Below are 115,343 nucleotides of genomic sequence, written 5' to 3'. Positions count from 1 at the left end.
TAACCAGAATAGCTTTTTGAAACTGATTCTCCGGAATCGCCTGAGTTGCATTTTTAACCAGATTGGTAATAATACGAATCAATTGGGTACGGTCCATTTTTGAGATGATTTCCTGTTCTTCGCTTTCGAAAACAATATACTCTTCATTAAAAATATCTAAAGCTAATTCAACCACTTCGACCACATTTAAGGTCTCATTTTGTTGTGCCGGCATCGAAGCAAAATTCGAAAATGCCGAAGCCACCGCCGTCATTGTATCGATTTGCTGAATTAAAGTTTCCGAATAATCATTTAATTTTTGCTTTACATCCGGAGCTGTTGGATCAAACTTGCGTTGAAAACTCTGCACCGTCAAACGCATTGGAGTAAGCGGGTTTTTAATTTCGTGTGCTACTTGCTTTGCCATTTCGCGCCATGCTTCTTCACGTTCGCTTTGAGCTAGTTTTATCGCACTGGTTTCAAGTTTGTCGACCATTCCGTTGTAAGCCTTGATCAGGAAGTTTACTTCCTTACTGTTGGCTTCTAATACAATTTTCTCATTTTTCTGATCCAGGTTGGTTTCTTCTAAACGATCTGAAATAGTTTTTAGTGATTTTGTGATGTAAGTTGAAAGGAAATACGCCAAGGCAAAAGCCACAACCAGCATAAACGAATACACCTGACTCAAACGAATCAGGAAGGTATTCAATTCGTTATCATAATAGCCGTCGTCTTCTAAATACGGAAGGTTTAAGATACCAAGTGGTTTGAATTTTTCGTCTTTGATTAAACTATAGGAGGATCGGTTTTTGACACCATCAATGGTTTTAATATCGACAAAACGTTTTTCGATCGAAGAACGCACTAATTTCAGGATGTATTCCGGAATTGGCGGTGCTACTTTATCAACTGCAAAAGATTCTTTAGAGGATTTCAGTAATTTCCCGTCCAGACTATAAATATTGATTTCGATTTTGTGAATCTGGGCCAATTCATGGATCTTATCTTTGAAAATAAGATCCAGATTTCCGGTTTTTAAAGGATAAGTTGTAGTCGATAAAACATAATTTATATGTTCTTTTACTGCATTTTCTTTTCGTTCGAGACGTTCCTGATGGTATTCCTTGGCTTCGTTTTTAAACTGAATGATTGAAATGGAGGCCAATAAGAAAGATGCTACAACAATCAATACAATCATCGAAAGGAAAATCCTGACACGAAGAGAAAGCATCGACATTTTGAAGTTGTTAAACATATAGTTTTGTTTTCTTTGTTTCAGGTTTCAAGTTTCAGGTTTCGTCGCGGTTGGCAACTTGAAACCTGAAACTTGAAACTAAAAAAACTATTTTTTCTCCCGAATTCTTTTGTAAAAACGGAAACCTAACATAATAATAATCGAGAATAAAAATATTCCGATTACGCCGAAAATCCAGTTGATGGCACTTTTTAAAACTACTAAAAAAACCACTGCAAAAAGTATAATCGTTGCGCCTTCATTCCATAAACGCATAAAATTGTTGGAATATTTTACCTCATCGTTTTGCAATTGCCTGAATATCTGATGGCATTTTAAATGATACAAATACAATAAGAAAACGAAACATAATTTTACATGCATCCACGGCATTTTAAGCCAGGCTTGTCCTAAATCTGTAAAAAATAACATCCAAAAGGCAAAAATACTCGCCAAAACTGCCGATGGCCACGTAATAATGTACCACAAACGGTAGGCCATTATTTTGTATTGCGCCTGTAAAATCTCTTTTTCAGGAGAAGGTTTTTCATTGGCTTCTATTTGATACACAAACAATCGCACAATATAAAACAAACCCGCAAACCAGGTTATTACAAATATAAGATGTAACGATTTTAAGTAGTTATAATATTCCATTTATAAAGTCTTTTATTTATAAAGTCTTTTTTCTTTACTCTTTGTTCTATTATCTATTGAGCCCACTCGTTAATCCAGTTACCCACCGTTTCGCACCACTCGTCATCGTCATTCAAACAAGGAATTGCCAAGAAATCTCCACCTCCATTTTTCTCGAAATCTTCTTTGGCACGCATGGCGATTTCTTCCAAAGTTTCTAAACAATCTGAAACAAAAGCCGGCGTTACAACCGCCAGATTTTTGATTCCTTTTCCTGGCATTTTGTCGATTTCAACATCTGTATAAGGCTCTAACCACTTGTCTCCCGCTAAACGCGACTGAAAAGTTAGACTGTATTTATCTTCAGGAAGTCCTAATAATTTCACGACTTGCCTTGTTGTCTCATAACACTGGTGACGGTAACAGAAATCGTGTGCCGGTGAAGGGGTATTACAACAAGAACCATCAATTTTACAATGCGATTTGGTTACATCGGTTTTGCGAATATGACGTTCCGGGATTCCGTGATAAGAAAATAACAAGTGATCATAATCAAACCCAACTAAATGTTTCTGAATCGAATCGGCTAAATTCCTGATGTAATCCGGTTTGTTGTAAAACGCAGGAACATCGGTAAAAGTCATTTGTGGAAATTTCTTTTTACGGATTTCTTCGGCTTTTACTAAAATAGTCAAAGTTGAAGCCATTGCGTATTGCGGATATAAAGGGAAAAGCAACACTTCGGTAACGCCTTTGTCGTGCAATTCCTGAAGTCCCTTTTCGATGGTCATGCTTCCGTAACGCATGGCTAATGTCACAGGAACATTTACCAAAGGCTGGACTTTTTTCTGCATTCTTTCTGAAAGAACTACTAATGGAGAACCTTCATCCCACCAAATTTTCGCGTAAGCGTGCGCTGATTCTTCAGGTCTTTTTCTTAAAATAATGCCACGAACCAACAAAGCTCTTAATAAATACGGAACATCGATCACGTATTTATCCATTAAAAATTCGTCTAAATATGGTTTTACATCTTTTGTTGTTGGACTTTCTGGAGATCCTAAGTTTACTAATAATACGCCTTTCATTATAATTTTCTTGCTTTAGGCTTTAAGCTTTAGGCTTTAAGCATTTGTTTAAATTTTCGTCAAAAGTAGCACTCGCCACTTTTTAGAAATATGATAATTATTATTTTTTATTTATACTTTGATTTGTAAAATTGATGCTTTCAAACATTTTTAGTTTTTAGCCTTTTTATATTTTTGGAATAGATTTTCCAAAAATATATATTCTTGCTCTGTTCCAAAGTTTTCTGTCTGAATTTCTCTTTTAGAACTAATCATATAAAACTGACGACAGGAAAGGCATATTTTCGCTATCCCTGAGATTTCTTTATTCTTTTTAAAAATCAAAACATCTCTATATTCAGGTGCGCAGGCATATGCATTTTCAAACATATTTAAAGATGATTTCTCTAAAAAAATATCATCTCTTAAATACTCAATGTCTTTTTGGGATAACTCAAATTTAGAAAACCCATTAGAATTAATTGTTTTGTAAAAAATAGCGTTATTTACTTTCTCTGGATAATTGTCAAAAAAGATTTTATCAAAAATACCATTGTCAATACTTTTACTATTGTTCTCTCCCATTTCTTCTTCTTTACTTTTATTCAATGAATAATATTCAACATTGTCAAAATCAAAAAACATTTTTTCTTCTTTTGATTTGCAAGAAAGAATCAGGAAAAGCAATAAAAATATTGAATATCTTTTAATCATCAGACATTCGTATTTATCGACATCAAATACTTCTTTGGAGTTGTCGCAAACTTTTTCTTGAACGCCGCTATAAAGTGACTTCCTGTGCTGTAACCAATTTTCAACCCTACTTCGTTTACATTATAAGATCCGCTATCCAACAGTTTTCTGGCGAAATCCATTTTGTAATCGAATAGAAAACCGTAAACCGTATCACCGTAGATTTGCTTGAAACCCATTTTAAGTTTCTTCAAATTTAAACCAATTTCATCAGCCAGTTCTTGTAATCCCGGCGGTTCGGCCATATTAGCGATGATGATTTCCTTTGCTTTTCGGATTTTCAGAACATTGTCCTCATCGATCAAAAACGGACATTGTTCTGCGTTTGGATCTTCGGTCCTATTAAAATACAAACTCAATAATTCGTATCCTTTTCCTTTATAATAAAGGTTTTTTATCGATGGATGTAAGTTATAATGAAACAGTTGACTCAAAACAATCGCCATCGACGGGCTAATATTTCCTTCGTTATAATACTTTTTGTCCTTATTGTCCGGACTCAAAAAAGTAATATAGTCTGCTTCTGCAGAAAACAACGCGTGAAATTTCTTTATCGAAACAATTACTGAAATGACCCAGGAATTTGGAGCTAACTCTAAATTCAGCGGTAATTCTTTCTGGGGATTGTATAAAAGCAATGATTTTTCTTCTTTTAAATCTAAAGCATAACTGCCCTGATTGAACAAAAATTTGGCATTCCCTTTTATCCCGAAATGAAACTGTATCAGGCCACTACCTACTTCGTGCTGTCCGAAAAAGGGCTCTGAACTGTCATTTTGAAAACGAATAAGCGTAAAGTCGTCTTCAATTTTAATAATTTCCTGAGAACTCATAGCGATGTTTTTTTAGAATAAAAATCATGATAATCATCCAGGCTTATTTAGAATCACTCTAAACAAAACATTTCTAACCAATTGATTTTGCTACAAAAATACTTCTTTTTGCATAAAAACAGCTCTTTAGAAACAAAAAAACATGCAGCGATACAAAAAGTACTTTGAGCGTTACTTTTATAAACACTATAATCATAATTTTGTTGACACTTTTATGAAAGTGAATTTATGGAAAACAATAACATACCGAAACATCTTTATTTTTATTCAGTTGGTCTGAGTTATAAAAAAGCCGATGCTGAGGTAAGAGGTAAGTTTAGTTTGGATGCAATTGCAAAAACGCGTTTGCTGGAACAGGCTAAAGAAGAAGGAATAGAAAGTTTGATTGTGACTTCTACCTGCAACAGAACCGAAATTTATGGTTTTGCAGAACACCCATTTCAATTAATAAAACTAATTTGTGATAACAGCAATGGCTCTGTCGATGCTTTTCAGAAAGTTGGTTTTGTCTACAAAAATCAGGAAGCTATTAGTCATATGTTTCGCGTAGGAACTGGTTTAGACAGTCAGATCTTAGGCGATTTTGAGATTATTTCACAAATTAAGACCAGTTTTGCGCATTCAAAATCTATGGGATTAGCCAATGCTTTCTTAGAAAGACTGGTGAATGCTGTGATTCAGGCCAGTAAAAAGATCAAAAACGAAACTGAAATCAGCTCTGGCGCAACATCAGTTTCTTTTGCATCGGTACAATACATTCTTAAAAATGTAGAAGATATTGGGAATAAAAACATTTTACTTTTCGGAACAGGAAAAATTGGAAGAAATACTTGCGAGAATCTTGTTAAACATACCAAAAACGAACATATTACTTTAATCAACCGAACTAAGGACAAAGCGGAGAAATTGGCCGGAAAACTAAATTTGATTGTTAAGGATTATTCGGAGTTACATCTGGAACTTCAAAAAGCCGATGTTGTGGTTGTCGCTACAGGTGCTCAAAACCCAACGGTGGACAAAGCCATTTTAAATCTTAAGAAACCTTTGTTGATTTTAGATTTATCGATTCCGAAAAATGTAAATGAAAACGTAGAGGAATTAGAAGGTGTAACTTTGATTCACATGGATTATTTGTCACAATTGACAGATGAAACTTTGGAAAACAGAAAACTACACATTCCTGCTGCTGAAGCAATTATCGAAGAAGTAAAAGAGGAATTTACAATCTGGACAAAGGGAAGAAAATTTGCTCCAACAATAAATGCTTTAAAAGAAAAACTGAATGCTATTAAAGCTTCAGAATTAGATTTTCAAAGTAAAAAAATTGCAGATTTTAATGAAGCTCAGGCTGAAATCATCAGCAACAGAATCATCCAGAAAATCACTACACATTTTGCCAATCATTTAAAAGACGACGATACAATGGTCGATGAAAGCATCGAATGGATCGAAAAAGTCTTTAAGATAAAAGCATCTTAAAAAGTTTTTACCGTTAAGATATTAAGTTAATTAAGCTCTGTGTGGTTAAAACATGAGAAAAATATTTTTACCATTAAGAAAGTTAAGTTTTGTGGTTAATAATAATGAAAGTGAATCATTAATACTTTAAGATAAATTATGCTTTGTCATTTTTACAAAGCGATGCTTAATTAACTTAATATCTTGATGGTAAAAAAAATAAAAACCTTGGTTTTAAATAAATAATGGCTGAAAAAACAATCAGAATTGGAACTCGCGATAGCGAATTGGCACTTTGGCAAGCACATACTGTCGAAAAAAAACTAAACGATTTAGGTTATAAAACTTCGATTGTTGCTGTAAAATCTACAGGTGATATCATTCTTGACAAACCTCTTTATGAACTTGGAATCACCGGAATCTTTACTAAAACTTTAGATATTGCCATGATTAATGGCAGTATTGATATTGCAGTTCATTCGATGAAAGATGTGCCAACCGCTTTACCAAAAGGTATTGTTCAGGCGGCAGTCTTAGAGAGAGCCAATGTTTTAGACATTTTGGTTCATAAAGGAAATCCAGATTTTGCAAATCCAAGTACCATTGCAACCGGAAGTTTACGTCGTCAGGCGCAATGGTTTAACAAATACCCAAACCATACAGTAGTTGATTTACGCGGAAACGTAAACACTCGTATGCAAAAGCTACAAGACAATAATTGGGACGGAGCTGTTTTTGCCGCTGCAGGTTTGGAGCGCATTAACCTTAAACCGGGAAATTATATCAATTTAGACTGGATGGTTCCGGCACCGGCACAAGGTGCAATGCTTGTTGTGGCAATGGAAAACGACAATTATACGCTGGATGCACTTTCGCAACTGAACCATATTGAAACTGAAATCTGTACTTATATCGAACGTCAGTTTTTGAGAACTTTAGAAGGCGGTTGTACCGCACCGATCGGGGCTTTGGTAACTTATAATGAAGATGAAGACACGTTACATTTTCAAGGTGTTTTACTTTCTGTTGATGGAAAACAAAAACTTGAAATTGAAAAAACGGTTGATATTTCCGAATGGAAAAAACTAGGTTTCTTCGCCGCTCAGGAAATTTTAAATAATGGCGGAAGCGAATTGATGGCATCTATTAAAGAATCTCTAAAAAAATAATGGCAAAATCAATTCAAATATTATCTACAAAAAAGCTGTCGGGCGAACAAAAACAAGCATTGGTAAAAGCCAATATTGAAGTAGTCGAATCTGACTTTATTCAAACCCAAAACAAACCTTTCGAATTAAAAGATATTAACGAAAATCTGATTTTTACAAGTCAGAATGCGGTTCATAGCGTTTTATCAGATCCCAAATCGGAAGAACTGAAAAGCAAAAATGTGTTTTGTGTGGGTTTAAAAACCAAAATTCTTTTATCTGAAAGCGGATTTAATGTTGTCGCTTATACCGGTTATGCTTCAGATTTAGCCGAAATCATTACTTTGATTTACCGCAGTGAAAGCTATACTTTTTTCAGCGGGAATCTTCGTAGAGAAACGTTGCCTAAAGCATTAAAAGATGCTGATGTAAAATTCAATGAAATTCAGGTTTATGATACGTCATTAACTCCTCAGAAAATAAAAACTACGGTTGACGGAATCTTATTTTTTAGTCCTTCCGGCGTTGAAAGTTATTTGAAAGACAATACGATTAAGAAAGAAAAGTGTTTTTGCATTGGAGAAACCACTGCTGAAGCTTTACATAAAATCACCAAAAATATCATCATTGCAGATCAACCAACGGTTGAAGACGTAATCGAAGATGTAATTGAAGAATATAAATAAAAACTTTGCAACTTTGTCACTTTGTGGCTTTGCACCTAAAATAAAACTCATGTTAAAAAACGACCTATTTTTAAAAGCATTAAAAGGAGAAACTGTTCAACGTCCACCAGTTTGGATGATGCGTCAAGCCGGAAGATATTTACCGGAATTTATCGCTTTGCGTGATAAATATGATTTTTTCACAAGATGTCAAACTCCTGAATTAGCTGCTGAAATCACTGTTCAACCAATTCGTAGAATTGCACCTGATGCAGCGATTTTATTCTCTGATATTCTGGTTGTGCCTCAGGCAATGGGAATCGAAGTTTTAATGAAAGAGAATTTTGGTCCGTTCTTGCCAAATCCAATTCGTTCATTGGCGGATGTTCACCGCGTTTACGTTCCGGACATTCAGGAAACTTTAGGCTATGTAATGGATGCCATTAAATTGACTAAAGAAATGCTGAACGACGAAGTGCCATTAATTGGTTTCGCTGGTTCACCATGGACCATTTTCTGTTATGCTGTTGAAGGAAAAGGTTCTAAAAGTTTTGATACCGCAAAAGGCTTTGCTTTCTCAAACCCTGCTGCTGCACATACATTATTACAAAAAATTACAGATACTACCATTTTATACTTAAAAGAAAAAGTAAAAGCGGGAGTTGATGCTGTTCAGATTTTTGATTCCTGGGGAGGAATGCTTTCTCCGGTTGATTATCAGGAATTCTCATGGAAATATATCAACCAAATCGTTGAAGCTTTGGCCGATCACGCTCCGGTTATTGTTTTCGGAAAAGGATGTTGGTTTGCTCTTGGCGAAATGGGTAAAAGTAGAGCTTCGGCATTGGGTGTAGACTGGACGTGTTCCCCTAGAAATGCGCGTTATTTGTCTGGCGGAAACATTACTTTACAAGGAAACTTTGATCCGTCAAGATTGCTTTCTCCAATTCCAACCATCAAAAAAATGGTTCATGAAATGATCGACGAGTTCGGAAAAGATAAATATGTTGTAAATTTAGGTCACGGAATTTTACCAAATATCCCTGTAGATCATGCAAAAGCGTTTATCGACGCAGTTAAGGAATACGGGAACTAACTTAGTGTTCAGTATCCAGTTGCAGTTTTCAGTCTCATTTAGGTCTGAAAACTGCGACTGGGACTGAAAACTTTAAAAAACCATGCCTTAGAGATGTTTGCAAACCTAAACTTTACCAAAAACTCTCCGTTTTCTTTTATAGAATATGGCTTTCAGGCGTATTATGCGACTGTGTTTTTGATGGTTTGGTTGCATCCGGAACAACATCCGGTAAGTCTTATAAATGATTTGGCTGTTTTAATGGCTTTCGAATTTATCATGGTTCATTCAGGAGTTTTTATGGCCGTTATGCCTAAAAAATTGTCCTTTTTTGTGTTTTTTCCCATGTACGGGTTGTTTGCATTAGCTTTTAATCATTCTGTGATTAATACAAATATTTTTTATATTTATTTGTTAACTGTTTTAAACCGAATGCGATTTGCTTTTTCGGATGTAGGCCCGGAAGTTCGGGCATTGCAAATAGGGAAATCTGTTTCAAAAGCAATGTTCTATTTCTTTTTAATTTTTGCTGTAGCATTTGGGAATGCCTTAATTCCGAAATTTGGATTAACAGAAGATTTTTTAGAAAAATCCAATTATTTTGATAGTGTTAAATCGAGTGGCTTATTTATAGACAAACCGTATGTCCCAATATGTATGGGTTTTATATACTATTCATTACCCGTTTTGTATTTTATCTATCGCATTATAAAAAAGATTGGCAACCGAAATAATGATCCTTTTCAAGAAGAAAAATTAATCTTTAGCAGAACAATATACAATCAGAAATTTAAATCGGATATAAAACAATAAATCATGCTCAACAAAGGCTTAAGAGATGAAGAAAGCATTCGAATAGAAAATACGCTACGAACTTTGCATGCGCTAACTTTTGTTCCTAAGTTTTGGAATGCCGAGGATACGAGACTTATAGATGAACAACTTAAAAATTTTGGTTTAAGCTTAGAAAGAACTATTGAAATCCCTGAAGAAGAGTTGATTCTTTTATTGCAAAGATGTCATCTCGACTGGAATCAACAGGAGGAATTTGCAGATATTTTAATAGGTTTATCTCATGAAAAACAGTTTGATTTTCTAGCAAAGGCACTTGCCATCTACCAGTACATTCAGCAGGAAAGCAAGGTTTTTTCTTTTGGAATAAATACTAAAATTGCTGCGGCTAAAAGCAAATAGAGATGAGTTTTACAGATTTAAAAATAGAAGCAATTAACGATATTCTTCCGGAAGAGTTTTACAACCTCATCCAAAAGAATGCAGCTTACATCTCAAAAACTTTTCCATTTACTCTTTCGAATTGTTTAGATTTAGAAAAAACAGAACAATTTATTGCTTTAAACAAAGACAAGGAAAATAATAAAGAAGGCTATTATTTTTATGCCAGAGATATAAAAACAAATGCTTTAATAGGTTATTTATGCATAAAAAGTATTGATAAGAATAAAGCAAAATGTGAATTGGGTTATTTTGTTGATGAAGATTATCAGGGAAAAGGAATTACCTCAAAAGTAGTTTCAGAAACTTTATCTTTTTGTTTTAATACTTTAAAAATGAATAAGGTTTTTATTTGTACTTCAAAAATCAATAACGCAAGTCAGCAAATTGCTTTGAAACACCATTTTAAACAAGAAGGAATATTACGCGAAGAATTCAAAAACGGTGAAGGAATATTAGAAGATATCGTTTACTTTGGATTGCTTAAATCAGAATATAATAAAAAATAAGTTTATTAAAAATTTGGCAAATCAGTGGGTTACAAATTGTAACTCACTGAAATCGTAAGAGAGAACAGGTAAAAAAGTAGTCAATAAATTAAATGCTATTGATTATTTGGAAAACAAAAAAGAATTGGAATAATGAAAGATAAATTTTACGCATACATACAAAAATTACAAGACCAGATTTGTGCCGGATTAGAAGCTGTTGACGGAACAACGAAATTTCGTGAAGATCTTTGGAAACGTCCTGAAGGCGGCGGCGGAAGAACACGCGTTATTGAAAACGGAACTGTTTTCGAAAAAGGCGGCGTAAACATTTCAGCCGTTCACGGAAAATTACCGGAGGCGATGCAAAAGATGTTTGGCGTAGGCGAAGCTGATTTTTTTGCCTGTGGTTTAAGTTTGGTTTTACATCCTAAAAATCCGATGGTTCCTACTGTTCACGCCAATTGGAGATATTTTGAAATGTACGATGAATCCGGGAAAGTAATCGAACAATGGTTTGGCGGCGGACAGGATTTAACGCCTTATTATTTGTTTGAAGAAGATGCAAAACATTTTCACCAAACGTGTAAAACGGCTTGTGACAAACATAATCCGGAGTTTTATGCAAAATATAAAAAACAATGCGACGCTTATTTCTGGAATGCACATAGAAACGAAGCCCGTGGAATTGGTGGTTTGTTCTTTGATTATTGCAAAGCAAACGAAGAAATGTCAATGGAAGACTGGTACAACTTTGTAACTGAAGTTGGCGATAGTTTCTTAGAAGCTTATGTTCCGATTGTCGAAAGAAGAAAAAATCTGGAATATACCCCAGAAAACAGAAACTGGCAGGAAATCCGTCGTGGTCGTTATGTTGAGTTTAATCTGGTTCATGACAAAGGCACCTTATTCGGTTTAAAAACCAATGGAAGAATTGAGAGTATTTTAATGAGTTTACCTCCGCACGTGCAATGGGTTTATGATCATCATGCAGAAGTGGGAAGTATTGAAGAAAAATTGGTCAATGTGTTGGAAAATCCGGTTGACTGGATTTAATACAATTAAAACTTATAAGGGCAATCTATTTATAGCGGTTTTGTAAATTTATTTTATTGAAAAATCATGAAATAAAATATACCGCTCCTTTGGAGCCCGAATGTAATACTCAATACTTTTCTATAAATATTACGCTTCTCCGAAGCTATTAAAAATTATTGGTTCGAATTGGATGGCATATTTGTTAAAATATAAATCAGGACATTCATTTGAAACTTTTTAAAATGGAAAGTCCCAGCGGGACGATATATTTATAGAACAATATAGGTTTATTTTCGATGAACCCCAGCGGGGTGACATATAAATCAAACCTAAGTATGGCAAACACCTATTCTCAATTATATATCCATATTGTATTTGCCGTGAAAGGCAGGCAAAATTTGATCTCATCAGTTTGGAAAGATGAAATCTATAAATTTATCACTGGCATTATTACAAATAAAGGACAAAAACTTATTGCTATTAACGGAATGCCAGATCATGTCCATATTTTAATCGGATTTAAACCTGATCAATCTATATCGGATTTAGTTCGTGATATAAAAGCAAATTCATCAAAGTTTATAAATGACAAGAAATGGATTAATGGAAAATTTGAATGGCAAACAGGATTTGGAGCTTTTTCATACAGCCATTCTCAATTGACAAATGTCATAAATTACATTCATAACCAGGAAGAACATCATAAAACGAAAACGTTCAAAGAAGAATATGTTGAGTTTTTAAAATTATTCCATATCGAATTCAAAAATGAATATTTATTTGATGATGTTTAATTTTTAGGATCGGGTAATAATATTACGCTCCGATGGAGCTCAAATTTACACTCAACAAAATTTAGCTATAAATATATCGCTCCTATGGAGCTATATTTAAAACATATAGTTATTGAAATCGTTTGAGACAAATCCCAAAGGGATGGTATATTTATAAAACTTTATGAATCTAGATTATTTAACCCCATCAGGGCGACATATTTTAGATCATCAAAATTAAAATCCATAAATTAGCTATAGATATTACTCTCGTAAAAATTAACGAATGAATCTAAAACTGATTTATATAGCGTTTTTGGGAAGTTTTTTTGGGTGTTTTGCCCAAAAAGACACGCTGCAAAATCCTTATTTTAAATCGTATGATGATAAAATTACTGCTAGCGCTTACTATTTAGACACTTCGAATAATTTTGAAATTGGTTTTGATACTAATGGTCAAAAGAAATATGTTGATCTTAACCCCAACAGAAGAGAACAATTAGGTTTAAGTTTGACTTATCAGTTTATTGATATCAGTTTAGGTTTTGCGCCGAAATTCTTTAGCGAAAACAAAGACAACTCTGATTCTAAATTATTTAGCTTCAATACCCGTTTTTACTATAAAAAATGGATGCAGTCTTTCACTTTTATCAATCAAAAAGGTTTTTATATCAGCGATGATGATGTGAATGTATTTTTACCTAAAATGCGTACCACAAAAATTGGCGGATCTACTTCTTATATTTTTAATGATAATTTTTCTTATAAAACATTAGTAAATCAAAACGAGTGGCAAACCAAGAGTTCCGGAAGTTTTATTCCGAGTTTTTCGTTTTATTACACGAATCTTAATTTAAACAATACACCGGATTCTTCGAATGGAGATATTTATGTTTTTTCGTTAGCGCCCTCCTACTTTTATAATTTTGTTATTAGTGATCGCGTTTTAATAGGTGCCGGAATTGCTTTTGGAGCCGGAATTAATGATATTGATGGTGATGTTTCTGCCTTATATGAATTAGACTTTAATTTAAAGCTTGCTTATAATAGAGATCGCTTTTTTGCTTTTACAAGTTTAAACACGCTTAATTTTCTTCAAAATAATCATGCCGAAGCACGACTAAACGACAATGTATCGACTTTAAAACTCAGTATTGGGTACCGATTTGATCCTCCTAAAAAAGTAAAAGAAGTCTATGAAAAGGTGAATGAAAAAACGGGGCTTTAAAAATTTGAAATTATCAATTACTAAAAAAGAGCCTGAATGCTCACAGTAACGCAGAATTTTATAGTTAATAAAAATTTATTATTATGGAAAATAGAGAAAGGTACATAGCACAATTACATCGTATGCATTCCGGAAAAGGATTTATCGCTGCATTAGATCAAAGTGGCGGGAGCACACCAAAAGCATTAGCGCAATACGGTGTTCAGGAAAGCAGCTATACGAATGAGGAAGAAATGTACACACTTGTACATGAAATGAGAACCCGAATTATCAAAAGTCCTGCATTTGATCGCGAGTATATTCTTGGCGCTATCTTATTTGAAAACACAATGGATCGTAAAATTGAAGGAGAATGGACTGCTGATTATTTGTGGGAGAAAAAAAACATAGTTCCATTTTTAAAAGTCGACAAAGGGCTTGCTGACCTTGCTAATGGCGTACAATTGATGAAGCCTATTGCTAATCTGGACGAATTACTAACACGAGCTGTCGCACGAAATATTTTTGGCACTAAAATGCGTTCTGTTATTAAAGAAGCCAATACAGCTGGAATTCGCGAAGTTGTAGAGCAGCAATTCGCAGTAGGTTTGCAGATTTTTGAAAAAGGACTTATCCCAATTATTGAGCCTGAAGTCGATATTTATAGCAGTGATAAGGAAAAGTCAGAAGAAATTCTAAGAGAAGAAATCAAGAAACAACTTAGTGTACTAGGTAAAGATATAAAAGTGATGCTAAAACTATCTATTCCAACAGTGAATGACTTTTACAAAGAGCTCATGTCGGCTCCGCATGTGGTGCGTGTTGTAGCATTGTCAGGAGGATATGCCCAGGATGAAGCCAATCATAAGCTTGCACAAAACCACGGATTGATTGCAAGTTTCTCAAGAGCATTGTCTGAAGGATTAAGTGCCGGTCAGTCTGATGATGACTTTAATACTAAACTAGGCAAGACGATTAAAGAGATTTATACAGCTTCTATTACATAAGTGAAAACACTTTATAAAAAAATCCCCAAGATGGTCTCTGGGGATTTTTGCTTTATACCCTTTACAGATTATTTACTTAATTCTTCAGCTAAATCTAAGGTTTGTAAAATGATGTTTTTATCTGATTTTCCAGCGTTTAATTTAAACCCGAAAATCAATTTATTATCCTTCAGCTTTTTAGGCGATTCGATGGTAACATCATTAAATTGCTGAGTTATTTTTTTTATTTTATTCGATTGGTTTTCCCTGGCTTCACCAGTACTCGCATAAACATTCGCTAATCCGGCAAGATTCAGTTTTCCGAAGATATAATTTTTCTTTAAGGCATTTTTTGCGTCTTTAGAAAAAGATCCTTTTCCGGTATTAAAATATTCAAGTGTATTGGCTATAACCACGACATCCTTGTCTTTTTTAATAAAAAGAGTACCATATTCTTCTGTTCCGGCTATTTGATAATAATCGCCTTTTTGAATTAACATCTTTTTGCGAACACCTAACTGGATCAGTTTATCACCAAATGTAGGATGTGTTGACGTAAAAATGACTGAAAATAAAGGAATACTCTTTTTTGTTTTTTGCTCAGTTACAGTTTCTTCATAATTTTCGTCATAACCGTATGATTTTGTCATAACCTCAACTTCTTTCATGTTGTAGAAAAACATACTTAAATCACCATCAAAAAGCGTTGCTGTGGCTTCTTCATCGATTATTGTCGAAATCAAATCAGTCACAAGAGTTATATCCTCTTTAAGGAGCTTCTGATTTTGAAATAATTCAGCTGTTAGCGATGGAAAATTTTCAATAATCGCTTTACTATTGAGATGATAAGACATATATCCTAACGGTTTTTCATTCGGAAAATAATTAAAGATGTACTTATTTATTTTTCTATTCGTCATTTTTTCGACGATTGCTGCCATTGGTTGGGAATATTCTATTACTTCTTCGATACGTGCATTGTCGTTATCAAAATAAAAATCAAAATTGATTCCTTTTACCAGTTTCCCAAACTTATTTTGAATGGGTAAAAACTTATTATAACTGGTCAACTGAGATAAAGTACCATAGGAAGAATTTAAAGTAGACATCGCGGAACTGTAATTTAACCATGACGAAATATCTGCTGTTGCATTTATTTTATCTGAACTTGGGGCAATAAAATCATTTTCGAATAAGGATTTAATAAAAAGGCTTTGTTGTTCTGCCTGCAAATGATCAAAATCTGCTTTGGCTTTCTCATATTCAGCGTTAGACATTCTGGCATATTCTTCTACTTCTTGTGCGTCATCATTTTCTATTGTTTCTTTAACGGGTTCTACTGTACCTGATACAGGCTCTTCATAAGATTCTTCAACTGAGACAGAATCTACTGCAGCACTATCCCACTTGTATCTGTCTGAGACATACTTTTTGGTAAATTCAACAATTACCAGATAATTATCGTTCCAGGCAAATGATATTTTTTGATTTTTTTTAGTATAAACAGCATATTTTCCAAAATCCTTAATTGCCGGAACTTCAACTGAATCTGTATGTTGCTGAATAAAAAACTGTTTAACAGCTTCTTTGCTCTTTATTGGAATTGTAATCTGATAATAAGGAATACTATCTGTGAAGTTTCCGTGAATGGTTGACTTTTGATCCAATTGAAAAAGGGCGGTGTATTGGGCCAGGTCAAGATTGGATTTGCCGTCTTTGTATTTGCTGATAAGCGGATGATTCAATATATCTGCAATATTTACTTTTTTAGAAAGCTGGTTTCCGTTAAACTGTACAAAATAATCATATTGCTTTTGATTCGTCTGACCAAAAGTCAAATACATGGCGAATAATAAAAGGAAAGTATAAAACTTCTTCATAAATCAGGGTATTAATTGGATTGTATTGTTCATTAATGCCGATTTTTTTAGCACACTGTACATGCTTTGTTTTAAAAATACGGTCTTTTTGTTTTGTGAAATTATACTGTTGGGATTTTGCACGGATTGTACATCTTTATCGAAAGTATAAATGGCAATAATATTAGCTGCCTCCAGATCTTGTTTTTTCTTAGGATCTTTTATCAGCTTTTCCGGAATTGGATACGAAGCAATTCTTTCGAAATTTTTAGCAGTACTGGCAAAATGAATCTGATCACTTTGATTGTTTATTGCATTTACAACGGCATTCAGTGCTTTTACATTGGCATAATTGAGTTTGATGATGAAAACGTAATTTTCAAAATCAGTCTTTGTTGTCACATTTGTAATGCCGTCAATTTTTAAAGCTTTTGCTTTGAAGTCTTCCAGTTTTTTGTTGATTTCCTGTTCGTTAGGGATTTTTACGCCATCGACTTCTTCCAGCCAAATTGCCGATTTTGTCTTAAACCAGGATTTCGAAAAGTCAACCATCAGGGTATATTCGCCACTTTGATCGTCGTGGTGTTTGATTCTTTCTGTTATTTCAAAACAACTTGTTAAAAGTAAACAACAGCATAAAGCGAGAATTTTCTTCATTGGGTAAATTTAATTGGCTTTTTTAGACTAAAGGATAGTCAACTCCTTTCATCATTAAAAAAATAAGATTTTTCCTGAATTCACAAAGCTACTTCTAATTTTATTATTATCAAATTTTTAGATAATATTAACGGATTCTACTATTGTCTAATCGCCTTATTCTGTTGATTTTTCTTTAACTTTGCAACGGAATTTTGATTCCGATATTCTTCTTAAAATTCATAAAAAAACAGATATGTTCCCATTACAAAGAAACCGCCGTTTAAGAACCAATGAATCTATTCGTTCTTTAGTTCGTGAAACAAGTTTGAGTCCGCAAGATTTTATGCTTCCAATGTTTGTAGCTGAAGGAAAAGATGTAAAAGTGGCTATCCCTTCAATGCCCGGAATCTACCGTCATTCCTTAGACAAAACCATCAAAGAAGTTAAGGAAGCCTGGGATTTAGGAATCAAAGCGGTGAATATTTATGTAAAAGTTAGTGACAGTCTAAAAGATAACAAAGGTGTTGAAGCCTGGAACAAGGATGGTTTAATGCAACAAACGATTCGTGCCATCAAGGATGCTGTTCCGGAAATGATTGTAATGCCGGATGTAGCTTTAGATCCATATTCTATTTATGGTCATGACGGAATTATTGAAAACGGTCAGTTAATAAATGATGCTACAGTTGATGCTTTGACCAGAATGAGTTTGAGCCATGCTGAAGCCGGAGCTGATTTTGTGGCGCCAAGTGATATGATGGACGGACGTGTTCTGGCGATCAGAAAGGCATTAGAAGAAAACGGACATCACAATGTGGGAATCATGAGTTACAGCGCTAAATATGCTTCGGCATTTTACGGCCCTTTTCGTGATGCTTTGGATTCTGCTCCGGTAGATTCTCAAAATATTCCAAAAGATAAAAAAACCTACCAAATGGATTATGCGAACCGAATTGAAGGAATTCGTGAAGCATTATTAGACGTCGAAGAAGGTGCAGATATTGTTATGGTAAAACCAGGAATTGCCTATTTAGACATTGTTCGCGAGGTAAAAAACGCCGTTCATGTACCTGTTGCAGTTTACCAGGTATCTGGTGAGTACGCTATGGTAAAGGCCGCAGCCGAAAGAGGCTGGCTAGATCATGACAAAATTATGATAGAGCAACTTTACTGCATTAAGCGTGCAGGCGCCAGTATTATCTCAACTTACTTTGCTAAAGAAGCTGCTTTACTATTAAATAAATAATTATGAAAAAAGTATTATTCTTATCCACCGTTTTAGCTTTGGCTTCATGTAAAAAAGAAGCAGTAGAAAATCCTGTTGAAAATGCAACGGAGAATTATTCTGAAGGACATTCGGCGGAAGCCAAAACTCCGGAGGCTTTAGGAAAACAAATTTTTGAAGGACAAGGAAACTGTATTTCCTGTCATCAGGCAGATCAAAAAGTGGTTGGGCCGAGTATTCAGGAAATTGCTAAAATATACAAGGACAAAAAAGGCGATATTGTAACTTTCCTAAAAGGAAATGCAGACCCAATTGTTGATCCCGATCAGTTTTCGGTAATGAAAACCAACTTTCCGGTAACCCAAGCCATGTCGGACGAGGAGTTAAAAGCAATCGAAAGCTATATTTACAGTCATTTAAAGTAATTTATAATTGCTGCTGACATACTGTTGTCATAGCACCATTTTACATTTACAACTCAACAAAAATGAAGTAAAAAATGATAATTCAAAAATTCGATGTAATTGGTATTTCGGTAAGAACTACAAACGAAAATGGTCAATCCGGAGAAGACATTCCTGCGCTTTGGAAAAAATTTATAACCGAAGAAATTCAGCAGAAAATTCCAGGAAAAATTTCGGAAGACATTTTTTCTATTTATACTGATTACGAAAAAGATCATACAAAACCTTACACCACTATTTTGGGATGTAAAGTAGAAAGTCTGGATTTTATACCTGAAAATATGGTAGGAAAAACAATTGAATCAGCAGATTATGAAGAGCTTATTGCCAAAGGAAATTTAGCAGAAGGCATTGTTTATAATAAATGGCTGGAAATTTGGAACTCCGATTTAGATCGAAGTTTTACAGCAGATTTCGAAGTTTATGGAGCCAAGACTCAAAACCCGGAAAATGCAGAAGTTGCTATTTACATTGCAATTCAATAAGATATAGAAACAAAAACGGCGCTAAAATTAGCGCCGTTTTTTATGGTTTGATCTTACCAGATTTTAACTCTCTTATCAGGTTCAACATACATTGCATCTCCTTTTTTGATTCCGAAAGCTTGGTAAAAAGCATCTACGTTCTGAATTGGCACAACTGCTCTGTACATTCCAGGTGAATGCGGATCAGTTTTAACCTGACTCTTAATTGCCTCATCTCTTGATTTTGTTCTCCAGACAGTAGCCCATGAAATAAAGAAACGTTGTTCCGGTGTAAATCCATCAATTAATCCCGGATTTCCATTGGCTTTTAAATACAATTGTAACCCGTCGTAAGCAGCGTTTATTCCACCTAAATCTCCAATGTTCTCTCCTAAAGTAAATTTACCATCTACATGAATTCCAGGCAAAGGCTCCAAAGCACTGTATTGTGCTGCAAGAGCAGCCCCAAGAGCTGTAAATTGTTTTAGATCCTCAGCTGTCCACCAATCCACAAGATTTCCGTCTGCGTTGTACCGTGCTCCTGAATCATCAAATCCATGCGAAATCTCGTGACCGATTACAGCTCCTATTCCACCATAATTTACAGCTTCATCCGCCTGGTAATTATAGAACGGTGGTTGTAAAATTGCTGCCGGGAAAACGATCTCGTTATAAGATGGATTAAAATAAGCATTTACCGTTTGTGGAGACATTCCCCATTCTGTTTTATCAACTGGTTTACCTAGTTTAGCCAGGTTTTCTGCGTAAGCCCATTTTGATATGTTTTTAGAATTATCAAAATAAGTTCCGCCTTCATTTACATTTTTAAGCTCTAATTTAGAGTAATCTTTCCACTTATCAGGATATCCGATTTTAACGGTCAGTTTCTTTAGTTTTTCAATTGCTTTTGCTTTCGTTTCTGCAGACATCCAAGGCAATGCATTGATTCTGTTTTCATAAGCTAACATTACATTAGCAATCATTTTCTTTGCTTTATCTTTTGCTTCAGCAGGAAATAATTTCTCTACATATAATTTTCCCAAAGCTTCTCCGGTTACACCGTTAATTACCTGCAAAGCTACTTCTTCACGGGGACGTTGTTTCAAAGCTCCTGTTAATGTTTTTCCGTAGAAATCGAAATTTGCATTTTCAATATCAGTAGTCAAAGTTGAAGCCGTCTTGTTTAATAAAGACCATTTTAGGTACTCTTTCCAGGCTTCTACTTTCTTTTCAGAAAATGTTTTTTCTAAAGCAATCATATAACGTGGCTGCGCTACATTTACAGTATCTAATTTTGCCATTCCAATTCCGGCAAAATATTTCTCCCATTGAATCGAAGGTGTATTCTTTTTTAGGTCCGCAACTGCTGTGGGGTTGTATTGTTTTCTACGATCTCTGCGCTCAACACGATCCAATCTTGGTGCAGACAGTTCTACTTCTAAAGCTAAGATTTGTTTGGCACTTTCTTTTGCTTTAGCAGGAGACTCTCCAAGGTATTGCATCATTCGGGCAACGTGTAATTCATATTTTTCACGTTTTTCTTTAGAATCTTTATCATCAGAGTTATAATAATCCTTGTCCGACAATCCTAAACCACCAGGGCTTAAGTTAACGGAGTTTTTATTACTGTTTTTTGCATCAGCTCCAACATAAACACCAAAGAAACCAATACCTCCCTGAGATTGCATCTCCATAAAGAAATTTTGTAAATCAGTTACATTTTTAATGGCATCGATTTTCTTTAGATAAGGCTGAAGTTGGGTAATACCTCTTTTATTACGTCCAACAGTATCCATAATCGTATTAAACAGAGCAATTGCTTTCCCCTGATCTGTATTCGATTTGTACTTAGGATCTTTTGATGCTTCTTTTAAGATGGCAAGGGCATCATTATCTGTCTTCTGACGTAATTCATTGAAACTTCCCCATGAATTTCTGTCACTTGGGATTTCAGTTTTGTCTAACCATGCTCCGTTTACATAACGGAAAAAATCCTGACCCGGACTTACTTTCAGATCCATATTGGCAAGATTAATACCTGGTTCTTTTGGTTTTGCATTTTGAGCGTTTACTGCAGTAACGGTAATCATTGCAGAAACAACACAAAACATAGGTTTTCTTAGTTGTTTAATCATTTTAATTTATAGTTTTTAGTATATCCACAAACATATTGCAATTATTTCAAACTGCGTGTTAAATTTTTCAAATAATTGATTCAAGAATGATGATCTCTATTCTGATCAAAAAATGCCTGTAAGAGTAAGAGAGTATAGTTTTTGATTCAGTAAATAATGTAAGCTAAAAACGGCGCTGATTAAGCGCCGTTTTATGGTTGTATTTATTACCAGATTTTAACTCGTTTTTCCGGGCTAACATACATTTTATCTCCTTTTTTAATACCAAAGGCATCATAAAAAGCATCAACATTCTGAAGCGGAACATAGGCTCTGTACATTCCCGGAGAGTGCGGATCTGTTTTTACCTGATTTTTAATCGCTTCATCTCTGGTTTTGGTTCTCCAAACAGTTGCCCATGAAATAAAGAAACGTTGTTCAGGAGTAAAGCCATCAATTAATCCAGGGGTTCCATGTGCTTTTAAATACAATTGCAATCCATCATAAGCTGCATTAATACCACCCAGGTCACCAATATTTTCTCCTAAAGTAAAATTACCGTCTACATGAATTCCCGGCAAAGGCTCCAAAGCACTGTATTGATCTGCTAAAGCCTTACCAAGAGCAGTAAATTGTTTTAAATCTTCCGGGGTCCACCAGTCTACTAAATTTCCTTCAGCATTATAACGTGCTCCTGAATCATCAAAACCATGAGAAATTTCATGACCAATAACAGCGCCGATTCCGCCGTAATTTACAGCTTCATCTGCTTGATAATTGTAAAAAGGAGGTTGCAAAATTGCCGCCGGAAATACAATTTCGTTATACGATGGATTGTAATATGCATTTACAGTTTGTGGCGACATTCCCCATTCTGTTTTATCAACCGGTTTGTTTCGTTTTTCGATTCCTTTTTTGAACTCCCATTTGGCCAGATTGCGTGCATTCTCGAAATAACTTCCTCCATCAGCTACACTTTTAATCTCAAGCGCAGAATAATCTTTCCACTTATCAGGATAACCGACTTTTATGGTAATTTTGTTTAATTTTTCAATTGCTTTAACTTTTGTAGCTGCAGACATCCAGGTCAAATTATTAATACGATTCTGGTAGGCCAGAATAATATTACGAATCATATCAACTGCTTTGGTTTTTGCTTCAGCAGGAAATACTTTTTCTACATATAATTTTCCAAGTGCTTCACCAATAGTCGTGTTGACAACCAGTAAAGCTTTTTCTTCACGTGGCAATTGTTTGATAGCTCCTCTTAATGTCTTACTGTAAAAATCAAAACTGGCCGTTTCAATATCGGTTGATAATTTTGTAGAAACTGTATTTAGTAAATCCCATTTCAAATATTCTTTCCACTGCCCTACTTTGTTTTCAGTAAAAACAGTTTGCAAAGCTTTCATATACTTAGGCTCCATTACCACTACCGTATCTAACTTCGGTAAGCCAATACCTGTAAAATAAGCATCCCACTTAATTGCCGGCGTTATTTTTTGAAGTTCAGCAACTGTCATTGGGTTATATTGCAAACGACTGTCTCTACTTTGAACGCGATCTAATCTTGGTTTTGACAATTCTGTTTCTAAAGCCAGAATCGCAGCGGCACTTTGCTTTGCTTTCTCCGGAGATTCACCAATAAACTGCATCATTTTCGCTACATGAAGCTGGTATTTTGCACGCTTTTCTTTAGAATCTTTATCCTCTGCTGTATAATAATCTTTATCCGGTAATCCCAATCGGCTTACGCCAAGACTTACAGAATTTTTAGAACTGTTTTTTTCGTCAGCTCCAATATATATTCCAAAAAAACCGGCACTACCTTCTTGCTCCACTTCAATCAAATATTTTTGAAGATCAGCTATGTTTTTAATCGCGTCAATTTTTTTGAAGTACGGCTCTAAAGGTTTTATTCCTGCTTTATTTCTTCCTACTGTATCTAGTATGGTCGAAAATAAGTTAACCGCTTTCCCCTGATCGGTATCCGATTTATATTTTGGATTTTTAGAGGCGTCTTTCAGAATAGACATGGCGTCTTTATCTGTTTTCTTGATCAATTCATTAAAACTTCCCCATGTCGTACGATCACTTGGAATTTCAGTTTGATTAAGCCAGGTTCCGTTTACATATTGAAAAAAATCCTGACTTGGGCTAATTTTAGTATTCATGTAGGAAACATTAATACCGGGTTCTTTTGAGGTTGCATTTTGAGCTTCGACAGCTGTAAATGAAATCGTCATAAAAAAGGCGCAGAACAAAGGTCTGCTAAGTTGTTTTTTCATTTATTTTTAAGTTTTCGGTCTTTATACAAACGTATTCTTAATATCTGGAACGCTATGTTAAAATTATTGAAATAATCGCAAAAAAGTACATTATCCAAACATTTTAATAGATACCATCGAATATTTTCATGTATATATAACCGGTTTTCACATGATTATTAGAATAGTTTTTCGAATATTTGTTACAAAGAATTGAAATAAAAAGTGAGAGCAAAAATACAGCATGCGGTTTCAGAAAAAATAAATACTATTGGCTTACCAATATTAGCCTTATGTTGGGTGAGCTTTTTCTGGGGCACCACCTGGCTGGCCTCAAAAGAAGGTGTAAAACACATGCCTGGTTTGCAATTGGCGAATATTCGTCAGTTCTTGGCCGGAATTCTTTATGTGGGTTATTTTCTTCTAAAGAAAGAACCCTGGCCAAAAGGCAAACAATGGCGTACGATTTTGGTTTTAGCATTTTTAAATTTTGCTTGTAGTAACGGCTTAAGTACCTGGGGAGTTAAATATATGAGTAGTGGATTGGGTGCCATCATCAGTGCTATCTTCCCAATTTGGATCATTATCATCAACTTTTTTAATGGTCAGAGAGTGGCAAGAATGGCTTTACTTGGAATTCTGATCAGCTTTGGGGGTATTTGCATTATCTTTATTGATTATATCGCTGATTTTTTAAAACCTGAATTTCAATTCGGAATTATTCTGATGACTGCTTCTACTGTTACATGGGCTTTTGGAATTTTACAAACGAAGAAAAAAGCCGCCAGTTTTAATCCGTATTTCAGTTTAGGATTGCAAATGTTGCTATCTAGTATTTTTCTGTTTGGAATTACAGAAGCTACAGGAATTAATATTCCTCTTAGCGAAATACCAACAGCTTCCTGGTGGTCCATTGGGTATTTAGTCGTTGTTGGATCTGTACTAACATTCATTGCCTTTATTTACACGTTGCAACATCTTCCAACAGAAATTAGCAGCATTTATGTTTACATTAATCCAATTGTGGCAATGGTTTTAGGATCGTTATTATTTGGAGAAACTCTTACGCAGGCTATCGCAATTGGTGCCGTCGTAACTCTTATGGGATTGTATCTGGTGAACAAATCTATTAGAAAAATTAAAAAGTAAATTAACCGTTTATCTTCACCACGAATTTTCGCAAATATTCTTTTGTCTTAAAATTTAGATCGATTTGATTCGTGATAATTGCTGAAATTCGTGGCAAAAACCTTTTTCTCAATTTGTTGTCCTGTTAAAAGCAATCGTTAATTAGCTTTTTAAAAAGTGCTTTTTGTATTTTTGCGCCAAATTGTTTTTATGAAATCTCTTCTGTACAAATACCGTAAATTTTTTATTGTTCTCATTGTATTTTCAGCTGTAACCATATCCTTATTTTATTCGGCTTTAAAGCCTCAAAAAACATTGCCAATTTACAATCCTGCTGATGTAAACCCTGAATTGGTTGACAGTACGATACAATACAAAAGTAAATACCATACGATTGCTGATTTTAAGTTTGTAAACCAAAACGGTGATACAATTACTCAAAAAAATTACGAAGGAAAAATTTATGTCGCTGACTTTTTCTTTACGACGTGTGGCTCTATTTGCCCAAAGATGACAACGAATCTTGAAGAAGTTCAAAAAGCTGTTTTAAACAATCCAAAGGTAATGTTACTTTCGCACACTGTTTTTCCGGAAGTCGACAGTATTCCGGTTTTAAAAGCTTATGCGATAAAGCATCATGTTGTTGATAGCAAATGGAATTTGGTTACCGGCGATAAAAAAGAAATCTACACCATGGCCAGAAAATCTTATTTGGCAGTAAAATTAGGTCGCCCTGATCAATTGTATGATATGGTGCATACTGAGAATTTTGTTTTGGTAGATCAAAAACGACGTGTTCGTGGTTTTTATGACGGAACGAACAAAGAAGAAATCAAACGCCTTTTAGAAGACATTAATTTCTTGTGTCAGGAGTAAAACCCCTTATTTTTAGAAACATTTAGCATTTACAAAAGTGTTAAATGCCTTGAAATAAAGAATAATTGCCTACTTTTGCAATCTAAATTCAATCTAAATAAGCTTTGCAAAATACTATCCACACTCTAAAAAAAGGCGAGAAAGCCATTATCAAAGATTTTGATATCGATCTTATTCCTCTAAAATTATTAGAAATGGGCTGCTTGCCGGGCAACTTAGTCGAATTGCTTCAAATTGCTCCTTTTGGAGACCCATTATATTTAGACATTAATGGTTCACATGTAGCCATTCGTGTTGAAACTGCTCGTGAAATTGAAGTTGAACTAATCAAAAACAATTTGTAATGAGCATTCAAAATATCAATGTTGCCCTTATTGGGAATCCAAATACAGGAAAAACCTCTGTTTTCAATCAGCTTACAGGTCTAAACCAACAAGTGGGAAACTATCCCGGAATTACAGTTGAGAAAAAAATCGGGTTTTGTAAACTGCCTCATAATATCAAAGCCAATATTCTGGATTTACCCGGTACGTATAGTCTGAACGCCAGTTCTATGGATGAAAGTGTGGTAATTGAACTTTTACTCAACAAAAATGATAAATTATATCCGGATGTTGCAGTAGTGGTAACAGATGTTGAAAACCTGAAACGAAATTTACTGATTTACACTCAGATAAAAGACCTTGAAATACCGACAATTTTAGTAATCAATATGTCGGATCGTATGGAAAGCAAAGGAATCACTTTAGATATTCCGTATTTAGAGGAAAAACTAAAAACCAAAATCGCTTTAGTAAGTTCTCGCAAAGGTCATGGGATCGAGGAACTAAAAGAATTAATTGTTTCTTATAAAACGATTCCACATCAACCTTGCCTGAATGCATCCGTTATTGATGAAAAATACTTTGAAAGTTTACAAAAAGCATTTCCTAACCAACTATTGTATAAATTATGGTTAGTCATTACTCAGGATGTGAACTTTTTAAATTTAGAACGAAATGAAATCAGAAGTACTTTTACCAAATCGCATTCTGAGTTAAAACGTTTACAGCAAAAAGAAACAATAAAACGTTACCAATTCATCAATGATATTTTGAAAGAAGGTCTCAAAGTAGATGCCTCGATGGCAAAAGACTTTAGAGCAAAACTGGATCGTGTTTTAACGCACAAGTTCTGGGGTTATGTTATTTTCTTAGCCATATTGTTTTTGATTTTCCAGTCTATTTTCAGCTGGTCAACTATACCGATGGATTTCATCGACAGCACTTTTGCTTCTTTAAGCAGTTGGGTTGCAGCAGAATTACCAAGCGGTATTCTAACTGATTTACTTTCACAGGGAATTGTACCCGGAATTGGTGGTGTTATTATTTTCATTCCTCAAATTGCCTTTCTGTTTTTGTTCATTTCAATTTTAGAAGAAAGCGGTTATATGAGTCGTGTTGTGTTTTTGATGGATAAAATCATGCGTAAATTTGGTCTTTCCGGAAAAAGTGTCGTTCCTTTAATTTCAGGAACAGCCTGTGCCATTCCGGCAATTATGGCGACACGAAACATCGAAAACTGGAAAGAACGTTTGATTACCATTCTGGTCACTCCATTTACCACTTGTTCTGCCAGATTACCGGTTTATACCATTATTATTTCGTTGGTAATACCTGAAGAACGTCTTTTTGGCTTTCTAAATGTACAAGGATTAGCTTTAATGTTATTGTATTTACTAGGTTTTGGAACTGCAATTCTTTCTGCTTATATCTTGAATAAAATATTAAAAATAAGTGCTAAAACGTATTTCGTTGTTGAAATGCCAAGTTATAAATTACCTCTTTTCAAAAACGTTGCTATTAATGTTGTGGAAAAAACAAAAGCATTCGTTGTTGGAGCAGGTAAAATCATCTTAGCGATATCTGTTATTTTATGGTTTTTGGCTTCCTACGGACCCGGAAAAGATTTTAACGATGCTGAAGACATCGTAAAAGAAAGATTTGCTGACAAACCAATAGACGAAGTAACATTCGAAAACGAAGTGGCTTCTCAGAAATTAGAGAACTCCTACATCGGGATTATGGGTAAAGCGATTGAACCTGCTATTTCGCCTTTAGGATATGATTGGAAAATTGGGATTGCCATTATCAGTTCGTTTGCAGCGCGTGAAGTTTTTGTAGGTACTCTTGCAACCATTTACAGCGTGGGCAGCAGCGATAACGAAGCGACTATAAAAAGTAAGATGCAGGAAGAAATAAACCCGGAAACGGGGCAGAAGATTTTCAATTTTGCTTCAGGAATTTCTTTACTGTTGTTCTATGCTTTTGCCATGCAATGTGCCAGTACGCTTGCCATCACCAAAAAAGAAACCAACTCCTGGAAGTGGCCTGCAATGCAGCTTGTCTTAATGAGCGGCCTTGCCTATTTTGTAGCGCTTTTTGCGTATCAACTTTTAAAATAAACGATCATGATACAAGAAATTATTGCCTTTGTCATATTATTTATCGCCGTTGGCTTTTTGATTAGAAAGTTCCTTTGGAAATCTAAAAAGAAAAAAGACTGCGGTGACGGGAATTGCGGATGCTCATAGAAAAGGATTTAAGTTACAGAGGAACTACCGTTTTTCTTCTTCGAAAACTTTGTTTCATCCGGGTTTATTTCAGCAAAATAAATACAATGTTATGAAGTAAATTCATTGTTATAAAATTAATCTATGGAAATTTTGGACTTTTTATGACCTTATTATAGTGTAAAAAAGACATATTCTGGACCGTTTTCTATTTTGACCAACTTAAATTTGCTTAATTTTAATTGATCAAAAAATGACAGATTTCGACAAAGAAGAAATAGTAAGAGACAACAGAGTTGCAAGATTATTATGGTTTGCTTTAGGTTTTTTATGTGCGACCGCCGTAGTATCTGTTTTGTTATAAAACCTGCGCTGTGCAATAACAAAACTTTCTTAAATGAAATTGACTAATTCCTAAACCCGGATAATTATTTGTTTTTCAAAATATATTTATGATTAGTAAACTTTACAACTCCATCTTTGATTTTCAGTTTTTATGTTTGTTAAAACCGGAATTTAAAAACTAAAACGCATAAAAAAAGCGGCTTCAAAATTTGAAGCTGCTTTTTTTTAAAGTAATTAAACCTATAGTGAGTCTGTAAACTATTTGATCCCTTCCCACTCTGCATAAAACTGAGCAAGGAACACTTCCATGAAACGATGTCTTTCGGCAGCGATTTGTTTACCGGTTTCGGTATTCATTTTATCTTTTAAGAGTAACAGCTTTTCGTAAAAATGATTTATGGTTGGTGCATTATTCTTTTTATATTCCTCTTTTGTCATATTGGTTATCGGAGCAATTTCAGGATCATGAAGGGTTCTGTTTTTAAATCCTCCATAATTGAACGCTCTTGCCACTCCAATCGCCCCTATTGCATCTAAACGATCCGCATCCTGAACGATATCTAATTCTATAGAAGAGAACTTTTTTTCGAAATTTCCGCCTTTATAAGAGATGTTTTCGATGATATTGACAACATGCTGAATAGTATCTTCTGCAACATTTTCTGATTCTAAAAACAAACGCGCTGTTTTAGGTCCGATCGTTTCATCTCCGTTATGAAATTTACTATCAGCAATATCATGCAGCAAAGCACCCAATTGCACCACTACCAAATCACAATCGGTATCTTTTGCAATTAAAAGGGCATTTTTATACACACGTTCGATATGAAACCAGTCATGTCCTCCTTCGGCATCGTTCAATTTTTCTTTTACAAAAGCAATTGTTTTGTTTATTAATTCAGCATTATTCATAATTATATTTTTTGCTTTTCTGTGATAATTTATAGTATTGAAATAGCACGCAGATTTGGCAGATTAAACAGATTATTTTTAATTTATTCTTAAATGTTGATTGAAAAAAAATGTTGATTGCCAAAGTTTTAGAACTCTAACAATCAACATTTTAAATATCAATATCAATTGCAAAAATCAATTTTAAATATAAAAATCAGAAATCTGCAATCTAAATTTTTTACAATCTAGCCGGTTCTACCCATTTAAAGATATGTGACTCTTGCGGAATTACCAATCGCTCAGAGATTCTCGCCATACGACCTGGTAATTTCATTAAATAATCACGTGCTTTTTCAGCTTCATCTGTTAAACCTGACATTTTATCAATTTCCCACTTATCCATTAATTTCTGCATGATATCTACATAATCATTTGCGGTGTAAACCCCAATACGTTGTGCAGAATCAGAAAATTGTTCGAAAGCAGAACTGATCTTTTGACCTGATTCTCTTAAGAAATGTGCCGGCATAACGATTTTTTGTTTCATCATGTATTGAAACGCCAACATCATTTCGCTAGGATCAACTGCAAAAATACGGGTAACAAATTCGCTATAAGCATGGTGATGACGCATTTCGTCACCTGCAATCATTTTACACATTTTAGACAACTTGTTATCACCAAATTTCTTCGCCATCTGAGCGACTCTATTGTGCGAAACATAAGTTGCTAATTCCTGGAAACTAGTATATACAAAATTTTTGTATGGGTCAGATCCAGTACCAATATCAAAACCGTCGTTGATCAGGTGCTGTGTTGTCATTTCGATTTCACGCATGTTCACACGACCGGACAAATACAAGTATTTATTTAACAAATCACCGTGGCGGTTTTCCTCTCCTGTCCATTGTCTGATCCATTTAGACCAGCCATTTCCACCATTTTCTATCTGATTTATACCTTCTACATCCATTAACCATGATTCGTAAGTTGGTAAAGCCTCCTCAGTGATAGTATCACCTACAAGCGTTACCCAGAAATCATATGGCAATTCTTTAGCAATTTCACGTAACTCTTTTACCTCCTCAAAGAAATTATCTCCTTCAGAATTAGGTAAAAAGTCTGACGGCTGCCAAATTTTTTCCACCGGAATTAAATACTGTTCAACGAAGCTATCCACGTTTTTTTCCAAAAACTGCATTACTTCTAATCTAATGTTTTTTATAGACATTACTTATTTTAGATTTGGGATTTCTGTTTCAGTTTAATTGCTGAAATCAAAAATCTATTTATACTCGTTTACTCCTTCTACAACTGCCTTCTCTGTCATCGCCATTAAATCAGCAAAATTATAGTCTTTTACGGCCAAAGCCTTATGAACGGTAAAGGTAAGGCGATTTCCTAAACCTACAGGAAAAAAACCATATTTTACCATTTTCCATGAATTGTTGATGCTCACTGGTACGACATACGCAGAAGGTGCATATTTGCATAGAATTTTCACTCCATTTTGAGCAAATTCTTTAGGTTTTCCTGTCTTACTGCGTGTTCCTTCAGGAAAAATTACGGCAGCTCTTTTGTATTTTTCAATATATTCAGACAATCCTTTGATTGCCGGAATAGCTTGCTTAGGATCTTTACGGTCGATTAGCACCGATCCTCCGTGTTTCAAGTTATACGATACACTTGGGATTCCGCTACCTAACTCTTTCTTACTAACAAATTTACAATGAAAACGTCTAAAATACCAAATCATTGCTATGATATCGTACATGCTTTGGTGATTACAAACAAAAATAATTGGCACTCCTGTTGGAATGGTTTCTCTATTTTCGATTTTATAGGTTGTTCCCACAAGATTCGTACATCTTAAAAGGAAAAAATTCAAATAATCAACACTTTTTTTATGAGCCTGATAGCCAAAAACATTTAGGCAAATCCATTGTATTGGATGAAATACAAGCAAACACAAACTAAAAACTAGATAGTAGATTACTGATATTGGATAGGAAATTATTTTTTGCATGCTTAAAAAATTAATGCCCAAAAGTAATAAATAAATTTTTAGCTGTATAAAAATTATATAACTACCAATAAATATGTCAGTTACAAAAATAAAACTATTACAAATCGTACAAATTGACACGCTTTATAATGACTTTAGATATTCAATTTTACAAATATACGCATGACACAAGCCTTATTCTTTATAGAAAATCAGGTTTAAGTTATAAAAACCACATTAATATCAATAAATCCTTTACTTGTTTTATACATAAACATAGATTATCGTTTGCTTTTTGCAATACAATTGTACCTTTGTCCCATAAATTGCAATTTTTTCTGAATTAAATGAATTTCACATACCCAAAAAAGGAACGCTTAAAGAGCAAGACGACAATAGGATTACTGTTTTCTGAAGGAAAATCAGTTTCTAAATATCCGTTGCGTTTGGTCTACCGTCAAGCGGAAGAAGATTCAGACGAAAAAATTAAGATGGGCGTTTCAGTTTCTAAGAAATATTTTAAAAAAGCGGTTGATCGTAATTATTTCAAACGTGTTTTACGAGAAACGTATCGACTGAATAAACATTTACTTTTGGATACTATTCAGGAGCCCTATTCTGTGATGTTTTTTTATCAGACGAAAGACAAATTATCATACGAAGAAATCAATACGAAGACGATTCAGTTGTTCGAAAAATTTCTTCTGCAGGTAAACAAAGTCAATGATACTGAAGATAAAATTGATTTGTAATCCTTCAATGACAACTTTATTGATCAAATTAGACTAAGAATTATAAAAAAATTGTAGTTTTAGATTTAATTTGAAATAGATATGAAATATATTTTCTTTTTATTCTTTGTTCTTTTGAGTTTTTCAGGTTGTAGCAAATCTGAGCCGGTGGAGCAAAATATGGCAATTTCTGCCGTTACAGTACAATCACCACCACCGCCTAAGCCCGGTAAATACGAATCTGATGCTCAAGATAAAAGTACGGATTCGCCTGAAATTCCACAGAAAATAATTAAACAAGCATCACTTCGATTTGAAACCAATGACCTAAAAGAAACTTACAATCAGATTCAAATATCGATTAGACAAAATAACGGGAAAATTCAAAACGATTCTGAAGGAAAAGAATACAATAATATTTACCGATATATAACTGTTAGGATTCCTAGTCAGAATTTTGACAATTTTATAAGTTCTGTTTCGAAAGGTGTTTCTTATTTTGAAAATAAGGAAATATCCGCAGAAGATGTTACAGAACAATATATTGATTTAACTACAAGACTAAAAACGAAACGAAAACTTGAAGAACGTTATCTTCAAATTCTTCAAAAAGCAACCAAAATAAGTGAGATTCTTGAAATTGAAAAACAAATTTCGGCCATTCGTGAAGAAATTGAAGCGAAAGAAGGACAATTGAAATATCTGGAAAATCGTGTTTCGGAAAGTACTATTACAATTCAATTCTATAAAACCATTGCTCAAAAAGAAGGTATTAAGGCTTCGTACGGATCTAAAATCTGGACAGCGATTCAATCCGGATTTTTTAGTCTTTCAGAATTTTTAATATCCATTATTAGCCTTTGGCCATTTATTATATTATTTTGCGTATTCGCCTATTTTATTAGAAAAAGATTTAAAAGAAAAAAATTATAATCATGTATCCTTATTTCAAAAAGAAATTTATCATACCCACTGTTGCGGCAGGATTTTTATTTATTGGAACCAGTTTCAAAGACGACTTTTTTGAAATAGCCAAACAAATCGAAATCTTCACCACCTTATTCAAAGCCGTTAACACGAATTACGTAGACGAAACCAATCCCGGTGATTTGATGGATAAAGCCATTAAAAGCATGTTGGGAAGTTTAGATCCGTATACCGTATACTTTAATGAACAGGATGTTGTAAATTTCAAGATCAACAATACGGGAGAATATACCGGAATTGGCGCTTTGATATCCAGAAAAAAAGACCGTTTAATTGTTCGCGAACCTTATAAAAATTATCCTGCTGATAAAGCCGGACTGAAAGCGGGTGACGAAATCATTCAGATTGGTGATGTTTTGATTGCTGATTTTAAAGATGATGCTTCGCAATTATTAAAGGGAACAAAAAACACTAAAATTCAGATCAAATACCTTCGTCAGGGGAAAACTTATTCTACTGAATTGGTTTTGGATGAAGTGGATATCAAATCGGTTCCGTTCTATGGGAAAATCGATGATAAAACGGGTTATATTGTTTTGGCACATTTTAGCCGAAAAGCCTCTAATGAAGTAAAAGACGCACTTGAAAAACTAAAAGCCGATGGAGCGACACAAATCGTGCTTGATTTGAGAGGAAATCCCGGTGGTTTGCTAAATGAAGCCATCGATATCTGTAATTTGTTTGTTCCGAAGAATGAAGTAATTGTAACTACAAAATCAAGAATCGAGAAACACAACAATACCTACAAAACGACCAAAGAACCCGTAGATACTGAAATTCCGTTAGCTATTTTGGTCAATGGCCGAAGTGCATCTGCCTCTGAAATTGTTTCGGGAGCTTTGCAGGATTTAGATCGTGCAGTGATTTTAGGAAGCCGTAGTTTTGGAAAAGGTTTAGTACAACGTTCTGTTGATCTGACGTACGGAACGCAACTAAAAGTTACGATTTCTCGTTATTACACCCCCTCCGGTCGTTGTATTCAGGCATTAGATTATGCACATAAAGACAAAAACGGTGTGGCTCAAAAAACGGATGCTAAAAACTTTAATGCTTTTAAAACCAGAAAAGGAAGAACAGTTTATGATGGTGGAGGTGTCTTACCGGATATCGAATTAGACGATGCTAAAACGAGTCCCATTACGACTGCGTTATTAAAAAATGATGGAATCTTTGACTATGCAACAACATATTACTATAAGAATCCGAATTTAGGAGATAAAATCCCGACAATTTCAGATGCAGATTACACAAGCTTCAAGCAGTACTTAAAGGCCAATAAAATTAGTTTTGATACTGAAACTGAAATTGCTTTGAAAAATACTTTGGCTGCTGCCAAAAATGAAAAAATTGACGAGACAATCGCTCCGGAATACCAACAATTATTGGCTGCACTGGAAAAAAGCGAAACTACTTTATTAGATAAAAATCAAAAAGAGATTAGAAACCTGATTCAGGAAGAATTAATCAAAAGATATCAATATCAGGAAGGATTATATCAATATTACATTAAAAACAATTCAGAAATTAAAAAAGCGGTAAGCGTTTTAAATAATCAAACTGAGTACAAAACGATTTTAAAAATGTAAAAAATGAAAATTTGTAGCGCCTTATTTCTGTTTATTATTTACAATTTATCGGCACAGCAAAAACCCATTGAAACTATTTATTTTGAATTTGACAAATTCGATCTTACACCAAAACAAACCGAAGTTGTAACGCGCTTTATTAAAAACATCGACAGCTCAAAAGTAGAGTCTATACAAATCTATGGCTATTGCGATGATCGTGGAAATGACGAATACAATTTTCGTTTGTCAAATAATCGTGCCAATACGATTCAAAACTTATTGGTATCGGCAGGATTTAATCAAAGTAAGATTGTTATTCTCGAAGGAAAAGGACGTATTGTCGTTCGCGCAGATACTGTCGAAAACCTACACGAAACCCGTTCGAGAAATCGGCGGGTAGATTTGATTGTGGTTAAGAAAAACAGCTTTGGCAAGGGAATTCACAATTCGTTTGGAGATAAAATAAAAGTTGGTGATAAAATCCTCTTAGACAATATTCTTTTTAATATCGGAAGTGCCAAACTTACTTCTACCTCTAAAAAAGAACTGGATAAGATTGCTGTTATTTTAGAAAATCAAAGAAACATACAGTTCGAAATTAGGGGCCATGTATGCTGTACTCCTGAAATCTATAGCGACGGAATTGACAGGGATACCAAAGAAAGAAGGCTTTCCTGGAACCGTGCCAAAACCGTTTTTTATTATCTGAGTTCTAAAAAAATCTCTAAAAACCGAATGACGTATCAGGGCTGTGGCAATAAATATCCGCTGGGTAAAGGGGATAGATTAGATCGTCGTGTCGAATTTTTGATTACTAAAATTTAGATTTTTTATTGAATGGTTGGCATAGAAGGTTTGTTGGAAGTCTCATTATCCGATTCTGAAATTTATTTTCCAACTAGAAATTTATTTATCACAATATCATTTAGCATCCAAGGTTCGCCAAGCCGTCTTAAAATTCCCTGATTATCAATTAAAAAAGATTTTGGTATCGAATGATCTCCATAACCAATTTATCACATCTTTGAAAACCTCATCCCAGTGATATGAGTCTTCTTTTGGTTTGCCTTCAATATCAAACTCTTTCTTTTCATAATTATGTCCGTAATTAGTATATGCTTTAATGTTGACATTACTTTCAGGCAATAAAAAAGGTATCAAATCATTGTGGATCGATCCAATATCAGCTGTGCCGTATACAATTAATATTGGTTTTTTAAATTTTCTAAGACTTTCATAACTTAAATTCTCATTATAACTCAACCAGTTGTTGAATTCTATACTGTTCTTATATTTTATTCTGCTTACTGGTATATTTTTATAATCATTGACCAATTCATTAATTTCTATTTGATTACTGTCACCATTTTTTGTTTCTAATGATTTGACTCTTTCCCGTATTATACTTTCTGATATCCTGCATCTAACAATTTTGTTTAATAATAACCACTTCAACTTAATTTTTATGAAACAAAAAATAAAATATATTCTACAAACATACATTATAAGCAATTAAAGCATTATGCTTTTTTATACGAATTTACATGTATAATTTAATTAAAAATTATTATTGTCTTACAAAAAATAAAATACATTTGTTAAACTAGACGAGAGTACTTAAAAGTTAGTCATGTGCTATTAAAACAATTCATTTAGAAAAAACATAAACATGGACAAGACTAAACTTATACAAGCAAGACTATCGAAAGGATTTTCACAAGAAGAGTTGGCAGATTTAATTGGGATGTCTCAATCTAACTACAGTAGAAGAGAAAGCGGACGTACTAACATAACAGAAGTTGAATGGCAAAAGATTGCTAAAGAATTAAGTGTAGATAAGGAAACTATTTATGAACCCGACGAGGTAACGAAAGAAAAAAGGGATGAAATAAACATGATTTATTTTAACATCCCTGATTTTGTTATGGAGCATATGAGCTCCTGAAAAAAGAAAATAAAAAATTAAAGGAACAATTAAGAAAATTAAAAAATCTCTAACTATTCCCTAACCATCTCAATATGTGGAATATCATCTTCAAGATACATTTCGCTTGTTTGAACGAATCCGTGGCTTTCGTAGAATTTCTTTAAATACAACTGTGCACCTATGGTTATTTTATCTTTATTGAAGTTCGATTTTATTCCGGCAATGGCTTCACGTATTAAGTCATGTCCCCATTTTCTGTCGCGATAATGAGTAGCAACAACCACTCTTCCAATTGAAGCGTTATCAAAACTAATTCCGGCATCAAACATACGGGCATAAGCGACTGTTTTACCATCATATTCACCAATGAGGTGTAATCCTTTCTTGTCTTTGCCATCAAGGTCCAAATAAACGCAGTTTTGCTCGACTACAAACACTTCACTTCTCAGTTGGAGCAAATCATATAACTCATGAACCGTTAATGCCTCAAACGGCTTTATTTTCCATTTTAATTCCATTCTGTACTTATTTTATTCTAATTGTTTATTTTCTATTTTAAAATGCTACAAAACATTTATAAAACTATCTTTTATCAATTTTAACTGATTTTATAATCGCTTCTAAATCGAACATTAAATCTCTTTCCTGATTGGAAGGCGAATAACAAAATCCTTCAATAACCAGAATACGATTGTAGGTAGGGTCTACTATAGCATAATTAATAAAAGGGCCTGACATAAAATCATTTTTTAGTTCCCAGGTTCCTTTGGTTTCAAAAGCTTTCTTTCCGTCTAAAGTTATAGTTGAAAAATAGGGTGCGTAGGCTTCACCAGTAATCATTCGGGTATTGGGTTCACGACCCTTGATGTAACTTCCGACAGAATCACGCATTTTAATAATATTACCAACGACATCTGAACTTTTTTCGAAATTACGAATCGGAATTTGATAAATCAGCAGACTTGTATTACCACTTATGATATCTTTCTTGAGCCAAATGAAATTCTTTTTGTGCAACATGTATTCATAACCTGTTGGAATTTGCAAATCGATATGAAATTTGTTTTTTATAACAGCCGGATTCAATAGGGATTTGCTGTTGTCTTCCTGTACTTTACGGATCTCCGCATCTCGAATCATTTTAATAATCTGCGTCGAATTGAGTTCGATACTGCAAATAATATCATCGACAGATTTTCCGTAGATACGAAATGTATTGTGGGGTAAAGATTTACTATGGATAATTTCAAATTTATCTATAGGGGCTTTTTTAACAACAATGATGCTACGGCTATCGGTTACAAAACCTTCGAGCAAACGGGCAGGATATTGATTGATGGTAAATAAAGGTTCCTCCTGAGTGAGGCCTAAAACTGGCGAGGCAAATTTATTTCGGATACTATCGCCTACTTCACCATACCACAACTGATCGTCTATAATAATAGAAATCGAATTGGTTTTGCCAGATACTGGCTGAGGCTGTTTTTCGTTCCTGAAACAGGAACCCAACAGCAACGGAATTAGTAGCAATAAAAAATGGGTTTTATTCATTTTCTTAATTTATGAAATAAAACCCAAATTTATGTAAGATTTTTTAACTATCCGTTTATTTTAAGTTTCATTCCTGGTTTAATTTCTCCGTCTTTAATGTTATTCCATTTTTTAATATCTGAAATTGTAACTCCAGGATATTTTTTAGAAATACTATACAACGAATCTCCTTTTTTAACATAATAATCTTCTCCAAGATCTTTAGCAGAAGTCGCTTTTTTCCTGAATGAATCAATCGAAGAATTTGAAGCTATTGCTGTAGTTACCACATTTTCCTCAACAATTTCAGGAACTGCTTTAGAAACTACCAACGTTTTACCTAAACCAATATTATTTGAAGTCAGATTATTTAGTTCTTTTAGATCAGCAATAGTCGTACCGAATTTCTTAGCAATACTTCCTAAATTGTCTCCGGCCGCCACAATGTATTCTTGAGACTGTGTGGCATTTTTATCTTTATCGTCAGCAGCAGCAATAGCTTCTTCTGATCTTTTCTCTACTGCAAGAGTTGATTTTATTTCTTTAGGATTTTTAATAACTGCATCAACATCTGTTTTGATTTTTAGACTTCTTCCCAGTGCAACAGCATTTGTTTTAAGGTTATTCCATTTTTTCAAATCGATAACATTCACATTGTACCTGGCTGCGATAGCTCCTAAGTTATCTCCTTTTTGAACTTTATACCACTTAACATCCGTATCGATGGTTTTCTCCAGTTTCGCTTTTGCTTTAGGCGTCACTTTCAAAGCCAATTGCGTTGACATTGTTTTATTTTGTGACTGATAGGCTACGTAATCGTAAATTTTATCTTCGTTTGAAACAAAAGTGGCTATTTTATCTTTTGGCAAACGTAAGAAATGCGGTTCTCCCTGGTAAAAAGGCACAACATTCAATTTATAAGAAGGATTTAAAAGTTGAAGTTGAGATTGCGGCATGTCTAACAAATCTGCAATTTGTTTGAAGGTCATCTCCTTTTTAATATTAACGGTATCTGTTTCAAAGTTTTTAACAACTGCTCTCTGAGGATTGATTCCGTGTTCTTTATGGTATTCAAAAAGATACATTGTAGCAAGAAAAGCAGGAACATAACCTTGTGTTTCCTTTGGAAGATGGTTACGAATGTCCCAGTATTTTGTTTTTCCTCCGGAACGACGAATTGCTTTAGTAACATTTCCAGGTCCTGAATTATAGGAAGCCAGAACAAGCTCCCAATCGCCAAAAATATTGTACATTTTTGTCATGTATTCTGATGCAGCGGCTGTAGCTTTAAGAGGATCGCTACGTTCATCAATATACGAATCTATTTTTAGGGCATATTGTTTACCGGTTCCGTACATGAACTGCCAAAGTCCTGTGGCGCCCATTTTAGAAACTGCTTTAGGATTTAAAGCAGATTCTACAACGGCTAAATATTTAATTTCTAAAGGCACATTTTGTCTGGCAAAAGCATCCTCAAAAATTGGGAAATAATATTCTGATAAAGCCATTAATCGGGAAAACGATTTTTTACGATTCTTAAGAAATGACTTTATTATATTTTCTAAACCTTGATTGTATTCAATGTTAAAAGGTGACTTCTCATTCATTGCCTGCAGACGCTGCTTAAGCAAAGCTGTTGGCAATTCTTCGTCAATCGTAACATCTGTATTGATAGTCTGAATGTCTTTTGTCAGGTCATCGTAAATATCTAAACTTGTCAATTCATTCATCCAGAGACTGTCAACCCGAGTTGCCATTTCATCTCTTTTGAAGGAGTTTTTAACAGAATCTAAATACGATATCTTTACAATTGGTTTAATTTCAACATCTGTTTTTGCACTCTCCTGCGCAAACATCGATATAGAAAAAAACACCGAAACTACTATTGATATTTTTTTTACAATCATATAACATTTTTTTAAAATTCTATAATTCAAACCATTACAGAAACCTTACTTTTGCAAACTTAACCAGTTTATGCATGTAAACTATCTAAAAAAATGTTAATTGTGATAATTTAGTCTAAAATCGCAGCGATTCCAGGCAAAACTTTTCCTTCTAACATTTCAAGCATAGCCCCGCCACCAGTGGATACATAACTCATTTTATCTTCGAATCCGAATTGTTTCACCGCAGCAACAGAATCACCGCCACCTACTAATGAAAACGCTCCGTTTTCTGTAGCTTCAGCAATATAATCGCCTAATGCAATTGTTCCTTTAGCGAATGATTCCATTTCGAAAACTCCTAATGGACCGTTCCATAAAATAGTTTTTGACTCCAGAATTACTTTTTTGAAGTTCTCTAAAGATTTAGGACCTGCATCAAGACCTTGCCATCCATCAGGAATTTCTCTTACGTCTACTACTTTTGTATTGGCTGTATTCGAGAAATCATCTGCAGCAATTACATCAACAGGAATATGGATTTGTACTCCTTTCTCTTTAGCCAATCTTAAGATTTCAAGTGCTAATTCTTGTTTATCATCTTCGCAAATAGAATCTCCAATTTTACCACCTTGTGCTTTAATGAATGTAAAAGTCATTCCACCACCAATGATCATGTGATCTACTTTGTCAAGAATATTTTCGATAACTGTAATTTTAGACGATACTTTAGATCCTCCAAGAACAGCCGTTACCGGTTTTTCGCTATTTTTAAGTACTTTGTTTAAACTTTCTATTTCTTTAGCCAACAATGTCCCGAAACATTTTTCTGTTGGGAAAAATTGAGCAATAATAGTTGTTGAAGCGTGCGCTCTGTGAGCAGTTCCAAAAGCATCATTTACATAGATATCCCCAAGTGAAGCCAATTCTTTTGCAAAAGCAACATCTCCTGCTTCTTCTTCAGCATGAAAACGCAAATTTTCAAGCAATAAAACTTCTCCTGGTTTTAAATCTTTGGCAGCGGCCTGAGCTACTTCTCCAACGCAATTTTCAGCGAACTTAACCTCAACTCCTAAAATTTCAGAAGCTGTTTTCAAAATATGTTTTAAAGAATATTTTTCCTCTACGCCTTTTGGTCTTCCTAAATGCGACATCAAAATTACACTTCCACCTTGTGCCAAAATAGCATCAATAGTTGGTTTTGCAGCTTCGATACGTGTAGCATCTGTTACATTAAAATTTTCATCCAGTGGCACATTAAAATCTACACGGATAATTGCTTTTTTATTTTTAAAGTCGAAATCGTTTAAAGTTTTCATTTGATAGTTTTTTAGTTTTTTTGAAAGAAAAACAAATATAGAACTTTTAAAGTATCCGTAAATATAAAAGTAACCTCTCTCTACCAGCGAAAACGTTATAAGTTAAGAAAAAAAACAAATAAGCTATAAAATCGTTGAAAATGCTTCTTTAATCGTGAACCGGACTTTGCGTACAAGGACAGTTACTAATTGCCTGCAAGAAATCGAAACCGATAGTTATGGAATGTGTTCCTGAATTATAATTTCCCAACTGGTTAAACATTACCTGGTATGAATATCCAAAATAGAATTTAGATTTCATGAAACCGACCATTGGGCCAACTGATAAAGGTTTTGGGAATTGATCGTTTAAGAAACGGTATGAAACTCCTATCCAATAATAATCTTCGTAACGGTTGTAACGTCTGTATTTGAAGTTGAAATCGGTTGTAGAACGCTGATCACTCGCAAAATACTGGTAGTAGATAGACGGCTCATATTCGATGCGACTGTTTTCTCCATCTTTAAAAACATATCCGGAGTATACCTGATAGTTTGAAAGTAAATTAGGCTCTACCCCTCTGTATTTATCTGTATTTTTCTTCAGTACGTTATTGGCATTAAAACTTACATAAAATCCTTTATTACGATACAAGGCACTAACATCAAAATTGTTATTGGCATTATAACGATTGTCTGTTACAGAAGGGTCTATAACAGGATGCTCTATCGTAGTATTGAATTCGTCAGTATCTATACGAAAAGTATTAAAGTTATACGAAAGTCCGAAAGATAAGTACTGCTTAGAATAATAATCTAAAATGATGTGGTGCGCAAAGGAAACCTTAGCTCCTGTTTGACGCGTATAACCGTTTCTGTCATTATAGAGTGAAATACCGACTCCGGAACGATCTAAAACTCTAAAATCAGCATAAAGTGATTGGTTTTGGGGTGCATCTTTAATTCCCACCCATTGTGTAAGACCATTCGCCCTAATTCTAAGGTTATCCCCAATACCGGCAAAGGCAGGTGAAATAACAAAAGGATTGTCTGCTAAATACTGTGTAAATACTGGTAGGTTTAACTCTTGGCTGTAACTTGTTGTTACAGCCATGAGTACTAAAGATAAAATAAACTTTTTCATTGTAATTAATTTTTTAGACAACATCATTAGGGGCTCTTATTTTGTTATCTGTATAAAGTGAAATGTCCTACAAACTCTCTGTCATCTTTCGCATCGTTCAGTTTAAGAACATACCAGTAATCTCCTGAAGGCAATTCGGCACCATTGTATCTACCATCCCATTTTTGACCGTAGTGATACTTAGCAATTACACGACCGTATCTGTCGAAGATAGAGAACTCAAGGTTGTTGTAAATATTGGTACAACCAGGACCCCATGTTGTGTTGGTAGCACCAGCCGGAGTAAAGTAGTTATCTAAACAAACATCTATATAGATTGCAGGAACTGTTATTGTCGCAGTACATCCGTTTTTATCTCTAACCACTACCACATAATCTCCAGACTTGTAGATTTTATATTTGTTAGAAGAAGTAAACGGCTCTCCGTTGAAACTGTACTCATAAGCAGGAGCTCCACCAGCAGCAGTAACTGAGATCACGTTCATTTCTTGCTGTCCTCCAGTCAAAGCAATTGTTAAAGGATCGTATGCTTTGATATCGAAACTAGCTGTTGGTACTTTACAACCATTCGTATGTCTTGCCACAATAAAGTGTCTTCCCGGAGCAACATTTGTAAAGATGTTACCTGGTTGGAAAGGGCCTACATCACTATCAAGTGAATAATCAACTTGAGTAAGATCTGTATTGCTTTCATCTACTGTAACTGTTACCATGTTAGATTGTGAATTGTTTACACAATCATAGTTTACTTCTACAGTTGGGTTAAGGATTACTGGTAAAGGCATGTTGATTGTAACTTCAGTTGTACATTCGCTGTGATCGATAATGTAAACAATATGTTTACCTCCTGACAATCCGCTGTAATCTTGTGTATCACCACCATCAACTGGAAGATAAGGACCTTTATCATTATCAAGACTAGTTGTATAAGGACCTGTTCCACCAATAATTTGAATAGCAAATACACCATTTTTGTCTCCTACGCATACTTCCGGAATCATAGAATTTGGAATCTCTATAGCCGAAAGCGGAGCTGGTTCTTTTACTTCTACATCTGTAAGGAATACATAACATTCGTTTTCATCCTGAACTAATACATCGTAGAAACCTGGTTTCAGATTTTCAAATACATTTTTGTCAAAGAACTGTTTAAATTCTGGTTCGATTGCATATTTATATGTTCCTACTCCGCCAGTTGCGTTTACAGTAATTTTACCATTGTTGTAACCATTACAAGTTAAAGGTGTTGCAATAGCATCAGCTGTTAATGAAGTATCCGGTTCTGTTAACTGGAACAACGTTGAAACTGTATCACAATCTAAACTTGTAATTTTTACGATATAATTTCCGATTGGCAATTCTGTAAACATACCCGGAATAACCTGTGCCGGAGCTGGAGTAATATCAATTCCTGCAGCATTTTGCAAGGTATAGCTATAATTTCCTAAACCACCTTTTGCTGACACAGTGATAGAGCCGGTAGCACCACCTTTACATTTAATATCAATTTTGCTAGAGCGCTCAAATTCTAATGCCGGCACTGGTGAGAACTCACTAGTGTTAGACACATAGCTCTTACAATTATTAGCATCTTTTACAAAATATTTGTATTCCGTATTTGCTGTTGTTACAGGTAATGTAATATCTATATAAGAGTTAAATGGTCCTGTATAATACGTTCCATCTGCGCTATAATAGTATGGAGGGTTTCCTCCTGTAGCTGTTAACCTAACAACCGGAACTTGCTTACAACTTTCAGTTTTTTGAATTTCTAGATTCGCTTTTACAATTTCTGGCTGATTAATCGTCACTTTATTAGAGTCATTTGTACAAGACCAAGTGTCATTAACAGTAATATAATAAGTTCCTGCTTTTAGACCTGTAAACACATTTCCTCCTTGTGATTGCTCAACTGTAACAGTTCCGTTAGTTAATACTCCGTGTAATGTATAAGTATAGTTTCCTGAACCTCCGCTAATTGTATTAATTGTTACTACTCCATCTTCATTGTCGAAACAAGAAAGCATTGGTGTAGCGCTAATTCTAATACTAATTGGCGTTGGGTTTACTAATTTAGCATCAACAAAACTTTCACAACCGTAAGCATCTTTAGCATATACTCTGTAATCTCCGGCTGCTAATTTTTCAAAAATTGGCGACTCGCTATATTCTTTAACAATAGTTGTACCTGATCTTAATTCGTACAAGTACTCACCTGGCCATCCTCCAGTTGCTGAAGCAACGATTATACCATCATTATTATCTTGAACACAAGTAATTTCTGACTGCGTTTTAGTAACCGTTAATTCCGCCGTTGGCTGATTGATTGTAAATGTTGTCTGAACTGTACACTCTGGTTTGTTTACCAATTTAGCTACAACTTTGTACTGACCTGCCGTTAGGTTTTCAACCCAAATTGGACCTGCACTTGTTGTTCTATCAGTGATTGGAATAAGACCGCCAGTAATTGTATATTCGAACGGACCAGCATCGTTATTTGGAATTAACTGATTGTCTACAAAAGTTAATTGTACTCTTGTAGTTGTTCCAAAACAAACACTCTCATTTTCCGGTTTAGCCATAATATCAAATGTATTTGGATTATTGATAAAGTGAACAGCCTGAATCGTACAATTTGTAGCAGGATTCGTTACTGTCACGACATAATTACCAATTCCTAAATCTGTAAAGATTCCGTCTGTACTAGGAGTCGGACCATAAACTGTTCCGTTTGTTCCGCTTAAACTATAGTTTAATCCGGTAATAACAGCTCCTGTTACTGATTTTACTGTTACTGTGATATCTTCATTATCAACGCAAGTAATCGCATTATCAACTTTGATAACCACATTATCCATTGCAGTAAATGGTAAGATTTCATATGTTCCCACTGCAGAACCTATACATAGATTATCGTCATAAACATTTATTGTATAAGAACCACCTTTGTAGTCTTTCTCAATAAATACATTTCTTCGTCCTTTATAAACCTGTGTTACGCCATTAATAAACTCATAAGTATACTCTCCTGTACCACCAGTAACACCGTTAACCGTTATAGTTGCATAGTTACTTATATTATCAGTACTACAACCATAAGGAACTACAACTGGGTTTGGCACCTTAATTTCAGATGGTTCCTTAACTTCAACGGTCATATCAGCAGGACAACCTCTTCCTGAAATTACAGAAACTGTATATGTTCCTGCTTTTAATCCTGTAAATACCGGACTCTCTTGCGGAGTTCCGCTATCTAAACTATACATGTATTTAGGGTTATCGTTTACACCAGGACTTGTTGCAGCGATACTTGCTCTAATAGTTCCGTCATTTCCACCATTACAAGAAACCATAGTAGCAATTGCATCGAATCCTGTAACTGGTGTAGCTTTGTCTAAATCAAATACAACTAAATCTGTACAATTACTTGGTGTTCCTAAATCAGTAACAATAATAGTATGCGAACCAGCAAATACCTTATCGAATATTGCGGGTGTACCTGCTATTGTTCTAACCCCATCAAGTGTATAGCTAAAGTTACCTGATCCTCCTATTGCACTTGCAGTAACTTGTCCGTTACCATCTGCACAAGTTGGGTAAATATCTTTTTTCACCTCTAAAATTACAGGCTGCAAAATAGTAATCGCTGCCGGGAATGTAGTTTCGCAACCAAATTTATCTCTTACAACTATGTCATAAGCTTTAGGTGCTTTTACAGTGAACTTATTCTCAGATTGGAATCCGTCGCCAATACTATAAGTAAATGGCCCCATTCCTGTTCCAAGGTTAACTACAATCTCATAGTTTCCAAAAGCATCAGTACATTGTGATGTTACACTGGCAGTAAATCCTGCAGGCAATGGATCGGTTGTGATGTTTACAATTATTGGAGCAGAAATACATCCGTTTTGATCTTTTGCATAAACATACCATGATGGTATTTTAGGATCTAACTCTCTTGTAGCATCGGGTAAGAATGCTCCAGGTACTGCTGTTGGACTTACAGGAACAAATGAATAGGTATAGTCACCTGCTCCACCATGACCTGCAACTGTAACAAGCGCTCCGGTTGTACAATTAGCATTCACATTAAATTCTTCTGAAACTGTTACAGCAACAGGATCGTTTACAACAATTGTGAAAGTTGTTGGACAGCTTGTGATATCATCAAGGATATCAATTTTGTATGATCCCTTAGCTAAGTTAGATAAACTAACTACAGCATCAGAAGTTGTAACTGGTGCTGAAGGAGCATCAGTATCTTTTGTTATTGTATAAGTATAAGTTCCTTTGAAATCAGAAACTGTAAATACTGCTTTTCCGTCATCAGTACCAATACAAGATTTCGCAAATGCGTCACCTGTAGTTTGAATCCTAACAACATCTTTTATAGTCAATACATCACTGAATGAACACTTATTACTATCCGTTACCTCAAATCTATAATCACCAAATGGTAATCCGCTGAATACAGCCGGAACCGCACTTCCTGTTGTTGTGATTGGAGCATAAAGCGTTGTTGGTGCTCCATTGAATTCTGTAATTTTAAATTCTAATGCACCTACACCATTTGTAGCAGTCACTGTAACATCGCTATTTCTAGCAGCACAAGTAATAGCTGTTGGTGAGAATGATAAAGCACTTGGCTTGTTTAACGGAACAATCGGAACTGTTACCGGACTTGTTTCACATCCATTAGCATCTCTAACTGTATACGTAACAGATGCAATTGAACCATTATTACTTACTGAAATACGATCTAGTGAATCATATCCTTTACCATCAAAGTTATACTCATATGTTCCAGTTCCGGTACCACCTTTACCTTCCACTACTATTTCAGTCAATGTGCTACAAGATGTATTTGGTGTAATTGAATGATCTCCTTCTAATAGAGGTGGCTCTGTAATTGTAATTGTACTTGCTAATGAAGCACAACCTTTTCCATCTGTTACCACTACTGTGTAAGTATCCGCAGGTAAACCTGTATAAGCTCCGCTTGTATCACCAGTAGTATTAACGATACCTTTTACACTTGTAAGTATAAATTTATAAGGTCCAACTCCACCTGATGGTACAACAGTTAAATTACCGTTACTTTCAGTAAAACATCTTACATTAGTTTGTGAATCTGCAAGTGTTGGAATTATAGGTTGGTTCACTGTCACAGGAGTTGTTGTAACTGTACATGGTACATTACTATCTGAAATTTCAAAAGTATAAACCCCAAAATCAGTTACAGATTCTGTAAAATTACCCGTAGTTGGTTTTGGACCACCAACTGCGATTCCACCTAAGTACATTTGGTACGTGTAATCCTTTTTACCACCTTGAATTTCAACGACAATTCTTGCTGGTACATCACCTGTACAGAAAAGATCTTTCTCTACTGTTGCATTAGCAATTAATCTTTCTTCAATAATGTACTCTATTTCATCAGTACATCCGTGATCATCAGTTAAGACAATTTTGTATTTTCCTGCTTTTGTAAATGTTATGTTACTGCTTGTTGGTAAACCATCTACAGTAAATGTTTTGTTACCATTGTAAGTTGTAGATATTGCAGCATCACCAAAATTAATTGTAATATCTGCATCTACAAAACATTGCTGTGCCGGTTGATTAAGTTCTGGAGCTGCATCACGGATAACCGGAACATTAACTTTACCAGAAATACATCCATTGGCATCTTTTACGTACACATCCCAAGAAAGAACAGTTAGATTAGTATTAACTGTAATAGGATTGCTGCCAAAACTTGTTGGAGTACCCGCAAGTGCCGGAACAGCTGCATAAGTATAATTTCCTATTAGTCCAGTTCCACCAGCTACATTCGAAACAGTAATTGTAGATTCTTCCAAATTACAATTTACATTCGTTGCTGTTGCAGTAAATGTTATCGGATTAGGCTCAGTAATAGTCACTACAGCAGATTTCGAACAATTTGTTGTATTATCTGTAACTGTTATCGTATGAGTTCCTGCCTGTAAATTTTGCAATGTAATAACATCATTAACAGGAGTTGGCACTGTTACAGCTGGTACACTTGCCGGAACACTTGTTACTGCAATTGTATAATTTCCAGATGTGCTAAAGTCTGAGACCTGGAAAACAGCTATACCATTATTTGTAGTACCATTTGCAGCATTACAAGTAATATTTGTTGAAGACGTCAATGCGATATCGATTGGAACAACATCATCTATTTTCAAATCTCTTTCGATAGAACAACCATGGTCATCAGTAACTTTAAATGTATAGGTACCAGGCGCTAAACCTGTAAATACATTTGAAGCTCCATTATCTAAAGTGATTGGAGAAATAATCTCGTATTTCGCCATTAAAGTATTTCCACTTGCCGCCGTTGTATAACCTCCTGATACAGTTAATGTAACATCAGAGACATTAGTTGGACAAACCGGAGCTGTGGCACTAAATGTAATATCTAGAAGTTTTTTATATGGCGCAACATGAACAGTCCCTGTAAACTTACAACCGTTCTTATCAATCACATAATACGGAACATCTTGCCCGGCTGGGTCATTGTTATTAGCAACAGAAAGTGTATTACCATCATAATACGTTGACGAACCATCAAAATTATATTGGTAAGGAGATGTACCTGTAGTTGGCAAATCTATACTCACAACTACTGATTGAACTGTATTAGTAGATGGGTTACATGTAAATTCTGTAACTTTAGCTGTAGTTGCTAATTTTGTTGGTTTCGTAATGGTAAAGTTTGTCTTTTTAAGGAAACAGCCTTTTCCTGAAGTCACTAAAATATCATAAACTCCTGCTTTAAGATTTGTAAACTCAGGTGTTGACTGAGCTGTTCTGCTAACAGCAACACTACCAAAAGTTTCAGTTCCTGTAAGCGTATAACTATAATTTGGATTATCACTTCCTGGTTTCAATACAACCACGAGTTTACCACTATTATCATTATCAACAAGATCTCCAACATTAAAACTACTACACAATATATTAGTAGTTTCAACATCAAAATCAACAGGAGTTCCTGCTTTTAATGTAAATTCAGCTGTAGTAGTACATTGCGTTCCAGCGGCTCCACCATCAGTTATAGTAACTGTATGAAGACCTGCTTTAAGACCTGTTATGGTATTTCCAGAAATTACCTGACCAATATAACTTGGCAAGATAGTATAACTGTATGTACCCGAACCACCTGTTGGGTTTAATGTAACTGAACCATCGTTAACGATACAACTAGGTTGCGTAAGTGGATCTATTGTTAAATTAAGAGGCTTAGCAATGGTAATTGTTTTTGAATCAATACAATCGTTAGCGTCTTTTATATAAATAATATGTGGACCAGAACTAAGGTTGGTTACTGTATAAGGCCAAGTTGAAACAGGTGTATAAGCATTGTCACTGTCAACACTAATATAAACATCACCAGTTACAGGAGCGCCTGTCCCTTTTACACCAGAAACAACAACACCAAAAGTATTTTCGGTAACACATTTATTCACTACTGTTAAAGGGTCAAGAAGTGGACCAGGGTCAGTACTAATAATTTGACCTAAAGGAACTTCACAGCCATTCGCATCTCTAACAATAAAACTCCAGTCGTTTCCTTTTGCAGGATCCAGTTCTAGTACGTTTTCATCAACAAAACTTGGTACTGGATCTCCCGTAGGATATGCTACATATTTATAAGGACCTGTACCACCACCAGCAGTAATGGTTACCAAAGCACCTCTGTGACAATTTGCATTTAACACTTTGCTTATTTTCGCCTGAAGTGCAGATGCTGGTTGTTTGATTTGGAAAGTAAAAGAAGTTGAACACTTTGTTCCATCTACTTCTTTTACATACAATGTATAATTACCCGGTTTTAATGCCGTAATTGTTGCTTTATATGGAGGAGAAGTGGTAGCTGGATCAGTAATTATATGATCAGGAGTATAACCAGGAACTGGTTGATTTGTCAGGTTATCTCTTAACTCGTAATACAAATCTTTAACACCAGAGTCAAAATTTGTCACTTCAAAATCAATCTTACCATTTGCAGAACCAAAACAAGTAATATCTGTTGTTGTTGCTGTAATTGTAATAGGTGAAATGGTAGGGGTAGTATAATCTAAATATGATGGACAACCATTAGCATCTATAACTTCAAAAATATAGTGTGTATTTTGATCTAAACCATCAAAAGTATATGACATTGCAGGAATAGGTATAGGTCCTGATGATATACTAGTACCATAGATAGAATAAGTAAAATTAGGAGTACCTGTTAATGGTTTAACTTTTATTTCAATAGAAATACCATCAAGACAAGAAAGTCCTTTAACTTCAAGTCCTAATTCTAAATATGGTGGGGGCGTAATTCTTTGTGCATCACTTTCAAATTTACAACCTTTAGCATCTACTACATTAACATAATAATCACCAAAATTTAAATTTGGGACATTAATTGCCGTAGTTGGAGCATTAGAAGTTTCCGTAAATGGTGAACCCGGTACTTGATTCATTTTATTATCATAAACATAATAAGTGTATGGTGCTGTACCTCCAGACAATACACTAACATCTAAGCTTCCTGGTTGTGTAGAATTACAAGTAATTGCATTAATTCCAATTTTAACATCAATTTTAGGTGTTGGCGCAATAACAATTGTTCCGTTTTGTATACAACCTCTATCATCTTTTACGCTGTAAGTATAAGTTCCTGCACCTAAACCACCATAAACATTAACATTGCTAAAGCCTTTATTATTAAAATTATATGTAAATGGCGCTACTCCTGTAAGTGCGGTAATAGTTACTGAACCATCAGTATCACCGTTACATGTTGGGCTTATTGGATCATAAGAAGAAGTAACACCAACATTTGTTACTGTTATTGGGTTTGTCTCTTTAGTACAACCATTAGCATCCGAAATCTCAAATTGATAAACACCTGCTGTTAAAGTTTGGTATGTATATGGTAATGGTCCAGTAAAAGCAATTGGTAAACCGCTATAAGATCCCGCGCCAACTTTCACTCTATAACCATAAGGCGATTTTCCTCCATTAATTGTAAATGTAATTTTCGCTGGAGTAGGTAAAGCAGGAAGAACTGCAGGACATATATCATTAGTTAAAACCGCTAGGGGATTTAAAGCATCACTTACAACAACTGATGTTGTATTAGTACAATTATTAGCATCTGTAACTGAAATCGTATAAGTTCCTGCTGCCACTGTAAATATATCAGCAGGGCTTGGAGCAACTCCTGTATTTATTGTGTATGTATAAGGAGCAACTCCTCCAGCACCAACTGCTTTAATTGTGAATGAACTTCCAGAAGCACTACATTGATTCGTAACCGAAGCACTTACTGTTGGAACTGGATCAGTATCAATTGTTACTGGTAAAGTTGCAATACAACCTTTTGCATCTTTTACAAGGATAATCCAATCTTTATCAGTTCCCCCGTTAGAATTTATATTAAATATTGGACTTGGACCATACGATGGTGTTCCTGTAGGGTTGTCAGCATCTAAAATTGCATACTCATATTTCGTAGGAGTTGCATTTTGTGTACCACCGTTAGCTAACACTGTAACAGTAGAGGAAGGTTTTCCGCAATTAGCATTTACATTAGTTACCAAACCTAAAATTAAATCTGCTATTGGTTCTGTAATTGTGATTGATGTCGGAACGGTACATAATGAAGTTTCATCAATAAAGTCAACTTTATAAACATCAGCTGCAAGATTAGGCAGTGTAAAAGTGTTTGCTGTTTGTCCGGTCATAGTAGTTCCTCCATTTACAGTATAACTGTATGTAGAAACAAATCCATTTACTTCATAGCTGATATTACCTGTAGCTCCATTATGACAATACGCATCATTTACTTTTGTTGCAATTGCTGTCATTGGCACTACATCCTGGATTGTTTTATTGGCATAAGCATAACAACCGTTATCATCTGTAATTTTGAAAACATAGTTACCCGCTGGTAATCCTGTGAAATTTCCATCAGCTGCTCCTGAAGTATTGGTTGTTGTTGGACCTGAAAAAATTTCATATTTAAGAGGAGCAACACCTGTAAATGGTTTTATTTTAATGCTAACATCACTTGATGTTGCAGCTGGTGCACAATAAATAGGGCTTGCACTAACAGAAAGAACCTGTGGTGGATTTAATTTTAATATTGTTATTGTTTGCTCAAGTGTAGTACAACCATTACTATCCATAACTACGTACTTGATCGTTTGATCTGATCCGTTATCAGTAACAGGAAATGTATTTGTACCAGTAAAAGAACCTCCATTAAAACTATATTGATAATCAGGTCCAGTTCCTGTAGTTACAGGATCTATTGTTACTAATGCAGATTGTTTAGTATTCGTCGCATTACATAAAAACTTAGTCGCAGATGCAGATGCTACTAATTTAGTTGGCTCAATAATAGTCACTTGCGCAGTACCTTCGCAACCTAGGGCATCTTTGACAACAATATCATAAATTCCAGCAGCTAAAGCAGTAGCTGAAGCTGTTGTAGTTGTAGCTGAAACCGTTGTAGAAACTGTTACTCCTCCTTTAGTTACATTATATGTAAAAGGAGCTTTACCAGATGTTGCCGAAATAGAAATAGTTCCTGTAGAAGCTCCATTACATTTAACATCCGTTTTACCTGTGTTAAGTGTTAAAACAGTTGCTTTAAGCGTTACCGGAATATCTGCTGTATATGCATAACAAATTGGATTTGCACTATCATTAACTCTAAATTTGTAAGTTCCTGCTGCAGTTGCAGTATAAGGACTTGTAGTTGTTGCATAAGTATTTCCACCATCAGTTGAAACTGCAAAAGTATAAATACCTGTACCACCGCCAGAAGTTAACTTAATAGTTGTTTCTGATGTACAATCAGTATCAACCACTACTTCTGTTGTAATTGTTAATTTTGATGCCACTACATAATCGATAAAAGCTTCACAACCAAATTTATCTTTTACTGTTAATTTATAATTTCCTGGAGTTAAGCTAAACGTAGCTGAATCTCCAAAATCGTTACCATCTTTACTAAATGTTGCCGGTGTTGCAAAAGTTCCTGTTATTGTTACAGAAATAGGGCTTCCAGGATAACATTGCGCTGCAATAGGATTTACAATTGGAAGATCTTCTGTTAGTATAGTAACCGTTTTCTTAACCGCGCAATTATTTACATCTTTTACATAAACATCTATACTAGTGGTTAAAACAGCAGTATCAACTGTTAAAATTGTTCCATATGGCGTTGTTGGAGTAGTTGAACCACTTGGTGCATAGGCATAAGTATAATTACCACTTCCTCCTATTATGCTTGTTATAGCTAATGTTGCAATTTTATTATTACAACTAATTTTTGATGCATTAACAGTAAAATTAATTGCAGTTGCAGTACCCACAGTTACTTGTTTGCTGTCTGAAATACAACCTGTTGTTAGATCAGTAGCAACAAAAGTATAAGTTCCCGGAGCTAAATTAGTATAGGTTACTACATTTCCGTTAACGTTTGGAGTACCTGTATTTGGAGAAAAAGTATAGCTAAAGTTACCTGTACTGCTTACGTCAGACACTGTAAATGAAGCTTTACCATTTTTAGCATCAAAACATACTTCATCCACTTTTGAACCTTCAGCTGTAATTTTAACTGCTCCGTCGATAGTTTTCTTACCATTTACAGTACATCCTCTTGCGTCTATAACTTTAAAGAAATACTCACCGGCCACTAATCCAGTAAAAACACCTGTAGTGTTTGAAGGTGGTAAAGTTGGTCCTCCTGTTACTTCATAAGTAATAGGAGCAATTCCACCATTTGTTGTAAGCGTTAAACTTGTTGATGCGGTATTACAAGTAATTGCTGCCGGTACAGAAAAATTAATTAAAGTTGGCGGATTAAATGCCGGTACTTTAATTTCATTTTCAGCTGTACATCCGTTTGCATCTTTTACATAAAATTTAATTGTTTGCTCAGATGTTGTATTTGTAATGGTTTTGGTAGTTACATCATTGTAACTTGTACCACCATCAAAATTATATTTGTAACCTCCTGCTCCACCTTCACCAACAATAGTGATTACTGTGATAGTGCTGCAAGTTGTGTTAGCCGGAAAACTTCCTGTAACGGCAACTTTTGTTGGATTAGTTAAAGTAACTTCATAAACTGGCGATTCACAACCTTTGCTGTCTTTTACCTGATACGTATATGTTCTTGTATTAACTGCACCTACAAACGCATTTAAGTTTGAATAAGTTGCAGACGCGCCATAATTACCACCATTAAATCTAAATTCATAAGTTGGTCCTGATCCTCCTGCCGGTAAAACAGTAAATGAACCATTTGCCTCATTATTACATTTTGGATTTGTCTGGCTTGCTATTGAAGCTGTTGGAGTAAGTTTTGCATCTACTTTTGCAGCTGCAGTAACTACAAAACATCCTTTTGAATCTGTAACTTTAAATACATAGCTACCTGTTTGAGCTGTTTTATAGATATTACTATCCATATCAGCAAAGATAGTTCCACCATCTGTTGATACTTTATAAGTATATGGTGCAATTCCTTCAGAAGCATCAATTATGATTTCAGCTTCCGGAGTTAATGTACAGTCTATTAATTTAGTTATACGAGGACTTGCAATAATTTGTTTTCCAACTACAATGCCTGTAATTGCATCTGCAATACATCCGTTACCATCTGTTACTACAACTGAATATGTCCCAGGTGCAACTTCAAATTTATTATTGTCTTTTTGAGCCGTTGTTCCATTTAAGCTATAAAAGAACGGACTAACTCCTCCCTGAACTTTAACAACAATAGTGGCTTTATTGGCAGCATCATAACACAAGTCTGAAGATACATCTAAAGATATTGTTGGTTTAGTCGGATCTTTTACTATTACCGGATCTGAAGCTGAAGAAGCACAAGCACTTTTATCTTTAACTACTACATAATACGATCCTTCCGGTACATTATCAAAAGTAGCTAAATCACTCGTTCTGTAAATCGTACCATTTGCATGATAAAGTTCGTAAGTATATTTAGGCGAACCTCCTGTTGGTATAGCAGTGATCGAAGCTCCTACAAGACATGTAGAAGGCTTTGTAACACTTGCTGTTGTTGTAAGTATTATTGGTGCTGTTATTTCTTTTTCGAAAGAACTTTTACATAATCCTGCATCATCATTCTTAACGATAATTTTATAATTTCCTTTGGCTAATCCAGAAATTGTAAATGGCGATGTTGTTGCTGTATTCCAGGTTCCACCATTATCAAGAGAATATTTAAATCCGTTTGTTGCATCAAAATTTTCAACAGTAAGTGTGATCTTACCATCGTTTTTATCGCTACAAGTTGCATTGTCAATTACAGGTTCTGAAACTTTAAATGCTTTGTTAGTTTGAATAATAACATCAAATTTCTTCTCTGTTATACATGATTTAGGTAATTGACGAACCCAAATATCATCTACAAGTAAATCATTTCCGCTGAATTTATTATTATAAGAACGAATTACAAAACTAAGATTATTATATGCGCCAGGATTTAAAGACAATTCTTTATAGTTCCAAATTTCATTTCTTGGTACTTTCCAAGGATTTGCAGTATCAGTTGTTGCAACGATAGTTTCTCCTGGTCCGCCCAAGTCATTAACTAATTGTATAGTTAATTCCGGATCGTAATAATTGGATCCAGTAGTACTTTTCATTAAATTTTCTGCCCATAATGAAATAATTACAGGTTGATCTACAATAACATCTTTAATAGGTTTACTGTAAATAATACCTCCAATTCCAGCTGAACTTCCAATATTAACACATAAAAATCTTCCAAATTTATCAGCAGGTATAGTGTGATCTTTAGCAATTACCCAAGTACCTCCAAAAGTTGTTTTTATACTGCTTGCGACAGCATATTTACCATCATTTATCTGATAATCATTGATGTCACCGCATATCGATGGAAAAGTTACCGGATGTGGAGTCGTTTCATCTTCAAAACAATATTTCGAGCTGATTCCAGGAGTTGTAGTATAACCTCCTTTTCCAAAATCTTCTTGTAATAAGTTACTATATGTTGCTGCCGAAACAACTTTGTATTTTACTGATATTTCATGTTTCCCTATAGGAACATTATTAAATATATTGCTATTAATAGGTGTATTTGGTTTGTTATCAATATAATATTCGTATGTATAATTTGATCCTCCTGTATTGTTTACAACTATAGTCGCTTTTCCTGTTCCATCACAATTGTAAACAACCTGAGGATTTGGCTCAATAGAAGGATCTGCTGGTTTAGGATCTAAAACAATATCTGACATTGCAAAAATACATCCTTTACTGTCTTTAACATAAACAGTATATTTTCCCGGATCTACATAAGCTTCATTCTTATTTATCCATGTTTTTTGATTATCAAAACTATAGGTATAAAGAGGTGTTCCTCCTTGTACATTCGTAATTCTAATCTTTCCTTGATATTCAAATCCAGTCAGACCACAACCTGCCAGTTCAGAAACTCCGGCAGAAGCGCTTAATGCATTTTCCGGACCTGTAATTTGTACTATAACTGGGTCATCTAAACATTCAACACCCTCATAAACATATTTTACAACCAGAGAATAGCTTCCCGGTGCAAGATTGGTTATTGGTGAAATAGAATTAAATCCTCCATTGTTAAGACTGTATGAAACAGTATAACCAGAGTTTACAGGCGAAATATCAATTTTTATCTGACCTCCATTTGTCCCGTAGCAGTCAACGTTACTAGAAGTCACTGTAATAGTTGGTTTTGGAACCATAACCATTTTTATCGGAGGCACCATAACTTTACATCCTTTGTCATCTACAACCTCTATATTGAAGATGCCATCTGCTGGTAACGTAGCAAGTGTTACCGGAATTTTTGGGTCAGTTACATAATTAACATTGCCATTTATATAATACATATAATATGCTGGCGGTCCCGGTCTTGGAGTCCCTCCTTTTACAGTTACCAGAATTTCTCCTGCACCACATTCTGACAGTGTTTTAGTAACTTTAGCTTCAGCTGTTAAACGATAATCAAGAACTTCTACTTCTTTAATTACACTACATCCATTATTGGCAGTAGACATAATTACTTCGTAGATAAAACCAGGTTCAACACCTTTAAATGTAACAAAATTATCAGTTATAAGTCCTGTGTTTTGAATTTCAGCTGTAGTTCCTTTTTTTCTAAGAATAAATTTATAATTGCCCGGAACATTCGCAATACTAGCAGTTATTGTCCCTAAATCTCCCGTACAAATTGGGTTCGTTGCTTTAAGATCTGTTTTAAATTCAAGTTCCTCAACATTTACATCTACAAAGAAAGGACATGCAGAGATTTGACCATCTATTAATACAGTTTGTCTAATTTGAACTTTATAGCTTCCTTTTGGAACATTATTGAAAGTACTTGAAGTTTGATAATCTGTTCCATTCAGACTATAACTATAACCCGTGTTTTCAGGTGGATTTGTTACTTTAATCCATCCCTTTGTATTACAAATGATATCTTGCTTTTCAGCTTTAGAATCCAGTTTGTTTTGGTAAACATTAAAATAATGAGTGACCACACAAGTATTACCATAATTTACAACCACTCTAAAAACCCCTTGTCTGTCAGCGGTAAATTTAGTATTGTTTTCAACAATTGTTGTCCAGTTTGTTGCTCCTTCGTAAGGACAGCTTTCTGGGTTAGGCGTCTCTGCGGGAGGTACATCTTTTGTTTCCTGCCAAGTCACTTTTGTCGCTCCTGTAATATGTGTGTCAATTTCTCTTTTGTCATTAAGACCACATAAAAAGATTTTAGGAAACGGTTTTTTATCCCTAACACATGCGACAGCTTCTCCTGTAAGCGGATCAATATTGTCTCCTTTGATTGGATTTTTAATTGTTGCGGCAAGATAATCTGTTACAATAAATGTTTGTTGGATTGGCTCACAATTGGCTGCGCCACTATTGTCAACAGTATACCTTCCAGGTTTGTTAATTGTAACCGTTCTGTTGTTACCACCAAAGATAACTCCACTTGGATCTTTCCACACATAAGTGTTATAACCCACAGCAGCCGTTAAAGTTGCGGTACCACAAAGTGATACATCTCTACTAAACAAACATTTATCAATACCTACTAAAAAGTTCGTTGCTGTTGGTTCTCCCACATTACATTGTGAAATCGTAGAATAACTTCCCTCTCCAAATCCTTCGAGAGTGGTATTTTTTACACCAAAATATCTAGAATAGGCCGTATTTTCAATTCGGTTTGCACAAGCGTCAATTAGCTCATTACAATCGTCTACCACTTTTACTTTAAATTTAATTGTGTAAGGTGTTAGTGGACCATTTGCAACAACTAATGCATCGGGTATTGTAAAAACTAATCTTTTTGCTAAAGGGTCATAGGTTGCAGTAATTCTGGAGTCCATTGTAATACTGCTAAGGCCTCCAAAAATTACATTTTTAGGAAGGTCGTCTGTAATGGTAAAGTTCTTCGCATTATCATTTCCTTCGTTCCTAAAATTAATCTCATATTGTAAATCCTGGCTTAAGGTCACAGGCTTTCCATTAATATTGTTATTGTCTTTGTCTAGTACATTTTTTCTAAGTACTATTTTTGGAGCGATAATTTCTACTGATAACGCATTAAAAAACATATAATACGAATCTGACGAAGTACTTATTCTAAGCGTCGCATTTGTCTCATCATTTTGTATAATAGTATTATCCTTGTTATCCACGTTTACAACACCTGCATCGTAGCCTAGCGTGTTTATGCTGGCAGGTACACGCCCGGCAAGAATAACATCTCCATCTGTGATACTACTATTAAAAAAGTTAGGTACTGGAGGTTTAGCCGGAATTGCTGGAGATCCACTATTTGGCCTACCCGGTCTAGGCGGTACTGCTGGTATAGCAGGAGTACCTGGTTCAATTGGTCTCGTTAATGATGATATAGCACCCCAAGCAGAAGATTTTGCTCCTTTAATTTCAAGACCATCTCCTTTTAATCTATTATCCCCCTCCAACGCACTAAATGCTAATTTTACATTTACATCTCCAAAAGGATTTGTTCTAAAGCCCGAAATAGGAATATCTAATGGAGCATCAGTAGCCCTAATAATACTAAAACCATCAAAACTTGTAATATATTTGTTAGGAAGCAATGGGTCTTTGTAAATAATAAAAATACTCCATCCTGCAGAGTTACCACCTCTTCCGGCATCCAACTTTCCTTCAGAGCATATTACATCAGCTACTGTATAAACTCCTTGCTTAGCAGCCTTAACTTCGTCTGTAACTTCAACGAAACAGGCATATGGTTTGGATACATATGCGTTATCTACTCCTGCAGCACCCTCATCCCACATTAAAGTACCAGTAAACTCTTTGTACTTTGCTCCAACTCCCGGTGTTTTTAATTTGACCTTATTGATATCTTTTCTGTCACTACCCTGATAAGTTCCTCCCCAATACAAAGCTGCGTATATAATCTCGTAACAAGTTTCACTCTTTTTTGGAATTGTTAATGTTGCAGAACTGGAATTTTTAGTAGTGTTATCAGTATCGATATCAATGTATTTCATATTGAATTCATCGTTGACTGAACTGCCATCACCAATATCATTATACGGATCTTTAGGACCTTTGGTTGAAGTTTCTCTATTTAAGATATTGTTTCCAATAACTAAAATATCTCCATTCAAACTGGTAGTCTTTCTCGCAGTAAAACCCTTTCTTAATTGGGCGTGAGAGGATATACTAAGCAATAAGAATACCACTGCAATAAATACTTTAAAAATAGTAGGTTTTTTCATAGTCTTCATTTTGTTTTGCTGGTCCTGAATTTTTTAAGGGGCATTAAAAAATAAATTATAGCGTTCTAATACATTTATTTTATCTGTCCTTCTGAAAAGTCAGAAGGACTGAAATTTTTTAATTCTATATTTTCTATTAATTCTCAACTTTTACGATCGCCATTTTTCCGTTGTATGGTTTAGATCCTTTTGCTTCTAATGCCTTAGTCGCTTCAGATAAACCTTCGAACTTCTCGTAATAGATGTAATACTTACTTGTTGTAACATTGTAAAAGAAATTAACATCTGAACGTCCTGCAGCAACTGCTTTTGCCAAGAACTGATCGCGTTTTTCTACACTATTGTGAACGGCAATTATTAAATAATAACCACTATCAGAATTTTTAATATTCTTGATAATTTGCATATTCGACTGGTCTTCACCAAAATCAAAGTCACTTGCCGTTAATGGTGTACTACTTACTTTAGTCGTCTCCTTTATACGTTTAAGAGCAGCAACGTCCTGCGCATATCTTCCCTGATCATTCTCATATGCTGCACGCTTAATTCTACGTTTTTTCTCAATTTCAGTTTCTGCTTTAATACGTTCTAAATTCGAAAGTAAAGTCGCACTATCCTGTTCCATTTTTAATTGAGCTGCTTTCAACTGATTGATCTTATCCAGATACGCTTTGTTTAAAGCATCATTCTTGTTCGGGAATTTTTTAAGTCTTTCGTTATATAAATTAGTCAACTTCGTGATTTCATCTTTCTGAAGTCTATTGGCTTCCGCAAGCTGTAATTTTAAAGACTCTAACTGACTGTTTTCAGCTGCAACACTTTTGAAAGGTTTTGGCTCTTTATAAATTCCTTTTTCACTTAAGTCATTCTCTTCTCTCAAATCATTCAAATCTCTTTGTTTATTGGCTACTGTTGTATTAAACTGAGATAATAAATCCTTTTGATTTTTAACTGAACTCTCAATAGACAACGTTAAATCTTCTATTGCTTTAGCCGTATCATCTTTTGGAGATGAAGCTTCCTTTGCGAGGGCATCGGCTTTCGCTTTGGCGTCTGCTAATAATTTTGCTTCGCGTGCTTCCTCTGCCAATCTCAATTGTCTGGTTTCTTCTTCAGCTTGTAACTTTTCTGTGGCTTCGGCATCGGCTTTCGCTCTTTGATCAGCCAATAACTTCGCTTGAGCTGCTTGCATATCCGCTTTCGCTTTAGCATCTGCAGCTAATTTAGCTTGCAATGCATCTGCATCGGCTTTTGCTTTGGCATCGGCGGCTAGTTTAGCTTGTAGTGCCTTAGCATCCGCTTTGGCTTTAGCGTCAGCAGTTAATTTTGCTTGTTGTGCGTCTGCATCAGCTTTTGCTTTGGCATCGGCAGCTAATTTAGCTTGTAATGCGTCTGCATCGGCTTTTGCTTTGGCATCGGCAGCTAATTTTGCTTGTAGTGCCTGAGCATCCGCTTTGGCTTTAGCGTCAGCAGCTAATTTTGCTTGTAATGCGTCTGCATCAGCTTTTGCTTTTGCATCGGCGGCTAATTTTGCTTGTAGCGCCTGAGCATCGGCTTTGACTTTAGCGTCAGCAGCTAATTTAGCCAGACGTGCATCTTCTGCTTCTTGCAATTGTTTCGCTTCTGCATCGGCTTTTGCTTTAGCAGTTGCCTCTGCATCTGCTTTAACTCTGGCATCAGCAATTAGTTTTGCTTGTAATGCTTCCATATCCGCTTTCGCCTTAGCGTCAGCTGCTAGTTTCGCTTGTAGTGCTTCAGCATCTGCTTTTGCTTTGGCATCGGCAGCTAATTTTGCTTGTAGTGCTTCAGCATCCGCTTTTGCTTTGGCATCTGCAGCTAATTTTATTTTTAAAGCTTCGGCATCTGCTTTCGCTTTTGCATCAGCAGCTAATTTTGCTTGTAGTGCTTCAGCATCTGCTTTTGCTTTTGCATCTGCAGCTAATTTTGCTTGTAGTGCGTCTGCATCCGCTTTTGCTTTGGCATCTGCAGCTAATTTTATTTTTAAAGCTTCGGCATCTGCTTTCGCTTTTGCATCAGCAGCTAATTTTGCCTGAAGTGCTTCTGCATCAGCTTTCGCTTTGGCATCGGCAGCTAATTTTGCTTGTAGTGCGTCTGCATCGGCTTTTGCTTTGGCATCTGCAGCTAATTTTATTTTTAAAGCTTCGGCATCTGCTTTCACTTTTGCATCAGCAGCTAATTTTGCCTGAAGTGCTTCTGCATCAGCTTTCGCTTTGGCATCGGCAGCTAATTTTGCTTGTAGTGCGTCTGCATCGGCTTTCGCTTTCGCATCGGCAGCTAGTTTTGCTTGTAGTGCATCTGCATCCGCTTTTGCTTTGGCATCAGCAGCTAATTTTATTTTTAAGGCTTCTGCATCAGCTTTCGCTTTGGCATCGGCTTCTAATTTTGCTTTTGTAGCAGCTTCTGCATCAGCTTTTGCTTTGGCGTCTGCAGCTATTCTTGCTTCTCTTGCTTCGGCATCTGCTTTCGCTTTGGCATCTGTAGCAAGTTTTTCTTTTAATGCAGCCTCTTCTGCAGCTTTCGCTTTAGCATCAGCAGCTAATTTTGCTTTATTAGCAGCATCAATATTAGCTTTCGTTTTTTCAGCAGCAGCAGCGGCAGCTTTAGCTTCAGCAGCTAATCTTGCCTGATAAGCATCTGAATCTGCTTTTGCTTTAGCATCAGCGGCTAAAATAGATTGTAAATCTGCCGCTTCCGCTTTTGCTTTCGCATCAGCTTTACGTTTTGCTTCAGCAGCATCTGCTTTTGCTTTAGCATCGGCTGCTAATTTTATTTTTAAAGCTTCGGCATCAGCCTTCGCTTTATTATCTGCTTCCAATTTTGCTTTGGCAGCATTTTCGGCATCGGCTTTAGCTTTGGCGTCGGCAGCCAGCTTAACTTTCAATGCTTCTGCATCAGCTTTCGCTTTATCGGCTGCTAATTCAGCTTGTGTTTTTTGTGGTGCTGCAGTTGTTGCAGCTTTTGCTTTCGCAGCTGCGGCAGCATCGGCTTTCGCTTTATCTCCAGCCAATTTAGTTCTCAATGCTTCAGCATCAGCTTTGGCTTTATCAGCTGCTAATTGTGCCTGAGTCTTTTGAGTTGCTGTTGCAGCAGGTTTATTTGCAATTGCCTGCGCTCTCGCAGCAGCGGCAGCATCTACTCTTGCTTTATTATCTGCAGCTAATTTTATTCTGCGTGCTTCAGCATCAGCTCTTGCTTTGTCAGCAGTCAATTGTGCTTGTGTTTTTTGTTCTGTAGCAACTGCTCTGTTTGTTGTTGCAGTTTGTGCTCTCGTTGCATCAGCTTTTGCTTTTGCATCTGCAGCCAGTTTTATTTTTAATGCTTCAGCATCCGCTTTAGCTTTATTATCAGCTTCTAGTCTTGCTTTTGCAGCAGCTTCGGCATCAGCCTTCACTTTTTCGGCAGCAGCCAGTCTTACTTTAAGTGCTTCAGCATCGGCTTTTGCCTTAGCTTCTGCAGCCAGTTTTGCTGTTTCGGCACCACTTACTCTCGTTATTGGTGTTGTATTTTTCTTAGCTATTACAGCTTTTGGTTTCGAAGGGTCTATTAAGGAACCTTCTTCATCGTCGCCATAATAATAGTTTCTATTTTTGAATTTATAAGCGATAGCAAATTCATGAGAACCTCCCAGATTAGTAAAATTTCCCATACCTCTCTCGTAATTGTATTCAATAGCGATACTTGGCGAAATATTAATTCCTAAACCTGCCGAAATTCCGTATAAAGTATTATAACCTGCCTGTGCCCAAACACCTTGCGGAATAGCAATCATGGCAAGTCCGGAAATTACTGTTTTATCTTGTTTAATTTCTGTTTTTACAATTCCAGAAAATTTACTTCTGTCAAAAAAACCATAACTATCAAGATAACCCGTGTACATAGCATGCAATTCGATGGCTCTTTCCGGGTCTTCTTTTACGATTCCAGCTCCAAAATTGTAAAGAATCAAGTTGTTTACAGAAACTCCAAAATCAAGAAATGCAGTTCCGTAGTTGATACCAGGATTAACCGTTAATAAAGTGTTTGAAGGATAATCACCATTTAAAAGACCCGGATCATCAGATATGATTTTTCCTTTGTTTAAACCACTTTGATAGACACCAACGTTCATACCAAAAGTTAAGTTACTGTCTTGCTCTAAAACGATGTTGTGAGCAAAGTTTCCTATTCCGCCAAAAACAGTCATTAAACCATAATTTTGCTGGAATAAGCCAAAAGCAAAAGCTTCATTCTCTCTAAAACGACCTGAATAATTGGCCAGATAGGTATTTGGTGCATCTTCAAATTGCACCCATTGTCTTTTATTATAAAAACTCGCGTATGCATTTGTTTCTCGAACAAAACTAAATGTAGGGTTGATTAAATATCTGTTAAATTTTAAAGAATTTCTAATAGGTAATGAAAACGAAACAACTCCATTCTCAGGTTTGTCCTGGGAATAGAGTGTATTTGAAAAACCGTAAAATAAAGTGATGAATAGTAAAATTTTCTTCATATTATCTTATCACAGTTATTGATCCTTTTTTTTCACCTGCGTCGCCTTTAATGACATAGTAATAAACTGGATTTACATTTTTAAAATCTATTGAAGCCTGAGGCCAATCTCCCTGATAATTGCTAACATCAAGAACCATATCGCCATTCGAACTTATAATCATAACCTTGGTATTTGCATTTTTGTATTCGTCCGGAATATTCCAATACGGACTCGTGCCGCTCAGACTAATTATGTTTGGAATAACTGAAGACGGACCTGCCTTTCCTTTGGCTTTAAAAATAAATTCTTTAGAAGATACACATCCTGAAGCCTGGGAAATTCTCACTTTATAAGTACCAATAGCGGCTACCAGATAACTACTTGATGTGGCTCCGGAAATAAGATTGTTATTTAAATACCACTCGTAAGTTGGGCTTGTAGCATCTGTTATTACACTAACACTTAGCGTTTCTCCTTCTTCAAGTTGAAATTCATCAGCAACATCAATACTGGCATTAAAACTATTACTTTTAAGATCTATTGATCCGCTTGCAACGCAACCACCAAAATCAACTTCTACGGTATAAATACCAGATTCTGTTGCTTTAACAGTACGGGTATTACCACCAAATGGAGCTCCATCTTTTTTCCATGTATATTTATTACCACTTGTTGCTGTTAATACTGTTCCATCTGAACTTGGACAAAAAGGATTTCCTAAACTTGAACTAATTGTAACCGCTGAACCGGCACCTCCTGATGTAACGGTTACACGATTTGAATAAGATTCAGAAGTACAGGTTCCGTAATTTGTTTCTACATAATAAATTCCCGGAGTAGTTACAGTATAACTTGCTCCAGAAGCACTGGCGACAAGAGTTGGAAGTGCAGTCGCTCCATTATCTCTATACCAGTTATAGTTTAAAAATTTATATTTTAATGGTGAATCATTTACAGGATCAGCTGAATCAGGATCAATAGTTAATACATAACTACCTCCTGAGCAAAATGCAGCATTACCACTAAAATTATTTATGGTAAACTGCCTGTCATGCGCCCTGTAATAAATTGGAAAAGAAGTTTTTAAACCAAAAGAAACAAATTTGTTACTTGTAAAACCAGTTGTAGAAACCCTAAGGCTATAAGTATCAGATCCTGGAAGATCAGTGGGAACAGAAAAAAGTATTTCCTTTTGATTTGCCGCAGGATCTGACGCTGATATTGTATTAGCAGTAATTACAGAAACAAAATTGTTAGTTGAAAGTTCAACAACAAAAACTGTCCCAGCAGGAAATCCGCTATAAGTAAATTTTGCAGTATATTGGTTACCACCAGGTCCGGCACATATCCTGTCAAAATCTAAGACCTGTGGATTTATCGATTTAACCTGTCCATACGAACTTGGTCCGGTAAAAATAATTATACCGAATAATAGAAAAACGTTAAAAAAAGATAAAGTAATTTTTCGAATCATATAGTGCGTTTTCTTGCCAAATCTATATTCTCAAAAAACAAGATATCAATAAATGTTTCAGAAAAGTCATATCTGTAGTTCTCAATAATATCTTTTGCAAGAAGTGAATAAGAAGCTGCTAATGATGAATTGTCTTCACATTTTGAAGTAGTCTGATCATTCGGATCAGTTGCAATAGGAAGGCTATCCTTGGGGTTGGATAGCCCTACTATAAACTGATTAGAATTCTCTAATTTGCTGATAATACTAGTATCATCAGCTATGTGATTGTTTTGGTTATTTGACGCAGTCAAGTTGCAAATAGTCGCAATAGAAACTGTAGGATTTTCTATTGAACTTTGTGCATATAGACTTAACGTAATAGGTGAAACCAAAAATATTATATTTAAAAAATATTTTTTTCTAGATTGAGCCATTATGTCTTGATCTTTATTTGGTCCTGTTTAAGACGAATACATAAATTGTGTCTGGGGACTTTATTAATAAAATTTACGTTTTGAAATAAAAATCGAAATCTATTTATCTGTTTCCGCTTGAAGCTGTAATTTTTCCTAATTGTAGTCTGAAATCAGGTTTTTTAGCATTGAAAATATCAATAAAGGTTTCTCTGTTACTGCTTTGAGAGTAAACATTGAAGAAAACACTATTTCCATACCAGCTCTCTAAATCTTCGTTGTTAGAGTTGTATTCCGTAAAGATGTTTCCTTTACATAGGTTAAAATACATTTCTTCGAATTTGATTTTCTTAAGATTAGCATCATTGATTTCTGTTTTGCTGTCTAATAATACTGCAGGATTAAATCCTGAGATTACACTTCTTTTCATTTCGATAGAAGCATTTTCAGCAACATATACGGCTTCTTTTACCAAACCTGCCTGAATATCAGCGTTAATATTTTCACTGTCATTAAGCATTGTAATATTAGTAGCCACAACCAAAGTTTGTTTTTTAGTAAAATCTGTTTCACTTTTCTTTTCATAAGATTTTACTTCCATGCAACGAGATCCGTCTTTTGTACTAGAGAAGTAAGAAGATCTAACTGCAAGAGAGTTATAGAAACGACATTGAACTCCTTGTGAAAATTTAAAATCGTCGTTGATTGATTTATAAGAAACAAATTTTGTAGCGTTTACATCTCCTCCTAAGAAACCAAATGAATCACCACCAGCGTAGCTTACCATAATGTTTTCAAGAATTGTTTTGTTTCCAACACCAGCTAAGGTTAGCGCATTAAAAGTATCAGCGCCTTTTACTTTTTTACCGGCAAATTCAATTCTTACAAATCTTAGAATTCCAGAATTTCCAGCAGCATTATCGCCGCCATAAGTAGTAAGTGTAGGATCAAGATCTAAGTTATAGGAACCTACATTACCAAATTTATTGATTGGAGCATCACCAAGAATTACAACTCCACCCCAGTCACCAGCTTTTTTCTGGCTACGGTTTGAAGTAAATACAATTGGATCAGTTTCTAAACCGTCAGCAATAAGTTGTGCACCTTTTGTAACTACCAATGTTCCTTTTGTTTCGAAATCACCAATAATCAAAGTACCAGGTTCAATCGTTAAAACAGCATTGTTTGTGACATAAACATTTCCTTGCAAAACATAGATATTCCTCTTCAGCAATTTAGTATTAACAGAAATGTTTCCTGCTAAAATTTGGTTTGCTTCTCCATACTCTACTTTGTTAGGCTTAAATTCGGTCCAGTTGTTCAACCAATTGTTGTAGCCCATAATTCCTTTTTCTTGTTGAGCAGTCATACTTGTAACTGTCAAAAGAACACAGATCATCTGAGTAATTTTTTTCATGATAAGGGGGTATTACGGTTAATAATAAATTTGGGTATGCGTAAATGAAAAAACTCATCTCGACTTTTTCTGATTTTGTCAGAACACATCGAGAACGAGTTGTTTTTTATTCTCTTTCAAAATGACGTATGAAATCACTGCATCTACGTAAACATTAAAAAAAAGGTTTTAAAAATATAATTTTTTATTACATTTCGTTCAATTCGTTGAACTCATGTAAAGATTTCAATGTGCTTTCGTAAAATAAAATTGCCGCGATTAAGTTTCCTTTATCAGAATATGGCATCATTTTTCTTTGAAACTCTACTGTTGTATCTAAAAATGTTGTTGTACCAACAGCCTGAGCGTCTAATACTTTTTTGTGTTCGTTATCGTCCGGAATACCTAAGTCTGCCATCGTAACACCAGGTTTTGTAACCAAAGCAATGTAAGGGAGGGTTTTTACTAAAACTTTAATACGCTCAATGTATAATTCCAAAAGTTCTCCTTTTTGCATACCACTCAATTCTTTTTGATCATGGTATTTACGAATAAGAGCTGTTGTACTAATTATACTTCTTGGAGCATTTTTAGCCTGGGCAGAAATAGCCCCAGTTGTCAATAAAAAAAGTGCACTAAATAAAATAATTTTCCCTTTCATAGATTCTTATTATAATTGGTTGTTGATGAAAACAAAAATATGTAAATTAACTTAAATTGCAACTTTATTGATTTCTTTTTTCAAAAAAAAAGCTTAAAGAAAGCTTAAAAACCAGCGTTATGTCGGGAAAATGTGCGTTTTAACGGGCTTTTTGTTAAAAATGTTAAAATAAAAATGTAGGTTATTAACTATTAAACTAAACATTTTTTTTCAATTAATAACAAAAAAAAACTTACGTTTAGCTTTTTTCAAAAAAAACTATTAACAAAAAAACCATGATATCTACTCGACTTAATCTTGTTATTAACAAAAGTTGGTTAACAAACCACAAAAAATACGTAAAAAAAACTTTAATAAGGCATAAATAAAAAGCCTGCAATAAACTTTTTGTTGAAAATTTTTGACTACATCATTTTCTTCTATCTTTGCTTCATGCAATTTTCTCAAATTTTAGGTCAGGATTACATCAAAAGTCACTTGATAAAAAGTGCAGCTTCCGGACGAATTCCGCATGCACAATTATTTATTGGGCCAGAAGGAAGTGGCACATTATCAACTGCAATTGCTTATGCACAATATATTTTGTGTAACAATACAGGAAACGAAAATTCAAACGGAAATGATTCCTGTAATCTGAAGTTTCAAAACATTTCGCATCCTGATTTACATTTTATTTATCCAACTGTTACTACTGAAGATGTAAAAACCAAACCCAAAAGTCTAGACTTTATTCAGGATTGGCGCACTTTTGTTCAGGAAACGCCTTACGGAGGTTTATTTGACTGGTATAAAATTCTGGGAGTTCAAAATAAACAAGGAGAAATAAGGGTCGAAGATGCACAAGAAGTTTTAAAATCACTTTCGTTAAAATCCTATGAAGGCGGTTATAAAATTATGATTATCTGGATGGCCGATAAAATGAACATCGCAGCATCTAATAAATTACTGAAACTTTTAGAAGAACCCTCAGATAAAACCATTTTTATTCTGATTTCTGAAAATGAAGAAGACATTATACAGACGATTCGTTCTCGTTGCCAGGTAATTCACTTTAACGGATTACCTGAAAAAGTCATTGCCGAAGCTTTAATTTCTAAAGAAAATGTTGACGAGAAGTTTGCTTTTAAAATTGCCCATCAGGCACAAGGCAATTTCAGTAAGGCATTACATCTTTTAAAAGAAGATGATTCTGAATATCCTTTTGAGCAATGGTTTGTCAATTGGGTCCGTGCCGCTTTCAGAGCCAAAGGAAATGCAGCAGCTATTCAGGATTTAATTTCCTGGAGTGAAGAAATTGCTGCTTTAGGTCGCGAAAGCCAGAAAAAATTCATTCAGTTTTGTATCGAAATGTTTCGCCAGGCACTTTTACTTAATTATCAGGCACCCACCTTGGTTTACATTGAACCTAAAGTTGAAAAATTCAAATTAGAAAATTTTGCTCCTTTTGTAAACGGAAATAACATTCACGAAATTTTCAAAGAACTTTCAGATGCGATGTATCACATCGAAAGAAATGGAAATGCAAAAATAATTTTGACGGATTTATCTATAAAACTAACTCGTTTAATTCATAAAAAATAGTTTCAAATGAACAATATTGCCTCCATTCTATTATTAGTCTTTTTAGCCTTAACGTTCTTGCAGTCCGGATATGAAAAAATATTTTATTGGAAAGATAATGTCGAATGGCTTAAAGGACATTTTGCTCAGACCATACTTAAAAACCATGTACCTCTTGCCCTGCTCCATCTTCTAATTATAGAATTGATTTCCGGAATTTTATGTGTTGTTGGTGCCATACAATTGTTAACCAATAGTGGTCGTGAATTTGGCTTTTATGGCGCAATATTTTCATGTATTTCTCTGTTAATGATGCTTTTTGGGCAACGATTAGCGAAAGATTATGATGGTGCGAGAACCATTGTGATCTACTTTATTCCAGCTGTAATGGCTGTTTATTGGTTGAATTAAATCAACGCAATACTTTAAATTTTAAAAAAAAAGCCACAGATTTCACAGATTTTCACAGATTTTTTTAATCATTTTAATCTGTAAAATCTTGGCAAAAAAATAAATTAGTTCGCTTTAGCGGACAGCAAATTAAAAATTTACATTAAAAAATGAATCCTAAACACCCTTCAGAATCTCTAACTATTTTAACTGATTTAGTTTTACCGAGCGAAACAAATCCGTTGAATAACCTTTTTGGTGGCGAATTATTAGCCCGAATGGATCGCGCGGCAAGCATTGCAGCCCGAAGACATTCACGCCGAATTGTAGTTACGGCATCTGTAAATCACGTCGCCTTCAACAGGGCTATTTCGTTAGGAAGTGTCGTAACGGTTGAAGCAAAAGTATCACGATCTTTCAAAAGTTCAATGGAAGTTTTCATTGATGTTTGGGTAGAAGATCGCGAATCCGGAAACAGAACAAAGGCCAACGAAGCTATTTATACATTTGTTGCTGTCGATGACACAGGAAGACCAGTTGAAGTTCCGCCAATCGCCCCGGAAACGGATCTTGAAATACAACGTTTTGATGCTGCTTTGCGTCGCAAACAATTGAGTTTATTGCTTGCCGGTAAAATAAAACCTTCTGATGCCACAGAATTAAAGGCTTTATTTTTATAGTCGCAATTTGTGACAATTTGGAACAATTTGAGAGAATCAAACTTCAAAAAAAAGAACTAATTTTACAAAATTACAAGCCTGATACAAATCTAAATCAGTAAGTTATCATTTCTGGTTTGTTTTTGAGAATGAATTATAAAAATTTACATGAAAGAAAAAGAAAAAAAAGAGATGAGTTCAGAAAAAGATGCCAAATTAAAAGCGCTACAACTTACGCTTGATAAACTAGATAAAACGTACGGAAAAGGAACCGTAATGAAAATGGGGGATAAAGCCATTGTAGAAGTCGAAACGATTTCTTCAGGTTCTCTTGGTGTTGATTTAGCACTTGGAGTAAATGGTTACCCTAGAGGAAGGATTATCGAAATATACGGTCCGGAATCTTCCGGAAAAACGACACTAACATTACATGCAATTGCCGAAGCTCAAAAAGCTGGTGGAATTGCTGCTTTTATAGATGCTGAGCATGCTTTTGACAGAAATTATGCTGAAAAATTAGGAGTAGATATCGAAAACCTGATCATCTCTCAACCAGATAATGGAGAACAAGCTTTAGAAATTGCCGAAAACCTGATTCGTTCCGGAGCAATTGATATCGTTGTAATTGACTCTGTTGCAGCGTTGACTCCAAAAAGTGAAATCGAAGGTGAAATGGGAGATTCTAAAATGGGTCTACATGCACGTTTGATGTCTCAGGCTTTGAGAAAATTAACGGGAACTATAAGTAAAACAAACTGTACTGTTTTCTTCATCAACCAGTTGAGAGAAAAAATCGGTGTAATGTTTGGAAATCCTGAAACTACAACCGGTGGTAACGCATTAAAATTCTATGCTTCAGTACGTATCGATATCCGTCGTTCATCTCAAATTAAAGATGGTGAAAACGTTATTGGTAACAGAACTAAAGTTAAAATCGTGAAAAATAAAGTGGCTCCGCCTTTTAAAACTGCTGAATTCGACATTATGTACGGAGAAGGAGTTTCTAAAACCGGAGAAATTCTTGATTTAGCAGTAGAATTTGAAATCGTTAAAAAAGCTGGATCCTGGTTTAGCTACGGAGATACAAAATTAGGACAAGGTCGCGATGCTGTAAAATCTTTAATTAAAGATAATCCGGAATTAGCAGATGAATTAGAATTAAAAATTAAAGCGCATATCAAAGAATTAGCAAACGCTTAAAACTTTAAAAACCTGCAAATTGCAGGTTTTTTTATATACAAATCCGACATGTTTATAATTTGTCGGATTCTTTATTTCAAAAAAATAAAAAAAATGACGCAACCCTTTTAAAATAACTCTATCTAATAAAAAGACATAAGATTTGATTGGTATAGGTTATAAATACCCAATTCGAAGGTTTTTTTTAGAATAAATTTGGTTGTTTGTTCGATAAAATCCGTTAGCTTTTTCTGCTAACGGATTTTTATTTAAAAAAAAGCCGTTTCGCACGCAACCTTTTTAATTTTTTTCTCTCTATTATATTGTGACATTAACTTGAGTTTAAACCAAACTCTTTATTATCAAACCTTAATATTTTTAACCATGAAAGAGAAAATAGAAGTGTTGTACAGTAAAAACCGTAGAATGACCAAATTGAAATTTAGAAAAGTATTGCGTTTTATTTCAGAAAAAATAATTCATCGATAGTATTTTTTGAATATAAAATGGGGGATTTTAATTCAAAAGAAAACCCGACAATTTTAAACAATTGTCGGGTTTTATATTTTTTATACATTAGTCATTCTTCTTTTTAAAATCCAGTAATCCTTTGTATATCAATTGTCTGACTTCATCCCGAAGACTTTTTCTATTGTCACTTGTTAATCCGTTTGTTTCTACGAAAGGTAGAATTTTTACTCTCATTTTCCCTGGACTTCCACTCAAAAAAGTATAGGAAAATCGCTCTTTGTTATCGGCAAAAACAATGGGAACAATTGGAATTTGATGTTCGATTGCTAATCGAAAAGCACCATCTTTAAACTCATCCAATAAAACAGTTTCATCATCAGGAACGCCTCCCTCGGGAAAAATACAAATACTAAGCCCCTGATTTAATCGGTCTTGTGCTCTTTTAAAAACTTCATTTTTACTTTTTGAAGAATTTCTATCTACCAAAATACAAGTTCTTTTATAGAAAAATCCAAACAAAGGAATCTTCGAAAGCTCCTTTTTTCCAACAAAAACAAAAGGATTTCTAACCACAGCCAACATCAGCATAATATCAGTCATTGAAGTGTGATTCGCCACGATCATATAGCTTTTATTTCTGATCAGTTTCTGTTGACGCTCGACCTTATAATAAAAACCCATCCCGAAAAGGATAAATTTAGCCCAAATGCGGGCCATTTTAAAAAAATAGGGATAACCGCTCTCTGATATAATAGAAATCAGCAAAAACGGCAGCATAATCAATATCGGAATGGCCATTAAGATGTAAAACCAAATGCGCCATAAGACCCAAAAAACAATTTTAATTCCTTTCATGGTTTCAAATGTAAGAAAACAGAAATGAATTTAGATTTTTAGATGGTGAGATTTTTAGATTATTAGATTTTTCCTAATCATAGAAACGTAAAATAGTTTCGAACTATGGTAAAGTTTATGAATTTTGAGGTTAAAGAAAAAATAAACTTTGTGGAGTTTGCGAAAAACTTTGCGAACTTTGCGGTTAAAAAAAATAAACTTGCAATCTTTGCGGTTAAGAAAAAACTAGAATGGCAAAAATACTTACTGGTGTTCAGAGTACTGGAACGCCACACTTAGGCAATCTATTGGGAGCAATTATTCCTGCAATCGAATTATCAAATAATCCTGCAAACGAATCTTTTTTGTTTATTGCTGATTTACACTCGATTACACAAATAAAAGACGGAAAAAATTTAAGAGAAAATACTTATAGCACCGCAGCAGCCTGGCTTGCTTGTGGTTTAAATCCTGATAAAGTTACTTTTTACAGACAATCTGATGTAACTCAAACTACTGAACTGACTTGGTATTTAAGTTGTTTTTTTCCGTTTCAACGTTTAACTCTTGCGCATTCTTTCAAGGATAAAGCCGATCGTTTAGACGATGTAAACGCCGGTCTTTTTACTTATCCGATGTTAATGGCAGCCGATATTTTATTGTATGACGCTGAATTTGTGCCGGTTGGAAAAGACCAGTTACAGCATTTAGAGATTACACGCGATGTGGCTTCCCGTTTCAATCACCAAATGGGCGAAACTTTTGTAATTCCGGAAGCTAAAATTCAGGAAGACAGCAAGCTGATTCCCGGAACAAATGGCGGAAAAATGAGTAAATCAGCCAATAATATTATCAATATTTTCCTTGATGACAAAACATTGCGTAAGCAGGTTATGAGTATAGAAACCGATAGTACACCACTTGAAGCACCGAAAAATCCGGATACCTGTAATGCATTCGCCATTTATTCGTTGTTAGGAACTGAAGTTCAAATTGCTGAAATGAGAGCCAATTATTTAGGCGGAAATTACGGTTATGGCCATTCTAAACAAGCTTTGTTTGAATTGATTACCGAAAAATTTAAAACCGAAAGAGAAAAATACAATTACTATATCAACAACCTTGACGAAGTTGATGCTTTATTGAAAAAAGGTGCAGCAAAAGCTTCTGTAATTGCTGATGGTGTTCTGGCAAAAGTTCGCGAAGTGCTTGGATTTGGGAAATAAAATTATATAGCCACGAATTACACAAATTTCTGGAATTGATTGGAAAATTGATAATTCGTGGTATTTTTTTTTTAAATAGCCTCAAATAGTTTCCCCGGTAAAGGACGAATAACTCCTTTCAGTTCCATATTTAACAACAAACCGGAAATTTTATAAATTGGAAAATCACATTTTAAAGCAATAGTATCCAGCAATTCTTTACCGTTTTTTAAAAGAAAATCGTATACTTTTTGTTCGTCAGCTTCCAGCTCGACAAACAACTGTTTCTGAATTGGTTTTGCTTTACTTTCAATATTCCAATTCAGTATGTATACTAAATCTGCGGCACTTGTTAACACATTTGCTTTTTGCGTTTTTATGAGATCGTTACAACCCTGACTAAATTTATCAGTCACACGGCCAGGAACCGCAAAAACATCACGATTATAATCATTGGCCAGATTCGCTGTGATAAGCGAACCTCCCCTATCTGCTGACTCTATAACAATTGTAGCTTCGGTCATGCCGGCAACAATACGATTTCTGCGCACAAAATTCTCTTTATCCGGATTTGACGAACTCCAAAATTCAGTAATAAACCCTCCATTTTCCTCCATTTTTGCAACATACTTCTTGTGCGTTTTAGGATAAATTTGATTCAAACCATGAGCCAAAACTCCAATGGTCTGCAAGTTAAAATCCATTGCCAACTGATGTGCGACAATATCCACACCGTACGCAAAACCACTAACAATTACCGGATCAAGCGGTGCCAAATCTTCAATTAACTTCTTGCAGAATTCAATTCCATAAGACGTTATCTGACGGGTTCCCACAATACTGATTATTTTCTTGTTTTTTAAATTTATATTTCCTGCAGAAAAAATCAAAACCGGAGAATCAATACAATGTTTGAGGCGTTCCGGATAATTTTCATCCTGAAAAAAAGAGACTTTGGTACCATTCGATTTTATAAATTCAAGCTCACGGTTCGCCATTTCAAAAACGCTTGTATCTTTTAAATTCTTTAATAAAACGGCACCAACTCCATCTATAGCAGCAATTTGATTCATCTTCGTTTTAAAAACAGCCTCGGCATTTCCACAATGAGTCAATAATTTTTTGGCCATTATATCGCCAACTCCATCAACTTTTAATAAGGCTAGTAAATAAAATAAATCTTGATCTGACATGAATTAATGATTAAATGGCGGCGAAAAATAGTTTTATAAAACAAGTCTGAATTTACTTCAAAAATGACAAATATAATAATTGAAAGTGAATTCTTTCAATTATTATATTTAAAGATTTTTACCTAATTTTAAAAACAAGGCTATTCAAAATATGAATAGCCTTGTTCTCGATATCATTATTAACCTTCTCTTTTGGCAAATCTTATGTCTACTAAGGATATTCTGTTGGTATCCCTAAGTCGTGCAATATTTTTCTAGCAGAATTTAGCTCCTCCATAACTTTACTATCGACCTGAAAATATTCTGCATCAACCTCTGCAAAAGTTTCACTCCTACGGTGTCCACCAGTTTTCCAAGAAAGAGTTGAATGATTGATGCCCCATACAGGTCCATCTTTCCAATCTCCATTCTGTGTTCTGACAAGAGAATCTTCAATAAAATAAAAACCTGGTTGACACGTAATAGTTTTCCAACTAGACCCTCCTGGTTTGTTCCAATCTATACCTCTGTAATGACATTTTACTGATTTATATTCTGCAGTTCTTTGGGTAACAAATTCAGTAAAAACCCTTTTTATTACTATCTTTACTTTTGCCATGCGTTCTTCAAGAGTACCTTCTTGATTTCTAGGATCTAAGTAGAAATCCTTAGCAATAATTATTTCACTTGTAATTTTTCCTCTCCTAACATCTGTAAAGGGAGAAAGCAAACCATTGCAACTTACTGGATTGTCAGCTAACTTATTACTATTACCTTGAAAACTTGTGATAAATTCTTGAAAGGTTTTAGCTCTTAAAAGCATTTCTTTTTGCTCTTTTTCTGTAATATTTTTTTTTTCTTCTTCTTTCATCTTTATTGAGTTTAATTTACTTGCTTACTCTAATCAGTTTTCAGCGAACCTGTGCATATTAATTTATTTATAGTCGCTATTCAGCTTTTCCGACTTTTAATATTAAATTGACACTTTTCTAATCCAATTATCAAAAGTTTGATCTATTTACACTTTTCATTAATTCTACTTAATTTAAAAATCGTTAGAAATGCATACTTCATCAAATCTTTTTATTCCCAATTTTAGGATAACTAGTTGATTATTAAATCAAAATTCGAAATTTCAGCGCGCAAAAAAATCCCTACAAATGGGGATTTTTTGGGTAAAAACTATTTTGTTTAATTGTAGAATTACTTTTAGTTGAGTATGCCAAAGTTTAAAAATCATACTTTCGTTCTACAGCAAAACGTATTAAATCAGTCTTGCCGTAGAGATTAATTTTTTTGAGGATGTTTTTGCGGTGGGTATCTACAGTACTTTTGTTTATAAAAAGTACATCAGCAATTTCGTTAGATGTTTTTCCTTCGCCAATAAGTCTCAAGATCTCCTTCTCCCGAGTGCTTAAAAGAATGTTTTCCTTCGTTAATTTGTCTTTAGTAATAATTGCGTCGTCAAAAAAAGTTTCGTTGCTTACAACGGCTCTAATCGCTTCAATTAATTTCTTGAGCGGAGAGTTTTTCATAATATACCCTGATGCTCCGGCTTCTTTCATTTGCTGAATAGCTTCTGACTGATCAAACATACTAAAAGCTATAATCTTAATCTCAGGAAATTCCTTCTTTATGATTTTAGTGGCACAAATTCCGTCACATTTTGGCATTCGTATATCTGTAATAACAATCTGTGGTCTTTTTTTACGAACCAATTGTATCAAATCTTCCCCATCGTTGGCTTCCCCTACAACGGCAATATCTTCTTCCAATTCTAAAGAAAGTTTGATGCCGTCTATAAGCGACTGATGATCTTCGGCAATGATTATTGTTATCATAATGGCAAGTCTATAATGATGGTCGTTCCTTTAGTCAAAATTGAATCTATGGTAAATGTTCCGCCCATCTGTTCTACTTTTTTCTCCATATTTTTGAGTCCTATTCCTGATTTGCTTACAATAGTTTTGGGATTAAATCCTTTACCGTTATCTTCGATAATGATATTAATTTCCCCTGATGTTCCCTGAGTTAAATAAATATTCACTTCAGTTGCCTCAGAATGTTTTATAATGTTGGTGCACAGTTCCTGAATCATCCGGAATAAAGCAACTTCTATCGTATTCTCTAATCTCTCTGTGAGCTCAAACGGAATAACATTAATGGTTAAATGTTCTAAAACACTCATTTTCTCCGCCATTTTATTAACAGCCACCAACAATCCATCACTACCTATAATGCCTAAGTTTTTAAGATGTGCAATATTCCGAACCTTTTGATAAGCCTCTTCTAATAACGCATCGGTTTTATCGTAAAGTTTATTTTCTTGTTGGTTTACATCTTCATTATAGCGCTTCAAATTTTGAAAATTCAACTTTACAGTCGCTAGCATACTGCCCAAATTATCATGCAATTCGTTGGCGATATTTTGACGTTCTTTTTCCTGACTTTCAAGCATTAAATCAATACCATTAAGCTCTTGGTCTTTAAGTATTTTTTCTATTTTCTGTACTTCAATGAGTTTTTCCTGTTCAGCAATTTTTTTCTTTTTAATAATATTTTTGTATCCTAAAATACTGATCAATAAAACAATAATTAACGTACTTAATACAAGATACAAGACAACATTATTTATTTTAATATTTGTTTTTAATTGAAGATTCTCAAGCTCTTTTTCCTTTGTTTTATATTTGGTATCAAAATTATTAATCGCAGTATTTTGTTGTTCCGTATTTAAGGAATCATGATATTTATCTGAAATTTCTAAGTGATATAGCGCTTTCTCGAGTTTTTTAGCATCTTTATAATTTAAATAAAGAAACTTATTGATGTTTTCCTTATTGACTTTGTTGTATTCGATTAACTTTATTTTATCTGCCTGAAGCAATAAATCAATCGCTTTTTCATATTGATGAAGCTGCGAATAATTAGAAGCCTGATTCATCAAATTATAACAGATGTAGTTCGGGTTTGGCGTTTTTTCCTGATGCAAAAGCAAATTATCCTTCCGGAGGTAATACAAACTAGAATCTGGTTTATATAAGACATCACTAAAAAGTACCGCAAGATTATTATATATTTTACTTTCTAGCTTTATATCTTTTACTTTTTTGTTTAAAGTTATTGCCTTTCTAAAATAATACAGACTCTCTTTGGCTTCTTTACTGTTTATTTTTAAAGAGGCTAATTGAACATAGCCTTTAAGAATTTTAGAATCATTCTTAGTTGAAAAGGCATAATCCATATATTCTTTGAGATAGAATTGGTGCTTTTGTGTATTATCTTTGTAACTCACTAATAATGAAGCAATATTTAGGTTAATTTCCATTGCTTTTTCTACAACATTAGCTTTTAAATATTGTTTTTTAGCTATTAAATAATTTTCAATTGCTTTTACATCATTGTTTTCCTTACTGTAACTTTTTGCTTTGAGAAAATAATAATAACCCAAATCTTCTGGTAAAAAAACAGTTGTATTTAGCAAAGAAAGGTGCTTTAATGCCTCTTTTGATTTGCCTTCCTGAATAGAATTTTCGATAGATGTCAAAACTTTATTTTGACCCACACATATGCTCACCATAAAAAATAAAGTGAGCATAAAGCTAAAGGTTATATGTAGTGGATTATTACGCACCTTCACGAATTGTTCCTTTACCTGTTGTATCAGGGGTGACGATAGGACCAAAAACGCTGTCAAATATTTCTTGAGGAGTTTTTATACCTAAAGTCCCGTTTTCATGATGAAAAGCAACATTCACAGGTTTATTAAAATCAACTGATTCAAATTTTGGACCATGTAAATCAATAATAAACGATACATAATTGCCATTTGCTTCCAGAGTTCTTCCAAAAATGTCTTTAAAATGAATTACAAGTTTATTTTCTTTCTCATCCGAAATATTATAAATATCATATATCGAATAAATATTTTCTCTAAAAGGCTCAGGTAATACCACAGCTATAACTGCTTTTTTTCCTTCTAAAAGAGTACCTCGTACATCATAATTTTTCATAATTTTATTTTTAAGTTAATAATAATCAAATCTATGCATTTCTTAAAAGAAAAAAATACCTACAAATGGGTATATTGGAAAGTTGTTTTAAAAATTTAAAATCATCTTACGTCAAGTAGTACTTCGAAAAAGTAGATTGTTCAAATATTTTTTAAAAACATTAAAAAAACACAAATATTCTAAAGTAAATTCTTTCAAAAAATAAAATTTTAAACATATTTAATGACTTTAATAAAAAACTTATTTTCTATAACACATTGAAAACGAATTATCTGTAAAATTATCTCAATTGTTAATAAAAATTGTGAATAAAATTTTGATAACTATATTCGTTGCATAACTTTGTTACTATGAAAATCGAAAACTACATAGCACAGTTATTGTATCGTTATCAGTGTGTAACGGTTCCAGGGTTTGGAGCATTTTTAACCGAAATTCACTCAGCTCAACTGAATGAAAGCACAAATTCGTTTTTTCCTCCTAAAAAATCGATCTCTTTCAATAGCCATCTAAAAAATAACGACGGGCTATTGGCAAATCATATTGCTCATGCAGAAAAAACATCTTATGGTTTTGCAGTGAGTGCTATTGCTTTTGAAGTTGTAAGCTGGAAAAAAACTTTAGAAGAAAATGGTGTTATAAGTCTTAAAAACATTGGTGAAATTCGTTTGAACGCTGAAAAAAACATCATTTTTACACCAAACGATCAAACGAATTACCTAACCAGTTCATTTGGGTTAAGCCCGTTTGTTTCTCCAGTTGTGAAAAAAGAACTTTTCGAAAGAAAACTACAGGAAATTGAAGAAAGAACGCCAATTGCCTTATTCGAAGAAGAAGATGGAAAATCTTCAAATTCATTCTTAAAATACGCGGCAATCTTTGTTTTAGGACTTGGAATTACAGGTAGTATTGGATATCCTTTGTACCAAAATCAAATCGATACCAAAACACTTATTGTAGAAAGTGCTGTTCAGAAAAAAGTACAAAACAAAATACAAGAAGCTACATTTTTTATTCAAAGTCCATTGCCGGCTGTAACGCTTTCTGTTGATTCTGCTAAAGTAGAAGTCGCTGAAGAAAAAACAATGCCTTACCACATTATGGCGGGTGCTTACAGAAGTGAACAAAATGCACGTAAAGCTTACAATCAATTGATCAGAGATGGTTATAAAGCAAGAATGCTAGGCGAAAATAAACACGGTTTATTTCCTGTTTTATATGGCAGTTATGCGACAATGTCTGAAGCTCAAAAAGCTCAAAAAGAAATAAACAAAGGTGAAAATCCGGAAGCCTGGATTCTGATCGAAAATCTATAAAAAACAAAAAAATCCTATTCTTACCGAATAGGATTTTTTTGTTCATCGTGAAACAATTTTGGCCTCCTGATTAAGAATTTGTTTCCCGCCCTGAATAATGATTAATCTTGCCGGCGGCGAATTTTTTTCGCCTAAAACAATAATTGCACATTGATAGAGTAAGTTTCCTTTTTTGAATTCATATTGATGATTTCCTCCAATTCCTTCTACCACTAACTCACCTCCATTAATCACTAAATCAGGCTTCTCAGTCATTTCTTTTTTAACAGACCACGAAGCATAACGATAATTATTATTTCCTAAATTATCAATCCGGATTTTGAACTGAGATGTTTCTAAAACACAAATCGGAGTCTGAAAAAAAGCAATGCTTGGATCAAGTAATTTTTTTTGTGAAGCAATTAGTTTGTTTTTAAGTTCTGTTTCTAATTTTGATTGATAATTTACAGCGGTTAAATGCCCCTCAATATCCATCCAAATAATACCGTGTTTCAGCATTATTCCTCGTAATCCCATATCATACCAGTCTTTTATGGGATTCGACTTTATAATTTCACTCTTTAACCCTGGATCAAATATTTCAGAATATCTCTTTACAAATTCTGTTTTATTTTTGATATCCGGTATTGGATATTCTCTTGTTAATGGATACGAAATCATATCAGCAATAGCTTCTTTTCTATCGTTTTTTATGTTATCTATAAAACTTTTGATAAGCTTTTGATATTCCGGTTTTAAATCCTGAGCGGAAACAAAAGCACTGCAAAAAAACATTAATACCAAAAACAGGTTTATTTTTCTCATCTTAAAAGTTTTTAATTCATTATTAATCTGGTAATTACAATCAAATATAAATAATTTATACTTGTATTAATTAAGGTCCGACCCGTTAATAAACAAAAAATCCTATTCAGTAAGACGAATAGGATTTTTTGTTTATCGTGGAACAATTTTAGCTTCCTGATTAAGAATTTCTTTTCCGTTTTGACTAATAACTAATCTCGCCGGAGGTGTATTTTTTTCACCCAGAACTATGATATAACATGTATAGATATAATTTCCTTTTTTGAATTCGAAACTATGATTTCCGCCTGTTCCTTCCTGAATAAATTTTCCGTTATTTAGAACTAAATCAGGTTTTTCACTCATCGATTGTTTCAAAGACCACGAAGCATATCGATAACTATCATTTCCTAAATCGTCTATTCTAATTCTGAATTTTGATGTTTCTAAAATACAAACCGGTTTTTTAAAATTAGTAAGAGCGGAATTTAACTTTCCTTTTTTACCGGTAATTAATTTATCCTTAAGCTCTTTCTCATATTGCGATTGATAGTTAATCGATATCAATCTACCATCAGTATCTATCCAGATATCACCGCTTCCCAGCATGATTCCCCGCCAACCCATTTCAGACTAGTCTTTTGCAGGATTTGATTTAATGATTTTATTCTTTAGTGTCAAATCAAAAATCTGATCATAGCGTTTCACAAATTCTGCTTTATTTTTAATTGATGGAATTGGATTTTCTCGGTTTAAAGGATATTTTATCATGCCTGCAACTGCTTCTTTTTTATCGTTTTTTACATTGTCTGTAAAACTTTTAATGAATTTCTGATATTCCGGTTTTAAATCCTGACACGAAACGCCATGAACGGATAACATAACAAATAAAAGACAGATTAGCTTTTTCATGTTTTTCTATTTTACATAATGTTTTTATGAATAATTTCAAATTGAATAAACTAAGTTACGCAATCTAAAATTAATTGATACTCGCTTTGAACATTTTAAGTTCATCCCAAGTAAATTCATCGCCATGTTTTTCTTTCAAACCATTCAGGGATTCTTCCTGATAAAATTCAAAAGCTTCACGTAAGGCCAAAATTTTATCATATGGTAAAACATCTGAAATCTCCACTTTCTTAGCCTGAATTAGTTTAACCAAATGCATTTCAATAGTTTGCACTGTAAGCTTTCGAATTCTGGCAATGTCTTGAATAGAATTTTTCTCCAGCCATAAATCATGGGTTTCTTCAACCGTTGTTTTCTTTTCAGCCTTTGGAGTAGTTTTATCTAATTTTCTGGCCGTATACCGAACTGCTGGTTCCTCTGATTTAAAAATATCAGTGTTCGACATATTAAATTCCTCTCGGATCTTAGCAACCTTGTCTAATTTGTAGTTTTTAATCGCTGTAGACGTTAATTTTTCTTTACAGATGGTTTCGCCTGCCACAACAATTTCTATCAGCAATTTAGCCTTCATTAGACGTAAAACGGCTTTCGTTTGTAAATCATCTAAAAAAGCAAGTTCTTCATAAAATTCTTTTACTTTTTTGAATTTCTGAATTTCGGCCATTTTATTCAAAAGATCTGTAACCAACTTGTCCATTGGTTTGAAAAAATAATCGTAGGCCGCCACTACCCTTTCCTGTACAAAAAACAAATCGACAGTTTCTTTATTAAAAATTTTATTGAGCTGATGAACGAATTTTTGTGCAGGATCTGCCAGCGAATCTATTATTTCTAAACGTTTATGTGCCCAGGCAGAATGCTTTGATTTTTCAGAAGCCACTGCATTTTCGTTATAACTAAAACGATGATTACGCCATTCCTGAGCCAGATCAGCCCAATTAAAACTGTTAATCAAATAGTTATGAATAAAATTTTTAGTTTCAAAATGCAAAGAATGTTTTAAGACTTCTTCAGTTGCTTTGTTTAAAGCATAATCCATCACATCCTTATCGTTCGAAATACCATTCATTTGTATTGGAGAAAGCAAAATAAGCCCATCTAAGGACGTTAAACGTGATAATGCTACGTAGGCCTGTCCGGGTAAAAAAACTTGCGATACATCAAGCGCAGCTTTCTCAAAGGTTAAACCCTGACTTTTATGCACTGTTATCGCCCAGGCCAATTTAAGCGGATAATGCGCAAATGTGCCTAAAACTTCTTCCTCAACTTCTTTTGTGAGATCATTTACTTTGTATCGAATGTTTTTCCATTCGTATTTCTCTACTTCAATGGTTTTATTCTCTTCGGGAAAATGCACAAAAATTTCTTCCGCAGAAAGCGATTTTATAATCCCCATTTTTCCATTGAAATAACGTTTATCAAAAGACAAATCATTCTTAACAAACATAACCTGAGCACCTATCTTCAGTTTTAGATTTTCCTCAACCGGAAATATTTTTTCAGGAAAATCACCTACCACAAAGGGCTGGTAAGAGAACTCATTTCCGGCTAAATCACCTATTGCCTGTTCGTTAATAGAATCAGCCTTAGCATTATGTGTTGTAAGCGTGATATATCCGGGATTATTTTTTAAGTCGAAATCAGGCTTAACATACTCGTTTAAAACTTTAATATCCTGAGGTGTAATCTGATTGTTTCGAAGATTGTTCAAAACAGAGATGAAAGTATCATCAGACTGACGGTAAATCTTTGATAATTCGATATATAAGGGTGGAAATTGCTGAATTACATGCGAGTGAAAAAAGAATTTCCCCTTATAATAATTGCGCAAAGTTCTCCATTCTTCGTCCCTTATTACCGGCGGAAGCTGCAATAAATCGCCAATAAAAAGCACCTGAACTCCTCCAAAAGGTCGTGAAATTTTACGAACGGTCTGCATCATAAAATCGATAGCATCCAGTAAATCAGCACGAAGCATACTAACTTCATCGATAATCAAAAGCTCCATGTTTCTGATTACGTTACGCTTGACATTGTTCATTTTAAAATGCCGGCGTAAGGTTTCTTTATTCTCAAATTTCACCGTTTCAGTAAACTGAGAAGCGTCTTCATAAGACGGAATAAAAGCTGAAAAAGGCAGTTGAAACATCGAGTGAATCGTAACTCCTCCGGCATTTAACGCTGCGATTCCCGTTGGTGCTACTACTACTGTGCTTTTGTGCGTTGTAGCAATGATTTCGCGCAAAAGCGTCGTTTTTCCTGTCCCTGCTTTACCAGTCAGGAAGATTGATTTTTGCGTTTGATTGATGAATTGTAAGGTGTAAGCAGCTGCTTCTGTAACGTTTTGCATTGGGCGTATATTGAAAAACTAAAAGTATCGCATTTTTATAAAAGAAAAAAACCTAAATCTGTATAGATTTAGGTTTTTAAATTTAACTAGTTAGTTTGGTATTATTTTTTTGCAGCTTCTCCTTCTTTTACAGCTGGTTTTTCTTCTGTTTTTGGAGCCGATTTATACTTGTCGTTCAAAGCTTTAATGATATCTTTTGTAATATCATATTTCTCTTCAGCGTATAATATTGAGGCAGCATCACCAGTACCGTAGATATAAGAATAACCGTTTTTCTTACCGTAATCTTTGATGAATTTTTTAACTCCACTTACTAAAGAATCCATTTCAACACCACTTTCGTGTTGCAATTGTTGAGATAAAGCCTGTTGTGCATAGCCCAATTGTTGTTCTCTTTTTTGCAACTCAGCTCCTCTTTGTTGAGCCCAAGCCTGACCATTTGCTTGTGCCTGGCTTTGAAAACTAGCAGCGTCTTGTTTAAAACGTGTAATCTCAGCTTGTAGTTGTCTTCCCTTTTCTTCTGCTTGTCCTTTGTACTTTGCTTCAAGGTCTTTTGCTTCAGTGTACTCTTTCATTAAAACGGAAGTATCTACGTAAGCTGTTTTTACTTCCTTAACTTCTGCAGTTTTACTACATGAAACGGCGAAAATTGAAAGTGCGATAATTACTAATGCTTTTTTCATTTTTTGAATTTCTTATTTTTTAATGTATTGAAGACAAAAATATAAAAAAATAAATAGCATCAACATAAAGTTTAAAAAATGCTAGAATTTTATGATATTGTTTTTATTTATCGAAAGAAAATTGTCAATAATTCTACCCTATTAAAAGTGACTTTCATATCTTTTATTAGAAACACTTTCTTAAAAAAGACATAATTACTCCTCTCTTGAGCTGAAAAGTTGCCGGAAATAAGCTTATTTTACGTTTTATCCCTTTTTTTAAGCCTACGGGAATCTTGTCTTATTATTTTTCCTCTATTGATGTTTTTAAAATTTATTAATGCAAAAAAATCATTTACTATTCTAAAATTAAAAAAAAAAATTCGCTTATTAACTTTTTCTAAATTTCTGCCTCTATAAAAATGTAAAATACAAATTTTTGAAAAAATCAAAATTCTTGACAATTTCATCTTAATGATTTCAAAATTCAAAATCAGAAAAATTCAGCCTTAAAATTTCAAAAAACAGGCTTTTTTTATGGTATTGTTTTTATTTATAGAACCGCCTTAAAGCATAAAAAACCACTATCAAAAGTGGCTTTCATAGCTTTTATTACAAAGACAATCTCAAAAAAGACATAACAACACCTCACTTATGGTGAAAAAACACCAAAAACACGCTTAAATTGCGTTTTACTGATTTTTTAAGACATAAATGTGCGATGAATACTCTTTTGTACTGCTCGCTTTTAAATTTGACTTTAACCCAACAAAAAATGCACTGATGTAATTCATTTTTCCGGTTTTGTATTTTTCGGATAATAAACTAACATAAAAAGAATCAAATTTCATCGGAAGCACTTTTTCCAATTTCATATCCACTTTTTCGAAAAGCGACTTAATGGCTTTTTTTGAAAAATGCCAAAAGTGAATTGGCACATCATAAGCTGCCCAAAAAGTTTTATAATGTTGCGCGTCGTAAGATTTAAAATTTGGAACCGCAATAATTAAAGTTCCAGTTGGTTTTAACAAACGTTTTAATTCCTGAATTTGTAATTCTAAATTTGGTACATGTTCTAAAACGTGCCACATAGTAATCACATCAAACGAATTATTTTGAAGATCACCAATTTCACTCACAAAAGAAATTCCTTTTTGAATTGCAATATTTTTTGCTCGTTCGCTTGGTTCTACTCCAACAGTTTCCCAACCATCATTCTTCGCTGTCAATAAAAAATCTCCCGTTCCTGCTCCAATATCTAAAATTCTTCCTTTTCGAGATTGTTCTCCATTGATTAAATTCAGTTTATTTTTTAGCGCAATAATTTTCACAAAATGATATGCTTTTTCAAACAACGAACGTTTGTTGTCCGTATGAGAAATATAATCTTCGCTTTCGTAATATTTTCCAAGATTTTCTAAATTGGGTTGCGGAGATGTGATTAACATGTCTAAATTTTCATCATAATACAATTCGAAAATTTCTTTAGATACAGAGTGGTCTTTTACAGTAAGAAAATGTTTTTTGTTTAAAACGTCCATTTTTTAATTATAGGGGATTTTTGGTTTAATTTAAAGGTAAACCCTAAAAGTAGAAATTCTGCTTTTAGGGTTTGTTTTTTATATTATATTTTTTCAGCGTTCCAATTAATTTTTACAGCCGAAAGTTTTTCATTTTCAATTCTAATCTCTTTACAAATCGAAAACCCAATTTTCTCATAAAACTGAATCGGCGAGTTGTACAATGTTGCATTTTTTTTGACTTCGTTTTCATGATCGATAACCCAACCATTTAAACTAGTAGCATTCTTTTTTATTTCATTCATCAAAAGTGAGCCATTTCCTCTTCCATGTATTTCACTTTTCAAAATAATAGCAAACCAATCTTCGTTCTCTCTTAAAAAAGTAAAAGCCCAGCCATCTATTTTATCTGATTCATCCAACAATAAATAATGTTTGGTTTTCGAAAGTCCGTTTAAATACAATTCAAAATCTTCATTAGTTTCTAATTTCAATTTTGCCGGATATTCATTATTCCATAGTTGGCGCAAATTTTCTTTTTCTTTTAATGATAAAACTTCTTTTTGAACAATTCTCATACTTATGAATTTTATCTTTTTTTCATTCCAATAAACGAGCAACGTATGTTGCAACATCTACAAAGATTGTTCTTTTAGATTGCTTAGTTACTCACAGATATTCTTCGTTCCTCGGAATGACCAACTAAGTCGAAAATCTTTGTCTCTTTCAGATTCGTTTCACGTGGAACAAATCCCATTTTTAATTGATATTTTTAGATTTCTGAACAAAGAGAAACTATAAAGAATACCCAAATAGTTTCACGTGGAACAATTTATTTTTTATTTCAAGTTTTAATAATTTCATGTTTCACATTCCAACAACTTGAAACTTGAAACCTGAAACAAAATAAACTTTCCTATCTTCCCATATAAATCAACAAAACGGAAATATCACTTGGTGATACTCCGCTGATTCTTGAAGCTTGAGAAATTGTCACAGGACGAATCTTGCTCAATTTTTGTTTTGCTTCAATTGACATTGATTTGATTTTATTATAATCGAAATTCTCCGGAATTTTCACTTCTTCTAAACGGGTTAGTTTATCAGCGTTGTTTCTCTCCTTTTCGATATAACCAGAATATTTGACCTGAATTTCGGCTTGTTCCAAAATTTCCTGATCAACATCATTCGCTTCTATATATTCCTTTACTTTTTCAAATTTCAACATATCCTCTAAATCAATTTGAGGACGTGAGAAAACTTTAAACATTTTATCACCTTGCGTAATTGGAGCCGTTTCTTTTGATTCTAAAATTGGATTGGTCTCCGCAACCGAAACACTAGTCTCTCTAAAGAAAGCCACCATCTTTTCAGATTCGTTTAATTTCTTTTCCATTCGGCGTAAACGGGCTTCTGAAGCCAAACCAATTTCGTGTGACATTGGCGTCAATCTAAAATCAGCATTATCCTGACGCAACAATGTTCTATATTCTGCTCTTGATGTAAACATACGATATGGTTCTTCCGTTCCTTTCGTAATCAGGTCATCGATCAAAACTCCAATATATGCTTCATCACGTTTTAAAATTAATGGTGCTTTTTCATGCACTTTTAAATGTGCGTTTATTCCGGCCATCAAACCTTGAGACGCTGCTTCTTCATATCCCGTCGTTCCGTTTATTTGTCCGGCAAAATATAAACCTTCAACTAACTTTGTTTCCAAAGTATGTTTCAATTGTGTCGGCGGGAAATAATCATATTCGATTGCATAACCCGGACGAAAGAATTTCACATTTTCAAAACCTACAACAGAACGCAATGCTTTAAATTGAATATCCTCCGGAAGTGAAGTTGAAAAACCGTTTACGTAAACCTCGCAAGTATTCCAGCCTTCCGGCTCTACAAATAATTGATGACGCTCTTTATCAGCAAAACGATTTATCTTATCCTCTATCGAAGGGCAATATCTCGGGCCAAGACTTTTGATTCTTCCGTTGAACATTGGTGAACGATCAAAACCTTCTCTCAAAATATCATGAACATCCAATGACGTATACGTCATATGACAAGATCTCTGATGCGTCAACGGAGATGTCAAATCCGAATAAGAAAACTTATCCGGTTTCGCATCTCCTTTTTCTTCGTTCATTTTAGAATAATCCAAAGAACGTCCGTCAACTCTTGGTGGCGTTCCTGTTTTCATTCTTCCGGATTCAAATCCCACTTTCACCAAATCTTCAGTGATTCCGGTTGCGGCACTTTCACCAGCTCTTCCCCCACCAAATTGTTTTTCTCCAATATGAATCAAACCATTCAGAAAAGTTCCGTTTGTCAGAACAACCGACTTAGATCGAATCTCTACTCCCAACGAAGTTTTGATTCCTTTTATCTTTCCGTCCTCGATAATCAAACCTTTCACCATCTCCTGGTAGAAATCCAAATTTGGAGTTCCCTCCAACATCATTCGCCATTCTTCAGCAAAAACGCATTCGATCACTTTGAACTCTCGGTGACCACATTGCAGGTCCTTTTGATTTATTCAACATCTTAAATTGAATTGCAGTTCGGTCAGACACGATTCCTGAGTATCCTCCCAACGCATCAATTTCACGCACTATCTGCCCTTTTGCAATTCCTCCCATTGCTGGGTTGCAAGACATCTGTGCAATGTTCTGCAGACTCATGGTAACCAACAAAGTTTTTGATCCCAAATTTGCGGCCGCTGCCGCGGCTTCAGATCCAGCATGACCTGCACCAACTACAATAACATCGTATTCTTCTAAAAACATTTTGTTTTATTATTCTCTGCAAACCGTTTAAGGCGGTTCTCAGAATTAACTTTATTTTCATTTTTGTTCCACGTGGAACGGCGCTAACGCGCAACTTTTAAATTCCGAAATTCCAATCTAGAAATTCCAAATTCCAATTCTGGCGTAGAAATTTGTTCTGTAAAAAATTACGCTAACGCGCAATTCAAACACCAAACTCAAAACCTCTGTCTAAAAATTTCAAATCAAAATTTCATTCAAACAAATCTGTTCCACGTGGAACAGATTAAAATTAAAACAATTCTTCTGTTTCACTTGGAATCTCTTTAATTCTTTTCGCGTTCCACGTGAAACATTTTCTAAAACACATAAATCAAATTACTGTGTGTTCCACGTGAAACATTATAAATTCTTTTTTACAATCTACAGTCTTGAATATTCATGTTCCACGTGAAACATCGCAGATTATTTTCAAAATATTTGATCTCTTTCAAATAGTTCCACGTGAAACCATCATTTTTCTAATATAAATCTTCTATCAATGTTTCACGTGAAACATTGGAATTTGGAATTTAAAACTTTGGAATTTATTTATTTCTATTACTGTTCCACGTGAAACATTGCAATCTTTTCATCTTCTTTTGAACGCATTAAATCAGCATCTTTATCTGATTTGTCTTTATATCCACAGTAATGTAATATACCATGAGCAAGAACACGTTTTAATTCTTCTTCAAAAGAAACATTAAAATCTTTAGCATTATCCTCTACTCTTTCAACAGAAACAAAGATATCTCCGTTTAGTTCATTACCCACTGTGTAATCAAAACTGATAATATCTGTTAGTGTATCATGATTTAGATATTCTACATTTATCTTATGAAGATATTCATCATCACAAAAAATGTAATTTATCTCTCCTTCGTTTTTACTTTCAGACACGATTACAGCACTTAACCAATCTGCAAAGGTTTGTTCATTATCTAAAGTAAATTCGGTTTCGTAATTAAAATTGATCATTTTGTATTAAAATATTCTTGAACCTTTTGATTAAAATTCGAGCGCAAAGGTAGTGATTGTCTGTTTAATATCTCTACACTGTTTAAATAATCCAATAACGAACTTGGTAATGCATTTGTTTTATTCATAAATTCAGCTTTATTAGTTTCAGATTGTCGCTTTGTATCTTGCCCTTGTTGCTGAACAGCATTATTCAATTTTAGTAATTCTTGTTGAATATTCAGTATACGCTGTAAGTTTTCATTCTTAAAACCTTTATTCAAAAGTTGCTTTTCTGAAGCTTTCATTTGATCGATTACAGATTTACCCTGAGAATCTAAACCTTGTTTTGCTAACTCTTTTTGTAATGCTTCACGAAGTTTAACTTGCTCCTTATAAATTTCCATGATTGCTTCAGCATCTCCTTCTCCATCCTCACCTTCTTTTCCGTCATTTCCTTTGCCTCCATTTTTATCTCCTTTACCATCTTTTCCCTGACCACTTTTGCCTTGTCCCTCTTTTCCCTGTCCTTGCTTACCTTCTCCAGATTTCCCTTGTTGACCTTCGCCTGGTTTATCTCCCGGTTTGTCACCTGGTTTATCTCCCGGTTTCATTCCCTCTTTCATTTTGTCAGCCAACCCTTTTTGTTTTTGTATAATATCCGGCAATTGCATTCCTTGACCGTCACCTGGTTTTGGTTTTCCTGATCCCGGTTTAGACATTGACATCTGCATATTGTTTAATAAATCACTTAAAAAATCAGCTAATTTATTGGCAGATGAAACAGCATATTGCTGATGCGAAACTCCTTTCGGAACCTGAACGTCACTTAAACTTTCGATAGCTTTATCTACATTATACTGTACATTTCCAATTTCCTTCGTTACATCTTCAGCTACTTTTGGATTACGTAAAGACAAAGCAAACAAACTATCATCGACATGTTTAAACTGTTGTTTCAAATTCTGCTGCACTTTGATGTTCTTAGTATACGCTGAAGAACCCAACTTCATAGATTTAAATTGTTTCATCACATCCTCTTCCGATAAAGAGAATGCTAAAAGATTATCCAGAACCTGACGAAGCATTGCAACATCTTCTTCCAGTTGTTCTTGTTCTCCGCCTTCCATACCAGCATCCATTTGTTCTGCCATACTTTTCATTTTCTTGGCAGCACTTTTTTGTTTTGGCTTAGCCGAAGAGGAATTCTTTTTACTCAATTCTTCAGAAGCTTTCTTCAAATCATCCTTGACATCTTTCTCTTTTAAAGCATCAGACGGAATATCCAAAGGCGCTTTTAATGTCTTGTTTTCCTCTTTCAGATCTTTTAAATCTTCCTGAATTTTATCAAACGCTTTATTAATATCTTCTTGTTTATCCTGAGTATTCTCTTTGTCTTTATTCGAAAGTTGTTCTTGCTGATCTGCCAGCTTCTTTAATTTATCAGCAACTTGTTCTGCTTTTTTAGAAACATAAAAACGTTTCGTCAATTCAACTAATTGTTCCAGATTACGAGATTGGTTCTTGCTGATCTGTTTGAATTTTTCCATCTTATCAAACAAATCTTCAGTATTCAATTTATCGTTTAAGTTCTTCAATTCATCCATCAACTTCTGATTCTTTTCTAAATCTTTCTCTGCATTGTCTAAACGTTTTTGCAAATCATCAGCTGTTTTATCTTTCTTTTCAGATTGAAATTTATCCAGATTCTTATTCATCTTCTCAGCAAACTGTTTCATCAATTCGTCTTGTTGCTTCTGACGTTTGATAAAATCATTTACTTTCTGTTGGTCTTTGAACTCTAAATTATCCTTTTCTTTTCCTGCTTTCTGAATCTTATCCATTTCAGAAAATTGCTTGGTTTGATTCTTCAAAGACTTTTCTAAACTATTGATGTTTTCATTTTGCTGCTGTAATTCCATATCATGAACTTCATCTGTAGTCGAAACACGATCAGAAAAAACAGAAGACTTTGTACTCTTAAATCCATGCGGTGCATCATTATCAAAAACCTCAAAATAGTATTCATAAGATACTCCTTCCTGCACGGCAAGATTACTTGGGAAGTTAAAAACAAACTGATCAAACACTCCGGATTTAACAGGTATGGTTCCACGCTTGGCAGTATTTGGCTTGTTGCGTTCGTAGTAAACAACCTGAAGTTTAGACAAACCATAGTCATCTCCTAACCTTCCTAAAACATAATTCTTATCCAGCTTCAAACTGTCCGGTGCAGGACTTACCGTGATCGTTGGATGCTGATCTTTGATAACAGACAGCTGATAATCCAGCTTTTCGTAGTTTTTGACCTTATTATTCGAGGTAAGAATTTGATATTCTGTATTTTGACTGATTTTTTTAGCCAATTTAAACTCATTTTCGGCTTTATTGAACCTGAAAGTGGCATTATCATCTTTCCAAACAATTTCCTGAGTCGATTGTGTATTCATTTTCCAGGTTACCAAAGTTCCTTCCGGTACGATTGCATTTCCGGTTCCCTGAATCGTTTCAGATTTTTTCTTTAGATACGATGGAAAATTTAACACCATTTCGAAGTTGGCAATCGATGGAACTGTGATTACTTTCAACTCATATTCTTCAGATGAAACCGAATTTCCTTCAAAAGAAAAAGCAACATTTGAAACTGGTTTTTCAATCTTGAATTCAAACTTTCCTGGGTGAGATGATTCCATAAAATAACTTTCGTTACCAATATGAATCATGACATTTTCAGGAACTACATTTCCAACTGATTCCATTTTGATAACGAAATCTTTGTTTTGTTCTGTTTGTAAATTCGGATTCAGAACCACAAATTTGAAAGGTGCCGGTGGTAAAAATGTCGCATTAAAGTGCACTACTCTATTTAAACTTTGAGAAATTACATTGCTATTTCCTGAAATATAAAACACTGCAAAAAGTAAAATTGGAATGATTGCTAATGGCAAATACTTCTTGTTGGTTTTAAAATTGATGGCATTCCCAAAAGGAATTGGCTGCAATGAATTTGCTTTTTGCTCTATCGAAGCCAACATCAACTCTGAACTTTCTGTTGAATTCTCAGAAGCTGACAATTGCAAAAAGTTCGTCAGCTTATCACTTACTTCTGTAAAATGATTTCCAATGATAGTCGAAGCCTGATTATAATCGATTCCTTTTTGAAGTTTGAACAACTTAAAAATCGGGAACAAAATAAAACGAAACAATAGAAACACTTCTACCGCTATAAATATCCAGAATAATAATGTTCTTCCTAATGGTTTCAACCAAAGAAAATACTCAATAAAGAGCGTGAACAAGAAATACAATAATCCGAAACCAATAAAAAGAAGCGATCCTTTTATCAATTCATTGGTATAATATTTCTTTATAAATGCTTCTAGCTTTTGGTATATAGCAGATGTTGTTTTCAAAGTGAATCTGTTTTATTTATAACCCATAAAAGTAGTAATTATAAGTATAAGTTTGAAAGTCAAAAGTCGAAAGTCAAAAGTTACCATCTTAACGTAAAACCTTTCAGACTTTCGACTTTTGACTTTTGACGAATGTTGTATCTTTGCAACAAAATTTAAACAAATGTCAAAGCAAGTTCGTGTGCGTTTTGCACCAAGTCCAACAGGACCTTTACATATTGGCGGAGTTCGTACTGCCCTATTTAATTATTTATTTGCCAAAAAAAACAATGGTGTTTTTTATTTAAGAATTGAAGACACAGATCAGACTCGTTTTGTTCCTGGTGCCGAAGCTTATATTATGGAAGCACTAGAATGGTTAGGAATTTCTCCTGAAGAAACTGTTGGGAAAAATGAAAAATTTGGTCCGTACAGACAAAGTGATCGTAAGGATTTGTACCAAACTTATGCTGATCAATTGATCAATTCTGGTTGGGCATATTATGCTTTTGATACTCCGGAAGCTCTTGATGCTTTGAGAAAAGAACAAGAAGCGGAAGGAAAAACATTTATTTACAATCATACTATTCGTGAAAAGTTAGATACTTCTCTTGTAATTTCTGCTGAAGAAGTGGCTAAAAGAATTACAAATGGAGAACATTATGTCATTCGTTTTAAAACTCCGGTTGACGAAACTTTACACTTAAAAGATATTATTCGTGGTGATGTAAAATTCGAAACGAGTTTACTTGATGATAAAGTCTTGTTTAAAAGTGACGGAATGCCAACCTACCATTTAGCTAATATTGTTGATGATCATTTGATGGAAACATCACACGTAATTCGTGGTGAAGAATGGTTGCCATCGATGCCACTTCACGTTTTATTATATAGAGCTTTTGGTTGGGATGCTCCAGAATTTGCGCATTTACCTTTGATTTTAAAACCGGTTGGAAACGGAAAATTATCTAAAAGAGATGGTGACAAATTAGGATTTCCTGTGTTCCCATTGGAATGGAAAACCAAAGAAGGTATTTCTTCCGGTTACAGAGAAAAAGGATTTTTCCCGCAAGCGGTTGTAAACTTCCTTGCATTGTTAGGTTGGAATGATGGAACTGACAAAGAATTATTTTCATTAGAAGAACTAGTAGAAGCTTTTGACTTGAACAGAGTTCATAAATCAGGAGCTAAATTTGATCCGGAAAAAAACAAATGGTTCAATCACCAATATTTAATCAAAGAAAATGATGCTGATTTAGCGAAAAGCTTCTCTCCTATTTTGGTCGAAAAAGGTGTTGATCTTTCTAAATTTGATGTTACAAAAATCGTTTCTTTGATTAAAGAAAGAGCGCATTTCGTTTCTGAATTTTGGGATTTGACTGATTTCTTTTTCCAGGCGCCAACATCATATGATGAAAAAGCAAGCAAAAACTGGAAGGAAGAAACTCCAACTTTGATGCAGGAATTGATTTCGACTCTTGAATATATCGATGGTTTTGATTCAGCAAATATCGAAGCAATCGTAAAAGACTGGTTGACTAAAAACGAAATCGGGATGGGTAAAGTAATGCAGCCTTTCCGTCTAAGTTTAGTTGGAGCACTAAAAGGTCCTCACCTATTTGACATTATTGAAATCATCGGGAAAGAAGAAACTATTTCGAGAATTCAGAAAGCAATAGCAACATTATAATTTTTTACCATTAAGATATTAAGTTCATAAAGGTTAGCTTAATTTTTCTTAATCTCTTAATGGTAAAAAGAAAAATTTCTAAATTTTAAATTAAACGCTAAGAAACATTGATAATATGTTCTTAGCGTTTTTTTTATGCTTTAAAAAATTGAAATTGGAAGAATATTCGTAATTTACCAGATCATAAAAACTAAATTAATATCACCATGGGTACAGCATTTATTATCTTAATAGTCTTCGGATTATTTATTTTTATGTCTTCCTTTTTTACCGTTAAACAACAATCTTCGGTAATTATAGAAAGATTTGGGAAGTTTCACAGCGTGAGAAATTCAGGATTACAATTAAAAATTCCGTTGGTTGACAGATTGGCCGGACGTGTAAATCTAAAAATTCAACAGCTAGATGTTATCATTGAAACCAAAACGAAGGACAACGTTTTTATCAAAATGAAAGTTTCGGTTCAGTTTAAAGTGATTCAGGAAAAAGTATATGATGCTTTTTATAAACTTGAATATCCACACGATCAGATTACCGCTTATGTTTTTGATGTCGTTCGTGCCGAAGTTCCAAAACTAAAATTAGATGATGTTTTTGAAAGAAAAGATGATATCGCCATTGCAGTAAAAAGAGAATTGAACGAAGCAATGACTACTTACGGATATGATATTATCAATACTTTGGTTACCGATATTGATCCGGACATTCAGGTAAAAAATGCGATGAACAGAATTAATGCTGCCGACAGAGAAAAAACGGCTGCTGAATTTGAAGCTGAAAGTTCAAGAATCAGAATTGTTGCAAAAGCAAAAGCTGAAGCCGAAAGTAAACGTTTACAAGGACAAGGTATTGCAGATCAACGTCGTGAAATTGCAAGAGGTTTAGTAGAAAGTGTTGAAGTTTTGAACAATGTTGGGATTAATTCTCAGGAAGCTTCTGCCCTAATTGTCGTAACGCAACATTATGATACGCTACAAGCAATTGGTGCCGACGCCAATTCTAACTTAATCTTGTTACCAAATTCTCCACAAGCCGGAAGCGATATGCTGAACAATATGGTGGCATCCTTTACAGCATCAAACCAGGTTGGTGAAATGATGAAGAAAAACAACAAGAAAATAGAGAAGAAACCAAAACCTGTTGAACCTCAATCCGGTTATGAAGATGACATTCTACCGGAAACAAAATAATATTACAAAACAAAAAAGAGGCTCATTTGCCTCTTTTTTTATTGATAAACCAGTTGATAATATACGGTAAAATGGATTGTAAAATTTGTGGATATGATCTGGTAAAGTATTCTTTATAAGAAGAAAAAACGCCACCAACAATACTTTGCGGTGTAATAGATTCTTTGGTTCTATGAAAACTTAAAACTAGTTTTTGATAATTAATATCTTTTTCGAGTTTCAAAATCTCTAAATCTCTTTCGATTGCTGCGTATGATGAGTATTTTTTAGTTTCCATAATTAGTCATTAAAAAAGATTTCTGAAAATTTCTCCAATATCGGACCTTCTACAACTTTATCTTTTAAGAAGAAAAGTAAAATTGTAAATACTAAATAGATCCCTCCTACTGCTAAAAAACCAAGTGCGTTACTTTCAAATAAAGATCCAAAAGCATATGCTGCTGCAAAAGATCCAAAGATCATCACCATACTAAAACACAATAAAATCAAAGTAAACTTAAAAATTAAAGTTGTCGATTTCATAGCAACCTTAAAACCCCAAAGTTTATAATAAGCCAAATGGCTTTCGAGATAAACTTTAGCCTGATCCTGCATATTTTCTGTGTTTTCTTTTAATTCTTCAAAAGCCATAATTGTAATTTTAATTAAAAAAAAGAAGCACAAAACTCATGACTTAATAATTGTATATTGATTATTTTAAAAATTAAAACAATCTCATTAATCATTAAAATCGCATTGAGCTTTGTGCTTCCTGGATTATTATTTTTGAAGTTTAGCGTTTTGTGCTTTTAAGTCAGCTAATTTAGATTCCAAAAAACTGATTACTTCTTCTGTTTTGTAACTCATATTAGAAAGTAATTCTCCGTACGTTCCATCAAGATTTTCTTTTGCGTGTGCAAATTTTTCACGTAGCACTTCAGAACTTGCTGAAAGTGAATCTTTCAAATTATGTTTCGCATCATCTAAACCTTCCTTAAGTTTAGCACGAGTCTTTGATCCTTTATCCGGAGCAAATAAAATTCCGATTGCTGCACCTACTGCAGCACCAGCTAAAATTGCTGCAACTGTATTTACGTTTTTTGACATAATATTAAAATTTAAATGATTACTAAAGGTAGTCATTTTTTGAATTACAAATTATTGCTTACTTATAATTTAATAAAATTAACACTAAATTTAATACACATAAGCGATAGCTTCATATTTACCATCTCCTTTTTCAACAATGCTAACAAACGGATATCCGTTAGAAGCAGATTGTGTTTTGATTCTCATAGCAGTCTGTTTTTTATTTGCAATTGGCGGCTCCCCTTTTGTCTTTGTCGAGACTCCTGAAAAATTAGCTACTTGTTTTAAACCTATTGTCTTGTCCTGAGATAAAACAGTTACGAATTTATAATCTGATTTTGAATCTACTATAACTTTATCTGAAACTTTTTGAGTTTGATTCGATTGTTTATTGGTAATTTTTGAAACTGCATATTTGCTAATTTTATGTTCTTCGGCACTTCCGTTCAAGGAATAATAAACCAAATCATTTTCGAGTTTTATAAAATTAACATCCAGTTCTTCACCATTATGTTTTGTAATTTGATGTGTTTGAGAAATTGCAATATTTGCAAATAAAATAGATAGCGTAAAAAATAGAATTTTCATAATATTAAAATTTAAGGATTAAAATTGTTTCTGTCAAAACGAAAGACAAAATTTCAGATACCCCATAAAATTAATTTCATGAAATTTTTAAATTATGAACTAATCTCTGAAAAATACTTTTACGCTGGAAGTATTATCAAAATATAATCACAATTACAATTGACCATAAAACCAATCTTTAGAATTCAGATTTAGAATTAACTCTAAAACTAAAAATTATTCATTTTTAGATTTTAGAACAACTCAGATTTGATTCTTAAGTGAAATTGAAATTTGACACTTTAGATTTGACCTTTGGATAAAAATACCAACTTTATAAACAATTGTATGTTAACAACCCGTTAAACTAAGAAAAATGAGGTCTAAAACTTAAATAAAGCTCAAAAATAAACAATAATTCAAAAGATGATTAATGACATGAAAGAAATAAAATAATAGCTTAAAATCAATTTATAAAAGTCAATTTTAATTAAATAAATCTATTAAAAATATAATAATGATAGTTTTATATAATAATAATAAAAAACATAAAATATTAAATATACAATCAATTAAATTGATAATTAAAATGAGAACAATTTTAAATATTTGAAATGAAAAAGTAAAAATCAACAATTAAGTTGAAAAACAATGTAGGTGCAATGTTATAAACAATTCTATGTTAACAACCCAAAAAACAAGAGAAAATGAGGCTTAAAATTAAAATAAAGCCTTCTATTTAATGATTTTTTAAAAGATGATTAATGAGGTAAAAGAATTAAAAAATAAGCTTAAATTTAATTTATGCAGGTCACTTTTAATATATTAAAACTATAAAATTTTAATTTTTAATAGAAAATATAAATAATAAAAAAAGCGCTTATAAAAAGCGCTTTTCAATAGATTATAATGATATTATTTTTTTACCATCTCGGCAAGAATTTCATTTTCTCGTTCCGAAGCGTTTTTTGGAGGATTTGAATATAATTTCAAAATATCATCTTCAAACTGATTTCTTAAACTTAAATCTTCAATATCTCTTAAATTCAAAAGTGCTTTTGATCGCACATAGGTCGATTCACTTCTCAGAGACATCGTATATAATTTTTTAATATCGTCTTCTTCAAAATCTGTAGATTTCCAGTTCGAATATTTCAAAATAAACTGGGCAAATAACAACGATCCTTTATTATTGTTGATATTCTTCTTTAATGAATTTTGTAATAAAGAAAAACTTGAAACATTTTTGATACTCTCCCCTATTGCACTTTCAATTGCAATACGTTCCGGCTTCGTTTCTACTTTAAAATATTTATTAATATCTTTTAAAGAATTATTGATACTGTTTTCTTCTTTTTTACCCTTTTCTTCCCAGGCGTCTTTGAGTCCAACAGTTTTGTTAAATACTAATTTTGAAGGAGTTGAATCTTTATCAACAGTAAAATAACCTAAACGTTGAAACTGAAATTTATCCTCGTTTTGAGCTGTTGCTAAACTTGGTTCAACAAATCCTGTAATAACTTCTAAAGACTTTGGATTCACAAAATCCAAGAAATTTTTGTCTTTATAACTGTCGGGAGCTTCATCAGTAAACAAACGATCGTACATACGAACCTCTGCTTCAATTGCATGAGAAATAGAAACCCAATGTAATGTTCCGGATACTTTTCTTTGGCTTGCTTCTGTCCCGCTTCCACTCAAAGAATCTGTATCATAAGTGACATGAATCTCTGTAATATTTCCTTCAGTATCTTTTATAACGCTTTCTCCTTTAATGATATAAGCATTTTTAAGACGTACTTCTTTTCCTAAAGTCAAACGGAAAAATTTCGCGGGAGCTTCTTCAAGAAAATCTTCTCTTTCGATATATAATTCACTAGAAAAAGGTACTTTTCTAAAACCTGCGTTGTCATCTTCCTGGTTATTTTCTGCCTCTAACCACTCTTCTTTTCCTTCAGGATAATTGGTAATTACCACTTTAACCGGATCTAAAACAGCCATTACACGAGGTGCAATTTTGTTCAAATCTTCACGAATACAAAACTCTAAAACAGAAATATTAATCAAATTATCACGTTTTGCAATTCCGGTTGTATTGGCAAAATTACGTAAGGAAGCAGCTGTAAAACCTCTTCTTCTTAACCCTGAAATAGTCGACATTCTTGGATCATCCCAACCGTTAACATGCTTTTCTTTAACAAGTTGCTGTAATTTTCTTTTACTAACAACGGTATGTGATAAGTTACGTCTTGCAAATTCTCTTTGTTTTGGACGTAGTTTGTTTTCTTCTAAAATCTGGTCTAAAAACCAATCGTATAATTCACGGTGAGGCAAGAATTCAAGGGTACAAAATGAGTGTGAAATCTCTTCCAGATAATCACTTTGTCCGTGTGCCCAATCGTACATTGGATAAATTTTCCAGGCATCTCCTGTTCTGTGGTGTTCTTTGTGTAAAATCCTGTACATGATAGGATCACGCATCAGCATATTGGTTGATTTCATGTCAATTTTTGCACGAAGAATATGAGTTCCAGCCTCAAATTCACCGTTTTTCATTCTTTCGAATAAACCCAAATTCTCTTCAACAGAACGGTTTCTATACGGACTATCTGTACCAATTGTAGACGGAGTTCCTTTTTGAATGGCCATCTCTTCAGAAGACTGACTATCAACATAAGCTTTATCTTTTTTAATTAATAATACTGCCCAATCGTATAATTGCTGAAAATAATCTGAAGCATAACGTTCTTCTGCCCAGGTATACCCTAGCCATTCAACATCTTTTTTAATGGCGTCAACAAATTCCTGCTCTTCTTTTTCTGGATTTGTATCATCAAAACGTAAATTCACAGGAGATTGATAATCAATCCCTAAACCAAAATTTAATGCAATAGCACTTGCATGACCAATGTGTAAATAACCATTTGGTTCTGGTGGAAAACGAAAATGAAGTTTACTTTGCGAAAGACCTGATTTAAGATCTTCTTCTATGATTTGTTCAATAAAATTGAGTGATTTCTCTTCTGATGCCATTATTTTATAGTAATTTTAGCAAAGATAAAAAAAAGGTTTCAGGTTTCAGGTTTAAAGTTACTTAACTGGCGTTAAACCTGAAACTTTAAACTTGAAACAACAAGAAAATGGGAGTTATTAAACTAAAAAACATTCGTACTTTTTCCTACCACGGATGTTTAATTGAAGAAGGAAAAATTGGATCCGACTATACTGTTGATCTAAAAATTAAAACCAATTTACAAAAATCAGCAGGTTCTGATCACTTAGCAGACACAGTTGATTATGTACATTTGAACAAAATTGTAATGGAAGAAATGGCAATTCGTTCGCATTTATTAGAACATGTAGCCAAAAGAATCAACATTCGTGTACTTGCTGAAATAGAAAGCATAAAAAAAACTACAGTTTGGGTTTCTAAAATAAATCCTCCTATTGGTGGTGATGTTGAATCAGTTACTATAAAAATGACAGAAAATAGAAAGTAATTCTTTCCATAAAAAAAGTTATTTTTTAAAATAGTTACTTTTAAACTTTTGAAATTTAAAGATTTTAGTTACTTTTGCCATCCGTTCAACTAGGGCGTCGTGGCCGAGCGGCTAGGCTGGGCTCTGCAAAAGCTCCTACTCCGGTTCGAATCCGGACGATGCCTCTAAAACCTCTAAAGAAATTTAGAGGTTTTTTTATGATTAATTTTTTGAAAAAATTAGATAAAAATTGTACGTTCACATCCGGACGATGCCTCTAAAACCTCTAAAGAAATTTAGAGGTTTTTTTTATGATTAATTTTTTGAAAAAATTTAGATAAAGATTGTACGTTCGAATCCAGACGATGCCTCTAAAACCTCTAAATTTCTTTAGAGGTTTTTTTATGATTAATTTTTTGAAAAAATTAGATAAAGATTTTATGTTCGAATCCGAACGATGCCCCTAAAACCTCTAAAGAAATTTAGAGGTTTTTTTATGAGTAATTTTCAAAAAATTAAATAAAAATTGTACGTTCGAATCCGGACGATGCCCCCCTAAAACCTCTAAATTTAGACTCTTTTTTTATGGTTAATTTTTTGAAAAAACAAATTATTAAGTTTACATATAAACCCGACATGTATTAAAAAACCTGTCGGGTTTCCTATTTTACCGCAATTTTTGTCATTTCTACTCCTTTCGTCGAAATGACAAACTTGATGTATAATTAGTCAACTTTGTCAAAGTTTTAAACTTTGACAAAGTTCTATACGAACGTTATAAATACAAAAAAACCTCTGAATTTCAGAGGTTTAATTTTATAATTTCAAGTTATTAACAACTACTTTTCAATCTTTTCAAAAGCATGTTTTACCATTTCTTTTTCTTTTGGAAACCAACCCTGAATCATTAAAACAAATCCAAAAACCATTAAAACAATACTTATAATTTTTTTGATTTTAACAATATTGGTTGGAGTCATTTTAGATTTTAATTGTTTGGCTAATAGTATTTTAATACAATCTACTAATAAATACGTAATAATAACTGCTGTAAAAAAAGTAAACATTCTTGAATTTTGCATCTCTAATTTTGGTCCTACAGAAATAATTACGGCCAACCAAAAACCTAATACACCAATGTTAATAACATTGAGTATAAAACCTTTTACAAACAGACTACCATAGTTTCTTTTTATAATATCACGATCTATTTCCTCATCGTCAATTTTTTCTTCATTTTTTAATTTAACAAAAGAAATTATTCCATAAGCCAGCATAATAATTCCACCAAAAATAAAAAGAGCGGGTTTGTCCTTCAGACTCTGAATTAATCTGTAACTGCCCAAATAGGCAATTGCTATAAAAAAAATATCACCTAATACTACGCCAAGATCAAAGACTATTGCAGCTCTAAACCCTTTTGTAATACTGGTTTCCAGTAGTATAAAAAATACCGGACCTACCATAAAACTTAAAAAAAGTCCCCATGGCAGTCCAGCTAAAATATCATTTATCATTCAAATACAATTTCTTATTTTACCTCTTCTATTTTACCTCCAAAAACCGTTTTCTGATTGATTTGTTTCGGTTTTCCATAAATGTAAATAGAGCCTCCTGCGCTTACTTTTGCATCGACTAGGGTAGAAGCATTCACATCTGCTTTTCCTCCCGCAGAAACGCTTACTTTAGTCTGAGACGTACTTAATTTACTTGCCAGAAGATATCCGCCTGCTCCAAGGCTCGCATCCTGGTTAGAAGCTTTACCGGATAATGTGATTTCTCCTCCTGAAACTGAGCTTACATTTAGTTTATCAACATCTAAAGGAACGTTTATTTTAGCACCTTCCTGAGCACTTACTTTAAAAACAGTTGCTTTGATCGTTTCTTTACTAGTAACTTCTGCACCTTCATTAGCATCTATAAGTTCTATATGTTTGTAATAAAGGGTAATGTCTAAATCATTTCCTGATAATAATTTAGGAAAAGGCATTCTTAATTTTAATATTCCCTTCTTGTTAACAACTTCGACTTCAGATTCACGTGCTCCTTTGATTACTACTTTATTTTCTGAAGACTGAACTAATTTTACACTTAACTTATCAAATACTTTGACTGAATCAAAATCACCTACTTCTTTGGTAACCTGACCAAAAGACATTTGAACAAATAAAATTGCAGCTCCTATAACTAACTTTTTCATACTTTTATTTTTTTAAATTAAACTTCTACTCTGCTCTTCTTAAAAAATGAAAATCCAGTTGTTTTTTAACTAAATCGGCATTTTTAACTTTTACATATATTTCATCTCCTAATTGCAAAATACTATTAGAAGTTGCTCCTACCAAAGCATATTGTTTTTCATCGAAAGTATAATAATCATCTTTTATTTCTCTGATTCTTACCATTCCTTCGCATTTGTTCGAAACAATTTCAACATAAATTCCCCATTCTGTAACACCGGAAATAACACCAAGGAATTCTTCATCCTGATGATCCTGCATATATTTAACCTGCATGTATTTAATACTATCTCGTTCAGCATTAGTTGCTAAACTTTCCATATTCGAACAATGCAAACATTTTGTTTCATACACTTCTTCATCTACAGAAGCTCCATTATCAAGATAATATTGCAGCAAACGATGTACCATAACGTCTGGATAACGACGAATTGGCGAAGTAAAATGGCTGTAATAATCAAAAGCTAATCCATAATGACCAATATTTTCTGTTGAATATTTGGCTTTACTCATACTCCTAATAGCAAGAGTATCAATTAAATTTTGCTCCTTTTTACCATTAACTTCTTCCATCAATGCATTCAAAGACTTAGAAATATCGCCTTTATTACGGAAATCAATTTTATAACCAAATTTAGCAATTACGGTTTGCATCGCAATTAATTTGTCTTCATTGGGTTCATCGTGAATCCTGTAAATAAAGGTTTTCTTTTGTTTACCAATGTATTCCGCCACTTTTCTGTTGGCTAAAAGCATGAATTCTTCGATTAGATGATTGGCATCTTTCGAAACTTTAAAGTAAACTCCTTCTGGTTCTCCTTGCTCGTCTAAGTTGAATTTTACTTCGACTTTATCAAAAGAAATTGCTCCATTGGCCATTCTTTTCTTTCTTAGAATCTTAGCTAATTCATCTAATTTTAAAGTAGCTTCGGTAATTTCATCTGAAACAACATAAGATTCTCCAGTGATCGAAATATCAACCGGAATCGTATTGTCTTTTGTTTCAATGATATATTGCGCTTCTTCATAAGCAAAACGCTGATCAGAATAAATTACAGTTCTCCCAAACCATTGGTTGATAACTTGTGCATTTTCCGAAACTTCAAAAATAGCTGAGAATGTATATTTCTCTTCATTCGGACGTAACGAACATGCAAAATTAGATAAAACTTCAGGAAGCATTGGTACTACTCTATCGACCAAATAAACCGAAGTTGCTCTTTGATAGGCTTCATCATCCAGGATTGTTCCTTCTTCAAGATAATACGAAACATCGGCAATGTGAATTCCTATTTCGTAATTTCCATTTTCTAACTTTTTGAAAGACAAGGCATCATCAAAATCTTTTGCATCTTTTGGATCTATCGTAAACGTAAGGGTATCACGCATATCACGACGTTTTGCAATTTCAGATTCCTGAATCGAAGTGTCTATTTTTTGTGCAAATACCTCTACTTCTACCGGAAAATCGGATGGTAAACCGTATTCAGCCAAAATAGCATGAATCTCAGTATTGTGTTCTCCCGGTTTTCCTAAAACTCTAATTACAGATCCAAACGGACTATCCGCTCTTTTTGGCCAGTCTTCAATCGTAACTAAAACGACATCACCATTTTCTGCTTCTCCAATTTTATCTTTTGGAATAAAAATATCGGTATACATTTTAGGATTTGCAGTAGATACAAAGGCAAAGTTGGCCTGTATATCTATTACTCCAACAAACTCCGTTTTATTTCTTTCGATTACTTCAATTACTTCACCTTCAGGTCTTTTACCTTTTCTTCTGTTATAAACATAAACTTTTACTCTGTCTTTGTCTAACGCACGATTCAAATTATTAGTTGGGATAAATACATCTTCACTAAAATCAGGACAAATAAAATACGCCGTTTTTCTACTGGTCATATCAATTGTTCCTTCGTAATAATCCTGGCTTTCGGCTTTTACTAAATATTTGCCAGGTTCAGATTCTATAATTTTCTTTGAAGCAGCCAGAATTTTTAAATCTTTTATAATCTGGTTTCTGCTTTTTGTATCATCAAGTTCAAGCTTTGCTCCTATCTGTTTGTAATTAAATGCTTTATTAGGACTTTGCGATAAAATCTTTATTATTTTACTAGAGAGATCTTTCTCATTTTTTATCGGCTTTCTAATTTTCTTACTCATATATCTTTTCTTAAAAAGTTAAAATTACAAATAAGATATCAGATTATAGATTTTAACAAATAAATTATTAAAAATATAACTTTCAAACGGAGCTATTTATTGATTTTTAAAGGTCATTTGTAATTCGTATATTTACAAAAAGACCTAATATGGAAAGCTTTAAAACCATTGCAACATTCAATTATCAGCACGAAACAGTCGTTCTAAAGCACTTATTAGAGCAAGAAGAGATTCCGTATTATTTTGAAAACGAAATAACCTTATCTGTCGTCCCAATGTACTCAACGGCGCTGGGTGGAATCAAACTCAAAGTTCATCCCAACGATTTTGAAGAAGTTCAGCAAATTCTTGACAATCTTAATAACCCACTCAAAATTGTTTAAACTCATCTGTTTTTCAATTTCAGGATTTTTTTTTCTTTCTAAAATTTTCAAAGTTGTCAACATATATTAAATACAACAAAAAGAAAAATTTAAATTAAATTAATTTTTGTTTGTTATTATAGCTTGTTAATATGTGCTATAAATTTATTTTTAAATGTATTGAAATGAAGTTTCTCTTAGTTATCGTGAGTTATCAACATACTTATATTGAGTTAAAGGATTAATTTCTAAGCTTTTTTGTATTTTAATTAACAATGGTTGACAACCAAAAAGAGATTCATTTTGTAGATAAGTTCATAGGTTGATATTTGTTGAAAATGGCATTTTTGATATTGATAACTTTTCCAAAAATTCATCAAACTTTATTAGGTTATTTCATCCGGGTTTTGGATTAGGTTTTTTTTTGACACAACCAAAAAAAACTTCTAATTTTCTATCTCAACTTATTAACAAATAATGTTAACTTAAAGTTAACTGAATATCAACTAATTAGGTTTCGCTATTAACACTCTAAAATTTTAACAAAATAGTTGCTTATTATTTATTGATTATGAGATACTTATATGCTTGTTAATAATGTTAATAAGTGTTAAGTTTTTGATAGTAAGTCTATTGTGTTTTTAGTTTTTTTTGCCACGAATTTTACAAATTAACTCGAATTAAGATTTAATTATTCAAAACTATATTTTAATGGTTACTAAGGAAATAAATTAGTGAAAATTAGTGAAATTGGTGGCAAACATTTATTAATTGAGTAAATTTGCAGTACACAACTTAATAGTATTTAAAATGAAAATTTCGATAGGAAACGACCACGCAGGACCAGATTATAAAAAAGCAATTGTGGCAATGCTTAAAGCAAAAGGATATGAAGTAACCAATTATGGTACAGATACTGAGGAATCTGTTGATTATCCGGATTTTGGACATCCGGTTGCTAATGATGTATCTGAAGGAAAAGCTGATTTTGGAATTGTAATCTGCGGAAGCGGAAACGGAATTGCAATGACTGTTAATAAACATCCTAAAGTGAGAGCCGGTTTATGCTGGACTAAAGAAATTGCCTATTTAACACGTTTACATAATGACGCAAACATTGTGAGTATTCCGGCGCGTTTTACTTCTATTCCTCAGGCAGTTGAAATAGTTGAAACATTTTTGACTACTGCATTCGAAGGTGGAAGACACCAAAACAGGGTGAATAAAATTGCTTGTCAATAAATCAAAAAAAATCGCGGTGCGAAGCACCGATAAAATATAAGTAAGCCGGGCAGATTTTTATAATTCGTCCGGTTTATTGTTTTTAAATATCTTAAAGTCAGTTAATTATATTGTATTTTTAAGGTTATTAACATTGTTAATAACTAGATTTTATCAGTTAATCTTAGATAAACTAATACAGTCTGGATCAAAAGAATTATTCCAAATTTTATAATAAAAGAAGATTTACTCGTTTTATGTCTAAACAACAGCATTGCTAATAATAATCCGATTGAGCCTGCAAAAAAAGCGATTGTAAACAGTGTATTCTCCGATATTCTGCGTTTGTGTTTGACAGCCAAATATTTATCGTAACCTGCTAAGATAAATGCAATACTATTTACAACAAAAAAAGACACTAATAAAACTTCCATTGGCTAAAAATTAAAAACAAAGATATTATTTTAGCCGGGTGATTGATTAATCTGTTTATGGTTTTAAGAAACAGATTGTCTCATTTTCTAATCAAGAAATTATTTCATTAAAAGTATGACTAATATTCAATTTATTGCCAAGTCTGTACAAACAGCAGCGATCAACATTCAAAACACGGTAAAATTATTAGAGGAAGATTGTACGATTCCGTTTATTTCACGTTACCGAAAAGATACAACCGGAAATCTTGACGAAGTTCAGATCGAGAACATTGCAAAACTTCAAAAAGAATATGAAACGATTGTAAAACGTAAAGAAGCCATTTTAAAGTCGATTGAAGAACAAAAATCACTTACACCGGAATTGAAACAGAAAATTGAACAAAGTTTTGATTTACAAGAAATTGAAGATTTTTATCTTCCATACAAAAAAAAGAAAAAAACAAAAGCAGATGTTGCAAGAGAATTTGGTTTAGAACCATTGGCAAAGATCATCATGTCACAAAACGATGTCGATGTTGATTTTATTTCGACGCAATACCTCAATGATAATGTTGTTAACGAAGAAGCGGCGATTCAGGGAGCAAGAGATATTATTGCCGAATGGATTAACGAGAATATCTATGTTCGTAAACAATTGCGAAGATTGTATCAACGAAAAGCAACAATAGGAACAAAAGTAGTAAAAAAGAAAAGTGAAGAAGAAGGGGCACAAAAATTCAGTCAGTATTTTGATTGGGAAGAACCGTTGACAAAAGCACCTTCACACCGCTTATTAGCCATGCTTCGTGCAGAAAATGAGGGTTTTGTGAAGATGAAAGTAGATGTTGATATTGATGAAGCGTATGATATCATTGATGAATTGATTATTAAAAAACAAAATAGTACCACTGCACATTTGCAATTAGCGATCGAAGACAGTTACAAAAGATTGTTAAATCCTGCAATTGGAAATGAAACATTACAGGAAGCAAAAGCTAAGGCCGATGCCAATTCGATTCAGGTTTTTGCGAACAATCTAGGACAACTTTTACTAGCGCCACCTTTGGGCGAAAAACGAATTCTGGCAATCGATCCGGGATTTAGAAGTGGTTGTAAAGTAGTTTGCCTTGACGAAAAAGGAGATTTATTATACAACGAAACCATTTATCCGCACGCACCTCAAAATGAGGAAACAATGGCAATAAAAAAAATCCGTTCGATGGTAAATGCGTATCAAATTGATGCGATCTCCATTGGTAATGGAACTGCTTCTAGAGAAACCGAATTTTTCATTAAAAAAATCGCGTTTGATAAACCGCTGCAGGTTTTTATTGTTTCTGAGGCTGGAGCTTCGGTATATTCGGCATCAAAAATTGCGAGAGAAGAATTTCCTAATTACGATGTTACGGTTCGCGGATCGGTTTCTATTGGGCGAAGACTTTCAGATCCTTTGGCCGAGTTGGTAAAAATTGATCCAAAAGCAATTGGAGTAGGGCAATACCAGCATGATGTGGATCAAACGAAACTGAAAGAAGAACTAGACAATACCGTAATTCGTTGTGTGAACTCGGTTGGAATCAATATCAATACCGCGAGTAAACATTTACTAAGTTATGTGAGTGGAATAGGAGAGAAGCTGGCCGAAAATATCGTGCAGTATCGTTCTGAAAATGGTCCGTTTGAGGACAGAAAACAGCTAAAAAAAGTGCCTCGCCTAGGCGAGAAAGCGTATCAGCAAGGTGCAGCTTTTATCAGAATTTCGAATGCCAAAAATCCGTTAGATAATTCGGCAGTACATCCTGAAGCTTATCCGGTTGTGGAGAAGATGGCAAAAGATTTGAATCTTTCGGTAAACGACTTAATTGCGAATAAAGAGAAAACAGCCTTAATTAAGGCCGAAAAATATATTACACCTGAAATTGGTTTGCTTACGCTAAAAGATATCATTAAAGAGCTTGAAAAGCCGGGATTAGACCCAAGAAAGTCTGCGAAGGTTTTTGAATTTGATGCCAACGTAAAATCTATTAAAGATTTAAGAACCGGAATGATTCTGCCAGGAATTGTGAACAACATTACCAACTTTGGTTGTTTTGTTGATATAGGAATCAAAGAAAGCGGATTGGTTCACATTTCTCAACTAAAAGCCGGTTTTGTAAGCGATGTAAACGAAGTGGTTAAGCTTCACCAACATGTTGATGTTAAGGTTACAGAAGTTGATGAGGATAGAAAGAGAATTCAGTTGACGATGGTATTGTAAAATTCCAAATTTGAAACTAAATAAAAAATCCCAAATTACAATTGTAATTTGGGATTTTCTGTTTTTATGAATTACTTTAAAACAACTTTCTTAGTAATGCTTTTATTTCCATTTGTGATTTTTATCAAATACAAACCTGAAGCCTGATTGGTTAAATTAATCTCGGTATTTTCAGCAGTTGTTTTTTGTTGATGAATAACACTTCCTGAAGGAGAAATTACAGATATTGTCGATTGTTGCGGTGCATTAACTGTAAATCTATCTGCACTTGGATTAGGATAAAGTGTAACGGATGATTTTTCGATATCAAAATCGCCAGTAGATAAAGTGGCAGTTGGAGGCAGATAAAAATTTCCTGTTAATAAAAAAGAATACAATGTTTTTAAAGTATGATTAAAATAACTGTTAGGTTCATTTAACTGATTTAAGTCTGTGTATGAAGCATCTAAATGGGCTTGATTTTCACCAGCCATTGCGGCACAGGCAAAAGCACCAACAAAGGTAGCATTATGCCATTGGCCTATTAAAGACCCATTTTGATTGTAACCATCTTTAACATTGGCAGATCCTCCCAGATTTACACGCACAAAATCTGATGATTTTTTAGAATAGGTTTTAGCATCGGCATTGCCATACCATACATAATCAACAGCAATTCTCCATGGCGTTCTCGCAGCATCGTAAGTATAGGTTTTCCCTGCGTTATTGTATCCTGCGGCTTGTGATGAATAAGCACCGGATTCCATACACCAGTCCGAAACTAATCCGCCCACAGCATTATTTAATGTTAAGTTATTGTTGATAACGGTGTATGATTTTGCAGCAACTGAATTCCAAAAAGCAGTATCGTTGGTAAAATTTCCAAAAGTTCTGTAATAGGCAGGAGAAAAATAAGAAGGATTGGTAATCTGGCTTCCGCCGAATACATCTCCGGGTTTTAATACAAAAGTATTGGGTTCGACTTCATGAGTTTTTATAGCGGCAATAAGATTTTTGGCATCATTTTTATAATTAATGGTTCCGGCGCTCGCCCACTGATAATCCGCTACAATAAGGGCAAAAGCAGCATCAAGTTCAGCATCAGTTGCACCATTTAAGCCATTGATTCCGGAACAGCCATTGATTTTCCAGTTCATTACACCGTTAGAATTCACGTTGTCTTTGTAATACAACCAAAGACCATCAAACAATGTTTTATCGGCACTATAAACAGCAAGTAGCATTCCGTAACCAATTCCTTCAGAGACCGTTTCAGAAGGATTGTCAAATTTTATTCGGTATCGGCCATTCGAACAGCTTTCAACAAAATTGGTTTTCCAGGTGTTATAATTATTCAGGGCATCCTGGCTATTTTTATTGGATGCCATTAGACCATTTGCAAATACAACATTAGCCGGAAAGGGTTGCTTCTGTGCATAACTTTTGAGACACAAAAAAGCAACAGTAATCAGAAGTAGGTTTTTCATAATTAGTGTTATTTGATTAGGGACTCTAAAAGTAAGATTTTTTAGATAAAATCAAAACCCCAAACTACATTTGTAATTTGGGGTTTATAATAAGGATATAAATTCTTATTTAATTTCTTCTTCTTCTTTTTTAACAGAAGGGGCAGGGGGTGCAGTTTGATCGTCTTTAGCAGCGTTCTTAAATTCCTTAATTCCGCTCCCTAAACCTTTCATTAATTCCGGAATTTTTTTACCTCCAAAAAGTAATATCACGATACCTACTATTACGAGGATTTCTGTAAGACCTAATCTTCCCATGGTTTGTATATTTAATGCCGAAGCAAATTGTTTTTCTAATTGTAATGCAAATGTATATAGAATATACGAAGAACAACAGTATTTGGTTTAAAATATTTGTTTCTATTAGCGTTAAATATTTTATAAAATACTGAAATAACTGTAAACGTTCATTTTTGTGAGGCAACAACAAGACTATTAATTATTATATTTGCTCGTATAAACAACCATAATGACCAGGAAAAAATTCAATTTCAGAAAAAATTTATTCATAAAAAATCGATTAGTGATTTTGAATGAAGACACTTTCGAAGAAATTTTTTCATTCAAACTCACCTTAATGAATGTGTTTGTCACCTTCACATTAGGCGGAATATTTTTAATTTTAATAACTACTTTTATCATTGCTTTTACACCATTGCGTGAGTTTATTCCAGGATATTCGTCTACTGAATTAAAAAAGAATGCTACTGAATTGGCGATCAAATCAGATTCATTAGAGACCGCTTTAAAGAAAAATGAAGCTTATATAAAAGGGATTAAAAAAGTGTTGAATGGTGAATTGGAGTATGCAAAATTTAATAAAGATTCGATTTTAGCAGAAACAGATGAAACTTCTCAAGTAAATATGAAACCCTCTGAAGAAGAAATAAAATTAAGAGAAGAAGTGGCCGGAATGGAGAAGGAGTCGAGCGAAAAAACTCGAAATAAAAACAAAAGTGACAAGAAATAATATCTATAAAAGATGTCTATTAAATCAGTAGCAGCAAAGTTATTTGCCACCAAAATATATTATAAAACACAAGCTTGGGCCAATAAACCGGTTGAAACACAACAAGCAGTATTTAAAAGTTTAATAAATAGTGCCAAAGAAACGCAGTTTGGTGCAGATCATCATTTTGATAAAATAAAAACGGTTAATGATTTCAGAAAACGAGTTCCGGTTCGTGATTACGAAGATTTAAAACCTTATATCGACAAGGTTCGAATGGGCGAAAAAAATATTCTCTGGAAAGGGAAACCACTTTATTTTGCGAAAACTTCAGGGACAACTTCAGGAGCAAAATACATTCCTTTGACCAAGGAATCAATGCCGTATCATATTGAAGCTTCGCGAAATGCTATTTTGCATTATATATATGAAACCGGAAATGCAGATTTTGTAGACGGAAAGATGATTTTCCTGCAAGGAAGTCCTATTTTGGTTGAAAAATACGGAATCAAATTTGGGAGATTATCCGGAATAGGAGCGCATTTTGTACCCAAATATCTTCAAAAAAACAGAATGCCTTCCTGGGAAACCAATTGTATCGAAGACTGGGATACCAAAGTAAATGCGATTGTAGAAGAAACCATTGATCAGGATATGACCATAATTTCGGGAATTCCGTCCTGGGTACAAATGTATTTTGAGCGTTTGCAGGAAAAAAGCGGAGGGAAGAAAATAGGAGATCTGTTTAAAAATTTCAACTTATTTATTTACGGAGGAGTCAATTACGAACCTTATCGTGCCAAGTTCGAAAAAATGATTGGACGAAAAGTAGACAGCATTGAGTTGTTTCCGGCTTCTGAAGGCTTTTTTGCTTATCAGGATTCTCAAAAACAAAAAGGAATGCTTTTGTTGTTGAATTCAGGAATTTTCTATGAATTTATTAAAGCTGATGAATTTTTTACAGAAAATCCAAAGAGCTATACGATTGGAGAAGTAGAAACGGGCGTTAATTATGCTTTAATCGTTTCTACCAATGCCGGACTTTGGCGATATAATATTGGTGATACCGTTCAGTTTACTTCTTTATTTCCGCACAGAGTCATTGTTTCAGGCCGAATCAAACATTATATCTCTGCTTTTGGTGAGCACGTTATTGCAAAGGAAGTCGAAAGTGCCATGAAAGAAGCCACAGTAGGAACCCCAATTGTAATCAATGAATTTACAGTGGCACCGCAAATAAACCCCGCTAGCGGATTACCGTATCATGAATGGTTAGTTGAATTTGAAAATGAACCCGAAAACATCGAAG

At 34.0% G+C, this 115,343-nt stretch carries 88 protein-coding genes, 1 tRNA gene and 1 pseudogene (2 of these 90 cut by a window edge); 39 read left to right on the top strand and 51 right to left on the bottom strand.

Annotation, left to right across the window (positions count from 1 at the left end; genetic code table 11):
* The 5 genes from ACQY44_RS13325 to ACQY44_RS13305 form a co-directional block, all read right to left on the bottom strand.
* On the bottom strand, window positions 1-1,177 hold the 5' portion of the coding sequence (locus ACQY44_RS13325; protein ID WP_428231196.1) for a sensor histidine kinase. 239 nt of this gene lie to the left of the window's left edge; only the first 1,177 of its 1,416 coding nucleotides appear in the window; the start codon lies at window positions 1,175-1,177; the stop codon falls past the left edge of the window.
* A gap of 144 nt (window positions 1,178-1,321) precedes the next feature.
* Window positions 1,322-1,870, bottom strand: coding sequence for a CopD family protein (locus ACQY44_RS13320; RefSeq protein ID WP_428230822.1), 549 nt, complete (start codon window positions 1,868-1,870; stop codon window positions 1,322-1,324).
* Window positions 1,871-1,923: 53 nt separating this feature from the next.
* The gene (gene hemH / locus ACQY44_RS13315) at window positions 1,924-2,937 is read right to left on the bottom strand and encodes a ferrochelatase (RefSeq protein ID WP_428230821.1); all 1,014 of its coding nucleotides are present in this window, start codon (window positions 2,935-2,937) and stop codon (window positions 1,924-1,926) included.
* A 150-nt stretch (window positions 2,938-3,087) separates the two neighbouring features.
* Window positions 3,088-3,630 carry a hypothetical protein gene (locus tag ACQY44_RS13310; protein ID WP_428230820.1) on the bottom strand — a complete coding sequence of 181 codons (543 nt, stop codon included), beginning with the start codon at window positions 3,628-3,630 and terminating at the stop codon, window positions 3,088-3,090.
* Window positions 3,630-4,502, bottom strand: coding sequence for a helix-turn-helix domain-containing protein (locus ACQY44_RS13305; RefSeq protein ID WP_056247889.1), 873 nt, complete (start codon window positions 4,500-4,502; stop codon window positions 3,630-3,632). The genes ACQY44_RS13310 and ACQY44_RS13305 overlap by 1 nt, the downstream gene beginning before the upstream one ends.
* Window positions 4,503-4,730: 228 nt before the next feature.
* Here ACQY44_RS13305 and hemA point away from each other — a divergent pair, with 228 nt between their 5' ends.
* From hemA to ACQY44_RS13250, 11 genes are all read left to right on the top strand, one after another.
* Entirely contained in the window at window positions 4,731-5,981 is a 1,251-nt protein-coding gene (gene hemA / locus ACQY44_RS13300) for a glutamyl-tRNA reductase (RefSeq protein ID WP_428230819.1), read from the top strand.
* A 224-nt stretch (window positions 5,982-6,205) separates the two neighbouring features.
* Complete coding sequence (gene hemC, locus ACQY44_RS13295; RefSeq protein WP_428230818.1) at window positions 6,206-7,129, top strand: hydroxymethylbilane synthase; 924 nt, start codon at window positions 6,206-6,208, stop codon at window positions 7,127-7,129.
* Window positions 7,129-7,794 carry a uroporphyrinogen-III synthase gene (locus ACQY44_RS13290; RefSeq protein WP_428230817.1) on the top strand — a complete coding sequence of 222 codons (666 nt, stop codon included), beginning with the start codon at window positions 7,129-7,131 and terminating at the stop codon, window positions 7,792-7,794. Before hemC ends, ACQY44_RS13290 begins: the two co-directional genes overlap by 1 nt.
* A 49-nt stretch (window positions 7,795-7,843) precedes the next feature.
* Entirely contained in the window at window positions 7,844-8,869 is a 1,026-nt protein-coding gene (gene hemE, locus ACQY44_RS13285; RefSeq protein WP_428230816.1) for a uroporphyrinogen decarboxylase, read from the top strand.
* A gap of 93 nt (window positions 8,870-8,962) precedes the next feature.
* Window positions 8,963-9,661: a hypothetical protein gene (locus ACQY44_RS13280; RefSeq protein WP_428230815.1), complete on the top strand. Its 699-nt coding sequence runs from the start codon at window positions 8,963-8,965 to the stop codon at window positions 9,659-9,661.
* A gap of 3 nt (window positions 9,662-9,664) precedes the next feature.
* Window positions 9,665-10,042 (top strand): hypothetical protein, encoded by a 378-nt coding sequence (locus ACQY44_RS13275; RefSeq protein WP_428230814.1) that lies wholly within the window; start codon window positions 9,665-9,667, stop codon window positions 10,040-10,042.
* 2 nt (window positions 10,043-10,044) lie between these two features.
* Window positions 10,045-10,590, top strand: a complete 546-nt coding sequence (locus tag ACQY44_RS13270; protein ID WP_428230813.1) for a GNAT family N-acetyltransferase — start codon at window positions 10,045-10,047, stop codon at window positions 10,588-10,590.
* 132 nt (window positions 10,591-10,722) lie between these two features.
* A complete protein-coding gene (gene hemF, locus ACQY44_RS13265) occupies window positions 10,723-11,625 on the top strand; it encodes an oxygen-dependent coproporphyrinogen oxidase (RefSeq protein ID WP_428230812.1) in 903 nt (300 codons plus the stop codon).
* Between the two features lie 317 nt (window positions 11,626-11,942).
* A complete protein-coding gene (gene tnpA / locus ACQY44_RS13260) occupies window positions 11,943-12,401 on the top strand; it encodes an IS200/IS605 family transposase (RefSeq protein WP_428230811.1) in 459 nt (152 codons plus the stop codon).
* A 265-nt stretch (window positions 12,402-12,666) separates the two neighbouring features.
* Window positions 12,667-13,608 (top strand): DUF4421 family protein, encoded by a 942-nt coding sequence (locus ACQY44_RS13255; protein ID WP_428230810.1) that lies wholly within the window; start codon window positions 12,667-12,669, stop codon window positions 13,606-13,608.
* Window positions 13,609-13,691: 83 nt separating this feature from the next.
* Window positions 13,692-14,594: a fructose bisphosphate aldolase gene (locus tag ACQY44_RS13250; RefSeq protein ID WP_428230809.1), complete on the top strand. Its 903-nt coding sequence runs from the start codon at window positions 13,692-13,694 to the stop codon at window positions 14,592-14,594.
* A gap of 68 nt (window positions 14,595-14,662) precedes the next feature.
* On the opposite strand, the gene ACQY44_RS13245 is transcribed toward ACQY44_RS13250, so the two are convergent.
* Window positions 14,663-16,453 (bottom strand): hypothetical protein, encoded by a 1,791-nt coding sequence (locus tag ACQY44_RS13245; RefSeq protein WP_428230808.1) that lies wholly within the window; start codon window positions 16,451-16,453, stop codon window positions 14,663-14,665.
* A 3-nt stretch (window positions 16,454-16,456) separates the two neighbouring features.
* Entirely contained in the window at window positions 16,457-17,089 is a 633-nt protein-coding gene (locus ACQY44_RS13240; protein WP_428230807.1) for a hypothetical protein, read from the bottom strand.
* A 235-nt stretch (window positions 17,090-17,324) separates the two neighbouring features.
* Here ACQY44_RS13240 and hemB point away from each other — a divergent pair, with 235 nt between their 5' ends.
* The 3 genes from hemB (at window position 17,325) to ACQY44_RS13225 (ending at window position 19,245) form a co-directional block, all read left to right on the top strand.
* Window positions 17,325-18,317 carry a porphobilinogen synthase gene (hemB, locus tag ACQY44_RS13235; RefSeq protein ID WP_428230806.1) on the top strand — a complete coding sequence of 331 codons (993 nt, stop codon included), beginning with the start codon at window positions 17,325-17,327 and terminating at the stop codon, window positions 18,315-18,317.
* 2 nt (window positions 18,318-18,319) lie between these two features.
* The gene (locus tag ACQY44_RS13230) at window positions 18,320-18,721 is read left to right on the top strand and encodes a c-type cytochrome (protein ID WP_428230805.1); all 402 of its coding nucleotides are present in this window, start codon (window positions 18,320-18,322) and stop codon (window positions 18,719-18,721) included.
* 74 nt (window positions 18,722-18,795) lie between these two features.
* On the top strand, window positions 18,796-19,245 hold the full coding sequence (locus tag ACQY44_RS13225) for a GyrI-like domain-containing protein (protein ID WP_428230804.1): 450 nt from the start codon (window positions 18,796-18,798) through the stop codon (window positions 19,243-19,245).
* A gap of 53 nt (window positions 19,246-19,298) precedes the next feature.
* Here the strand turns inward: ACQY44_RS13225 and ACQY44_RS13220 are convergent, their stop codons facing one another.
* Both ACQY44_RS13220 and ACQY44_RS13215 read right to left on the bottom strand, forming a co-directional pair.
* Entirely contained in the window at window positions 19,299-21,359 is a 2,061-nt protein-coding gene (locus ACQY44_RS13220; RefSeq protein ID WP_428230803.1) for a M13 family metallopeptidase, read from the bottom strand.
* Between the two features lie 206 nt (window positions 21,360-21,565).
* Window positions 21,566-23,626, bottom strand: a complete 2,061-nt coding sequence (locus tag ACQY44_RS13215) for a M13 family metallopeptidase (protein ID WP_428230802.1) — start codon at window positions 23,624-23,626, stop codon at window positions 21,566-21,568.
* A gap of 204 nt (window positions 23,627-23,830) precedes the next feature.
* On the opposite strand from ACQY44_RS13215, the gene ACQY44_RS13210 reads away from it, so the two are divergent.
* From ACQY44_RS13210 to ACQY44_RS13190, 5 genes are all read left to right on the top strand, one after another.
* The gene (locus ACQY44_RS13210) at window positions 23,831-24,754 is read left to right on the top strand and encodes a DMT family transporter (RefSeq protein ID WP_428230801.1); all 924 of its coding nucleotides are present in this window, start codon (window positions 23,831-23,833) and stop codon (window positions 24,752-24,754) included.
* Between the two features lie 189 nt (window positions 24,755-24,943).
* Window positions 24,944-25,609, top strand: coding sequence for an SCO family protein (locus tag ACQY44_RS13205; protein ID WP_428230800.1), 666 nt, complete (start codon window positions 24,944-24,946; stop codon window positions 25,607-25,609).
* Window positions 25,610-25,713: 104 nt separating this feature from the next.
* Window positions 25,714-25,953, top strand: coding sequence for a FeoA family protein (locus ACQY44_RS13200; RefSeq protein WP_264525774.1), 240 nt, complete (start codon window positions 25,714-25,716; stop codon window positions 25,951-25,953).
* The gene (gene feoB / locus ACQY44_RS13195) at window positions 25,953-28,052 is read left to right on the top strand and encodes a ferrous iron transport protein B (RefSeq protein WP_428230799.1); all 2,100 of its coding nucleotides are present in this window, start codon (window positions 25,953-25,955) and stop codon (window positions 28,050-28,052) included. Before ACQY44_RS13200 ends, feoB begins: the two co-directional genes overlap by 1 nt.
* A gap of 6 nt (window positions 28,053-28,058) precedes the next feature.
* Entirely contained in the window at window positions 28,059-28,181 is a 123-nt protein-coding gene (locus tag ACQY44_RS13190) for a FeoB-associated Cys-rich membrane protein (protein WP_428230798.1), read from the top strand.
* A 582-nt stretch (window positions 28,182-28,763) separates the two neighbouring features.
* Here the strand turns inward: ACQY44_RS13190 and ACQY44_RS13185 are convergent.
* The 3 genes from ACQY44_RS13185 to ACQY44_RS13175 form a co-directional block, all read right to left on the bottom strand.
* Window positions 28,764-29,417, bottom strand: a complete 654-nt coding sequence (locus ACQY44_RS13185) for an HD domain-containing protein (protein ID WP_428230797.1) — start codon at window positions 29,415-29,417, stop codon at window positions 28,764-28,766.
* Between the two features lie 220 nt (window positions 29,418-29,637).
* Window positions 29,638-30,630, bottom strand: coding sequence for an acyl-ACP desaturase (locus ACQY44_RS13180; RefSeq protein WP_428230796.1), 993 nt, complete (start codon window positions 30,628-30,630; stop codon window positions 29,638-29,640).
* A gap of 54 nt (window positions 30,631-30,684) precedes the next feature.
* Window positions 30,685-31,425, bottom strand: a complete 741-nt coding sequence (locus tag ACQY44_RS13175; RefSeq protein ID WP_428230795.1) for a lysophospholipid acyltransferase family protein — start codon at window positions 31,423-31,425, stop codon at window positions 30,685-30,687.
* 326 nt (window positions 31,426-31,751) lie between these two features.
* Between ACQY44_RS13175 and rnpA the strand changes: the two genes are divergently transcribed.
* From rnpA to ACQY44_RS13155, 4 genes are all read left to right on the top strand, one after another.
* A complete protein-coding gene (rnpA, locus tag ACQY44_RS13170; protein ID WP_428230794.1) occupies window positions 31,752-32,156 on the top strand; it encodes a ribonuclease P protein component in 405 nt (134 codons plus the stop codon).
* A gap of 81 nt (window positions 32,157-32,237) precedes the next feature.
* Complete coding sequence (locus ACQY44_RS13165; RefSeq protein WP_428230793.1) at window positions 32,238-33,068, top strand: DUF4349 domain-containing protein; 831 nt, start codon at window positions 32,238-32,240, stop codon at window positions 33,066-33,068.
* Window positions 33,069-33,070: 2 nt separating this feature from the next.
* Window positions 33,071-34,708, top strand: a complete 1,638-nt coding sequence (locus ACQY44_RS13160; protein WP_428230792.1) for a S41 family peptidase — start codon at window positions 33,071-33,073, stop codon at window positions 34,706-34,708.
* 3 nt (window positions 34,709-34,711) lie between these two features.
* A complete protein-coding gene (locus ACQY44_RS13155; RefSeq protein ID WP_428230791.1) occupies window positions 34,712-35,515 on the top strand; it encodes an OmpA family protein in 804 nt (267 codons plus the stop codon).
* A 144-nt stretch (window positions 35,516-35,659) separates the two neighbouring features.
* On the opposite strand, the gene ACQY44_RS13150 is transcribed toward ACQY44_RS13155, so the two are convergent.
* Window positions 35,660-36,145 carry a hypothetical protein gene (locus ACQY44_RS13150; RefSeq protein WP_428230790.1) on the bottom strand — a complete coding sequence of 162 codons (486 nt, stop codon included), beginning with the start codon at window positions 36,143-36,145 and terminating at the stop codon, window positions 35,660-35,662.
* 214 nt (window positions 36,146-36,359) lie between these two features.
* Here ACQY44_RS13150 and ACQY44_RS13145 point away from each other — a divergent pair, with 214 nt between their 5' ends.
* Window positions 36,360-36,635 carry a helix-turn-helix transcriptional regulator gene (locus ACQY44_RS13145; RefSeq protein WP_428230789.1) on the top strand — a complete coding sequence of 92 codons (276 nt, stop codon included), beginning with the start codon at window positions 36,360-36,362 and terminating at the stop codon, window positions 36,633-36,635.
* 53 nt (window positions 36,636-36,688) lie between these two features.
* Here the strand turns inward: ACQY44_RS13145 and ACQY44_RS13140 are convergent, their stop codons facing one another.
* The 11 genes from ACQY44_RS13140 to ACQY44_RS13090 form a co-directional block, all read right to left on the bottom strand.
* Complete coding sequence (locus ACQY44_RS13140) at window positions 36,689-37,135, bottom strand: GNAT family N-acetyltransferase (protein ID WP_428230788.1); 447 nt, start codon at window positions 37,133-37,135, stop codon at window positions 36,689-36,691.
* 64 nt (window positions 37,136-37,199) lie between these two features.
* Window positions 37,200-38,168: a DUF4837 family protein gene (locus ACQY44_RS13135; protein WP_428230787.1), complete on the bottom strand. Its 969-nt coding sequence runs from the start codon at window positions 38,166-38,168 to the stop codon at window positions 37,200-37,202.
* A gap of 47 nt (window positions 38,169-38,215) precedes the next feature.
* Complete coding sequence (locus ACQY44_RS13130; protein WP_428230786.1) at window positions 38,216-40,054, bottom strand: LysM peptidoglycan-binding domain-containing protein; 1,839 nt, start codon at window positions 40,052-40,054, stop codon at window positions 38,216-38,218.
* 110 nt (window positions 40,055-40,164) lie between these two features.
* Window positions 40,165-41,352, bottom strand: coding sequence for a phosphoglycerate kinase (locus tag ACQY44_RS13125; RefSeq protein ID WP_072957518.1), 1,188 nt, complete (start codon window positions 41,350-41,352; stop codon window positions 40,165-40,167).
* 148 nt (window positions 41,353-41,500) lie between these two features.
* Window positions 41,501-42,475, bottom strand: coding sequence for a PorP/SprF family type IX secretion system membrane protein (locus ACQY44_RS13120; RefSeq protein ID WP_428230785.1), 975 nt, complete (start codon window positions 42,473-42,475; stop codon window positions 41,501-41,503).
* Between the two features lie 44 nt (window positions 42,476-42,519).
* A complete protein-coding gene (locus ACQY44_RS13115; protein WP_428230784.1) occupies window positions 42,520-60,318 on the bottom strand; it encodes a T9SS type B sorting domain-containing protein in 17,799 nt (5,932 codons plus the stop codon).
* A gap of 136 nt (window positions 60,319-60,454) precedes the next feature.
* Window positions 60,455-64,831: a PorP/SprF family type IX secretion system membrane protein gene (locus ACQY44_RS13110; protein ID WP_428230783.1), complete on the bottom strand. Its 4,377-nt coding sequence runs from the start codon at window positions 64,829-64,831 to the stop codon at window positions 60,455-60,457.
* Between the two features lies 1 nt (window position 64,832).
* The gene (gene sprC / locus ACQY44_RS13105) at window positions 64,833-66,287 is read right to left on the bottom strand and encodes a gliding motility protein SprC (protein ID WP_428230782.1); all 1,455 of its coding nucleotides are present in this window, start codon (window positions 66,285-66,287) and stop codon (window positions 64,833-64,835) included.
* Window positions 66,284-66,703 carry a hypothetical protein gene (locus ACQY44_RS13100; protein WP_428230781.1) on the bottom strand — a complete coding sequence of 140 codons (420 nt, stop codon included), beginning with the start codon at window positions 66,701-66,703 and terminating at the stop codon, window positions 66,284-66,286. The genes sprC and ACQY44_RS13100 overlap by 4 nt, the downstream gene beginning before the upstream one ends.
* Before the next feature lie 103 nt (window positions 66,704-66,806).
* Window positions 66,807-68,099: a hypothetical protein gene (locus ACQY44_RS13095; protein WP_428230780.1), complete on the bottom strand. Its 1,293-nt coding sequence runs from the start codon at window positions 68,097-68,099 to the stop codon at window positions 66,807-66,809.
* Window positions 68,100-68,286: 187 nt separating this feature from the next.
* Window positions 68,287-68,739: a hypothetical protein gene (locus tag ACQY44_RS13090; protein WP_041520423.1), complete on the bottom strand. Its 453-nt coding sequence runs from the start codon at window positions 68,737-68,739 to the stop codon at window positions 68,287-68,289.
* Window positions 68,740-69,171: 432 nt separating this feature from the next.
* On the opposite strand from ACQY44_RS13090, the gene ACQY44_RS13085 reads away from it, so the two are divergent.
* The 4 genes from ACQY44_RS13085 to recA all read left to right on the top strand — a co-directional run bounded on the left by ACQY44_RS13085 (window position 69,172) and on the right by recA (window position 72,548).
* Window positions 69,172-70,320, top strand: a complete 1,149-nt coding sequence (locus ACQY44_RS13085) for an ATP-binding protein (RefSeq protein WP_428230779.1) — start codon at window positions 69,172-69,174, stop codon at window positions 70,318-70,320.
* Between the two features lie 6 nt (window positions 70,321-70,326).
* Complete coding sequence (locus ACQY44_RS13080) at window positions 70,327-70,710, top strand: DoxX family protein (RefSeq protein WP_428230778.1); 384 nt, start codon at window positions 70,327-70,329, stop codon at window positions 70,708-70,710.
* A 149-nt stretch (window positions 70,711-70,859) separates the two neighbouring features.
* Window positions 70,860-71,369, top strand: coding sequence for an acyl-CoA thioesterase (locus tag ACQY44_RS13075; RefSeq protein WP_428230777.1), 510 nt, complete (start codon window positions 70,860-70,862; stop codon window positions 71,367-71,369).
* 171 nt (window positions 71,370-71,540) lie between these two features.
* Window positions 71,541-72,548, top strand: a complete 1,008-nt coding sequence (gene recA / locus ACQY44_RS13070; protein ID WP_428231195.1) for a recombinase RecA — start codon at window positions 71,541-71,543, stop codon at window positions 72,546-72,548.
* Between the two features lie 555 nt (window positions 72,549-73,103).
* Here recA and ACQY44_RS13065 read toward each other — a convergent pair.
* Window positions 73,104-73,853, bottom strand: coding sequence for a lysophospholipid acyltransferase family protein (locus ACQY44_RS13065; protein ID WP_428230776.1), 750 nt, complete (start codon window positions 73,851-73,853; stop codon window positions 73,104-73,106).
* Window positions 73,854-74,083: 230 nt separating this feature from the next.
* Here ACQY44_RS13065 and trpS point away from each other — a divergent pair, with 230 nt between their 5' ends.
* The gene (trpS, locus tag ACQY44_RS13060; RefSeq protein WP_428230775.1) at window positions 74,084-75,058 is read left to right on the top strand and encodes a tryptophan--tRNA ligase; all 975 of its coding nucleotides are present in this window, start codon (window positions 74,084-74,086) and stop codon (window positions 75,056-75,058) included.
* A 71-nt stretch (window positions 75,059-75,129) separates the two neighbouring features.
* On the opposite strand, the gene dprA is transcribed toward trpS, so the two are convergent.
* From dprA to ACQY44_RS13035, 5 genes are all read right to left on the bottom strand, one after another.
* A complete protein-coding gene (gene dprA / locus ACQY44_RS13055; RefSeq protein ID WP_428230774.1) occupies window positions 75,130-76,230 on the bottom strand; it encodes a DNA-processing protein DprA in 1,101 nt (366 codons plus the stop codon).
* Window positions 76,231-76,441: 211 nt separating this feature from the next.
* A complete protein-coding gene (locus ACQY44_RS13050; protein WP_428230773.1) occupies window positions 76,442-77,080 on the bottom strand; it encodes a hypothetical protein in 639 nt (212 codons plus the stop codon).
* A gap of 358 nt (window positions 77,081-77,438) precedes the next feature.
* Window positions 77,439-78,050, bottom strand: a complete 612-nt coding sequence (locus ACQY44_RS13045; protein WP_428230772.1) for a response regulator transcription factor — start codon at window positions 78,048-78,050, stop codon at window positions 77,439-77,441.
* Window positions 78,047-79,807, bottom strand: a complete 1,761-nt coding sequence (locus ACQY44_RS13040) for a sensor histidine kinase (RefSeq protein WP_428230771.1) — start codon at window positions 79,805-79,807, stop codon at window positions 78,047-78,049. Before ACQY44_RS13040 ends, ACQY44_RS13045 begins: the two co-directional genes overlap by 4 nt.
* 28 nt (window positions 79,808-79,835) lie before the next feature.
* Window positions 79,836-80,222: a hypothetical protein gene (locus ACQY44_RS13035; RefSeq protein ID WP_428230770.1), complete on the bottom strand. Its 387-nt coding sequence runs from the start codon at window positions 80,220-80,222 to the stop codon at window positions 79,836-79,838.
* A gap of 350 nt (window positions 80,223-80,572) precedes the next feature.
* Between ACQY44_RS13035 and ACQY44_RS13030 the strand changes: the two genes are divergently transcribed.
* A complete protein-coding gene (locus ACQY44_RS13030; protein ID WP_428230769.1) occupies window positions 80,573-81,538 on the top strand; it encodes an SPOR domain-containing protein in 966 nt (321 codons plus the stop codon).
* Window positions 81,539-81,580: 42 nt separating this feature from the next.
* Here the strand turns inward: ACQY44_RS13030 and ACQY44_RS13025 are convergent, their stop codons facing one another.
* The 10 genes and pseudogenes from ACQY44_RS13025 to ACQY44_RS12980 form a co-directional block, all read right to left on the bottom strand.
* Window positions 81,581-82,342, bottom strand: coding sequence for a hypothetical protein (locus ACQY44_RS13025; protein WP_428230768.1), 762 nt, complete (start codon window positions 82,340-82,342; stop codon window positions 81,581-81,583).
* Between the two features lie 132 nt (window positions 82,343-82,474).
* Window positions 82,475-82,948 carry a hypothetical protein gene (locus tag ACQY44_RS13020; RefSeq protein ID WP_428230767.1) on the bottom strand — a complete coding sequence of 158 codons (474 nt, stop codon included), beginning with the start codon at window positions 82,946-82,948 and terminating at the stop codon, window positions 82,475-82,477.
* A 6-nt stretch (window positions 82,949-82,954) separates the two neighbouring features.
* Window positions 82,955-83,233 carry a hypothetical protein gene (locus ACQY44_RS13015; RefSeq protein WP_428230766.1) on the bottom strand — a complete coding sequence of 93 codons (279 nt, stop codon included), beginning with the start codon at window positions 83,231-83,233 and terminating at the stop codon, window positions 82,955-82,957.
* A 70-nt stretch (window positions 83,234-83,303) separates the two neighbouring features.
* Complete coding sequence (locus tag ACQY44_RS13010; RefSeq protein WP_428230765.1) at window positions 83,304-85,583, bottom strand: helix-turn-helix domain-containing protein; 2,280 nt, start codon at window positions 85,581-85,583, stop codon at window positions 83,304-83,306.
* A 101-nt stretch (window positions 85,584-85,684) separates the two neighbouring features.
* Window positions 85,685-86,266 carry an OmpH family outer membrane protein gene (locus tag ACQY44_RS13005; RefSeq protein WP_428230764.1) on the bottom strand — a complete coding sequence of 194 codons (582 nt, stop codon included), beginning with the start codon at window positions 86,264-86,266 and terminating at the stop codon, window positions 85,685-85,687.
* A gap of 671 nt (window positions 86,267-86,937) precedes the next feature.
* Complete coding sequence (locus ACQY44_RS13000) at window positions 86,938-87,786, bottom strand: class I SAM-dependent methyltransferase (RefSeq protein ID WP_428230763.1); 849 nt, start codon at window positions 87,784-87,786, stop codon at window positions 86,938-86,940.
* Window positions 87,787-87,869: 83 nt separating this feature from the next.
* Window positions 87,870-88,343: a GNAT family N-acetyltransferase gene (locus tag ACQY44_RS12995; protein ID WP_428230762.1), complete on the bottom strand. Its 474-nt coding sequence runs from the start codon at window positions 88,341-88,343 to the stop codon at window positions 87,870-87,872.
* A 338-nt stretch (window positions 88,344-88,681) separates the two neighbouring features.
* Window positions 88,682-90,554, bottom strand: a pseudogene (gene mnmG / locus ACQY44_RS12990) (tRNA uridine-5-carboxymethylaminomethyl(34) synthesis enzyme MnmG).
* Window positions 90,555-91,133: 579 nt separating this feature from the next.
* Window positions 91,134-91,553 (bottom strand): rRNA maturation RNase YbeY, encoded by a 420-nt coding sequence (gene ybeY / locus ACQY44_RS12985; protein ID WP_428230761.1) that lies wholly within the window; start codon window positions 91,551-91,553, stop codon window positions 91,134-91,136.
* Entirely contained in the window at window positions 91,550-94,945 is a 3,396-nt protein-coding gene (locus ACQY44_RS12980; RefSeq protein ID WP_428230760.1) for a hypothetical protein, read from the bottom strand. Before ACQY44_RS12980 ends, ybeY begins: the two co-directional genes overlap by 4 nt.
* Window positions 94,946-95,108: 163 nt before the next feature.
* Here ACQY44_RS12980 and gltX point away from each other — a divergent pair, with 163 nt between their 5' ends.
* A complete protein-coding gene (gene gltX, locus ACQY44_RS12975) occupies window positions 95,109-96,614 on the top strand; it encodes a glutamate--tRNA ligase (RefSeq protein WP_428230759.1) in 1,506 nt (501 codons plus the stop codon).
* A 206-nt stretch (window positions 96,615-96,820) separates the two neighbouring features.
* Window positions 96,821-97,804, top strand: coding sequence for an SPFH domain-containing protein (locus ACQY44_RS12970; RefSeq protein WP_428230758.1), 984 nt, complete (start codon window positions 96,821-96,823; stop codon window positions 97,802-97,804).
* A gap of 22 nt (window positions 97,805-97,826) precedes the next feature.
* On the opposite strand, the gene ACQY44_RS12965 is transcribed toward ACQY44_RS12970, so the two are convergent.
* The 5 genes from ACQY44_RS12965 to ACQY44_RS12945 all read right to left on the bottom strand — a co-directional run bounded on the left by ACQY44_RS12965 (window position 97,827) and on the right by ACQY44_RS12945 (window position 102,472).
* On the bottom strand, window positions 97,827-98,081 hold the full coding sequence (locus ACQY44_RS12965) for a DUF6327 family protein (RefSeq protein WP_428230757.1): 255 nt from the start codon (window positions 98,079-98,081) through the stop codon (window positions 97,827-97,829).
* Between the two features lie 2 nt (window positions 98,082-98,083).
* A complete protein-coding gene (locus ACQY44_RS12960) occupies window positions 98,084-98,434 on the bottom strand; it encodes a competence protein (RefSeq protein WP_428230756.1) in 351 nt (116 codons plus the stop codon).
* Window positions 98,435-98,563: 129 nt separating this feature from the next.
* Window positions 98,564-98,890 (bottom strand): YtxH domain-containing protein, encoded by a 327-nt coding sequence (locus ACQY44_RS12955; RefSeq protein ID WP_428230755.1) that lies wholly within the window; start codon window positions 98,888-98,890, stop codon window positions 98,564-98,566.
* Window positions 98,891-98,980: 90 nt separating this feature from the next.
* Window positions 98,981-99,460, bottom strand: a complete 480-nt coding sequence (locus ACQY44_RS12950; protein ID WP_428230754.1) for a hypothetical protein — start codon at window positions 99,458-99,460, stop codon at window positions 98,981-98,983.
* 894 nt (window positions 99,461-100,354) lie between these two features.
* Window positions 100,355-102,472 carry a glutamine--tRNA ligase/YqeY domain fusion protein gene (locus ACQY44_RS12945; protein WP_428230753.1) on the bottom strand — a complete coding sequence of 706 codons (2,118 nt, stop codon included), beginning with the start codon at window positions 102,470-102,472 and terminating at the stop codon, window positions 100,355-100,357.
* Between the two features lie 107 nt (window positions 102,473-102,579).
* Between ACQY44_RS12945 and folB the strand changes: the two genes are divergently transcribed.
* Window positions 102,580-102,939: a dihydroneopterin aldolase gene (folB, locus tag ACQY44_RS12940; protein ID WP_428230752.1), complete on the top strand. Its 360-nt coding sequence runs from the start codon at window positions 102,580-102,582 to the stop codon at window positions 102,937-102,939.
* A 93-nt stretch (window positions 102,940-103,032) separates the two neighbouring features.
* Window positions 103,033-103,103 (top strand) — tRNA-Cys (locus ACQY44_RS12935).
* A 654-nt stretch (window positions 103,104-103,757) separates the two neighbouring features.
* Here the strand turns inward: ACQY44_RS12935 and ACQY44_RS12930 are convergent.
* From ACQY44_RS12930 to rnr, 3 genes are read right to left on the bottom strand one after another with little or no spacing between them, the layout of a single operon-like run.
* Window positions 103,758-104,435: a LysE family translocator gene (locus ACQY44_RS12930; protein ID WP_428230751.1), complete on the bottom strand. Its 678-nt coding sequence runs from the start codon at window positions 104,433-104,435 to the stop codon at window positions 103,758-103,760.
* A 14-nt stretch (window positions 104,436-104,449) separates the two neighbouring features.
* Entirely contained in the window at window positions 104,450-105,118 is a 669-nt protein-coding gene (locus ACQY44_RS12925) for a head GIN domain-containing protein (RefSeq protein ID WP_428230750.1), read from the bottom strand.
* Window positions 105,119-105,143: 25 nt separating this feature from the next.
* Window positions 105,144-107,324: a ribonuclease R gene (gene rnr, locus ACQY44_RS12920; RefSeq protein WP_428230749.1), complete on the bottom strand. Its 2,181-nt coding sequence runs from the start codon at window positions 107,322-107,324 to the stop codon at window positions 105,144-105,146.
* A 149-nt stretch (window positions 107,325-107,473) separates the two neighbouring features.
* Here rnr and ACQY44_RS12915 point away from each other — a divergent pair, with 149 nt between their 5' ends.
* Both ACQY44_RS12915 and rpiB read left to right on the top strand, forming a co-directional pair.
* On the top strand, window positions 107,474-107,707 hold the full coding sequence (locus ACQY44_RS12915; protein WP_428230748.1) for a DUF2007 domain-containing protein: 234 nt from the start codon (window positions 107,474-107,476) through the stop codon (window positions 107,705-107,707).
* Window positions 107,708-108,496: 789 nt separating this feature from the next.
* Window positions 108,497-108,928, top strand: a complete 432-nt coding sequence (gene rpiB, locus ACQY44_RS12910; RefSeq protein WP_428230747.1) for a ribose 5-phosphate isomerase B — start codon at window positions 108,497-108,499, stop codon at window positions 108,926-108,928.
* A 143-nt stretch (window positions 108,929-109,071) separates the two neighbouring features.
* Here rpiB and ACQY44_RS12905 read toward each other — a convergent pair whose 3' ends face one another.
* The gene (locus tag ACQY44_RS12905) at window positions 109,072-109,341 is read right to left on the bottom strand and encodes a DUF1294 domain-containing protein (RefSeq protein ID WP_428230746.1); all 270 of its coding nucleotides are present in this window, start codon (window positions 109,339-109,341) and stop codon (window positions 109,072-109,074) included.
* Window positions 109,342-109,456: 115 nt separating this feature from the next.
* On the opposite strand from ACQY44_RS12905, the gene ACQY44_RS12900 reads away from it, so the two are divergent.
* Complete coding sequence (locus ACQY44_RS12900; protein ID WP_428230745.1) at window positions 109,457-111,580, top strand: Tex family protein; 2,124 nt, start codon at window positions 109,457-109,459, stop codon at window positions 111,578-111,580.
* A gap of 71 nt (window positions 111,581-111,651) precedes the next feature.
* Here the strand turns inward: ACQY44_RS12900 and ACQY44_RS12895 are convergent, their stop codons facing one another.
* A complete protein-coding gene (locus ACQY44_RS12895; RefSeq protein WP_428230744.1) occupies window positions 111,652-113,046 on the bottom strand; it encodes a glycosyl hydrolase family 8 in 1,395 nt (464 codons plus the stop codon).
* A 105-nt stretch (window positions 113,047-113,151) separates the two neighbouring features.
* Complete coding sequence (locus tag ACQY44_RS12890) at window positions 113,152-113,343, bottom strand: Sec-independent protein translocase subunit TatA/TatB (protein WP_213296236.1); 192 nt, start codon at window positions 113,341-113,343, stop codon at window positions 113,152-113,154.
* Window positions 113,344-113,554: 211 nt separating this feature from the next.
* Here ACQY44_RS12890 and ACQY44_RS12885 point away from each other — a divergent pair, with 211 nt between their 5' ends.
* Window positions 113,555-114,055, top strand: coding sequence for a peptidase (locus tag ACQY44_RS12885; RefSeq protein ID WP_428230743.1), 501 nt, complete (start codon window positions 113,555-113,557; stop codon window positions 114,053-114,055).
* Window positions 114,056-114,067: 12 nt separating this feature from the next.
* Window positions 114,068-115,343, top strand: partial view of a GH3 auxin-responsive promoter family protein gene (locus ACQY44_RS12880; RefSeq protein ID WP_428230742.1) — the 5' portion only. 209 nt of this gene lie beyond the right edge of the window; only the first 1,276 of its 1,485 coding nucleotides appear in the window; its start codon is at window positions 114,068-114,070; the stop codon falls past the right edge of the window.

Origin of the sequence: Flavobacterium sp., assembly GCF_965277525.1 — a bacterium.
Taxonomy (GTDB): Bacteria; Bacteroidota; Bacteroidia; order Flavobacteriales; family Flavobacteriaceae; genus Flavobacterium.
This window is presented reverse-complemented; position numbering and strand designations above follow the sequence as displayed.

Bases quoted from the DNA above. Each gene is read 5' to 3' on its own strand.
- ACQY44_RS13320 (WP_428230822.1), bottom strand. From the start codon at position 1,870: ATGGAATATTATAACTACTTAAAATCGTTACATCTTATATTTGTAATA.
- hemH (WP_428230821.1), bottom strand. From the start codon at position 2,937: ATGAAAGGCGTATTATTAGTAAACTTAGGATCTCCAGAAAGTCCAACA.
- ACQY44_RS13310 (WP_428230820.1), bottom strand. From the start codon at position 3,630: ATGATTAAAAGATATTCAATATTTTTATTGCTTTTCCTGATTCTTTCT.
- ACQY44_RS13305 (WP_056247889.1), bottom strand. From the start codon at position 4,502: ATGAGTTCTCAGGAAATTATTAAAATTGAAGACGACTTTACGCTTATT.
- hemA (WP_428230819.1), top strand. From the start codon at position 4,731: ATGGAAAACAATAACATACCGAAACATCTTTATTTTTATTCAGTTGGT.
- hemC (WP_428230818.1), top strand. From the start codon at position 6,206: ATGGCTGAAAAAACAATCAGAATTGGAACTCGCGATAGCGAATTGGCA.
- ACQY44_RS13290 (WP_428230817.1), top strand. From the start codon at position 7,129: ATGGCAAAATCAATTCAAATATTATCTACAAAAAAGCTGTCGGGCGAA.
- hemE (WP_428230816.1), top strand. From the start codon at position 7,844: ATGTTAAAAAACGACCTATTTTTAAAAGCATTAAAAGGAGAAACTGTT.
- ACQY44_RS13280 (WP_428230815.1), top strand. From the start codon at position 8,963: ATGTTTGCAAACCTAAACTTTACCAAAAACTCTCCGTTTTCTTTTATA.
- ACQY44_RS13275 (WP_428230814.1), top strand. From the start codon at position 9,665: ATGCTCAACAAAGGCTTAAGAGATGAAGAAAGCATTCGAATAGAAAAT.
- ACQY44_RS13270 (WP_428230813.1), top strand. From the start codon at position 10,045: ATGAGTTTTACAGATTTAAAAATAGAAGCAATTAACGATATTCTTCCG.
- hemF (WP_428230812.1), top strand. From the start codon at position 10,723: ATGAAAGATAAATTTTACGCATACATACAAAAATTACAAGACCAGATT.
- tnpA (WP_428230811.1), top strand. From the start codon at position 11,943: ATGGCAAACACCTATTCTCAATTATATATCCATATTGTATTTGCCGTG.
- ACQY44_RS13255 (WP_428230810.1), top strand. From the start codon at position 12,667: ATGAATCTAAAACTGATTTATATAGCGTTTTTGGGAAGTTTTTTTGGG.
- ACQY44_RS13250 (WP_428230809.1), top strand. From the start codon at position 13,692: ATGGAAAATAGAGAAAGGTACATAGCACAATTACATCGTATGCATTCC.
- ACQY44_RS13245 (WP_428230808.1), bottom strand. From the start codon at position 16,453: ATGAAGAAGTTTTATACTTTCCTTTTATTATTCGCCATGTATTTGACT.
- ACQY44_RS13240 (WP_428230807.1), bottom strand. From the start codon at position 17,089: ATGAAGAAAATTCTCGCTTTATGCTGTTGTTTACTTTTAACAAGTTGT.
- hemB (WP_428230806.1), top strand. From the start codon at position 17,325: ATGTTCCCATTACAAAGAAACCGCCGTTTAAGAACCAATGAATCTATT.
- ACQY44_RS13230 (WP_428230805.1), top strand. From the start codon at position 18,320: ATGAAAAAAGTATTATTCTTATCCACCGTTTTAGCTTTGGCTTCATGT.
- ACQY44_RS13225 (WP_428230804.1), top strand. From the start codon at position 18,796: ATGATAATTCAAAAATTCGATGTAATTGGTATTTCGGTAAGAACTACA.
- ACQY44_RS13220 (WP_428230803.1), bottom strand. From the start codon at position 21,359: ATGATTAAACAACTAAGAAAACCTATGTTTTGTGTTGTTTCTGCAATG.
- ACQY44_RS13215 (WP_428230802.1), bottom strand. From the start codon at position 23,626: ATGAAAAAACAACTTAGCAGACCTTTGTTCTGCGCCTTTTTTATGACG.
- ACQY44_RS13205 (WP_428230800.1), top strand. From the start codon at position 24,944: ATGAAATCTCTTCTGTACAAATACCGTAAATTTTTTATTGTTCTCATT.
- feoB (WP_428230799.1), top strand. From the start codon at position 25,953: ATGAGCATTCAAAATATCAATGTTGCCCTTATTGGGAATCCAAATACA.
- ACQY44_RS13190 (WP_428230798.1), top strand. From the start codon at position 28,059: ATGATACAAGAAATTATTGCCTTTGTCATATTATTTATCGCCGTTGGC.
- ACQY44_RS13185 (WP_428230797.1), bottom strand. From the start codon at position 29,417: ATGAATAATGCTGAATTAATAAACAAAACAATTGCTTTTGTAAAAGAA.
- ACQY44_RS13180 (WP_428230796.1), bottom strand. From the start codon at position 30,630: ATGTCTATAAAAAACATTAGATTAGAAGTAATGCAGTTTTTGGAAAAA.
- ACQY44_RS13175 (WP_428230795.1), bottom strand. From the start codon at position 31,425: ATGCAAAAAATAATTTCCTATCCAATATCAGTAATCTACTATCTAGTT.
- rnpA (WP_428230794.1), top strand. From the start codon at position 31,752: ATGAATTTCACATACCCAAAAAAGGAACGCTTAAAGAGCAAGACGACA.
- ACQY44_RS13165 (WP_428230793.1), top strand. From the start codon at position 32,238: ATGAAATATATTTTCTTTTTATTCTTTGTTCTTTTGAGTTTTTCAGGT.
- ACQY44_RS13160 (WP_428230792.1), top strand. From the start codon at position 33,071: ATGTATCCTTATTTCAAAAAGAAATTTATCATACCCACTGTTGCGGCA.
- ACQY44_RS13155 (WP_428230791.1), top strand. From the start codon at position 34,712: ATGAAAATTTGTAGCGCCTTATTTCTGTTTATTATTTACAATTTATCG.
- ACQY44_RS13145 (WP_428230789.1), top strand. From the start codon at position 36,360: ATGGACAAGACTAAACTTATACAAGCAAGACTATCGAAAGGATTTTCA.
- ACQY44_RS13140 (WP_428230788.1), bottom strand. From the start codon at position 37,135: ATGGAATTAAAATGGAAAATAAAGCCGTTTGAGGCATTAACGGTTCAT.
- ACQY44_RS13135 (WP_428230787.1), bottom strand. From the start codon at position 38,168: ATGAATAAAACCCATTTTTTATTGCTACTAATTCCGTTGCTGTTGGGT.
- ACQY44_RS13130 (WP_428230786.1), bottom strand. From the start codon at position 40,054: ATGATTGTAAAAAAAATATCAATAGTAGTTTCGGTGTTTTTTTCTATA.
- ACQY44_RS13125 (WP_072957518.1), bottom strand. From the start codon at position 41,352: ATGAAAACTTTAAACGATTTCGACTTTAAAAATAAAAAAGCAATTATC.
- ACQY44_RS13120 (WP_428230785.1), bottom strand. From the start codon at position 42,475: ATGAAAAAGTTTATTTTATCTTTAGTACTCATGGCTGTAACAACAAGT.
- ACQY44_RS13115 (WP_428230784.1), bottom strand. From the start codon at position 60,318: ATGAAAAAACCTACTATTTTTAAAGTATTTATTGCAGTGGTATTCTTA.
- ACQY44_RS13110 (WP_428230783.1), bottom strand. From the start codon at position 64,831: ATGAAGAAAATTTTACTATTCATCACTTTATTTTACGGTTTTTCAAAT.
- sprC (WP_428230782.1), bottom strand. From the start codon at position 66,287: ATGATTCGAAAAATTACTTTATCTTTTTTTAACGTTTTTCTATTATTC.
- ACQY44_RS13100 (WP_428230781.1), bottom strand. From the start codon at position 66,703: ATGGCTCAATCTAGAAAAAAATATTTTTTAAATATAATATTTTTGGTT.
- ACQY44_RS13095 (WP_428230780.1), bottom strand. From the start codon at position 68,099: ATGAAAAAAATTACTCAGATGATCTGTGTTCTTTTGACAGTTACAAGT.
- ACQY44_RS13090 (WP_041520423.1), bottom strand. From the start codon at position 68,739: ATGAAAGGGAAAATTATTTTATTTAGTGCACTTTTTTTATTGACAACT.
- ACQY44_RS13085 (WP_428230779.1), top strand. From the start codon at position 69,172: ATGCAATTTTCTCAAATTTTAGGTCAGGATTACATCAAAAGTCACTTG.
- ACQY44_RS13080 (WP_428230778.1), top strand. From the start codon at position 70,327: ATGAACAATATTGCCTCCATTCTATTATTAGTCTTTTTAGCCTTAACG.
- ACQY44_RS13075 (WP_428230777.1), top strand. From the start codon at position 70,860: ATGAATCCTAAACACCCTTCAGAATCTCTAACTATTTTAACTGATTTA.
- recA (WP_428231195.1), top strand. From the start codon at position 71,541: ATGAGTTCAGAAAAAGATGCCAAATTAAAAGCGCTACAACTTACGCTT.
- ACQY44_RS13065 (WP_428230776.1), bottom strand. From the start codon at position 73,853: ATGAAAGGAATTAAAATTGTTTTTTGGGTCTTATGGCGCATTTGGTTT.
- trpS (WP_428230775.1), top strand. From the start codon at position 74,084: ATGGCAAAAATACTTACTGGTGTTCAGAGTACTGGAACGCCACACTTA.
- dprA (WP_428230774.1), bottom strand. From the start codon at position 76,230: ATGTCAGATCAAGATTTATTTTATTTACTAGCCTTATTAAAAGTTGAT.
- ACQY44_RS13050 (WP_428230773.1), bottom strand. From the start codon at position 77,080: ATGAAAGAAGAAGAAAAAAAAAATATTACAGAAAAAGAGCAAAAAGAA.
- ACQY44_RS13045 (WP_428230772.1), bottom strand. From the start codon at position 78,050: ATGATAACAATAATCATTGCCGAAGATCATCAGTCGCTTATAGACGGC.
- ACQY44_RS13040 (WP_428230771.1), bottom strand. From the start codon at position 79,807: ATGCTCACTTTATTTTTTATGGTGAGCATATGTGTGGGTCAAAATAAA.
- ACQY44_RS13035 (WP_428230770.1), bottom strand. From the start codon at position 80,222: ATGAAAAATTATGATGTACGAGGTACTCTTTTAGAAGGAAAAAAAGCA.
- ACQY44_RS13030 (WP_428230769.1), top strand. From the start codon at position 80,573: ATGAAAATCGAAAACTACATAGCACAGTTATTGTATCGTTATCAGTGT.
- ACQY44_RS13025 (WP_428230768.1), bottom strand. From the start codon at position 82,342: ATGAGAAAAATAAACCTGTTTTTGGTATTAATGTTTTTTTGCAGTGCT.
- ACQY44_RS13020 (WP_428230767.1), bottom strand. From the start codon at position 82,948: ATGGGTTGGCGGGGAATCATGCTGGGAAGCGGTGATATCTGGATAGAT.
- ACQY44_RS13015 (WP_428230766.1), bottom strand. From the start codon at position 83,233: ATGAAAAAGCTAATCTGTCTTTTATTTGTTATGTTATCCGTTCATGGC.
- ACQY44_RS13010 (WP_428230765.1), bottom strand. From the start codon at position 85,583: ATGCAAAACGTTACAGAAGCAGCTGCTTACACCTTACAATTCATCAAT.
- ACQY44_RS13005 (WP_428230764.1), bottom strand. From the start codon at position 86,266: ATGAAAAAAGCATTAGTAATTATCGCACTTTCAATTTTCGCCGTTTCA.
- ACQY44_RS13000 (WP_428230763.1), bottom strand. From the start codon at position 87,786: ATGGACGTTTTAAACAAAAAACATTTTCTTACTGTAAAAGACCACTCT.
- ACQY44_RS12995 (WP_428230762.1), bottom strand. From the start codon at position 88,343: ATGAGAATTGTTCAAAAAGAAGTTTTATCATTAAAAGAAAAAGAAAAT.
- ybeY (WP_428230761.1), bottom strand. From the start codon at position 91,553: ATGATCAATTTTAATTACGAAACCGAATTTACTTTAGATAATGAACAA.
- gltX (WP_428230759.1), top strand. From the start codon at position 95,109: ATGTCAAAGCAAGTTCGTGTGCGTTTTGCACCAAGTCCAACAGGACCT.
- ACQY44_RS12970 (WP_428230758.1), top strand. From the start codon at position 96,821: ATGGGTACAGCATTTATTATCTTAATAGTCTTCGGATTATTTATTTTT.
- ACQY44_RS12965 (WP_428230757.1), bottom strand. From the start codon at position 98,081: ATGGAAACTAAAAAATACTCATCATACGCAGCAATCGAAAGAGATTTA.
- ACQY44_RS12960 (WP_428230756.1), bottom strand. From the start codon at position 98,434: ATGGCTTTTGAAGAATTAAAAGAAAACACAGAAAATATGCAGGATCAG.
- ACQY44_RS12955 (WP_428230755.1), bottom strand. From the start codon at position 98,890: ATGTCAAAAAACGTAAATACAGTTGCAGCAATTTTAGCTGGTGCTGCA.
- ACQY44_RS12950 (WP_428230754.1), bottom strand. From the start codon at position 99,460: ATGAAAATTCTATTTTTTACGCTATCTATTTTATTTGCAAATATTGCA.
- ACQY44_RS12945 (WP_428230753.1), bottom strand. From the start codon at position 102,472: ATGGCATCAGAAGAGAAATCACTCAATTTTATTGAACAAATCATAGAA.
- folB (WP_428230752.1), top strand. From the start codon at position 102,580: ATGGGAGTTATTAAACTAAAAAACATTCGTACTTTTTCCTACCACGGA.
- ACQY44_RS12930 (WP_428230751.1), bottom strand. From the start codon at position 104,435: ATGATAAATGATATTTTAGCTGGACTGCCATGGGGACTTTTTTTAAGT.
- ACQY44_RS12925 (WP_428230750.1), bottom strand. From the start codon at position 105,118: ATGAAAAAGTTAGTTATAGGAGCTGCAATTTTATTTGTTCAAATGTCT.
- rnr (WP_428230749.1), bottom strand. From the start codon at position 107,324: ATGAGTAAGAAAATTAGAAAGCCGATAAAAAATGAGAAAGATCTCTCT.
- ACQY44_RS12915 (WP_428230748.1), top strand. From the start codon at position 107,474: ATGGAAAGCTTTAAAACCATTGCAACATTCAATTATCAGCACGAAACA.
- rpiB (WP_428230747.1), top strand. From the start codon at position 108,497: ATGAAAATTTCGATAGGAAACGACCACGCAGGACCAGATTATAAAAAA.
- ACQY44_RS12905 (WP_428230746.1), bottom strand. From the start codon at position 109,341: ATGGAAGTTTTATTAGTGTCTTTTTTTGTTGTAAATAGTATTGCATTT.
- ACQY44_RS12900 (WP_428230745.1), top strand. From the start codon at position 109,457: ATGACTAATATTCAATTTATTGCCAAGTCTGTACAAACAGCAGCGATC.
- ACQY44_RS12895 (WP_428230744.1), bottom strand. From the start codon at position 113,046: ATGAAAAACCTACTTCTGATTACTGTTGCTTTTTTGTGTCTCAAAAGT.
- ACQY44_RS12890 (WP_213296236.1), bottom strand. From the start codon at position 113,343: ATGGGAAGATTAGGTCTTACAGAAATCCTCGTAATAGTAGGTATCGTG.
- ACQY44_RS12885 (WP_428230743.1), top strand. From the start codon at position 113,555: ATGACCAGGAAAAAATTCAATTTCAGAAAAAATTTATTCATAAAAAAT.